The 112,810-nt window shown below is 70.4% G+C and carries 107 protein-coding genes and 2 pseudogenes (1 of these 109 cut by a window edge); 50 read left to right on the top strand and 59 right to left on the bottom strand.

The genetic code is table 11. The features are described from left to right. On the top strand, positions 1-1,968 hold the 3' portion of the coding sequence (locus IG04_RS0128935; protein WP_030479896.1) for a cellulase family glycosylhydrolase. The gene continues 81 nt to the left of window position 1, outside the view; the window shows 1,968 of its 2,049 coding nt (coding positions 82-2,049); its start codon lies off the left edge, out of view; it ends in the stop codon at positions 1,966-1,968. Here IG04_RS0128935 and IG04_RS0128930 read toward each other — a convergent pair. Further along, positions 1,952-2,914 carry an alpha/beta hydrolase gene (locus IG04_RS0128930; RefSeq protein ID WP_030479895.1) on the bottom strand — a complete coding sequence of 321 codons (963 nt, stop codon included), beginning with the start codon at positions 2,912-2,914 and terminating at the stop codon, positions 1,952-1,954. The two genes, IG04_RS0128935 and IG04_RS0128930, sit on opposite strands and share 17 nt — an antisense overlap. A 98-nt stretch (positions 2,915-3,012) precedes the next feature. On the opposite strand from IG04_RS0128930, the gene IG04_RS0128925 reads away from it, so the two are divergent. Both IG04_RS0128925 and IG04_RS0128920 read left to right on the top strand, forming a co-directional pair. Then, on the top strand, positions 3,013-4,002 hold the full coding sequence (locus tag IG04_RS0128925; protein WP_030479894.1) for a helix-turn-helix domain-containing protein: 990 nt from the start codon (positions 3,013-3,015) through the stop codon (positions 4,000-4,002). A gap of 17 nt (positions 4,003-4,019) precedes the next feature. After that, entirely contained in the window at positions 4,020-4,811 is a 792-nt protein-coding gene (locus IG04_RS0128920) for a GNAT family N-acetyltransferase (RefSeq protein ID WP_030479893.1), read from the top strand. A 160-nt stretch (positions 4,812-4,971) separates the two neighbouring features. Here IG04_RS0128920 and IG04_RS0128910 read toward each other — a convergent pair whose 3' ends face one another. Continuing rightward, positions 4,972-5,919 (bottom strand): alpha/beta fold hydrolase, encoded by a 948-nt coding sequence (locus IG04_RS0128910; RefSeq protein WP_030479892.1) that lies wholly within the window; start codon positions 5,917-5,919, stop codon positions 4,972-4,974. A gap of 84 nt (positions 5,920-6,003) precedes the next feature. Next, on the bottom strand, positions 6,004-6,855 hold the full coding sequence (locus IG04_RS0128905) for an NAD(+)/NADH kinase (RefSeq protein ID WP_030479891.1): 852 nt from the start codon (positions 6,853-6,855) through the stop codon (positions 6,004-6,006). Between the two features lie 166 nt (positions 6,856-7,021). Here IG04_RS0128905 and IG04_RS0128900 point away from each other — a divergent pair, with 166 nt between their 5' ends. Genes IG04_RS0128900 through IG04_RS0128885 form a run of 4 tightly spaced genes read left to right on the top strand, consistent with a single transcriptional unit; the run spans position 7,022 to position 10,660 of the window. Continuing rightward, complete coding sequence (locus tag IG04_RS0128900; RefSeq protein ID WP_030479890.1) at positions 7,022-7,639, top strand: M15 family metallopeptidase; 618 nt, start codon at positions 7,022-7,024, stop codon at positions 7,637-7,639. After that, positions 7,624-8,724, top strand: a complete 1,101-nt coding sequence (alr, locus tag IG04_RS0128895; protein WP_051770889.1) for an alanine racemase — start codon at positions 7,624-7,626, stop codon at positions 8,722-8,724. Before IG04_RS0128900 ends, alr begins: the two co-directional genes overlap by 16 nt. Further along, on the top strand, positions 8,721-9,674 hold the full coding sequence (locus IG04_RS0128890) for a D-alanine--D-alanine ligase family protein (protein WP_030479888.1): 954 nt from the start codon (positions 8,721-8,723) through the stop codon (positions 9,672-9,674). Before alr ends, IG04_RS0128890 begins: the two co-directional genes overlap by 4 nt. Then, positions 9,671-10,660, top strand: a complete 990-nt coding sequence (locus IG04_RS0128885) for an acyltransferase family protein (RefSeq protein ID WP_030479887.1) — start codon at positions 9,671-9,673, stop codon at positions 10,658-10,660. Before IG04_RS0128890 ends, IG04_RS0128885 begins: the two co-directional genes overlap by 4 nt. Here the strand turns inward: IG04_RS0128885 and IG04_RS0128880 are convergent. Both IG04_RS0128880 and IG04_RS0128875 read right to left on the bottom strand, forming a co-directional pair. Continuing rightward, on the bottom strand, positions 10,641-11,762 hold the full coding sequence (locus IG04_RS0128880; protein WP_030479886.1) for an ArgE/DapE family deacylase: 1,122 nt from the start codon (positions 11,760-11,762) through the stop codon (positions 10,641-10,643). The genes IG04_RS0128885 and IG04_RS0128880 overlap by 20 nt on opposite strands. Beyond that, a complete protein-coding gene (locus IG04_RS0128875; RefSeq protein WP_051770887.1) occupies positions 11,759-12,766 on the bottom strand; it encodes a pyridoxal-phosphate dependent enzyme in 1,008 nt (335 codons plus the stop codon). The genes IG04_RS0128880 and IG04_RS0128875 overlap by 4 nt, the downstream gene beginning before the upstream one ends. A gap of 69 nt (positions 12,767-12,835) precedes the next feature. On the opposite strand from IG04_RS0128875, the gene IG04_RS0128870 reads away from it, so the two are divergent. After that, the gene (locus IG04_RS0128870) at positions 12,836-13,066 is read left to right on the top strand and encodes a hypothetical protein (protein WP_030479884.1); all 231 of its coding nucleotides are present in this window, start codon (positions 12,836-12,838) and stop codon (positions 13,064-13,066) included. A 144-nt stretch (positions 13,067-13,210) separates the two neighbouring features. Then, the gene (gene ligA / locus IG04_RS0128865; protein WP_030479883.1) at positions 13,211-15,205 is read left to right on the top strand and encodes an NAD-dependent DNA ligase LigA; all 1,995 of its coding nucleotides are present in this window, start codon (positions 13,211-13,213) and stop codon (positions 15,203-15,205) included. Positions 15,206-16,185: 980 nt separating this feature from the next. Here ligA and IG04_RS0128860 read toward each other — a convergent pair. Together IG04_RS0128860 and IG04_RS0128855 are read right to left on the bottom strand one after the other, a co-directional pair. Next, the gene (locus IG04_RS0128860) at positions 16,186-16,851 is read right to left on the bottom strand and encodes a response regulator (RefSeq protein WP_030479882.1); all 666 of its coding nucleotides are present in this window, start codon (positions 16,849-16,851) and stop codon (positions 16,186-16,188) included. Next, a complete protein-coding gene (locus IG04_RS0128855) occupies positions 16,848-17,930 on the bottom strand; it encodes a sensor histidine kinase (protein ID WP_030479881.1) in 1,083 nt (360 codons plus the stop codon). Before IG04_RS0128855 ends, IG04_RS0128860 begins: the two co-directional genes overlap by 4 nt. Before the next feature lie 133 nt (positions 17,931-18,063). Between IG04_RS0128855 and IG04_RS45605 the strand changes: the two genes are divergently transcribed. Further along, positions 18,064-18,360 (top strand): DUF6223 family protein, encoded by a 297-nt coding sequence (locus IG04_RS45605; protein ID WP_245815969.1) that lies wholly within the window; start codon positions 18,064-18,066, stop codon positions 18,358-18,360. Here the strand turns inward: IG04_RS45605 and IG04_RS0128850 are convergent. The 3 genes from IG04_RS0128850 to xylA are packed head-to-tail and all read right to left on the bottom strand — an operon-like array spanning position 18,317 to position 21,994. Next, positions 18,317-19,462 carry an ROK family protein gene (locus IG04_RS0128850; protein WP_030479880.1) on the bottom strand — a complete coding sequence of 382 codons (1,146 nt, stop codon included), beginning with the start codon at positions 19,460-19,462 and terminating at the stop codon, positions 18,317-18,319. The two genes, IG04_RS45605 and IG04_RS0128850, sit on opposite strands and share 44 nt — an antisense overlap. Beyond that, the gene (xylB, locus tag IG04_RS0128845) at positions 19,459-20,841 is read right to left on the bottom strand and encodes a xylulokinase (protein WP_030479879.1); all 1,383 of its coding nucleotides are present in this window, start codon (positions 20,839-20,841) and stop codon (positions 19,459-19,461) included. The genes IG04_RS0128850 and xylB overlap by 4 nt, the downstream gene beginning before the upstream one ends. A gap of 1 nt (position 20,842) precedes the next feature. Further along, entirely contained in the window at positions 20,843-21,994 is a 1,152-nt protein-coding gene (gene xylA, locus IG04_RS0128840) for a xylose isomerase (protein ID WP_030479878.1), read from the bottom strand. 364 nt (positions 21,995-22,358) lie between these two features. On the opposite strand from xylA, the gene fusA reads away from it, so the two are divergent. The 3 genes from fusA (at position 22,359) to IG04_RS0128820 (ending at position 26,598) form a co-directional block, all read left to right on the top strand. Next, positions 22,359-24,344: an elongation factor G gene (gene fusA, locus IG04_RS0128830; protein WP_030479877.1), complete on the top strand. Its 1,986-nt coding sequence runs from the start codon at positions 22,359-22,361 to the stop codon at positions 24,342-24,344. A 53-nt stretch (positions 24,345-24,397) separates the two neighbouring features. After that, a complete protein-coding gene (locus IG04_RS0128825) occupies positions 24,398-25,159 on the top strand; it encodes an endonuclease/exonuclease/phosphatase family protein (RefSeq protein ID WP_245815971.1) in 762 nt (253 codons plus the stop codon). Positions 25,160-25,278: 119 nt separating this feature from the next. Next, on the top strand, positions 25,279-26,598 hold the full coding sequence (locus IG04_RS0128820; protein ID WP_030479875.1) for an alpha-lytic protease prodomain-containing protein: 1,320 nt from the start codon (positions 25,279-25,281) through the stop codon (positions 26,596-26,598). Positions 26,599-26,672: 74 nt separating this feature from the next. On the opposite strand, the gene IG04_RS42975 is transcribed toward IG04_RS0128820, so the two are convergent. Next, positions 26,673-27,647 (bottom strand): hypothetical protein, encoded by a 975-nt coding sequence (locus tag IG04_RS42975; RefSeq protein ID WP_051770882.1) that lies wholly within the window; start codon positions 27,645-27,647, stop codon positions 26,673-26,675. Further along, positions 27,578-28,138 carry a hypothetical protein gene (locus IG04_RS44320; protein WP_144065237.1) on the bottom strand — a complete coding sequence of 187 codons (561 nt, stop codon included), beginning with the start codon at positions 28,136-28,138 and terminating at the stop codon, positions 27,578-27,580. Before IG04_RS44320 ends, IG04_RS42975 begins: the two co-directional genes overlap by 70 nt. Before the next feature lie 117 nt (positions 28,139-28,255). Here IG04_RS44320 and IG04_RS0128810 point away from each other — a divergent pair, with 117 nt between their 5' ends. The 4 genes from IG04_RS0128810 (at position 28,256) to IG04_RS0128795 (ending at position 32,940) form a co-directional block, all read left to right on the top strand. Further along, complete coding sequence (locus tag IG04_RS0128810; RefSeq protein WP_051770879.1) at positions 28,256-28,864, top strand: hypothetical protein; 609 nt, start codon at positions 28,256-28,258, stop codon at positions 28,862-28,864. Between the two features lie 21 nt (positions 28,865-28,885). Next, complete coding sequence (locus IG04_RS0128805; RefSeq protein WP_211257834.1) at positions 28,886-31,123, top strand: GH92 family glycosyl hydrolase; 2,238 nt, start codon at positions 28,886-28,888, stop codon at positions 31,121-31,123. Positions 31,124-31,339: 216 nt separating this feature from the next. Continuing rightward, on the top strand, positions 31,340-32,347 hold the full coding sequence (locus tag IG04_RS0128800) for an NAD-dependent epimerase/dehydratase family protein (protein ID WP_030479872.1): 1,008 nt from the start codon (positions 31,340-31,342) through the stop codon (positions 32,345-32,347). Between the two features lie 5 nt (positions 32,348-32,352). Further along, positions 32,353-32,940, top strand: coding sequence for a phosphatase PAP2 family protein (locus IG04_RS0128795; protein ID WP_063758332.1), 588 nt, complete (start codon positions 32,353-32,355; stop codon positions 32,938-32,940). On the opposite strand, the gene IG04_RS0128790 is transcribed toward IG04_RS0128795, so the two are convergent. From IG04_RS0128790 to IG04_RS0128780, 3 genes are read right to left on the bottom strand one after another with little or no spacing between them, the layout of a single operon-like run. Then, positions 32,850-33,446, bottom strand: coding sequence for a flavodoxin family protein (locus tag IG04_RS0128790; protein ID WP_030479870.1), 597 nt, complete (start codon positions 33,444-33,446; stop codon positions 32,850-32,852). The two genes, IG04_RS0128795 and IG04_RS0128790, sit on opposite strands and share 91 nt — an antisense overlap. Then, positions 33,446-34,240 carry an SDR family oxidoreductase gene (locus IG04_RS0128785; protein ID WP_051770875.1) on the bottom strand — a complete coding sequence of 265 codons (795 nt, stop codon included), beginning with the start codon at positions 34,238-34,240 and terminating at the stop codon, positions 33,446-33,448. Before IG04_RS0128785 ends, IG04_RS0128790 begins: the two co-directional genes overlap by 1 nt. Further along, positions 34,237-35,421: a cytochrome P450 gene (locus IG04_RS0128780; RefSeq protein WP_051770873.1), complete on the bottom strand. Its 1,185-nt coding sequence runs from the start codon at positions 35,419-35,421 to the stop codon at positions 34,237-34,239. Before IG04_RS0128780 ends, IG04_RS0128785 begins: the two co-directional genes overlap by 4 nt. A gap of 82 nt (positions 35,422-35,503) precedes the next feature. Between IG04_RS0128780 and IG04_RS0128775 the strand changes: the two genes are divergently transcribed. Genes IG04_RS0128775 through IG04_RS0128765 form a run of 3 tightly spaced genes read left to right on the top strand, consistent with a single transcriptional unit; the run spans position 35,504 to position 37,061 of the window. After that, a complete protein-coding gene (locus IG04_RS0128775) occupies positions 35,504-35,830 on the top strand; it encodes a hypothetical protein (protein ID WP_030479867.1) in 327 nt (108 codons plus the stop codon). A 1-nt stretch (position 35,831) separates the two neighbouring features. Further along, positions 35,832-36,494, top strand: coding sequence for a hypothetical protein (locus IG04_RS0128770; RefSeq protein ID WP_030479866.1), 663 nt, complete (start codon positions 35,832-35,834; stop codon positions 36,492-36,494). A 12-nt stretch (positions 36,495-36,506) separates the two neighbouring features. Next, on the top strand, positions 36,507-37,061 hold the full coding sequence (locus tag IG04_RS0128765; protein ID WP_030479865.1) for a hemerythrin domain-containing protein: 555 nt from the start codon (positions 36,507-36,509) through the stop codon (positions 37,059-37,061). A 24-nt stretch (positions 37,062-37,085) separates the two neighbouring features. On the opposite strand, the gene IG04_RS0128760 is transcribed toward IG04_RS0128765, so the two are convergent. The 3 genes from IG04_RS0128760 to IG04_RS0128750 all read right to left on the bottom strand — a co-directional run bounded on the left by IG04_RS0128760 (position 37,086) and on the right by IG04_RS0128750 (position 39,379). Continuing rightward, positions 37,086-37,265 carry a DUF3040 domain-containing protein gene (locus IG04_RS0128760; protein ID WP_030479864.1) on the bottom strand — a complete coding sequence of 60 codons (180 nt, stop codon included), beginning with the start codon at positions 37,263-37,265 and terminating at the stop codon, positions 37,086-37,088. A 321-nt stretch (positions 37,266-37,586) separates the two neighbouring features. After that, on the bottom strand, positions 37,587-37,982 hold the full coding sequence (gene tsaA, locus IG04_RS0128755; protein WP_030479863.1) for a tRNA (N6-threonylcarbamoyladenosine(37)-N6)-methyltransferase TrmO: 396 nt from the start codon (positions 37,980-37,982) through the stop codon (positions 37,587-37,589). Further along, on the bottom strand, positions 37,982-39,379 hold the full coding sequence (locus tag IG04_RS0128750) for a protein adenylyltransferase SelO (protein ID WP_030479862.1): 1,398 nt from the start codon (positions 39,377-39,379) through the stop codon (positions 37,982-37,984). The genes tsaA and IG04_RS0128750 overlap by 1 nt, the downstream gene beginning before the upstream one ends. A gap of 289 nt (positions 39,380-39,668) precedes the next feature. Here IG04_RS0128750 and IG04_RS0128745 point away from each other — a divergent pair, with 289 nt between their 5' ends. After that, positions 39,669-40,115 carry a hypothetical protein gene (locus tag IG04_RS0128745; protein ID WP_030479861.1) on the top strand — a complete coding sequence of 149 codons (447 nt, stop codon included), beginning with the start codon at positions 39,669-39,671 and terminating at the stop codon, positions 40,113-40,115. Positions 40,116-40,139: 24 nt separating this feature from the next. Here IG04_RS0128745 and IG04_RS0128740 read toward each other — a convergent pair whose 3' ends face one another. Both IG04_RS0128740 and IG04_RS0128735 read right to left on the bottom strand, forming a co-directional pair. Further along, positions 40,140-40,523 (bottom strand): HNH endonuclease, encoded by a 384-nt coding sequence (locus IG04_RS0128740; protein WP_030479860.1) that lies wholly within the window; start codon positions 40,521-40,523, stop codon positions 40,140-40,142. After that, on the bottom strand, positions 40,507-41,436 hold the full coding sequence (locus IG04_RS0128735; RefSeq protein WP_030479859.1) for a LysR family transcriptional regulator: 930 nt from the start codon (positions 41,434-41,436) through the stop codon (positions 40,507-40,509). The genes IG04_RS0128740 and IG04_RS0128735 overlap by 17 nt, the downstream gene beginning before the upstream one ends. A gap of 109 nt (positions 41,437-41,545) precedes the next feature. Between IG04_RS0128735 and IG04_RS0128730 the strand changes: the two genes are divergently transcribed. The 5 genes from IG04_RS0128730 (at position 41,546) to IG04_RS0128710 (ending at position 45,901) form a co-directional block, all read left to right on the top strand. Further along, the gene (locus IG04_RS0128730; RefSeq protein WP_245815973.1) at positions 41,546-42,529 is read left to right on the top strand and encodes a TDT family transporter; all 984 of its coding nucleotides are present in this window, start codon (positions 41,546-41,548) and stop codon (positions 42,527-42,529) included. Positions 42,530-42,541: 12 nt separating this feature from the next. Further along, positions 42,542-43,897, top strand: a complete 1,356-nt coding sequence (locus IG04_RS0128725; protein WP_030479857.1) for a hypothetical protein — start codon at positions 42,542-42,544, stop codon at positions 43,895-43,897. A gap of 152 nt (positions 43,898-44,049) precedes the next feature. Further along, a complete protein-coding gene (locus IG04_RS0128720) occupies positions 44,050-45,111 on the top strand; it encodes an MFS transporter (protein WP_245815974.1) in 1,062 nt (353 codons plus the stop codon). Further along, complete coding sequence (locus IG04_RS0128715; protein WP_030479855.1) at positions 45,108-45,527, top strand: Dabb family protein; 420 nt, start codon at positions 45,108-45,110, stop codon at positions 45,525-45,527. The genes IG04_RS0128720 and IG04_RS0128715 overlap by 4 nt, the downstream gene beginning before the upstream one ends. Further along, positions 45,527-45,901: an ester cyclase gene (locus tag IG04_RS0128710; protein ID WP_030479854.1), complete on the top strand. Its 375-nt coding sequence runs from the start codon at positions 45,527-45,529 to the stop codon at positions 45,899-45,901. The genes IG04_RS0128715 and IG04_RS0128710 overlap by 1 nt, the downstream gene beginning before the upstream one ends. Here IG04_RS0128710 and IG04_RS0128705 read toward each other — a convergent pair. Then, complete coding sequence (locus tag IG04_RS0128705; RefSeq protein ID WP_030479853.1) at positions 45,888-48,512, bottom strand: helix-turn-helix transcriptional regulator; 2,625 nt, start codon at positions 48,510-48,512, stop codon at positions 45,888-45,890. The genes IG04_RS0128710 and IG04_RS0128705 overlap by 14 nt on opposite strands. Before the next feature lie 71 nt (positions 48,513-48,583). Here IG04_RS0128705 and IG04_RS0128700 point away from each other — a divergent pair, with 71 nt between their 5' ends. Next, the gene (locus IG04_RS0128700) at positions 48,584-48,889 is read left to right on the top strand and encodes a protein-arginine deiminase family protein (RefSeq protein ID WP_030479852.1); all 306 of its coding nucleotides are present in this window, start codon (positions 48,584-48,586) and stop codon (positions 48,887-48,889) included. Between the two features lie 105 nt (positions 48,890-48,994). Then, on the top strand, positions 48,995-49,432 hold the full coding sequence (locus IG04_RS0128695) for a DUF6292 family protein (RefSeq protein WP_051770872.1): 438 nt from the start codon (positions 48,995-48,997) through the stop codon (positions 49,430-49,432). A gap of 5 nt (positions 49,433-49,437) precedes the next feature. Here the strand turns inward: IG04_RS0128695 and IG04_RS47295 are convergent, their stop codons facing one another. The 4 genes from IG04_RS47295 to IG04_RS0128675 all read right to left on the bottom strand — a co-directional run bounded on the left by IG04_RS47295 (position 49,438) and on the right by IG04_RS0128675 (position 53,694). Further along, complete coding sequence (locus IG04_RS47295) at positions 49,438-49,596, bottom strand: hypothetical protein (RefSeq protein WP_169746015.1); 159 nt, start codon at positions 49,594-49,596, stop codon at positions 49,438-49,440. Further along, the gene (locus tag IG04_RS0128685; protein ID WP_030479850.1) at positions 49,593-49,910 is read right to left on the bottom strand and encodes a hypothetical protein; all 318 of its coding nucleotides are present in this window, start codon (positions 49,908-49,910) and stop codon (positions 49,593-49,595) included. The genes IG04_RS47295 and IG04_RS0128685 overlap by 4 nt, the downstream gene beginning before the upstream one ends. 81 nt (positions 49,911-49,991) lie before the next feature. After that, a complete protein-coding gene (locus IG04_RS0128680; RefSeq protein WP_030479849.1) occupies positions 49,992-51,797 on the bottom strand; it encodes a ricin-type beta-trefoil lectin domain protein in 1,806 nt (601 codons plus the stop codon). A 40-nt stretch (positions 51,798-51,837) separates the two neighbouring features. Next, a complete protein-coding gene (locus tag IG04_RS0128675; RefSeq protein WP_030479848.1) occupies positions 51,838-53,694 on the bottom strand; it encodes a discoidin domain-containing protein in 1,857 nt (618 codons plus the stop codon). A 99-nt stretch (positions 53,695-53,793) separates the two neighbouring features. On the opposite strand from IG04_RS0128675, the gene IG04_RS0128670 reads away from it, so the two are divergent. Then, entirely contained in the window at positions 53,794-54,798 is a 1,005-nt protein-coding gene (locus IG04_RS0128670) for a LacI family DNA-binding transcriptional regulator (RefSeq protein ID WP_211257833.1), read from the top strand. On the opposite strand, the gene IG04_RS0128665 is transcribed toward IG04_RS0128670, so the two are convergent. The 4 genes and pseudogenes from IG04_RS0128665 to IG04_RS42970 form a co-directional block, all read right to left on the bottom strand. Beyond that, complete coding sequence (locus tag IG04_RS0128665; protein WP_030479846.1) at positions 54,795-55,247, bottom strand: hypothetical protein; 453 nt, start codon at positions 55,245-55,247, stop codon at positions 54,795-54,797. The two genes, IG04_RS0128670 and IG04_RS0128665, sit on opposite strands and share 4 nt — an antisense overlap. A gap of 21 nt (positions 55,248-55,268) precedes the next feature. Continuing rightward, positions 55,269-55,724, bottom strand: a complete 456-nt coding sequence (locus IG04_RS0128660) for a hypothetical protein (protein WP_030479845.1) — start codon at positions 55,722-55,724, stop codon at positions 55,269-55,271. 32 nt (positions 55,725-55,756) lie between these two features. Beyond that, positions 55,757-56,242 carry a universal stress protein gene (locus tag IG04_RS0128655; RefSeq protein WP_030479844.1) on the bottom strand — a complete coding sequence of 162 codons (486 nt, stop codon included), beginning with the start codon at positions 56,240-56,242 and terminating at the stop codon, positions 55,757-55,759. A 176-nt stretch (positions 56,243-56,418) separates the two neighbouring features. Next, positions 56,419-57,941, bottom strand: a pseudogene (locus IG04_RS42970) (MDR family MFS transporter). Between the two features lie 102 nt (positions 57,942-58,043). On the opposite strand from IG04_RS42970, the gene IG04_RS0128645 reads away from it, so the two are divergent. After that, the gene (locus IG04_RS0128645) at positions 58,044-58,625 is read left to right on the top strand and encodes a TetR/AcrR family transcriptional regulator (RefSeq protein WP_030479843.1); all 582 of its coding nucleotides are present in this window, start codon (positions 58,044-58,046) and stop codon (positions 58,623-58,625) included. Here the strand turns inward: IG04_RS0128645 and IG04_RS0128640 are convergent. The 12 genes and pseudogenes from IG04_RS0128640 to IG04_RS0128585 form a co-directional block, all read right to left on the bottom strand. After that, complete coding sequence (locus IG04_RS0128640; protein ID WP_030479842.1) at positions 58,622-60,217, bottom strand: PucR family transcriptional regulator; 1,596 nt, start codon at positions 60,215-60,217, stop codon at positions 58,622-58,624. The genes IG04_RS0128645 and IG04_RS0128640 overlap by 4 nt on opposite strands. A gap of 20 nt (positions 60,218-60,237) precedes the next feature. Next, positions 60,238-61,338 (bottom strand): o-succinylbenzoate synthase, encoded by a 1,101-nt coding sequence (gene menC / locus IG04_RS0128635; RefSeq protein WP_030479841.1) that lies wholly within the window; start codon positions 61,336-61,338, stop codon positions 60,238-60,240. Continuing rightward, positions 61,335-62,135 (bottom strand): hypothetical protein, encoded by an 801-nt coding sequence (locus tag IG04_RS0128630; protein ID WP_030479840.1) that lies wholly within the window; start codon positions 62,133-62,135, stop codon positions 61,335-61,337. The genes menC and IG04_RS0128630 overlap by 4 nt, the downstream gene beginning before the upstream one ends. Next, the gene (locus IG04_RS0128625; protein WP_030479839.1) at positions 62,132-63,196 is read right to left on the bottom strand and encodes a M20 family metallopeptidase; all 1,065 of its coding nucleotides are present in this window, start codon (positions 63,194-63,196) and stop codon (positions 62,132-62,134) included. Before IG04_RS0128625 ends, IG04_RS0128630 begins: the two co-directional genes overlap by 4 nt. Then, entirely contained in the window at positions 63,196-66,420 is a 3,225-nt protein-coding gene (locus tag IG04_RS0128620; protein ID WP_245815975.1) for a serine hydrolase, read from the bottom strand. The genes IG04_RS0128625 and IG04_RS0128620 overlap by 1 nt, the downstream gene beginning before the upstream one ends. Continuing rightward, complete coding sequence (locus IG04_RS0128615) at positions 66,407-67,447, bottom strand: dipeptidase (protein ID WP_030479837.1); 1,041 nt, start codon at positions 67,445-67,447, stop codon at positions 66,407-66,409. The genes IG04_RS0128620 and IG04_RS0128615 overlap by 14 nt, the downstream gene beginning before the upstream one ends. 8 nt (positions 67,448-67,455) lie before the next feature. Then, a pseudogene (locus IG04_RS0128610) lies at positions 67,456-68,151 on the bottom strand (ABC transporter ATP-binding protein); the annotation flags it as partial. Further along, complete coding sequence (locus IG04_RS0128605) at positions 68,148-69,974, bottom strand: dipeptide/oligopeptide/nickel ABC transporter permease/ATP-binding protein (RefSeq protein ID WP_030479835.1); 1,827 nt, start codon at positions 69,972-69,974, stop codon at positions 68,148-68,150. The pseudogene IG04_RS0128610 and the gene IG04_RS0128605, both read right to left, overlap by 4 nt. A 34-nt stretch (positions 69,975-70,008) precedes the next feature. Then, the gene (locus IG04_RS0128600) at positions 70,009-70,956 is read right to left on the bottom strand and encodes an ABC transporter permease (RefSeq protein WP_030479834.1); all 948 of its coding nucleotides are present in this window, start codon (positions 70,954-70,956) and stop codon (positions 70,009-70,011) included. Beyond that, positions 70,953-72,521, bottom strand: coding sequence for an ABC transporter substrate-binding protein (locus IG04_RS0128595; protein WP_030479833.1), 1,569 nt, complete (start codon positions 72,519-72,521; stop codon positions 70,953-70,955). Before IG04_RS0128595 ends, IG04_RS0128600 begins: the two co-directional genes overlap by 4 nt. Further along, the gene (locus IG04_RS0128590) at positions 72,518-73,369 is read right to left on the bottom strand and encodes a serine hydrolase (protein ID WP_030479832.1); all 852 of its coding nucleotides are present in this window, start codon (positions 73,367-73,369) and stop codon (positions 72,518-72,520) included. The genes IG04_RS0128595 and IG04_RS0128590 overlap by 4 nt, the downstream gene beginning before the upstream one ends. Further along, positions 73,366-74,742, bottom strand: a complete 1,377-nt coding sequence (locus IG04_RS0128585) for a serine hydrolase domain-containing protein (protein ID WP_030479831.1) — start codon at positions 74,740-74,742, stop codon at positions 73,366-73,368. Before IG04_RS0128585 ends, IG04_RS0128590 begins: the two co-directional genes overlap by 4 nt. A gap of 234 nt (positions 74,743-74,976) precedes the next feature. Between IG04_RS0128585 and IG04_RS0128580 the strand changes: the two genes are divergently transcribed. After that, positions 74,977-75,708, top strand: coding sequence for an ABC transporter ATP-binding protein (locus IG04_RS0128580; RefSeq protein WP_030479830.1), 732 nt, complete (start codon positions 74,977-74,979; stop codon positions 75,706-75,708). A 79-nt stretch (positions 75,709-75,787) separates the two neighbouring features. Beyond that, positions 75,788-78,268 (top strand): ABC transporter permease, encoded by a 2,481-nt coding sequence (locus tag IG04_RS0128575; protein WP_030479829.1) that lies wholly within the window; start codon positions 75,788-75,790, stop codon positions 78,266-78,268. Between the two features lie 48 nt (positions 78,269-78,316). Here the strand turns inward: IG04_RS0128575 and IG04_RS0128570 are convergent, their stop codons facing one another. The 3 genes from IG04_RS0128570 to IG04_RS0128560 all read right to left on the bottom strand — a co-directional run bounded on the left by IG04_RS0128570 (position 78,317) and on the right by IG04_RS0128560 (position 82,015). After that, the gene (locus IG04_RS0128570) at positions 78,317-79,243 is read right to left on the bottom strand and encodes a hypothetical protein (RefSeq protein ID WP_030479828.1); all 927 of its coding nucleotides are present in this window, start codon (positions 79,241-79,243) and stop codon (positions 78,317-78,319) included. A 135-nt stretch (positions 79,244-79,378) separates the two neighbouring features. After that, positions 79,379-80,695 (bottom strand): cytochrome P450, encoded by a 1,317-nt coding sequence (locus IG04_RS0128565; RefSeq protein WP_051770870.1) that lies wholly within the window; start codon positions 80,693-80,695, stop codon positions 79,379-79,381. 132 nt (positions 80,696-80,827) lie between these two features. Beyond that, a complete protein-coding gene (locus IG04_RS0128560; RefSeq protein ID WP_030479826.1) occupies positions 80,828-82,015 on the bottom strand; it encodes a GNAT family N-acetyltransferase in 1,188 nt (395 codons plus the stop codon). Positions 82,016-82,077: 62 nt separating this feature from the next. On the opposite strand from IG04_RS0128560, the gene IG04_RS44315 reads away from it, so the two are divergent. Beyond that, positions 82,078-82,815, top strand: a complete 738-nt coding sequence (locus IG04_RS44315; protein ID WP_051770868.1) for a class I SAM-dependent methyltransferase — start codon at positions 82,078-82,080, stop codon at positions 82,813-82,815. On the opposite strand, the gene IG04_RS0128550 is transcribed toward IG04_RS44315, so the two are convergent. Then, positions 82,816-83,565: a DUF899 family protein gene (locus tag IG04_RS0128550; RefSeq protein ID WP_030479824.1), complete on the bottom strand. Its 750-nt coding sequence runs from the start codon at positions 83,563-83,565 to the stop codon at positions 82,816-82,818. A gap of 85 nt (positions 83,566-83,650) precedes the next feature. Next, positions 83,651-85,255 (bottom strand): ABC-F family ATP-binding cassette domain-containing protein, encoded by a 1,605-nt coding sequence (locus IG04_RS0128545; protein WP_030479823.1) that lies wholly within the window; start codon positions 85,253-85,255, stop codon positions 83,651-83,653. Between the two features lie 216 nt (positions 85,256-85,471). Here IG04_RS0128545 and IG04_RS0128540 point away from each other — a divergent pair, with 216 nt between their 5' ends. From IG04_RS0128540 to IG04_RS0128520, 5 genes are read left to right on the top strand one after another with little or no spacing between them, the layout of a single operon-like run. Beyond that, the gene (locus IG04_RS0128540) at positions 85,472-86,395 is read left to right on the top strand and encodes a patatin-like phospholipase family protein (protein ID WP_030479822.1); all 924 of its coding nucleotides are present in this window, start codon (positions 85,472-85,474) and stop codon (positions 86,393-86,395) included. Between the two features lie 57 nt (positions 86,396-86,452). Next, complete coding sequence (locus IG04_RS0128535; protein WP_159460438.1) at positions 86,453-87,028, top strand: TetR/AcrR family transcriptional regulator; 576 nt, start codon at positions 86,453-86,455, stop codon at positions 87,026-87,028. Next, entirely contained in the window at positions 87,025-88,422 is a 1,398-nt protein-coding gene (locus tag IG04_RS0128530) for an amidase (protein ID WP_030479820.1), read from the top strand. Before IG04_RS0128535 ends, IG04_RS0128530 begins: the two co-directional genes overlap by 4 nt. Then, positions 88,419-89,285 (top strand): alpha/beta fold hydrolase, encoded by an 867-nt coding sequence (locus IG04_RS44310; RefSeq protein ID WP_051770866.1) that lies wholly within the window; start codon positions 88,419-88,421, stop codon positions 89,283-89,285. The genes IG04_RS0128530 and IG04_RS44310 overlap by 4 nt, the downstream gene beginning before the upstream one ends. A 4-nt stretch (positions 89,286-89,289) precedes the next feature. Further along, positions 89,290-90,762, top strand: a complete 1,473-nt coding sequence (locus tag IG04_RS0128520) for an amidase (RefSeq protein ID WP_030479818.1) — start codon at positions 89,290-89,292, stop codon at positions 90,760-90,762. Here IG04_RS0128520 and IG04_RS0128515 read toward each other — a convergent pair. Then, the gene (locus IG04_RS0128515; protein ID WP_030479817.1) at positions 90,752-91,705 is read right to left on the bottom strand and encodes an alpha/beta fold hydrolase; all 954 of its coding nucleotides are present in this window, start codon (positions 91,703-91,705) and stop codon (positions 90,752-90,754) included. The genes IG04_RS0128520 and IG04_RS0128515 overlap by 11 nt on opposite strands. Before the next feature lie 67 nt (positions 91,706-91,772). Here IG04_RS0128515 and IG04_RS0128510 point away from each other — a divergent pair, with 67 nt between their 5' ends. Next, on the top strand, positions 91,773-92,360 hold the full coding sequence (locus IG04_RS0128510) for an XRE family transcriptional regulator (RefSeq protein WP_030479816.1): 588 nt from the start codon (positions 91,773-91,775) through the stop codon (positions 92,358-92,360). On the opposite strand, the gene IG04_RS46735 is transcribed toward IG04_RS0128510, so the two are convergent. Next, positions 92,347-92,517 carry a hypothetical protein gene (locus IG04_RS46735; RefSeq protein ID WP_157513014.1) on the bottom strand — a complete coding sequence of 57 codons (171 nt, stop codon included), beginning with the start codon at positions 92,515-92,517 and terminating at the stop codon, positions 92,347-92,349. The two genes, IG04_RS0128510 and IG04_RS46735, sit on opposite strands and share 14 nt — an antisense overlap. Positions 92,518-92,774: 257 nt before the next feature. Here IG04_RS46735 and IG04_RS0128500 point away from each other — a divergent pair, with 257 nt between their 5' ends. The 6 genes from IG04_RS0128500 to IG04_RS46730 are packed head-to-tail and all read left to right on the top strand — an operon-like array spanning position 92,775 to position 96,544. Further along, the gene (locus IG04_RS0128500) at positions 92,775-93,758 is read left to right on the top strand and encodes a HAMP domain-containing sensor histidine kinase (RefSeq protein WP_245815976.1); all 984 of its coding nucleotides are present in this window, start codon (positions 92,775-92,777) and stop codon (positions 93,756-93,758) included. Next, complete coding sequence (locus IG04_RS0128495; RefSeq protein ID WP_030479814.1) at positions 93,755-94,402, top strand: response regulator; 648 nt, start codon at positions 93,755-93,757, stop codon at positions 94,400-94,402. The genes IG04_RS0128500 and IG04_RS0128495 overlap by 4 nt, the downstream gene beginning before the upstream one ends. A 9-nt stretch (positions 94,403-94,411) precedes the next feature. Further along, positions 94,412-94,885: a cation:proton antiporter regulatory subunit gene (locus IG04_RS0128490; RefSeq protein ID WP_030479813.1), complete on the top strand. Its 474-nt coding sequence runs from the start codon at positions 94,412-94,414 to the stop codon at positions 94,883-94,885. 4 nt (positions 94,886-94,889) lie between these two features. Beyond that, positions 94,890-96,065, top strand: a complete 1,176-nt coding sequence (locus IG04_RS0128485) for a cation:proton antiporter (RefSeq protein WP_030479812.1) — start codon at positions 94,890-94,892, stop codon at positions 96,063-96,065. Next, entirely contained in the window at positions 96,062-96,370 is a 309-nt protein-coding gene (locus IG04_RS0128480) for a hypothetical protein (protein ID WP_030479811.1), read from the top strand. The genes IG04_RS0128485 and IG04_RS0128480 overlap by 4 nt, the downstream gene beginning before the upstream one ends. Before the next feature lie 9 nt (positions 96,371-96,379). Next, on the top strand, positions 96,380-96,544 hold the full coding sequence (locus IG04_RS46730) for a hypothetical protein (RefSeq protein WP_157513012.1): 165 nt from the start codon (positions 96,380-96,382) through the stop codon (positions 96,542-96,544). Here IG04_RS46730 and IG04_RS0128470 read toward each other — a convergent pair. From IG04_RS0128470 to IG04_RS0128460, 3 genes are read right to left on the bottom strand one after another with little or no spacing between them, the layout of a single operon-like run. Then, positions 96,526-97,872, bottom strand: coding sequence for a carboxyl transferase domain-containing protein (locus IG04_RS0128470; protein ID WP_030479810.1), 1,347 nt, complete (start codon positions 97,870-97,872; stop codon positions 96,526-96,528). The two genes, IG04_RS46730 and IG04_RS0128470, sit on opposite strands and share 19 nt — an antisense overlap. After that, positions 97,856-99,262, bottom strand: a complete 1,407-nt coding sequence (locus tag IG04_RS0128465) for an acyl-CoA synthetase (protein WP_030479809.1) — start codon at positions 99,260-99,262, stop codon at positions 97,856-97,858. The genes IG04_RS0128470 and IG04_RS0128465 overlap by 17 nt, the downstream gene beginning before the upstream one ends. 5 nt (positions 99,263-99,267) lie before the next feature. Further along, entirely contained in the window at positions 99,268-100,554 is a 1,287-nt protein-coding gene (locus IG04_RS0128460) for an SLC13 family permease (RefSeq protein ID WP_030479808.1), read from the bottom strand. Between the two features lie 125 nt (positions 100,555-100,679). Between IG04_RS0128460 and IG04_RS0128455 the strand changes: the two genes are divergently transcribed. Continuing rightward, complete coding sequence (locus IG04_RS0128455; RefSeq protein WP_030479807.1) at positions 100,680-101,381, top strand: FadR/GntR family transcriptional regulator; 702 nt, start codon at positions 100,680-100,682, stop codon at positions 101,379-101,381. Here IG04_RS0128455 and IG04_RS0128450 read toward each other — a convergent pair. The 3 genes from IG04_RS0128450 to IG04_RS0128440 form a co-directional block, all read right to left on the bottom strand. Further along, on the bottom strand, positions 101,359-104,328 hold the full coding sequence (locus IG04_RS0128450) for a TIM-barrel domain-containing protein (protein WP_245815977.1): 2,970 nt from the start codon (positions 104,326-104,328) through the stop codon (positions 101,359-101,361). The two genes, IG04_RS0128455 and IG04_RS0128450, sit on opposite strands and share 23 nt — an antisense overlap. A gap of 276 nt (positions 104,329-104,604) precedes the next feature. Next, positions 104,605-105,210 (bottom strand): dihydrofolate reductase family protein, encoded by a 606-nt coding sequence (locus IG04_RS0128445; RefSeq protein ID WP_030479805.1) that lies wholly within the window; start codon positions 105,208-105,210, stop codon positions 104,605-104,607. Positions 105,211-105,270: 60 nt separating this feature from the next. After that, positions 105,271-105,819 carry a DUF1062 domain-containing protein gene (locus IG04_RS0128440; RefSeq protein WP_030479804.1) on the bottom strand — a complete coding sequence of 183 codons (549 nt, stop codon included), beginning with the start codon at positions 105,817-105,819 and terminating at the stop codon, positions 105,271-105,273. A 514-nt stretch (positions 105,820-106,333) separates the two neighbouring features. On the opposite strand from IG04_RS0128440, the gene IG04_RS0128435 reads away from it, so the two are divergent. After that, a complete protein-coding gene (locus IG04_RS0128435) occupies positions 106,334-107,902 on the top strand; it encodes a GMC oxidoreductase (protein WP_173849972.1) in 1,569 nt (522 codons plus the stop codon). Positions 107,903-107,916: 14 nt separating this feature from the next. Here IG04_RS0128435 and IG04_RS0128430 read toward each other — a convergent pair whose 3' ends face one another. The 3 genes from IG04_RS0128430 to IG04_RS0128420 are packed head-to-tail and all read right to left on the bottom strand — an operon-like array spanning position 107,917 to position 109,759. After that, entirely contained in the window at positions 107,917-108,396 is a 480-nt protein-coding gene (locus tag IG04_RS0128430) for a carboxymuconolactone decarboxylase family protein (RefSeq protein WP_030479802.1), read from the bottom strand. Beyond that, complete coding sequence (locus tag IG04_RS0128425; protein ID WP_030479801.1) at positions 108,393-109,472, bottom strand: NAD(P)H-dependent amine dehydrogenase family protein; 1,080 nt, start codon at positions 109,470-109,472, stop codon at positions 108,393-108,395. Before IG04_RS0128425 ends, IG04_RS0128430 begins: the two co-directional genes overlap by 4 nt. 56 nt (positions 109,473-109,528) lie before the next feature. Then, entirely contained in the window at positions 109,529-109,759 is a 231-nt protein-coding gene (locus IG04_RS0128420; RefSeq protein ID WP_030479800.1) for a hypothetical protein, read from the bottom strand. 148 nt (positions 109,760-109,907) lie between these two features. Here IG04_RS0128420 and IG04_RS0128415 point away from each other — a divergent pair, with 148 nt between their 5' ends. Continuing rightward, on the top strand, positions 109,908-110,156 hold the full coding sequence (locus IG04_RS0128415; RefSeq protein ID WP_030479799.1) for a hypothetical protein: 249 nt from the start codon (positions 109,908-109,910) through the stop codon (positions 110,154-110,156). After that, positions 110,153-110,356 (top strand): cold-shock protein, encoded by a 204-nt coding sequence (locus IG04_RS0128410; protein WP_030479798.1) that lies wholly within the window; start codon positions 110,153-110,155, stop codon positions 110,354-110,356. The genes IG04_RS0128415 and IG04_RS0128410 overlap by 4 nt, the downstream gene beginning before the upstream one ends. Before the next feature lie 62 nt (positions 110,357-110,418). Here the strand turns inward: IG04_RS0128410 and dinB are convergent, their stop codons facing one another. Both dinB and IG04_RS0128400 read right to left on the bottom strand, forming a co-directional pair. Next, positions 110,419-111,609 (bottom strand): DNA polymerase IV, encoded by a 1,191-nt coding sequence (gene dinB / locus IG04_RS0128405; RefSeq protein ID WP_030479797.1) that lies wholly within the window; start codon positions 111,607-111,609, stop codon positions 110,419-110,421. A gap of 35 nt (positions 111,610-111,644) precedes the next feature. After that, the gene (locus IG04_RS0128400; RefSeq protein WP_245815978.1) at positions 111,645-112,529 is read right to left on the bottom strand and encodes a serine hydrolase domain-containing protein; all 885 of its coding nucleotides are present in this window, start codon (positions 112,527-112,529) and stop codon (positions 111,645-111,647) included. 4 nt (positions 112,530-112,533) lie between these two features. Between IG04_RS0128400 and IG04_RS47290 the strand changes: the two genes are divergently transcribed. Beyond that, positions 112,534-112,810: hypothetical protein (locus tag IG04_RS47290; RefSeq protein WP_030479795.1), on the top strand; the 277-nt coding region annotated here is incomplete at its 3' end.

Here is a 112,810-nt window from a genome sequence, read left to right as displayed (position 1 = left end):
GCCGCGGCGGCGCCGGGCTGCAAGGTGGACTACGCGGTGCCGAGTCAGTGGAACGGCGGATTCACCGCGAACGTGTCCATCAGGAACCTCGGTGAGCGCGTCGACGGCTGGCGCCTGACCTGGACGTGGCCGTCCGGCCAGCGGGTGACCCAGGCCTGGAACGCCACCGTCACGTCGTCCGGCGCCGACACCACCGCCGTCAACGCCGGCTACAACGCGGTGATCGAGCCCAACGCCTCGGTGTCCTTCGGCTTCAACGGCAGCTGGTCCGGCACCAACACGGCGCCGCGGTCGTTCGCCCTCAACGGGGTCACGTGCACCGGCGAACCGGGCACGCCCCCGACCACGACGACCACGACGACCACCACCGGGAACCCGGCGCCGGGCGACGCGATGGCGCAGGTGGCGGCGATGCAGCCGGGGTGGAACCTCGGCAACACGCTGGACTCCACCGGGAGCGACGAGACGTCCTGGGGCAACCCGCGCGTCACGGAAGCCTTGCTGGACAACGTGAAGGCACAGGGCTTCAAGAGCATCCGCATCCCCGTCACGTGGGGCCAGCACCAGGCCCAGGACCACGTGATCGAGGCGGCGTACCTGAACCGCGTCAAGGAGGTCGTCGGCTGGGCGCTGGCGGACGGCTTCCACGTCATGATCAACATTCACCACGACTCGTGGCAGTGGATCGCGGCCATGCCGTCGAACCGGACCGGCGTGCTCACCCGCTACAACGCGATCTGGACGCAGCTGGCCACCGCTTTCCGGGACTCGCCGGGCAAGCTCGTGTTCGAGAGCGTGAACGAGCCGCAGTTCACCGGCAGCTCGGGTGACGCCCAGAACGCACAGCTGCTGCACGAGCTGAACTCGTCCTTCCGCGACATCGTGCGGCGCTCCGGCGGCAACAACGCGAACCGCCTCCTGGTGCTGCCCACCCTGCACACCTCGTCCGACCAGGCACGCCTCGACGAGCTGGCGACGTCGATCAGCGGCTTCGGCGACGCGAACCTGGTCGCGACCGTGCACTACTACGGCTACTGGCCGTTCAGCGTGAACGTGGCCGGTGGCACGCGGTACGACGCGACCGCGCAGAAGGACCTGACCGACTCGTTCGACCGCGTGTACAACACCTTCGTCGCGCGCGGCGTCCCGGTGATCCTCGGCGAGTACGGACTGCTCGGGTTCGACCGCCACACCGGCACGATCGAGCAGGGCGAGAAGCTGAAGTTCTTCGAGCACTTCGGTTACTACGCGCGCACCAAGAAGATCACCACGATGCTGTGGGACAACGGCCAGCACCTCGGCCGCACGTCCTTGCAGTGGAGCGATGCCGAACTGGCCGCGCAGATCAAGTCGAGCTGGACCACCCGCTCCGGCACGGCCTCGTCCGACCAGGTGTTCAGCGCCCGGTCGAGCGCCGTCACTGCCAAGACGATCACGTTGAACACCAACGGAACCACGTTCACCGGCCTGCGTCAGGGCACGGCGGAACTGGTGCGGGGCACCGACTACACGACCTCGGGCGACCAGCTCACCCTGACCGCCGCGGCGATGACCAGGCTGAGTGGATCACGTGGCTACGGCACGAACGCCGTACTCACGGCCCACTTCTCGGCGGGTGTGCCGTGGCGGGTCAACCTGATCACCCACGACACGCCCGTGCTGTCCGCCGCGACCGGCACCACCGGCTCGTTCGCGATCCCGACGACCTTCCGCGGCGACCTGCTCGCCACGATGGAGGCGAAGTACGCCGACGGGTCGAACGCCGGACCGCACAACTGGACCTCCTTCAAGGAGTTCGACCGGACGTTCGCGCCGAACTACACCACCGGCGTGACGACGCTGACCCCGGAGTTCTTCGCCGAGGTCAACGACAACGCGCGGGTGACGCTGACGTTCCACTACTGGAGTGGCGCCACCGTCACCTACTACGTCATCAGGTCCGGCAGCTCGGTCACTGGGAGCCTGTGACCTTCAAACCGCGGCGCAACGCGTCCACCTCGTCGGCGAACATCCGGCGTGAGATCTCCGCGCTCTCGACGAGCGAGGAACCGTGGAACGTGGCGGGGTACAGGCGCAGCTCGGTCGGTACACCCGCGTGCGCGAGCCGTCGCGCGTACTCGACGCCTTCGTCGCGCAGCGGGTCGTACTGGCAGGTCGTGACGAACGTGGGCGGGAGCCCGGACAGGTCGGTGGCACGGGCCGGGGCGGCGTACGGCGAGACGTCGTCGCCGCCCGGTTCGGTGCCCAGGTAGGCGGTCCAGCTGTAGATCGCGTTGGGGCGGTTCCACAGCGGGGTGTCGACGTAGTCCCGCATGGACTCGGTGTCGAGCCGGTCGTCCAACTCGGGGATGCCGAGGAGCTGGAAGGTGAGCTCGGGACCGCCGCGATCGCGCGCGAGCAGCACGGTCCCGGCGGTGAGCCCGCCACCCGCGCTCTCGCCGCCGATGCCGAGCCGTGCGGGATCGATGCCGAGCTCATCAGCCTTGGCCGCCGTCCACTGCAGCGCCGCGTAGCAGTCCTCGACCGGCGCCGGAAACGGGTGCTCGGGAGCAAGCCGGTAGTCGACCGACACGACCACGATGTCCAGCTGGTCCACGAGCTTCAGCACGTGTGCCTCGAACATCTCGACGCTGCCGACGATGAACCCGCCACCGTGGATGTAGACCAGGCCGGGCACGGGGTTCTCGCGGCCGGCCCGGCCGTAGACGCGCACCCGCACGTCCGGGGCGCCGGAGGGACCGGGAACCGTCTCGTCGCGGACGTCGATCGGGTTGGCCGGCTCGTACGCCGGGACGAGGTTCGCCAGCTCCGACTGCTGGGTGCGCGCGGCGACCAGTGCCTCGTGGTCGGTCAGGGTCACCTGCGGCAGCATGTCGAGCCAGGGCAGCAGTTCGGGATCCAGGTCGTAGCTCATGGGATCAATCCTCGGCTCGGAACGTCGGTGCGGGCAGCCGACACGTGGCGGGCGATTCGGCCACTCGGCCAGCCACCTGTCGGGGCTATGGTGACGGGATGAAGGGCCTGCTGCTGAGGTTGTCCGGGCTGGACGCCGACGCCGAGAGCGCGGTGAAGGTGATCGGGTTCTTCGATCGCCTGATCACCGGGCGCGCGGGCCTGGACGCGTTGGTGCGCAGCACCTCCGAACTCGCCGGGTGCCCGGTCGGCCTGCACGCCCCCGGCCAGGGCCTCCTGCTGTGCGCCGATGCCGGGGGCGCCGTCACGGCAGGCCCGGTGCCCGCGAAGGCATCAGTCCGCGCGCTCGAAGGCGGCGTGGAGGTCTGGGTCGCCCGGCAGGGCGCGCCCGCGCCGCTGGACGACATGCTGCTGGAACGGTTCGCGATCGCCGCCGCCGTGCTGCTCGAGCACTCCAGCGTGCCCCTGCCGGAACTGGGCGATCCGGCGCTGATCGAGCTCGTCCTGTCCGACGGCGCCGGTACGGCGGAACGTTCTCGCGCGCTGCACCTGCTCGGCATCGCAGCCACAGCGCCGTTGCGCGTGCTGGCGGCCACCACAGAGGTTCCCGGACGGTCGGTGCTGGTGGGCACCGTGCGTGCGGTGCTGACCACCGAGGTCCCGGAGACGGCCGGACGGCTCGGTGTCGGCCCGTCGCTGCCCGCGATCGACGCGGCCAGGTCCTGGCAGGCCGCGCGGACGGCGTTGCGGTACACATCGGACGGTGAGCCGGTCGTGTGGTGGGAAAGGCTTGGCGGCCTTGCGCTTCTGGCCGAGCAGGTCGGCCTCGCGGACATCGGGGCGCTACCTGACGTGCGCGCGCTGGACCGGCTGGCCGCGGAACCGGGCATGATCACGATGCTGGACGCGTTGTGCGCCACGGGTTCGGTGCGCAAGGCCGCGGCAGCGTTGCACCGGCACCACAGCACGATGCCCGCACGGCTCGCCCGCGCCGAGTCGGTGCTCGGGTTCGAGCTCGACTCGGCCGGCCGGTTCCGGCTGCAGCTGGCGTTGATGCTGCGGCGGCTGCGGGAGAACGCCGCTGACTAGGCCCTAGGCTTGCGAGCATGATCGATTCGACCGAAGCGCTGGAGTCCGTGGAACAGCTCACCGTCGGATGGCGCGCCATGGTGCTGGACCGGGATCCGAACGCCGACGTGCGTGATCTCCTCGGCATCGCGGTGCGGTGGGCGGACTGCAGGTTCCCCTTCTGGAACTGCGTGACGCTCACCGAGTCCGGCATCGGCGCCGACCTGCTCGCACAGCGCTTCGCCGAAGCCGCCGACGTCATGCGTACGAAGCAGAACTTCGGCTTCCTGTGGGTGTTCGAGGGCCTGGCGGAGGGTGCCGACCTCGACGCGCTGGCCGGCCGTGCCGGGTTCGAGTACGCGTTTCCCGGCACCGGGATGGCGGGCGACCTGCTGCCGATCCCCGAGCCCGCGCACCCGGAGCTGACGTTCGAGCGGGTGACGACCGACGACCAGCTGCTGGCGTACGCGGACATCAACTCCCGTGCGTACGGGTTCGATCTGGAGGCCGGCCGTGACGGCATCGCCGGTTCGGCGCTGTGGAAGAGCGGGGTGCACGCGTACCTGGGCCTCAGGGACGGTGTGCCGGTGACGTGCGCGGGAGCGGTCGAGACGGCCGGGCGGCTGTTCGTGGTGCTGGTGGCGACCGAGCCCGGATCTGAGCGCCGGGGATATGGCGAGGCGGTGACGCGCAAGGCGTTGCACGAAGCGTGGCGGGCGACCGGGATCACCCGTGCCACGCTGCACGCCACGGCCGCCGGAGCACCGGTCTATCCCCGGATCGGGTTCGAGCCGAACGCGCCGATCCGCTTCTACGCGCTGAAGAACTAGTCGCTGACAGGCGCGACAACCCGGCACGTCGGTGTCGAGCACGGCGTCGTGCTCACGCAGGTGGGCGTGCCGTTCAGCTTCCAGCTCATCATGGGCCTGGGCGCCGCGACCGCGCTGCCGGCAGTCGTGATCGCGGCGTTCATCCCCTCGGCACGTCCGGTCAGCTGAAGAACCGCGTGATCTCGCGGGCGACGGTGTCCGGCTGCTCCTCGGCGAGCCAGTGGCCGGACCCGTCGACGCGCACGACCTCGAACTGGTTCGCGACGTTCGGCAGCGCGCCCAGGAACTGGTCGTAGGACGAGATCGAGGCCAGGCCGAGCACCGGCGGGGTCAGCTTGGCGTAGGTCCTGCCGTCCGCGATGTCCTGGTGGAACGCCTGGTACCAGCCGTTGCTCGCGCGGATGGCCTCCGGCGAGTTGTAGTTCTGCGCGTAGATCCGCCGTGAGCGCTCGTCGATGGCGGACGGCGTGAACGCGGTGTTCGCGAACAGCCAGTCGAGCAGATACCGGAACCGGCCGGCCAGCAGCTGCTCGGGCAGGCCCATGACCTGGTTGAACGCGAACCACCACAGGCTGAATCCGCCCGGCGGGGGCAGCAGCGGGATCTGGTAGAAGCTCTCGTCGGGATGCAGCACGTCCATGAACGCGACCTTCTTGGTCGCGGCGGGGAAGTTGGCCGCGAAGGAGAACGCGACCATGCTGCCCAGGTCGTGGCCGACGACGTTGACCTGGTCGTACCCGAGCTTCTTGACGAGCTCGTGGATGTCGGTCGCCATCGTCTTCTTGTCGAACCCGCCCTGAGGCTTTTCCGAACCGCCCTGGCCGCGCATGTCCACCGCGATGACGCGGAACTTCGTCGCGAGCGCGGGCATGATCTTGTTGTACAGCCACCAGGTCTGCGGCCACCCCGGCAGCAGGAGCAGCGGTTCGCCCCGCCCGCCGGTGACGTAGTGCAGGCGTACCCCGTTGACCTGCGCGTAGTTGTGCTTGAAGCCGGGGAGGTTCGGCTCGGGTGCCGTCCTCCCGGCGTCGGCACCGGCGGTCCCGGTGCCCGCGGCGAGCGCGGCGCCCGCACCCAGCGCGAACACCCTGCGCCTGTTCAGCTCCATGTCCCTTGCCCCCATCCGTTGCTCGGCGCGGACATCCGAACAAGCGGCGCTTGAGCACGGGTGGAGGTCGGGGGACGAGGTGGGTCAGCCCAGTTCGGCGGAGTCGGTGAGCCGCAGCTTGCGCCGTGCCCGCTGGTAGAACGTCGTCATCCCGAGCCGGACCACGCGGGCGGCACCGGCACGGCCGCGCAACGACACCCGCTGACCCGGCTCGACGTAGCCCGCGACCATGCCGTCCACCTCCACGGCCAGGCGGCCGCTGGACGGCAGCAGGTCGAGGTCGACCTCGTCGTTCACCGACAGCACCACACCCCGGCTGTAGGCGGAGTGCGGGGCGGCCGGGGTGACGAGCAACGCCTCGACGGACGGGCTGGTGATCGGGCCGCCCGCCGAGAAGCTGTAGGCGGTGGAACCGGTCGGGGTGGCGACGATGACGGCGTCGGCGGCGTAGCTGACGAACGGCTGGCCGGCCACCCGGACTGCGACGCGGGCGTTGCCCTCGCCGGGGATGCGGACCACGGCGACGTCGTTGAACGCGGTGACCTTTTGGTCGTTGAAGCGCGCGTCGACGGCGAGGCGGGGTTCGACGGTGAACTCGTGGGCGTCGATGGCGCTCAGGGCGGCGGGCAGGTCCGGGACGTCGACCTCGGCCAGAAAGCCGAGTTTGCCCAGGTTGACGCCGAGGACAGGGGCCCGTTCGCCGTCGGCCATGCGCATGGCGCGCAGCATCGTGCCGTCGCCGCCCAGGCTCACCAGCAGGTCGGCGCGGCGGCCCAGTTCCTCGGCCGAGACCGGGGTCGCCTCGCAGCGCAGGCGCTGGATCTCGTCGGAGATGCCGAGGATCTCGACACCGCGCTTGGTCGCCCAGCCGAGGATGGCCTCGACGGCGGCGGCGGAGTCTCGTCGCGGGTGCAGCACCAGGCCGGCGGCGTGCACGTCAGATCGTCCTCTGTCGGGTCACGGCACCAGTCTGCCTAATTCCCGCGCGCCGTGCGCCCCTCGTCCGAACGGCTGATGTCCGCGCTTCTGAATCGTTCGTTCGGCGGGCGGGCGTGGCCTGGAGGAGGAGTCCTAGGTGGACGCACGCTCCTAGGTTGGCTGCATGACCATCCTGCTAGCCGATCCGATCGTGCGCGCCATCCGCGTGTTCGACAACGGGGATCCTTTGGTGCCACTGGACCACGCGCCCGGCGTGCTGGTGCGCGAAGGGCTCGCGCGGCGTCTCGACGTGGCTCGCGCGCTGCTCCCGTCCGGTGTGGACCTGCGGGTGATCGAGGGGCACCGCACCGTCGCCGACCAGAGCGCGATCATCGAGCGCTACACGGCCGAACTGCGTGAGCTCCACCCCACCGCGGACACGGTCGAACTGGACCGGTTGTCCAGCCGGTTCGTGGCACCGCTGGCCGTCGCGCCGCACGTCGCGGGCGCGGCCGTGGACCTGACGCTGGTCACGACGTCGGGTGCGGACCTGTGGATGGGCACGGAGGTCGACGCCACTCCCGAGGAGAGCGACGGCGCGTGCTTCTTCGGCGCGCCGGTCGACGACGAGGCCCGCCACAACCGAACAGTGCTGGCCGCCGCGCTGGGTGGCGCCGGCCTGGTCAACTACCCGACCGAGTGGTGGCACTGGTCCTACGGCGACCGCTACTGGGCGTTGCTGACCGGCGCCGGCCAGGCCGTCTACGGACCGGTGGAGGTGCCTGCGTGGGCGCGCGCGTGACGAGGCTGCGTCAGGCGGCCTCGGAGCCGACGTTGCAGGTCGACCTCACCGCGGTGGCCGACAACACGAGGCGGTTCGTCTCGTGGGCGCGTGGCGCTGTCATGGCGGTGGTGAAGGCCGACGGGTTCGGGCACGGCCTCGGCGACGTCGCCTGCACCGCGGTGGCGGCGGGGGCCACCTGGATCGGGGTCACCTCGCTGGCGGAGGGCGTGCGGGTGCGGGAGTCCGGTGTGGACGTTCCGGTGCTGAGCTGGCTCAACCCGGTCGACGTGGACGTACGCACGGCCGTCCGGTACGGGATCGACCTGAGCGTGCCGAGCCTGGACCACCTCGCCGCGATCGAGGGCGGGGTGCGGGTGCACCTCCAGCTGGACACGGGGATGGCGCGGGACGGGGCCGCGCCGGAGTCCTGGCTGTCGCTGATGTCGGCGGCACGTCGTGCGGAACTGGCCGGGAGGGTCTCGGTCGTCGGAGTGATGGGACATCTGCCTTGTGCCGACACGCCTGGAGCGAATGAGTACGGCAAGCGGGCGCTGCTGCGGGGGGTCGAGATGGCGCGCCAGGCCGGGCTGCGGCCGTCGGTACGGCACCTGGCGGCCACGAGCGCCGCGCTGACGGACCCCGGCACCCACCTCGACGTCGTTCGGATCGGGGCCGGGCTGGTGGGGATCGACCCGTCCGGGACCACCCTGCTGCGCTCCGCCCTGCGGTTCACGGCGCCGGTGGTTCAGGTGCGGCGGGTCGCCGCGGGGACCGGGGTCGGGTACGGGCACGCGCACGTCACCGACCGTGCGACGACGCTGGCGCTGCTGCCGGTCGGCTATGCGGACGGCCTGCCGCGCAGCGCGTCGGCTCGGGCCGAGGTGTGGCTGGCCGGACGTCGCCGGCCGGTCGCCGGGGTGATCTCGATGGACCAGGTCGTGGTCGACGTCGGGGACGACGAGGTGGTGCCGGGTGACGAAGCGGTGGTGTTCGGGCCGGGGGACGGCGAGCCGACGGTGGCGGACTGGGCTCGGTGGGCGGGGACGATCCCGCACGAGATCGTGACGGGCATTGGGGCGAGGGTGCGGAGGAACGTTCGATGAGGGGGATCCGCGTAGCCGTGATCGGCGGCGGGCAGAACTGCGAGCACGACGTCTCGGTGGCGTCGGCGAAGTCGGTCCGTGAGGCGCTCGACCCGGCGAAGTACGAGGCCGTGGCGCTCACGATCGGCCGCGACGGCCGCTGGCACGGGCAGGACGGCCAGGTGCTCGACACGCTGACGTCCGGCAGCCTCGCCGCCGCGCTCGACGTGCTGGCCACCTGTGACGTGGTGTTGCCGCTGGTCCACGGGCCGCTGGGGGAGGACGGCACGCTGGCGGGCCTCTGTGAACTGGCCGGTGTGCCGTACGTGGGCTCGCCGCTGCGGGCCGGCGCGCTCGCGATGGACAAGTGGGCCACCAAGCTCGTCGCCGAGGCGGTCGGGGTCCGCACGGCGAAGGGCACGCTGGTCACCAACGCGTCCACTGTGGACTTCACCGGTCCGGTCGTGGTGAAGCCGGTGGCGGCCGGGTCGAGTTTCGGGGTGAGGCTCGTCGAGCGCGAGGAAGACCTCGAACCCGCCGTGCTCCAGGCGCTGGAACTGGACGACCGCGTGCTGGTCGAGGAGGTCCTGGACGGCCGGGAGATCGACATCGCGGTCCTCGACGACCCGGACGAGGGCCGCCGGACCGGGCCGCCGCTGGAGATCAGGGTTCCGGGCCTCTTCGACACGACCGTGAAGTACGACGGCAGCGCCCAGTTCGTGATCCCCGCACCGCTGGCCGACACCGAGCTCAAGGCACTGGAAGACGCGGCGCTCAAGGTCTACGAGGCGCTGGGCTGCCGTGGGCTCGCACGGGTCGACTTCTTCCTCACCGGGGACGGGTTCGTGCTCAACGAGGTCAACACCATGCCGGGCATGACGGCGGAGTCGCAGGTGCCCAAGATGTTCGCGGCCGCCGGACTGTCCTATCCGGACCTGCTGGACAAGCTCGTCCGCGGAGCGATGCGGTGAGGCGCATCGCCGGACTGGACGTGTTGCGCGGTATCGCGATTCTCCTCGTGATGCTGCGCCACGCGTTTCCTGACGTGTTCCCCGGTGCGGGCGTCGTCGGCGTGGTCGTGTTCTTCACGCTGAGCGGCTACCTGATCACCGGTGTTCTGCAGAGGGAGCTCACGAACACCGGGCGCGTCGACTTCAAGCGGTTCTACCTGCGCCGGGCGCGCAGGCTGCTGCCCGCGTTGATAGCGCTCACACTGATCTTCGCCGTCGTGACGCTCGTGTTCGACCCGTTGGGGGAGCGGGACAAGCTGCTCAGGACCGTGATCGTGCTGGTGACGTTCACGGGCAACCTGCCGATCAGCGGCGTCAGCCCGGCGGCGTTCCACGGCTGGACGCTCGCGACCGAGGAGCAGTTCTACCTGCTGTGGCCCGCGTTGCTGGCGTTCGCCTGGGTGCGCAACCGGACCGGCGCGGTTCTCGTCGCCACGGCGCTGGGCGCGCTCGCGGCCTGCACGGCGACGCTCGTCTGGCTGTGGCCGAACGCCGACAACGCCTACGCGCTGCCGACGTCGTGGTTCGTGTGCTTCGTGATCGGCGCCGCGACCAGGCTCAGGCTGACCACCGCGCCGCGCTGGGCCGTGCCGATCGCCCTGACCGGGCTGGCGGTGCTCTCGGTGGTGCCTCTCCGGGGCCACGCGCTGACCTACCTCGTGGCGGGCCCGGCGATCGCGGCCTGCACGGCGGTGCTGTTGCTGGTCTGGTCGAAGTGGGAGCGGGTGGCGACGCCGATCCGGCCGCTGGTGGCGCTGGGCGTCCTGTCCTACGGCGCCTACCTGTGGAACTACCCGCTCACCCTGTGGCTGCGCCCGGAACTGGGCGCCGCCGCCGGGCCGGTCGCGGCGGTGCTCACGATCGTGGCGGCGGCGCTCAGCTGGCGTTACGTCGAGGAACCGGTCATGCGGCGAGGTGACCGTTTACTTAGCGGCAGAAGTCGGTGATCGTGCCGGTCAGGACCTCGGTGAGCCGGTCGAGGGAGGCCAGGTCGACGTACTCGGTGGCCGCGTGCGCGCCCGCGCCGTCGACGCCGAACAGCAGGCAGGGGATGCCGGCGCGGTCCAGCAGGGCGCAGTCGGTCCAGAACGGCTCCGCGCGGATGACCGGTGGCTCGCCGAGGTTCGCGATGAGCGTGCGGACGATCTCCGCCTCGGGGTCGGCCTCGAAGGGGTCCCTGGCGAGGCCTCGGGTGAGTTCGGCTTTGAAGTCCGGGACGGTGGCGGTCAGGTGGTCGAGGATCGTGCGCAGTTCGTCCTCGGTCTGCTGCGGGGATTCGCCGGGGACCGTGCGGCGTTCGAGGGTGATCCTGCAGGCCGACGGGTAGGTCGAGGCCTCCTCGCCGCCGCTGATCAACGACGCGTGGACCGTGCCGGTGCCGAGCAGGTGGTGTCTCGGGCCTTCGTGGAGGTCCTGGCCCAGTCGTTCCAGCGCCACGAGGAACTGGCCTGCCTTGGTGATGGCGTCGATGCCGAGTTCCGGGCGCGAGCCGTGGGCGGCCCTGCCTTCGACCTCGACGTCGAACCAGACGAAACCCTTGTGCGCCAGGGTGACTTCGAGGTGGCTGGGTTCGGTGACGATGGCGGCGTCGGCGGTGAAGTGTTCGAGCACCTCTTCCGTGCCGAAGCTGCCGTGTTCCTCGTCAGCCACGCACGCGACGATGACGTCGCCGCGCAGCGGGCGTTCGGTGGCCCTGGCCGCGGCGACCATCATGGCCGCGATGCCGCCCTTCATGTCGAACGTGCCGCGGCCGAACATCCTGCCGTTCTCGACGTGCGGCCTCAGCGGGTCGCCGTCGTAGCCCGCGAGGCCGACCGTGTCGACGTGGCCGTTGAGCATCAGCGACTTCCCGCCGCCGGTGCCCTTCCTGACGGCGACGAGTGACGGCCTGCCCGGCCGTCGCTCCAGGCGGTGGACGTCGAAGTCGTGGGCGCGGAACCAGGTGGTGATGAAGCCGGCGATCTCGTGTTCGCCGTTGCCGCCGGGGACGAGGTCGGGGTTGACCGAGTCGATGGAGACCAGTTGGGCCAGCAGGTCACGTGGGTTCACGGGCGTCCTTCGGTGCTGATGAGTACGACGGTGTCGAGGTGGCCGAACTCGCCACGCATGGCGCGCAGTCCGGCGAGAGGTGCGGCGCCGCACGGTCCGGAGTGGACGTTCTGCGCGTGGAGGTCCTGCATCGCTTTGCTGCATTCGGCTTCGGAGATGGCCACGGCGGCGTCCAGACCGTTGTGCAGATACGGCCAGGAGGTGGCGGACGGTGTGCCGCAGTTCAGTCCGGCCATGATCGTGTCGCCGGTGGGCACGGTCCTGAGCTCGCCCGCTTTCAGGCTTTCGAGGACGCAGGCGGCGCTGTCCGGTTCGACGGCGAGGAGCCTCGTGCGGGAGTCGCGGCCGCGGTAGTGGGTGATCACGGCCTGCGCGAACGAGCCGACACCGACCGGGACGACGACCAGGTCGGGTTCCCGGTCGAGCTGCTCGTCGATCTCGTGGCAGAGCGTGCCGTAACCCTCGACGATCCAGGCCGGGACCTCCTCGTAGCCGGGCCGGCCCATGTCCTGCACGAGGATTCCGTCCGCTTCGGCGGCTGCGGCCACCGCGTCGTCGTACGTGCCCTCGACCACCGTGACCTGCGCGTTCTCTGCCCGGATGGCCTCGATCGCCGGTTCGGGCACGGTGTGCGGCACGAAGACGTGGGCGAGCTGGCCACGCAGCCGGGCCATGCGAGCGACCGCCCTGCCGTGGTTGCCGTCGGTCGCGGTGGTGAGCGTGACCTGGCCCGGATGCCGCTCGAGAACGCGGTGAACGGCCCAGGACGCGCCGAGAGCCTTGAAAGCGGGCAGGCCGAGCCGGGAGGATTCGTCCTTGACGAACAGACGGCCGATTCCGAGTTCCGCGGCGAGGGCCGGCAGCTCGGTCAGCGGAGTGGGCGCGTAGCCGGGCAGCCCGGCGTGGAAGTCCCGCGCCCCGGTGGGCGCGGGAGGGCATCGCCAGCTGCGGGCCTCTGGCCGCGAGAACTTCATGCAGGACAGCGTGCGGGTGGTCCGGATCATCGGTCCAGCACATGTTTTCGACCTGTACCGGTGGAAGAATCCGACGAATTGCGGGGAGGAGGTGCTCCGATGGGCGACGAGGAGCTGATCGTCGAGTTCGCGCTGGCCCGTCTCGACAACCCCGGGCTCGACCTGGAGGAGGTCGCCGCGCTCGTGGTGCGGCGGGTGGGGCCGGAGCGGATGGTCGAGTTCGCCGGGCAGACCCTGGTGCACCGCGACGAACTGCGGGGAGCGGTGTTCCCGGCGGCCGTCGAGCACGTGCTGCGGGTGGTGCTGACGTTGCGCGGACCGCGGGATTAGAGGCCGGGCACGACCGGCTCACGGCTTGCCGACCACGTCGCTGTCCGATGTGGAGCGGCGTTCGATCGAGCTCCACCGCGACTCGAGCAGGGCTCCAGGCACGACCGTCCATTTTTGTCGGTGGTGCCCGGTAACGTCCCTTCCATGAGTGCTGCTGGGGATCGGATTCAGGAGCTCGCCGGCCGGATCGTCGAGCTGCGTGACGCGTACTACCAGGGTGAACCGCTGGTGGCGGACGCGGAGTACGACGCGATCGAGGACGAGTTCCGCGCCCTGGTCGCGAAGCACCCGGAGCTCGCGCCGAAGGACAACCCGCTGGACCACGTGGGTGCGCCGTCGGTGCTGCACGCGCCGGTGCGGCACTCGCGGCCGATGCTGTCGCTGGAGAAGGCGAACAAGCCCGAGCAGGTCGAGTCGTTCTTCGCGCGGTTCCCCGGTCAGCCCGTGGTGGTCATGCCGAAGCTCGACGGCCTGTCGCTGGCGCTGGTGTACGAGAACGGGCGCCTTGCGCGCGCGGTCACCCGTGGCGACGGCACGACGGGCGACGACGTCACGTTCCTCACGCGCGCGTTGTGCGACGGCGTGCCGGACAAGGTCGAGGCGCCGGGGCGGGTCGAGGTGCGTGGCGAGTGCGTGATGCTGCGCTCGACGTTCGACACGTACAACGCGGCGCACCCGGACAAGCCGTTGATCAACCCGCGCAACGCGGCCGCGGGCACGTTGCGCGCCAAGGATCCGAAGGCGGTCGAGGGCCGGCGCATGCAGTTCTTCGCGTTCGACCTGACGACCGAGCCGGAGAGCGCAGACTCCGACCTCGACGCGGGCCTGCGCAAGCTGGGGTTCAGCGTCGCGGAGATGAAGCACTGCTCCACCGCGGCCGAGGCCCAGGAGCTGATCGGCGGCATCGAGCAGGCCCGCAACACGCTCGACTACGACCTCGACGGCGCCGTGCTGCGCCTGGCGAACCGCGACGCGTTCGCCGCCGCGGGCACCCGTTCGTCGTCTCCGCGCGGCGCCATCGCGTACAAGTTCGCCGCCGAGGAGAAGACGACGGTGCTCAAGGACGTCGTGTGGGACGTGGGCAAGACCGGCAAGATCGCCCCGGTCGCGTGGCTCGAGCCCGTGTTCGTCGGCGGCACCACCGTCACCCGCGCGACGCTGGCCAACCAGGAGGTCATCCGCTCGCGCGGCATCAAGATCGGCGACACCGTCCTGGTCCGCCGCGCCGGCGACGTGATCCCGTTCGTCGCGGGCGTGCTCGACGAGTCGAAGCGCACCGGCTCCGAGCAGGAGATCGTCCCGCCCTCGGAGTGCCCGTCCTGCACGCAACCGCTGACCGAGCAGGGCAACAGTCGCGAGCTGTTCTGCACGAACTCGGTCTGCCCGGCCCAGACCGTGCGCCGCCTGATCCACTGGTCCTCCCGCGCCGCCGCCGACATCGACGCCATCGGCCAGGTGTGGATCGAGCGCCTCGCCGAGACCGGCGACCTGGTGAACCCGTCCGACTTCTACACGCTCACCAAGGAACGCCTGCTGGAGTTCGACCGGGTGGGCGAGGTCTCCGCGACCCGCATGATCGAGTCCATCGACCGCAGCCGCTCCGTGGGCCTGCGCCGCGCGTTGATCGGCCTCTCGATCCCGATGGCCTCCGAAGGCACCGCGGCCCGCCTGTGCCGCGCGGGCTTCGGTTCCCTGGAAGCGGTAGCCGACGCGGGCGTCGAGAAGCTCGTCGCCGTCGAGGACATCGGCCAGAAGGTCGCCGAGTCGATCAACTTCCACCTGGCCCGCCTGCGCCCGGAGATCGAACGCCTGCGGGAACGCGGCGTCTCCCTGGAGGTGCGAGAAGAGGACCTGCCCCCGGTCGTGGTCGCCGGCGCGCCCCTGGAAGGCAAGTCCGTCGTGATCACGGGCTCCATCAGCGACCCGCGCTCCGGCGAGAAGGTCACCCGCCCGACGTTCCAGAAGATGTGCGAACGAGCAGGCGCCACCGCCGCCTCCTCGGTCTCGGCCACCACCGATCTGCTCATCACGGGCGAGGGCGTCGGCGCCGGCAAGCTCACGAAGGCGGAGAAGCTCGGCGTCGAGGTGGTCGACCAGGGCGAGATCTGGGCGAAGCTGATCGCCGCCGGGGTCGCCTGACCCACCCCGTAGACGCGGGAAGCCCCCACGCTGCCTGGGGGAGGACGGCAGCCTGGGGGCGAGTGGGGGTGGTCGGTGCGGCGGTCGCCTCTCGGCGGTGTGCTCGACGCGGCTCCGGCTGAACGATGTTCCGCGAGGGCGTTTGTGTTGGGGCCCGGGGACTCGTTCCGCGCCGACCGTCTGGTTCAACGGTGCGGGGTTCCGTTGTGTTTCCTGGTGATCTGTGTGCTCGCTCACCGGGTGGTGGTGTTGCGGTGTAAGGGAATTGCGGTATCGGGAAGGCCCTCAAGTCGCCGAGGGGGTGTGCGGCTTGAGGGCGTGGTCTGTTGGTCGGTGCGGCGGTCGCCTCTCGGCGGTGTGCACGACGCGGCTCCGGCTGAACGGTATTCCGCGAAGGCGTTGTGTTGGGGCCCGGGGACTCGTTCCGCACCGACCAACCTGTACAACGGCGCGGGGTTCCGTTGTGTTCCAGGGGGATCTGTGTGGCCGGTCACCGTCGGTCACCCCGAAGGCCTTGCTGGACAAGAAGATCGAGGAAACCAGGTGGTCGGCGCGGCAGGAGAGATCCGCGCCGACCGGACGCCCTCGAGCCGTCCGTCGGGGGAGAGTGACGGCTCGAGGGCGAGCTTGGGGAGGCCGATGCGATCGGTCGCCTCTCGGCGAGTTGCTCGACGCGGTACCAGCCGTACGGTATTCCGCGAAGGCGATGAGGTGAGGCCCGGGGGACACGGACCGCACCGACCAACACGTATAACGGCCGCGGTGCCCGGAGTGTTTCCGGAACGCGCTGTGGGGTCGCTCACCGCCAAGGCGCTGCAGGCCAGCGGACGGCTCGGGTACGTGCAGGGCGTGAGGCGGCAGCTCCGACCCCCGAGAGCCTCGGCGAACTCAGGGCCGTTCATCAGTAGAAGCAGCCCGTGCGGGGCACGCAGGCCGTGGCGTCCATTGTGGACGCTGGGAACCCGGACCTGCGCGGAGGGCTATCCGCGTTCGGAGGTCTGCGGGACCACCAGGCCCGACTCGTAGGCGATCACCACGAGCTGGGCCCGGTCGCGGGCGTGCAGCTTCGTCATCGCGCGGTTGACGTGCGTCTTCGCGGTGAGCGGGCTGATCACCATGCTCGCGGCGATCTCGTCGTTCGACAGGCCGCGGGCGACCAGCGTGACGGCTTCGCGTTCTCTGGTGGTGAGGTGGGTGAGGCTGAGGTTCTGCCGCAGCGGCTGGCTCACGTACCGGTCGATCAATCTGCGGGTGATCGACGGGGCCAGGAGGGCGTCACCGCGGGCCGCGACCCGGACGGCGTGCAGGAAGTCCTCCGGTTGCACGTCCTTCACGAGGAACCCGGCCGCGCCTGCCTTCAGGGCGTGGAAGACGTACTCGTCCAGGCCGTAGTTGGTGAGGATCACGACGTGCGTGCCCGCCAGGGACGGGTCGCCGGCGATCTTCTCGGTGGCCTCGATGCCGTCCATCTCCGGCATCTGGATGTCGATCAGGGCGATGTCCGGGAGGTGCTTGCGGGCTTGGTCGAGGCCTTCCCGGCCGTTCGCGGCCTCGGCGACGACCTCGATGTCGTCCTCGGCGTTCAGCAGCGCGCGGAAACCGCTGCGGATCAGCGGCTGGTCGTCGACCAGCAGGACGCGGATCACGACTGTGCCACGGGGAGTTCGGCCTGCACGCGGAAACCGCCTTCGACTCGGGGCGCCGCTTGGAGGTTGCCGCCCAGCGCGGTGACGCGTTCGCGCATGCCGAGCAGCCCGACTCCCGGTTCCGCCTTCCCCGGTGCTGCCGTGCCGTCGTCGTCCACCTTGATGACCACCGTGTCCTGGCGGTAGTCGATGTGGATCCGCGCGGTCGCGGCGGCGGCGTGGCGGGCGATGTTCGTGAGCGACTCCTGCACGATCCGGTACGCCGTGCGCTCCACCGCTGCCGGGACGTCGTCGTGGCGGCCTTCGATCGTGAGCCGGGCGTCCAGGCCGGTGGCTCTGGCGCGTTCGACGAGTTCGGGGACGTCCTTGATGCCGTGCGGTGGGTTCTTGTCGTCGTCCCGCAGGGCTTCCAGCGTGGCGCGGAGTTCCCTGGCGGCTTCCCGGCCGGCGTCGCGGATCACCAGGAGAGGTTCGGGCACGTCCTCGCCGCGTTTCCGGGCGAGGTGGACGGCGACCTCGGCCTGCAGCTTGATCACCGAGATCTGGTGGGTGAGCGAGTCGTGCAGTTCGCGGGCTATGTGCAGACGTTCCTCGCCGGCCCGTCTGCGCGCCGTTTCCTCTCTGGTGCGTTCGGCTTCGTCAGCACGTCGCTCGGCCTGCCTGAGCGCTTCGCCGGCGGCCGCGGCGGCGATCAGCCACGCGATCTGCAGGACGTCGCGGGTCTGCGCGAACGCCTCGTACGTGGTGAGGTCGCGCGGCGAGGCGAGTGCGGCGAGGGGGAGCGTGGCGAGCATCAGGACGGAGCCGGCGAGCGTGAACACGCGGTGGCCCGCCCGCATCGTCGCGTAGACGGCGAACAGGAAGGCGATCACCGGCACGTCCGCGCCGGTGGCCTGGTAGCCGAGTGCGAGGAGCCCGGTCGCGGCGAGCACGGTTCTCGGGGCTCGTCTGCGTGCGGCGAGCGCCAGTCCGCCGGCGGCGAGCAGCGCGTAACCAGGGCCGGTGGCGGGATGGCCGGCCACGACGAGGCTCGCCGCGACTCCCGCGGCGATCGCCCAGTCCAGCCAGCGAGTGCTCATCCGTGCACCTTAATCCTCTGTTCGCGCTGGTAGATCGTGCGCTGGGAGGATTGTTGGACTACTGCGCACGCAGTACAGCGGTGTCTACGCCCGCACGACGACCTGAGGCCCGTTCGGGGGTTGGCTGGTGCCCATGTTGCTTTCCGCTGCTTATGAGATGTCCGCCGGCCGCACGTTGTCGCTGATCGGTGTCGTTGTTGGTGTCATTGGCTTGTTAGCGCTCACTCGGCGCAGTCTGTGGGCCGTCGTGCTGGGTGCGGCCGGGGCGGTGATCGGTGTCGCGGTCGTCGTGATGGCGCAGGGCGGCCCCGGCACCGGCTACGGCATCGTCGGTGGCTACGTGTCGCTCGTGGTGGGCGTGGCCGGTGTGGTGCTGGGCAGTCTGGCTAGACGAAGAGCCGCTCGGGCTGCTGCACCGCGCGCCTCGTGATCAGCCCGGCCGCGCCCCGCACCACCGCGAACTCACCGAGGGGCGAGGCGAGCAGCCGGGTGTGCCGTTCGCCGCCCGCGAGCACCCGGCCGTCCATTTCGGACTGCACGGCCTCGCGGAGGTGGTCGTACAGCACGGCGTAGCTGCCGCCGAGCACGACCGTCGGGACGTCGAAGAGGTTCATCAGCGTCGCGATGCCGACCCCGAGCGCCTCCCCGGCCTTCCGCACGGCCTCCACCGCCTTCGGGTCGCCCGCTTCGAGCACCCTGCGCAACGAGTCGAGCCGACGCCGTCCCGCCTCGCGCAGGATGACGTCAAGGCCCGCGTACCGCTCGACACAACCGCGGCTGCCACACGTGCAGCGGATGCCGTTGCGCTCGATCACGACGTGCCCGAGCTCGCCCGCGAACCCGCTGACCCCGCGGTAGACCTCGCCGTTCAGCACGATGCCCGCGCCGATGCCGACGTCCGCCGTCACGTGCACGAAGTCCTCGCCCGCCAGGTGCCGTGGCCACAGGTGGGCGAGCGCGGCGAGGTTCGCCTCGTTGTCGAGCTGGACGTCGAGACCGGTTCGCTCGCCCAGCCCCTCGGCCAGGCGCGCGCCGACGAGTTCGGGCAGGTTCGGCGCTCTGACGATGGCGCCGTCGTGCACGACACCGGGTATCGCGAGTCCCACCCCGAGCAGCCTGCGCTCGGAGCCGCCGGTGACCTCGCGGATCAGTCCGGCGATCCGGTCGAGCACCTCGTCCGCCGGGGTCCTGCGCATGTCGGCGGGCACGAGACGGCGTTCGAGCGTCTCGCCGTCGAGCCCGAGGGTCTCGACGGCGAGGTGGCTGACGTTGATCTCCGCACCGACCGCCACCGGCCCGGCGGGGTGGAAGCGCAACGGCTTGGACGGCCTGCCCATGCCCACGAGCGTGGCGGGTTCCTCCACCAGGATCCCGCCCGCCAGCAACGGCTCGGTGAGGTTGGACAGGGTGGCTTTGGTCAGGCCGGTGCGCGCCGCGAGGTCGGCACGCGAACCGGGCCGGTCGACGAGGGCGAGCAGCACCGTGCGCAGGTTGCCGAGGCGAACCTGCCGCAGGTGGTCGACGGTGGTCATCGACTCAAGTATCGCTGTGCCGCGTCCCCGTACCGCGCCCGGATCTCCGGCACCGCCTCCGCCTCGTACCGCGTGCTTTCCGCCAGCGTCCACTCCGGAGGCGTCGCCTCGCCGGTGAGCGTCCACGCGGCCTGCCGCGCCGCACCGTTCGCCACGTACTCATCCGGCGCGGGCACTGTCACGGGCACACCGAAGACCATCGGCGCGATCTCCCGCACCGCCGGAGAAACCGCCGCTCCTCCGACGAGCCGCACGCCCGTGACGTCCGCACCTTGCTCGGCGAGCGCGTCGAGACCCACCGCAAGGCCGCACAGCATGCCTTCGATGGCCGCACGGGCGATGTTCGCGGGCGTGGCGTTGGTGAGCGTCAGTCCGTGCAACGCACCCGTCGCGTCCGGCAGGTTCGGCGTCCGCTCGCCTTCCAGGTACGGAACCATCACCACGCCCTCCGCACCCGGCTTCGCGGAAAGAGCGAGGTCGCTCAGCCTGGTGAGATCGACGCCCAGCATGCGGGCCGTCGCGTCCAGGACGCGGGCGGCGTTCAGGGTGCAGGCGAGCGGGAGGTAGCGGCCCGTGGCGTCGGCGAACCCCGCCACGATGCCGGAGGCGTCCGCCGCACGTACTTCGCTGGTCGCGGTGACGACGCCGGAGGTCCCGAGCGACACCACGACGTCGGTGCCGCCGCCCACCCCGAGCATGGCCGCCGCGTTGTCGCCGGCGCCCGCACCGAGCCGGACCGGTCCGTCCACGAACTTTGCTGGGCCCAGGACACGGGGGAGCACCACATCGGAGCGGCCGAGGGCGAGAGAGAGCAGGTCAGGCACGTACTCGTTCGCCACCGAGTCGAAGTAGCCGGTGCCGGACGCGTCCGAACGGTCGGTGACCAGGTCGGAGAGCGAGCCGGTGCCGCGCAGCCGCCACGTCAGCCAGTCGTGCGGCAGGCAGACGGCGGCGGTGCGCCTGGCGTTGGCCGGTTCGTTCAGGGCGAGCCAGCGCAGCTTCGTGATCGTGAACGACGCGACCGGCACGAGGCCGATCCGCGCCGCCCACTCCGAAGCGCCGAGCTCGTCCGTCAGCGAGGCCGCGGCCGCCGCGGAACGGGTGTCGTTCCACAGCAACGCCTCGCGCACGACCTCGCCGGCCTCGTCGAGGCAGACCATGCCGTGCTGCTGCCCGGCGACGCTCAGCGCCGCGACGTCGGACAGTCCGCCGGCGTCGGCGAGCGCGGACTGCAGAGCCGACCACCAGTGCGAAGGGTGCACCTCGGTGCCGTCCGGGTGAGCCGCGCGGCCCTCCCGGACGAGCCTGCCGGTCTCCGCGTCGCGAACCACGACCTTGCACGACTGCGTCGAGGAGTCGACGCCGGCGACGAGCGTCATGTCAGCGCGCTCCCGTGAGGTGCTCGAGGGCGAGCTGGTTGAGCCGGACGAAGCCGTAGCCGCGTTCGCCGGCCTGGTCGGGGTCGAACCCGGTGTCCTTGATCAGGTCGTCGTGGGACTCGCCGGCGTTGAGCGTGGGCTGCGACAGCTCCGCGACACCCGCCACGGCCAGCGCCTCCTGCACCTCGGGGTCCGCGCGGAATGCCTGAGCGCGGTCGCGGAGCAGCAGGTACGTGGCCATGTTCGCCTTGGCCGAGTCCCAGACGCCCGTGATGTCCTCGGTCCGCGACGGCTTGTAGTCGAAGTGCTTCGGCCCGTCGTACCCGGCGGTCTCCAGCAGGTCGACCAGCGCGAACGCGTTCATCAGGTCGCCGTGCCCGAACACCAGGTCCTGGTCGTACTTGATGCTGCGCTGCCCGTTGAGGTCGATGTGGAACAGCTTGCCGTGCCACAACGCCTGCGCGATGCCGTGCACGAAGTTCAGCCCGGCCATCTGCTCGTGCCCGACCTCGGGGTTCAGGCCGACCATCTCGGGCCGGTCGAGCGAGGTGATGAACGCGAGCGCGTGCCCGACGGTCGGCAGCAGGATGTCGCCGCGCGGCTCGTTCGGCTTCGGCTCGAGCGCGAACCGCAGGTCGTAGCCGCGGTCGGTGACGAACTGCGTCAGCAGGTTCATGGCCTCGCGGTACCGGTCGAGCGCCGCCCGCACGTCCTTGGCCACGTCGTACTCGGAGCCCTCACGTCCGCCCCACAGCACGAACGTCTTGGCGCCGAGCTCCGCCGCCAGCTCGACGTTGCGCAGCACCTTCTGCAGCGCGAACCGCCGCACGCCGCGGTCGTTGCTGGTGAAACCGCCGTCCTTGAACACCGGGTGGCTGAACAGGTTCGTCGTCACCATCGGGATGACGAGGCCCGTGTCGGCGAGCGCGCCCTGCAACCGGCTGATCTGCTGGTCGCGGTGCGTCGCCTCGAAGCCGAACAGGTCGTCGTCGTGGAACGTCAGCCCGTAGGCGCCCAGCTCGGCGAGCCGGTGCACCGCCTCGACCACGTCGAGTTCGGGTCGCGTGGCCTCGCCGAACGGGTCGCGGCCCTGCCAGCCCACGGTCCACAGACCGAAGGAGAACTTGTCCGCCGGAGTGGGCGTGCTCATCATCCACCTCATTCGTTCAATGCTTGAACTTAGTGCGGACAGTACGACGCCACGGCCTTGATCGCAATCGCTCAGACGCGCTGCGGCGAAGAGCGAGGGGCGTCGTGGAGGTGTTTCGCGTCAAATGCGTTGTGAGGCACCGCGCATGTGTCTACACTCCACGATCATCATCACCCGAGACGAGAGGAGACCGGCCGTGCGTACCGCCGCCATCGTCCTCCCGTCCCGTTTCGACGTGATCCTCGTGTCCTCGTACCCCGGTCGCCTGCTGCGCGCCGGGCGCCGGACTGTCTGACGAACTCCTCCGCGGAGTTCGCCGGGTCATCGCGCTGACCCCGTAAATCTTTGACACCAAAGGCATAACGCCATGCGCACGATCACGTTGAACGCTGTCCGCAACCTCGGCATCCTTGCCCACGTCGACGCGGGCAAGACCACGCTCACCGAACGCGTCCTGTTCGCCACGGGCAGCACCCACAAGCGCGGCGAGGTCCACGACGGCACCACCGTCACCGACTTCGACCCGCAGGAACGCGATCGCGGCATCACGATCTTCGCCGCGGCCGTGACCTGCACGTGGGACGGGCATCGCGTCAACCTCATCGACACGCCGGGACACGTCGACTTCGCCGACGAGGTCGAACGGTCCCTGCGCGTGCTCGACGGGGCCGTCGCGGTGTTCGACGGTGTGGCCGGCGTGGAGCCGCAGAGCGAATCGGTGTGGCGGCAGGCGGATCGGTACGGCGTGCCCAGGATCGCGTTCGTCAACAAGCTCGACCGGGCCGGCGCGGACCTCGACACCGTCGTCGAGTCGATCCGCACACGGCTGCACACCGTGCCGCTCGTCGTGCAGCTGCCGATCGGCGTGGAGGACGGGTTCCGCGGCGTCATCGACCTGGTGCGCATGCGTGCGCTGATCTGGGACGACGGCATGACCGAGGGACCTGTACCGGAAACGCTGCTGGCAGAGGCGCAACGACGGCGCCGCCTCCTGGAGGAGGCGGTGGCGGAGCTGCATCCCGAGGCATTGGAGGAGTTCTTCGCACAGGGCCTGTCCGAGCAGACGTTGAGGAACGCGCTGCGGGAACTGACCCGGCGCGGCCAGGCCACCGTCGTGCTGTGCGGCTCGGCGTACCGCAACCGCGGTGTCGAACCGTTGCTGGACGCGGTGATCGCGTACCTGCCGTCCCCTGTGGACGTTCCGCCGGTGCGCGGCGTCGACGGCCAGGAACGGCAGCCGGACCCGGACGCGCCGTTCGCGGCGCTGGTGTTCAAGGTGAACGCCACCGCCACCGGACGGCTCGCGTACGTCCGCGTCTACTCGGGCACCCTCCACAAGGGAGAGACGGTCCTGGTGGGCGGCCGCAACGAGCGCATCGGACGGATCCTGCGCGTCCAGGCCGATCGGCACACGCCGGTCGACCAGGCCGTCGCGGGTGACATCGTCGCGGTGGTGGGGCTGAAGTCGGCTCGCACGGGGACGACCCTGTGCGCGCCAACGGATCCGTTGCTCCTCGAACCCGCGGTGTCGGCCGATCCCGTGGTGTCCGTGGCCGTGGAGACGCGGACCAGCGCGGACAACGCCCGGCTGACCGAAGCGCTGGCGCACCTGGTCGACGAGGACCCGTCCCTGCGGTTCGGGACGGACCCGGAGACCGGCCAGACGGTGCTGTCCGGCCAGGGCGAGCTGCACCTGGAGGTCTCGGTGGAGAAGGCGCGCACGCTGCACCGCATCGAGCTCACCATGGGACGGCCGCGCGTCTCGTACCGCGAGACCGTGAGCACGGGCGTCACGGGCTTCGTTTACCGGCACGTCAAGCAGGACGGAGGACAGGGACAGTTCGCTCACATCGTGCTCGACACCGAGCCGCTGGAGACCGGTTTCGAGTTCCACTCGGCCGTCACCGGCGGGCGTGTGCCGCAGGAGTTCGTCCGCGCGGTCGAACAGGGCTGCCGGGACGCGCTGGCCGAGGGACCTCTCGGCCACCCGGTGACCGGAGTGCGGGTGACGCTCACCGACGGATCCACGCACGTCAAGGACTCGTCGGAGATGGCGTTCCGCACGGCGGGCCGGTTCGGGCTGCGTGAGGCGCTGAAGGCCGGCGCGATGACGTTGCTCGAACCGATCGCCGAGGTCACGGTCACCGTGCCGGAGGAGTACCTCGGTGGTGTGCTGGGTGATCTGGCTTCGCGCCGGGGCAGGATCCTCGGTTCGGAGTCCAGGCCCGGTGCGACGGTGGTGACGGCGAGCGTGCCGTTGGCGGAGATGTTCGGTTACGTGACGAGGTTGCGCAGCCGGACGCAAGGCCGTGGCAGCTTCACCGCCACCCCGACCGGTTACGCGCCCGCATAACCAGAACGCAGGCCCGCCCTGAGCCAGGGCGGGCCTGTGCCATGATCGGCCGAGTGGACCCATTGAGCGTCATGTCGTTCAACCTGCGGTACGCCTCGGCTGCCGAGCCGAACTCGTGGGCGGTCAGGCGTCCGGTGATGGCCCAGCTCCTGCTCAAAGAACGGCCGGCGCTGCTCGGCACGCAGGAAGGCTTGTATGGACAGATAAACGACATCGCGCACGATCTGCCGGACCACTACGACTGGATCGGCCTCGGCCGCGCGGGCGGCAGCCACGACGAGTTCATGGCGATCTTCTTCGACACGCTGCGCCTGGCACCGCTGGAGTTCGACCATCACTGGCTCTCCGCCACCCCGGCCGTCGTGGGTTCCCGGTCGTGGGGCAACAACGTGATCCGCATGGTCACGTGGGTCCGGTTCGCGGATCGCCTGACCGGCAAGCAGTTCGTGGCCGTCAACACGCACTTCGACCACGAGTCGGCGCACTCCCGCCTGTGCAGCGCCGAGTTCGTCCGCGACCGACTCCAGGGCCAGACGCTGCCGGTCGTGCTCACCGGCGACTTCAACGACGTTCCCGGCTCACCGGTGTACGCCATCCTCACGGCCGGGCTGGCCGACTCGTGGCTCGCGGGCCCGCAGACGACCCCGGCGTACGGGACGTTCCACGGGTACGGCCCGCTCGTCCCGGACGGCCCGCGTATCGACTGGATCCTCACGCGCGGCGCCACCGTCGAGGCTGCCGCGATCAACGCCTTCCAGCGAGACGGCCAGTACCCGTCCGACCACCTCGCCGTGCAGGCACTCGTCAGGATCTAGTGGTGTGGCCTGCAGCGGGGGTCGTGCCCGTTCGACGTTATGGCCAATTGGTATGTACCACTTGGTGTGATCCTCGTCGTACGGTTTGCGCGCAATCACCCTGCATGCAAGGAGCGGACATGAACCGCAAGCTCATCGCCGCCGCCACGGCGGCGGTCACGGCGGCCGGGCTGACCATCGCGGTGGCGCTGACAACCAGCGCCACCGCGGCCGACACGGCTGACCCTGCCATGCTGGCCGCGATGGCCCGGGACCTAGGCATCTCCTCGGAGCAGGCGCGTGAGCGCCTCGACGCCGAGAAGGTCGCGGGCCAGACCGACGCCGCGCTGAAGTCGAGCCTCGGCTCGGCGTACGCCGGGTCCTGGCTGGACGGCACCGGCCGCACCCTCACGGTCGCGGTCACCGACTCGGCGCTGGCGAACGCGGTGCGCTCGCGCGGTGCCGTCGCCACCACGGCGAAGCACAGCGTGTCCGCTCTGGACAGCGCGAAGATCAAGCTGGACGCCAAGGCCACCACCGCACCCGGCGCCGTCCCCGGCTGGTACGTCGACGTGCGCACCAACAAGATCGTCGTGCTCGCCCGCGCCGGCGGCGAGGCGCAGGCCAGAGCGTGGGCGGCCGAGACAGGCCTGCGCGGCGACATCGTCGCCTTCGAGGCCAGCACCGAGGACCCCAAGCCGTTGATCGACATCATCGGCGGCAATGCCTACGGCGTCCCCGGCGGCGGCCGTTGCTCCATCGGCTTCGCCGTCGAGGGCGGCTTCGTCACCGCGGGCCACTGCGGATCCACCGGCGGCCGCACTTCCAACCCCGGCGGCACCATCCAGGGCAGTAGCTTCCCCGGCAACGACTACGCCTGGGTCCGTGCCGACGCGGGCAACACCCCGCGCGCCCTGGTCAACCGCTACCCGGGCACCGTCCCGGTCGCGGGCTCCCAGGAGGCTCCGGTCGGCTCCTCGGTCTGCCGCTCCGGCTCCACCACCGGCTGGCGCTGCGGCACCATCCAGCAGAAGAACGCCTCGGTCACCTACCCCGAGGGCACCATCACCGGCCTGACCCGCACCAACGCCTGCGCCGAGCCCGGCGACTCCGGCGGCTCGTGGCTGACCGGTGACCAGGCCCAGGGCGTCACCTCCGGCGGGTCCGGCAACTGCCAGTCCGGCGGCACCATCTACTTCCAGCCGCTGACCGAGATCCTGCAGGTCTACAACCTGCGCCTGGTGACCTCGGGCGGCCCGACCACGACCACCCAGCCGACCGGCACGACCACGACCACGACCACGACGACGCCCCCCAGCGGCACGTGGGCCCCGTACACGGCCTACGGCAACGGCGCCCAGGTCACCTACGGCGGCGCGTCCTACCGCATCATCCAGCCACACACGTCCGTTCCCGGATGGGAGCCGCCGAACACCCCTGCCCTCTGGCAGCGGCTCTGACGGCAACACCCTCACCGCCCCCCGACGGCTGCCTCCGCCGGGGGGCGGCCCCGTACCCACCCGAAGTTCGCGCACTAAGGACCTACTCGTCCAGGCGCCCACTCGGGCGGCAGGTCGTGGGGACACGTCGGCGCACCGGCCGCCCGTGCCCGCCGCAGGTCGAGGTACGGCCCGGCGATCTGGTCTCGCGGCAACGGTGCCAGCGCCGTGATCGCGTCGCCCGCGGCCAGCACCTGGCGCCGCATGCGGTCGTGGTCGACGGCCCGAGCGCCGAACGACGGTGCCCAGAGCGTCCACGGCCCGGAGATCATTGCCATCGTCGGGATGAGGTGCGAGTGGAAGTGCGTGCCGATGCCGCCGAACGAGCACTGCGGCGGCACCCGGCCCGGTACCGGCGGATCACTGCCCGGCAGGACGAAGGTGCGGTCGACCGAACGCCCGGCCAGCGCCGTCGCCGCCGTCCGCGTCAGCACCGGACTGCCCGCGAACCAGCCGGACGGCTCGGCCAGTCCCGTCGGCTGGAGGGAACCGTCACGAGGCAGGAACTCCTGTGTCCCGAGGTGTTCCAGCACGAACGCGAACGCGACGGACCCCGAGTCGTACTCGGCGTCGAGCGCGCGGGCGCGGAACTCGCTGCCCTCCGCCGGGCGGTGCAGGTGGCCCGTCGCGAACACGAACTCGATGGTGCGCGGCCGGCAGCGCAACGGCAGGCGTGCGAAGTGCTCGGCCAGTGCCAGCAGCGCGACGGTCCCGTTCTCCTGCACCCATCCCACGCCGTCGGTGTTGGTGTCGAGGACGATCCGCTCGCCGCTCAGGCCGGGCAGCGTCGCGACCAGCGAGCGCGTGACGGCCGGAACGCGCGCGGCGAGGACGCCGATGGTCGTCCGCGTGCCCGGTACGAGCCTCGCGGCCGCGTCGGAGCCCACGAACACGCCCGGCACGCGGTAGTGGGTGCCGAGGTGCGGGTCCCAGTAGCCCTTCACCTGCTCGTGCGGGAACGGGAAGGCGACGACGAGCCCGGCGGCGCCGGCCTTGCCCGCGTCGACCATGTCCGCGTCCAGCAGCGGTTCGGCGAGGTAGCCGCGGCCGAGGGCGGGGAAGTCGCGCAGGACGATCTTCCGCCGGCGTTCGCGGCGGTGATCGGGGTGCCGGCGGGCAGGCGGACCAGTTCGCCGGAACGCAGGCCGGGAGCGGAGTAGGGGATCGCGGCGGCGACCGGCACGACGCCGCCCGAGAACAGGAGACCGGGACCTGGTTGCCAGCGCTGGATCGCGAAGGGCTCGGACCGCACGGACACGCCCGGCAGCCGGTCCACGCGGCGTTCCAGCCAGGAGATCAGGCGGTTGTGGCTCGGGCTGCCCGTCGCGCGGACGCCGAACCCGGCGACGGTGGCGTTGAGGGCGCGGAGCTCGGGAGCCGTGGCGAACGACCGCTCGTCGACAGTGGGGGAACAGCCGGCTGACGCGAGGGCCGGAGTGGTCAGTTGGAGGGAGAAAACCGTTACGACACCTATGAATGCGATGCATCTGGCGGGCTGCACGAGGCTCACTGTGAACCTGGCGGGTGGCGCTCACAATCCGCTGTCCAGGTAACCAGGTGAGACCCTGTCAACGGTGAACGGAAATGGTTTAAACCAATTTCCGCTACGGTCCGCCAGATGCGCTTGAAATCGACGTTCGGCCGCGTCGCGGTGATCGCGTGCGCGGTGCTGTTCACGCTCAGTTCGACGGCGGCGGCGAACGCCTCGCACGGCCGCGAGTGCGCCACCCCGTCCATCGACCGGTTGCAGCAGTGGATCGCCAGTGGTGAAGGTGCCACGGAGCCCGCGACCGGCAGCATCCTCGTGCCCAAGGGACGGCGCGGGCACACGGCGAAGATCAGGTTCCTGGCCGACGACTGGGCTGTGATGGTCGTGTGGCTGGGCAACAGGTTCGAGGCCGAGGCGGACCTGTCCGAGTCGGCCGGTTTCTGGATGACCTACCGCGCCACCGACGACCTCTACATCCAGCTGCGGCCCGCGTCGTTCTGGAGCGGTGGCGACAAGTGGGTCACCAAGGTGCCGTCCACGGGCGGCAAGCTCGTGCAGCGGTTCTTCAGCTTCAAGACAAAGAACTGGACATATCTGCCCGCGCTCGGCAAGCCGTCCTACCCGCTCGCCGACGCGCTCGACGACGCCCGTGGCCTGGTGTTCGTCGGCAACACGAAGAACGATCTGGAGTTCCAGAGCCTGAAGATCGACGGCTACCGGCCACCCTGCGTTTACTGAAATCCGGTTATCGTCCCGGACGTGAGAGCGCTCCCGGTCTTCCTGGTCACTGTCCTCACCGCCGCGCTGGCGACTCCCGCGAGTGCGGCGGTGAGAGACGACACCCGCTACGTCGACCCGCTGATCGGCTCGGCGGGTGGCGGCAACACCTATCCCGGCGCGGTGCGGCCGTTCGGGATGATCTCGTGGAGTCCGACGTCGACCCGTGGCGACCAGACCAACACGGGCGCTGCCAACGGTTACGCGTACGACGCGACGAGGGTGCGCGGGTTCAGCCTCACGCATGTCAACGGCGCGGGCTGCCATCCCGGTGCCGCCGGGGACATCCCGATCATGCCGCACGTCGGTGACATCACCTCGTCGCCGACCGCGGACACCAAGGACCAGATCTTCGCGAGCGACTTCTCCCACGCCGACGAGAAGGCCGAGGCAGGCCGCTACCGGGTGGGCCTGAAGTCCGGTGCCACGGCGGACCTCTCCGTGACGACCCGAGCGGGCATCGGCGAGTTCACCTTCCCGATCAACGGTTCGCTGCTGTTCCGGACGTCGAACTCGCTCAACGGCAGTGAGGACGCCGACATCACGATCGACCCGGCGACCAGCTCCGTCTCGGGTTCGGTGCTCACCGGAGCGTTCTGCGGCCGGCGCGCGAACGGCGGCACGAACAACCAGAAGACCTACTACCGCCTGCACTTCACGGCGTCGTTCGACCGCCCGATCTCGGCTCATGGCACCTGGGTGAACAGCGAGCTCAGGCCCGGCAGCACCACCGCGAGCGGTGGCGAGGGTTACCTGACCGGAAGTGCGCGCGCAGGCAAGGGATCCGGCGGATACGTGTCCTTTGCGGACAAACAGGTGCGGATGCGCGTCGGCATCTCCTACACCAGTCTCGACGCGGCCAAGCGCAACCTCGCGACGGAGATCCCGAAGCGCGCGTCCGTCGCGGACGTGGCGAAGGAAGCGAAGAAGGCCTGGGCGAAGCAGCTGCGCGCGGTCGAGATCGACGGCGGCACCGCGGACGAGCGCACGATCTTCTACACCGCGCTCTACCACACCTTCCTGCAGCCCAACGTGATCAGCGACGTGGGCCGCGAGGTGCGGTACGGCAACTTCTCCGGCTGGGACCAGTACCGCGCCCACACCCAGCTGCTCGCCCTGCTGGCCCCGGACGTCGCGAGCGGGTACGCCCAGTCGTTGCTGCAGACCTCGCGCGAGAACGGCGGCGTGTGGGACCGCTGGGTCCACATCACCGGCCCGACGCACGTCATGACCGGCGACCCGTCCGCCCCGGCCATCGCGGGCATGTACGCCATGGGCGCCAAGAACTTCGACGTGCGCGCGGCCTACGACTCACTGCTGCGCCAGGCGACCGTTCCGCACCCGGACGGGCTGTCCGACAAGGGTTGCCCCGGTCAGTGCGAGGGTCAGCGCCCGAACCTCGCCGAGTACATGCGGCTCGGCTACGCCCCGCACGACACCTGCCACTGCTGGGGAGGCGCCGCCGAGACCCTCGAGGACTCCGTCGCCGACCAGGCGCTCGCCGATCTGGGCCGCAGGCTCGGCCGCCCGAGCGAGGCGATGGAGGAGCGCGCGGGCTGGTGGCGCAACACCTTCAACCCGGCCACCGGCTACCAGCAGGCCCGCAACGCCGACGGTACCTGGGTGATGCCGTTCAACCCCGCCTCGGACCGCGGCTTCGCGCAGGGCAGCAGCGCCACCTACACGTGGATGGTGCCGCACGACGTCCAAGGCCTGGCGGAAGCCATGGGCGGCAAGGAAGTCGCGGCTTCCAGGCTGGACGGTTTCTTCAAGCGCGCGGACGGCTCGTGGGCGACGGGCGGCGACGCGCTGCGGTACGACCCGACGAACGAGCCGGGCATCCACACGCCCTGGATCTACAACGAGCTCGGGCAGCCGCGCAAGACCCAGGAAACCGTGCGCGCGATGGCGAGGCTGGTCTACCGCACCGGCCCGTCCGGCCTGCCAGGCAACGACGATCTCGGCACCATGTCGGCCTGGTACGTCTTCGCCGCGCTCGGCCTGTACCCGCGCACGCCGAGCAGTGCCGAACTGCACGTCTCCAGCCCGATGTTCCCGAAGGCCCGGATCACCAAGAAGAACATCACGATCCTCGCCACCGGCACACCGGGCGTCTACGTGCAGGAGACGCGGTGGAACGGCCGCAGGATCGACCAGCCCTGGTTGCCCGAGGCGTTCGTCAAGCACGGAGGAGTGCTCGTCTCCCGTCTTGAAGGGTGACTCGGCGTCCACATCGGACTCCCCGAGGCCGTCCGCGAGCTGCTGGTCGACCCGAACCGGCCAGTGCGCCCCACGTCCGTGCGGTGTGCGTGATCCCCATACGTCGGCGATGCGATCCACTCATGGGCAGTACCCGGCGTTGTCCGACCAAAACAGGCGGTTCTCGACGTCAGCTGAACGGGTACCCGCCTGTACAGGCCGACACCCGGAGGAACCATGCCAGCACGCAGGATCGTCGTCACCGGAGCGAGTGGCAACGTCGGAACGGCGCTGCTGCGCAGGCTGGCCGAGGTGCCGGACGTCGAGGTGCACGGCATCTCGCGGCGCCCGCCCGCGGACGCGCCGCCCTACCGCGGCGTGCCCTGGACGCCCGTCGAGATCGGCCGTGCCGGCGCGGAGGAGGTGCTGCGCGTCGCGTTCGAGCAGGCGGACGCCGTCGTGCACCTGGCGTGGCTCATCCAGCCCTCGCGGGACGAGCGGCTGTTGTACCGGACGAACGTGGCGGGGTCCGCCCAGGTCTTCAGTGCGGCGGTGAAGGCCGGCGTGCCGCACCTGGTCCACATGTCGTCGGTCGGGGCGTATTCGCCCGGCAGCAAGGACCGCCGGGTCGACGAGTCGTGGCCCGTCGACGGCGTGAGGACGTCCTTCTACAGCAGGCACAAGGCCGCCGTGGAGCACATGCTGAACAAGTTCGAGTCCGATCTGCTCATCTCCCGGCCGCGGCCCGGCCTGATCCTGCAGTCCGAGGCAGGCTCCGAGATCCGCGACTACTTCCTCGGCAACCTGGTGCCGAAAGTCGTGTTCCGGCACCGGATTCCCGTCCTGCCGATTCCGCGCGACCTGGTGCTGCAGTTCGTGCACGCGGATGACGTCGCCGACGGCCTGGTCCGGATCCTGGAGCAGCGGCCGCACGGCGGGATCAACCTGGTCGCCGAACCCGTCATCACTCCCAGGGCGCTGGCCGAGGTGCTCGGTGGCCGGCACGTCACCGTGCCGCCGAAGCTGATGCGGTCACTGGCGAGCGTGACGTGGCGGTTGCGCCTGCAACCCACGCCGCCCGGATGGGTCGACCTGGCCCTGAAGTCACCGCTGCTCGACGCGTCGCGCGCCAGGACGGAGCTCGGCTGGCAGCCGAAGTTCGACGCGCAGGAGGCGCTCAGGGCGATCGTGCAGGGGCTGGGACAGGGGCGGGAGGTTCCGGCCAGCCCGGTTCTGGGTAGGTGAGCCGCATGACAGGTGAGGACGAACTGGAGGAGCTGGACGAGGATTCGCTGCACAACAGCGAGGCGTTGCCCACCAGGCGTCCGCACCCGATCATCATCGTCGTCAGCCTGGCCGCGCGGGGTGGCGTCCTGTGGCTGCCGGTTGCGGGGCTGCTCGCGTTGTGCGGCAAGAGAAAAGCCGCGAAGCGCGCGCTCACCGCGGCCATGATCGCCATGCCGCTCGGGCACCTCGTGAGCCTGGTCGTGCACCGGCGCCGGCCCCCGGCCGCGAACCTGCCGGCGCGGCAGGCGCTGCCGGAACACCCGGACTCGTCGTCGTTCCCGTCCAAGCACGCGGCGACGGCGGCCGCGTTCGGCACCGCCACCGCGCTGGCGGACCGCGAGGCCGCCTTCTTCGTGACACCGCTGGTGTTGCTGGTCGCCTACAGCCGCCTCAGGACCCGTGTGCACTGGCCCACGGACGTCCTGGTCGGCTTGGCGATCGGTGCGCTCGTGGCGCTGGCTCAGGCCGGGATCGGGCGTTCCGCCAGGGCCAGGGCGACGGCGTGCAGGTTGGCGGCCATCGTGCGGCCGGTGTTCTCCGACCACTCGTGACCCTCGTCGGTGTCGGCGTAGCTCGGACCGGGGCCGGGGCCGCGGTTCCAGTAGGTCCACGCCTGGCCGGGGATCGTGTAGCCGATGTCGCCGAGAGCGCCGCAGATCTCGCTGATCACGTGGTGCGCGCCGTCCTCGTTGCCGGTCACCACCACGCCCGCGACCCGGTTGTAGGCGACCGGCCGGTCCTGGTCGTCGGTCTCGGAGATCATGGCGTCCATCCGTTCCAGCGCCCGTTGCGCGAGCGACGACGGATGGCCGACCCACGTCGGGGTCGCGAGCACCAGGATCTCGGCGTCGAGCAGCAGCTGGTGGATGTTCGGCCACTCGTCGCCGCCGCCGAGGTCGGTCACGACGCCGGGCGGGATCTCGTGGTCGGCCAGCCGGAACGAGGTGACCTCGACGTCCTTCTTGGTCAGCTCGTCGATCACCACCTGGGCCAGCAGGTCGGTGTTGGACTGGTCCGGTGACTTCTTCAAGGTGCAGTTGAGCACCACGGCACGCATCAGGGTTGCCTCCACTTCCCGTCGGTCAACAGCTGGCTCGCCTGCGGCCCCATCAGGGACATCCCGCCGTCCACGACGAACGACGCCCCGGTCACGTAACTCGCGGCCGGAGTCGCCAGGAACGCCACCACGGAGGCGACCTCGTGCGCGCTGCCGGGCCTGCCGAGCGGCACGCCCGGACGTGGCTGCGTGTGCGGGTCGACGTCCTCCTGGCCGGTCATCGGCGTCGAGATCTCGCCCGGTGCCACCGAGTTGACCGTGATGCCGTGCTCGGACAGTTCCAGTGCGAGCACCTCGGTGAGCGCGCCGAGACCGGCCTTCGAGGCGCAGTACGGTGCGCCGCCCACGCGGGGCAGGTGTTCGTGAACGGACGTGATGTTGATGATCCGTCCGCCGCGGCCGGCCTCGATCATCTGCCTGGCGGCGCGCTGACAGCACAGGAACGCGCCGTCCAGGTCGACCGAGAGCACCGATCGCCACGTGTCGAACGGCATGTCCAGCGCCTTCTGGCTGCTCCCGGTGCCGGCGCAGTTCACCAGGACGTCGACGCCGCCCAGTTCGGCGGCGAGCTCGTCCACGACGTCGGCCGCGTCCGGCAGGCCGGTGAGATCCAGCTGCCGCACCGCACAGCGCGCACCGGCCTCGCGGACCTCCTCGGCGGTCTTCTCGGCTCCGGCGGCGTCCTCGTGGTAGGTGATGCCCACGTCGACGCCACCACCTGCCAGCGCGACGGCCACGGCCTTGCCGATGCCGGAGTCCGATCCGGTCACCACGGCGTAGCGGGGGGTGTTCATGAGACGCGAGTACCCGTCGGCTCGGCCGGTATGCGGAGGCCGAAGTGGTTCAGCGTGCCCGGCAGCGGAGCACTCAGCGTGGGGAACGCGAGGTGCTCGGAGAGGGTGTCCAGCATCGTCGCGGCGGTGGTCAGCACCAGGTCACGGCCGGGGCACTCACCGGGCCCGGCGCTGAACGGCACGATCGCCGGGTCGCGCGGGCCGTCCCAGAGTTCGGGGGCGTACCGGTCGGCGAACGGCAGCCTGTCCGGGTCGCGGTGGAAGAACGGCGTGAACACGACGAACTCGGTGTTCTCCGGCAGCCACGTGCCGTGCCAGCGGGTGGCGATCGTGCTCTCCCGCAGGATCACCGGCGTCGTCGGCCACAACCGCGCGGACTCCAGGATGCCGTTCATGCCGCGCGCCCCGATGGCCAGTGCGCGCAGCGTGACGATCCCGGCCGCGTCGAACGCGAACAGCCAGTGCGGCACCTGACCGGACAGGTCACCGGGCTGCGCGGCCAGACTGCCCTCCTCGCGCCGGGCCAGGTGCCCGTCGAGCCGACGCTGGAAGCGTTCACGCAGGCCGCGCTGCCTCGGGTGCAGGAAGGCCCAGTTGGCGTTCTCGCGCAGCGCCTTCAGGTCGTCGGTGAGCCGGTCGTCGGCGCGGGCGCCGCTGCCGAGGACGATCCTGCGCGCGATGCGCCACCACGCCTGGTTGAACGACTCCCACGTCAGCTCGCCGGTGCTCATCACGTGCCGGGTGAGCAGGTCGGCCTCGTCGCGCACGATCGCCTCCGCCGGCACGTTCTCCGGCCGCAGCGCGCGTTCGTTGAGCCGGCGCAGCCGATCGCGTTCCGGCCCTTCCGAGATGAGCACCCCGTGCGGCTGGAAGTGTTTCAGGGCGGCCTTCTTCTCCTTCGTGGCCAGCGCGAACGGCTCCGGTGACCCGGCGAGCAGCCTGCCCACGTCGGTGGGGTCGACCAGCATCGCGACGCTGCGGCCGGTGATGCGCAGGCGCACCGGTTCCGGGCCGTAGCGGTCGCGCAGCCTCCGCATCGTGTCGATGGCCCTCGTGTCGGACTGGACCTTCTCGGCGGCCGCCATCACGCCGGGCCTGCGGACGATGACGCCCTTGGCGAGGGTGGGCAGCAGCACTGTCGTGAACACGCGGGCGGTGTCGAGCCGGGAAGAGATCGCCATGGACCCTGGCTACCCGGTCGATCGGGTGTGAATCGTCCTGACCGGGGGTATTCGCGGACCAGCATCGAGTCAGGAGGTCGTGATGCCCGCGGGATCGAATGCGAAACGCGAACGCCAGTACGAGCACATCAAGGACTCCGCCGAGGACCGGGGCGCCTCGTCGAAGCGCGCGAAGGAGATCGCGGCGCGGACGGTGAACAAGAACCGCGCCCAGGCCGGTGAGTCCAAGACGGCGAGCAGGTCGTCCACCAAGGACATGTCACCGCAGAAGCGCGGCGGCCAGCGGTCGGGCACGAACCGTCCGAAGGGCCAGACCAAGGAACAGCTCTACAACGAGGCCAAGAAGAAGAACGTCAAGGGTCGTTCCACCATGACGAAGAAAGAACTCGCCGACGCGCTCGGACGCTGACGTGCAGGAAGTGGACAAGGCGTCGGCGCTGACGATCCTGACGATGGAACACAACACGCTGCAGATGATCCGCACGGCGACGATCACCGACGCGACCGGACGGGCGGGTCACCTGCTGACGACGATCTCCGCGTCCATGATCGCCCTCGGGTTCGTCGCACAGGTGGTGACGCTGACGGTGCTGCTCACGTTGCTGCTGGTCGTCTTCACCGCGCTCTTCATGATCGGGCTCACCACCCTGTTCCGCACGGTGGAGCTGAGCATCGAGGACCTCCAGGCGGGCCTGGGGATCAACCGCATCAGGGCCGTCTACGCCGAACTCGAACCGTCCACAAGGGACGTGTTCGTGCGTCAGCTGCACGACGACACCCTCGGTGTCGAGGTCGACGGCGGTCAGACCGGCTGGCGCAAGGCCAGGCGGCCACGGCTGATCGGCAACGCACTCGGCGTGCCCGGCCTGGTGAACCTCGTCAACGGGATCAATGCCGGGGTCGTCGCCGGTGCGGCGGCAGGGCTCCTGAACGCCGGTCTGGCGTTGTCGATCGTCATCGGGGCGATCGTCGCCGTCGCTGTGATCTGCGGCTTCGGCGTAGCGCTCGGCCGGATCGGACGGCGCGGTCTCGCGCCCATCTCCACGCGCTATCCGAGGAATCACCCGAACTGAGGGAGAACCACCATGCAGTACGACGTCGTCGACCTGATCATGCAGGACCATCGCGAGGTGGAGCGCCTGTTCGACGAGCTGAAGAACCACCCGGAGAAACGGCCGCTGCTCACCCCGGTGCTCTGCGGCCTGCTCGTCGCCCACAGCCGCGCCGAGGAGGGCGAGGTCTACCCGGCGGCCAAGGCCGCGGGCGGGGACGACGAGGTCGAGCACAGCCAGGAGGAGCACGCCGAGGCAGAGCGGTTGCTCGCGAAGCTCCTCGACACCGAATACGACTCGCCACAGTACGAGAAGGCGCTGCAGGACGTCGTCGACTCCATCACCCACCACGTGGAGGAAGAGGAGAAGACGGTCCTGCCGGGCATGCGCAAGCGGCTCAGCGCGGAACGCCGCTACGCGCTCGGCGAGGCGTTCGCGCGCAGCCGCGCCGACCACCTCGGCGACATGCCGGGCCAGGCCACGCGGGAGGAACTGCTCCTGCAGGCCAAGAACCTCGGGCTGGACGGCGTTTCGAGCATGTCCAAGGAGCAGCTGCGCAAGGAGCTGCAGAAGGCGGCTTCCTCCTGAGCGTGCGCCCGCCGAACGCGACCGTCAGCCGGCCGATCCCGGTCGCTTCCTGAACGCCAGCGCGGCCAGCACGGCGACCGCGCGCTGACGCAGGTTCCTCTGCGAGTGGGGGCCTTCGCTCAGCGCGCGGGCCAGGTCCGGGTCGGAGACCCGGAAGCGGTCCTCGATGTCGATGAGCCGCTGGTGTTCCTCTCGACTGAGCATGGCGTGCTCCAGAGTGGGGTCCGGCAGTGGCAAGGTGCCTGTACCCGGCTTTTGGCGGTTCAAACTTCTAAAGCGGCCTCGGTTCCGGCGGCAGCGGATCCGGGTCCGGCCCTGGCGGGCGCAGGGGATCGGGGTCCGGTCCGGGCGGCTGGGGCTGGTCGGGTCCGGTGGGGCGGGGCTGGTCCGGGCCCGGCGTGGTCGGCACGGGCTCCGCTGGCGGCACTGGTTGGCTCATGGCCAAGGGGTACCCGCCGGTCAAACCCCTCCACCGGGACGGTCTCGACACCCGTGCGGCGAGTCGCCGTTCCGCGACGACCTGGGTCAGCGTTCCGGGCCCAGGACCGGCTTGACGTCGATGATCGGCGTGCCGTCGATGGCCTCCAGGTGCGCCACCCGCACCCCGAGGCCGTCCACCGCCGTGATCCGGACGTGGTGCAGCCCGATGGGGTTCGGCCGGTCCGGCGACCGCGTGGAGAACACGCCGGCCTCCGGGCGGTCCGGGTCGCTGCGGGGATGCACGGCCAGCACCGACCTGTCGGCGCGGTCGAGCCAGGTGAGGACCAGGACCTCCTGGCCCGCTTCCAGTTCCCGCATCGCCCGTGCGTACTCGGGCGCGAACACGAGCAAGGCCTCCGGCGCTCCCTCGTCCGCCTGCTTGGGCGCGGCGGAGCGGTCGGTGAGGGGCGATTCGACGTGGCCGATCGGCTGCAGCTTCATCAAGTCCCGCAGTAGGTCCGGTAGGTGGCACTGAAGTCCTGCGGCGCAGGAGCCGCGAAGTATTCCAGGCCGGGCCGTTCGCCGAACGGGGAGGTAACCGCTTTCAGCAATCGGTCGAACGGGCCCATGTCCCCGTCCGCCCCGGCCGCCAGCGCCTCCTCCACGAGGTGGTTGCGCGGCACGTAGACGGGGTTGACCCGGTCCATCGCCGCGCCGTCCGGTCCGAGCTCCCGCCAGCGCGCGAGCCACGCGTCGATGGCCGCGAGGTCCAGGAACAGGGAGCGGGCCGGCTCCGCGTCACCGCGGGCCGCCTTGCCGAGCAGGTGGAAGAAGGACGTGAAGTCGACGTGGTTCTCGTGCATCAGCGCGAGCAGGTCCTTGAGCAGGGGCTTGACGTCACCGGACACGCCGAGCTTCGCCCGCATGCCGCCGGTCCAGGCCTCCTCGAAGTGCGCGTCGAACGTCCGCAGCGTCGCGAGGGCCAGCGAGACGGCCTCGTCCTCGTCGTCGGCGAACAGCGGCAGGAGGGCTTCGGCGAGGCGGGCGAGGTTCCACTCGGCGATGATCGGCTGGTTGCCGAACGCGTAGCGGCCGCGGTGGTCGATGGAGCTGTACTTCGTCGTCGGGTCGTAGGCCTCCATGAACGCGCATGGGCCGTAGTCGATGGTCTCGCCGGAGATCGTCATGTTGTCGGTGTTCATCACGCCGTGGATGAAGCCGACGAGCATCCACCGTGCGACGAGGGACGCCTGGGCGGCGACCACGTGTGAGAAGAGCTCCAGGTGGGTGCTGCCGGGATGGTGGCGGGCGATCGCGTGGTCGGCGAGGCGGCGCAACAGGTCCAGGTCGCCGGTGTTGCGGGCGTACTGGAAGCTGCCTACGCGCAGGTGCGAGGCGGCGACCCTGGCGAGGACGGCGCCCGCCAGCGGTTCCTCGCGCTGCACGACGTGGCCGGTGGAGACGACGGCCAGCGCACGGGTCGTGGGGATGCCCAGGGCATGCATGGCCTCGCTGACGACGTACTCCCGCAGCATCGGGCCGACCGCGGCCAGCCCGTCGCCGCCGCGGGCGAACGGGGTGCGGCCGGAGCCCTTCAGGTGGAGGTCGCGCAGCCGGCTCTCGGTGTCGGTCAGTTCGCCGAGAAGAAGCGCGCGGCCATCGCCGAGCCTGGGTGAGTAGCCGCCGAACTGGTGACCGGCATAAGCCTGCGCGACGCCCTTGCCGCTCACGAGGAAGGACAGACCTTCAGTGCGCAGCCAGGCGGAATCGAGGCCGAGTTCCTTCGCGAGTGGCTCGTTGAGTGCCAGGAGTTCCGGTTCGGAGACGGTGACGGCCTCCCAGGAGACCGCCATCTCCGGCACCGTGTCCGCGAAGTCGCTGCTCAGGCTGATGTTCACGCCTCCAACGGTACCGGGTGAGCTGCGCGGTGACTGTGATTGCGCTCTCACCTGGAACCGGACTGAACCGTCCACTCAGGAATGAAAGAACATTGTGCCGCAAGCACTTTCAGTGTGGATCAGCGAACTCCGGCCAGAACACCGGCGGCCGTGCCCCGGCCACCGCACAAGTCGTTCTTCCCGGACGGCGTGAAGTCCTGCCTCCGCGCATGACCCTGATCGGGTGAACGCAGGGCCGCCAGAGCATCCCCGGCTCTGGCCGCCCTGTCGTCTCGCTACGCTGCTCGGCATGCGCTACTCCGCCATTGCGCTGGCTTTCCTCCTGTTCGGGTGCAGCGCCGGGACCTCGTCCCTGCCCACGATCACCCCGGCTGTGACCTCGGCCACCGGCTCTCCGCTGCCGGACCTGCAGCCCCGGCTCGACGCGATCGGCGTCCTGCTCACGGACTGCGCCGCTCGCCTGCGCGGCGAACCCGTCGCCCCGGCCGACAACTGCAGCCACGTCATGCCGGACGTGACGGGGGTGATCGACGAGGTCGAGAAGCAGGCCGCCAAGCTGCCACCCACGGGCCAGGCCGCGATCAGCGAGGTGCGTCGCCAGCTCAGCGAGATCGTGCCGTGCGAGCCGTGGTTCGCGGCCGGCGGCATGAGCGAGGACGGGCAGCTCAACGCCCGCTGCAAGAAGGCGTGGGACGCGCTCTACAAGGGCTACAACGCCGTTCGCAACTCGGCCTGAGCTGTACGGCGGGGTCCAGCACCGTCACGCCTCTGGACTGCCGCCGGCGTCTGGTGGGGTGGCGAAGCGGGCGGTCAGCTCGTTCGAGATCTCGTAGTGGCGCACCAGGAACGTGCGCTCGTCGAGCCTCTTGCGCCGCAGCCAGCCCGTCACCTCGGCGTTGCACTTGCTGGCGTTGCACGACCCGCACGCGGGCACGACGTTGCCGAGCGTGTAACGGCCGCCGCGCGAGATGGCCTGCACGCAGTCCTTCTGCAGCGAACCGGCCGGAGCCGTGCAGTAGGCGCAACCGCCCCACGACGTCTTGAGGGCGTCCCACTGCGCGTCGGTGAGGTCGTGGACGACGCGAGCCATGCGCTTCTTGCGCTTGCGCGCGGCGCGAACCTGTTTGCTACCGCCGGTCGGCACGGTGGGTGAGAGTACGCGTCGCGATGGTCAGCAGGTCGGAGGCGGGGCCCCGGGGTGTCCGGCCGGACGGCCAGACCGCCCTCAGGTCGCGGTGCAGGTCCACCTCGCCGACCTCGACGCGGACGAGCGTGCGGGCGGCGATGTCGGTGGCCACGGTGTGGAGGCTGAGCACGGCCGGGCCGATGCCGCCGATCGCGGCCGCCTTGATCGCCGTGGTCGACGACATCTCCAGCAACGGCGCCGCGGACTCGTTGATGCCCGCGAGCCCCAGCGCGTGCTCCCAGGCCTGCCGCGTGCCCGAACCGGACTCCCTGCTGACCATCGGCGTCGCGGCGGCCTTCGCGGCGGCGACCCGGCGGCGCCTGGCCCAGGGATGGGCGGGTGCGACGACGAGGACGAGCTCGTCCGTGGCGACGACGCGGCTCGCCAGGCCCGCCGGCACGTCGGTGCTCTCGACGAACCCCAGGTCGGCCTTCCCGGCCAGCACCTGCTCGGCGACGTGCACCGAGTTGCCTGCCGACAGCACGGTCGCGGTGTCCGGGCTGACGGATCGCAGCGCGATCAGCCACGCGGGCAGCAGGTACTCGGCCACGGTGAGGCTCGCGGCGATCCTGAGGTGGCTCTGCCGGTCCGCGCGCAGGCTGGTGATGCCGGCGTCGAGGTCCGCCGCGCGGACGATGACCTGCGCCGCCCAGCCGGCCACGAGCTGTCCCGCCGTGGTGAGCCGCGCGCCGCGCGAGGTGCGTTCCAGCAACGTCACGCCGACGCGGGCCTCGAGGGTCCTGAGCCGCTCGCTGGCGCTGGGCTGCGACATGCCGTGCGCCTTGGCCGCCCGGCCGATGCTGCCCAGCTCGGCGACGCTCAGCAGGAGGTCGAAGCTGGTCAGGTCGGAGACCCTGGGCGGGAGAGGCATAGGGGAAGCCTATGTCCACATCGGCGATTGGTGTCTACCGAGGCAGGCCCGGCGCGACGATTGTCATGTCGTGACCGCTCTCGCACCTCGACCACACCGTGCCCCAGAGGTGCGACGAGCGGCGCCTTTCGGCCCGAACCTCTTCGCGTCCGTGATGGGGACGGGGATCGTCGCCACGGCCGGTGCCGCGATGCCCGGTCTGCACACCGCCGCCACGTACGTGTGGGCGCTGGACGCAGCGCTGCTGGCCTTCCTCGTGGCCGCCGCCCTGCGGCGCTGGACGTGGACGACGGTGCGCGCCCAGCTCGCCGACCCCGTGATGGCCCAGTTCTGGGGCGCGCCGCCGATGGCGTTGATGACAGTCGGCACCGGAGCGTTGCTGCTCGGGAAGGACTGGATCGGGCTGCCCGCGGCACTCGCCGTCGACTGGACACTGTGGACGATCGGCACGGTGCTCGGGCTGGCGACGTCGGTGCTGGTGCCGTTGCGGATGATCGGCAGCGGCGAACGCGCGTTCGCCGGGTGGCTGATGCCCGTGGTGCCGCCGATGGTGTCCGCCGCCTCCGGCGCCCTGCTGGCGCAGCACCTGCCGGAAGGGTCGTCGCGGCAGGCCATGGTGCTCGGCTGCTACGCGTTGTTCGGCGTCAGCCTGTTCGCGACGATGGTGATCGTGCCGCAGATCTGGCAGCGGCTGGTGCAGCACGGCCTGGGCGCGGCCTCGACCGTGCCGACGCTGTGGATCGTGCTCGGGCCGCTGGGCCAGTCGATCACCGCGGCGAACCTGCTCTCGGGCGTGCACGTGGTGCCGGGCCAGACCGCGTTCGGAGTGTTGTACGGCACGATCACGTGGGGCTTTGCCCTGCTGTGGGTCGCGCTCGCGGCGGCCGTCACCGTGCGGACCGCGCGGCGCGGGCTGCCGTTCGCGTTGACGTGGTGGAGTTTCGTGTTCCCGCTCGGCACGCTGGTGACCGGGACGAGCGCACTCGCGGCCCAGGTACCGTCGGCGATGTTCTCCGGAGTGGCCGTGGTGTTGTACGGCGCGCTGGTGGTCGCGTGGGCCACCGTGGCCGTTCGCACGGTGTTCCAGCGGTAGAGTATCCCGGATATGGGGGACTACTGCGCCAGCGAAGAAGATCCGGACGCCCGGTACGTCGTTGTTCACGTTGAAGGACAACGGCTTCCGCTCGCCGTCGTGCGGCTGACCGGTGAGGTCGAGGAAGCCTTCACGCACGACCTGCGCTGGGAGCCGTCGGATCTGCTGAGCCGCGTTCCGTCCGAACCGGACTGGCAGGCCCGTGACGCGAACGTCGGCCACGCCAACGGGTTCCTGGTCGAGATGGTCAAGACGATCCGCGCGCGGACGTACGAGTCGGAGCTGACCGACTACAACTACTACGCGTCGTTCAAGCAGGCCCTCGGCGTGCTCGACCTGACCACTGTGGACCGGTTGATCCGCCGGCCGGAGGGCGAGGTCGAGGAGGAGTACGCCGGGCACGAGACGTGGGAGCCCAGCGACAAGCTCCACCGCATCGACTTCGGCCACGACGTGCACGAGGAGTACATCGCGCTGAGCCTCACCGAGGCGGCGTACGTCAAACGGCTGGTCGACGCGCAGTGGGACCGCGGCTGCTCCCACCACGTCGTCCTCGTGGACGGCCTGCCGGTCGCCGCGGTCACCAAGGTGGTGGACAACCCGGACGGTGAGCTCGGCGAGCTCGCCTTCACCGGTGAGCCGGAGCCACAGCCGTCGAGGCTGCTCGCCCAGGCCACCCGCGAACCGCGCATGACCGCCGTGCAGACGTCCATGGCGAGCATCGTCGAGACGATGGCGCGCCTCACCATGCGCTGGCGGACGAGGGCGCGGGCGGAGGAGACGGCCGGGTACGCGGTCTTCCACCGGCTGACCGACGTGCTCGACCTCGACTCGGCCTACGACGTCGTGCCGAAGCTCAAGCCCCGGCACGAGTTCTCCCTGCCGCTCAACAGCTCCGAACGTGACGACCTCGCCGCGCGCCTGCGCGTCCGCAACGCCCGCCGGGCCGCCCGGCCGATCAGCGGTCACCTCTACTTCGCCATGTTCTGGCGGCTGCGCGGGGTCATGAACCTCGACAACGCGTACTCGCTCGTCCGGGTCCCCGCAGATGGCTCCGAGCAGTGGGAGATGTACCTGCGCGACGGCCGGTGGCTGCGCACGAGCAAGCCGCGGAAGCTGATCACCCTGCCGCTCACCAGGACCGGCCTCGACCGCGTCACGCGCAGGATCGCCTCGGCGGAGTCCCGCTTCTTCGAGATCCGCGGCGAGCAGGGCCGCGTCGCGTTGCTGCGCCTCACCGGCAGCGCCGAGGAGACCTCACAGGGCTCCGGCTGGGTGCCGTCCGAGCTGCTGGGGCGGTGGCAGGACGAACCGGAGTGGGTGATCTCCGCAGTGAAACCCGTCGGCACCGGGCAGCTGACCCGCTGAGCGTCCGGCACTCCTACGTACCTCCGCGATCTACGTAACGACTACCGACGCGAACCACCCACCCCCGGCGCCAACCTGGGGGTGTGACAACACGAACCGCACCAACGCGAACGGCCCGGGCGGTGGTCCTGGCCTCCGCCACTCTCACGATCATGGCCGCGGCGATCATCGCGCCGAGCCTGCCCGCGATGGGCGAGGTGTACGGCGAGGGGGTCCTGGTCCGCCTGGCCCTGACCATCACCTCGCTGGCCATCGCGGTCAGCGCGCCGCTGGCGGGCCTCGCAGCCGACCGCGCGGGGCGTAAACCGCTGCTCACGGCCAGCCTCGTCCTCTACGCCGTGGCGGGCACGGCCGGTTACTTCGTCACCAGCCTGCCGGTCCTCCTGGCCACCAGAACCCTGCTGGGCCTGGCGGTCGGCGGCATCATGACCGCGGTCAGCGCACTGATCACCGACTGGTTCGAGGGCGCGGAACGAGGCAGGTTCCTGGGCTTCCAGCAGGCCGCGGCGAGCCTGGGCGGAGTCGTGTTCCTGCCGCTGGCAGGCGTTATGGCGGGAGTCGACTGGAGGCTGCCGTTCTGGCTCTACAGCGTGGCGGCACTGATCGCACTGGCCGCGGCGACCGGCCTCACCGCCGAACGACGCACCGGCCGGCACACCGCCGGACCTGAGGCGTTCCCGAGGAAGGCCGCCGGGATCTACCTGCTGGCCCTGATCGCGACCCTGGTCTTCTACATGGCGCCGACGCAGCTGCCGTTCCTGCTGCGCGACCTGAACGCCGGCCCCGCCACGATCGGCTTCGTCATCGCGGGCAGCACCCTGACCAGCGTCGCCGGCGCCCTGGTCTTCCCGAAACTCACCACGACGAAGATCACCGCCATCAGCGTCGCCTTGCTGGGTGCCGGCTGGCTCGTGATCGGTGCCGCCGACGGGGTCGTGCTGGTCGCCGCGGGCCTGCTGATCGGCGGGTTCGGAGTGGGGCTGGTGGTTCCCAACCTCAACGTGAGCCTCGCCGACATGGCCGAACCGGCACAACGCGGCCGTGTCCTGAGTGGACTGGTCGCGGGCATCTTCCTCGGCCAGTTCCTGTCACCGCTCGTCATCGCACCCCTCGTCCACGCGACGGGCATCGCCGCCGCGTTCGGCTGGACCGGGGTCGTCACCACCATCGCAGGGGCGGTTCTCGCCCTGGGACACAAGGAGAAGAAACGATGATCTACCACGGCAACCGCCTCACGCTGCGCAAGGACGCCTCGCCCGAGCAGGTCGAGGAGGCGCTGGAGAGCCTGCGCAACCAGGGGCGCGTCATCCCGTCCGTCAAGTCCTTTGTGGTCGGTCGTGATTTCGGTGGCGAGTACGAGTGGGGCGCCACGTTCGTCATCGAGGACCTCGACGGGTACTGGGAGTACCTGATCCATCCTGCGCACCGCAACACCGACCGGGTCGGCTTGCCGCTCGTGGACAAATTCGCCTCGTTCGACATCACCGACGACGAGGACCCCGAGATGGGCGCGAAGATCGCCGCCCTGCACCAGAAGCGGTACGACAGCGACCCCGAGCTCACGCAGCTCGTGTCCGACCTCGGCGAGTACACGGGCAGCGCTGCCCCCGGCCAGCACGGAGACAGGTGATGAGCGACCTCACGCAGGCCTGGATCGACTTCTGGAACGGCGACCTCGCCCAGGCAGAAGGCATCGTCCACGAGGATTTCGTCTGGCACGTCGCCCCGCTGACCGGCGGGCCCTCGCAGGACCACACCGGACGCGATGGACTCGTCGAGTGGGTGCGCGGCTCCCACCAGAACATGCCAGGACTGAAGTTCACCGTCGAGGTGGGGCCGATCTCGCAGGAGCCGTTCCACGTGCTGCGCTGGTTCGCCGAAGCCGGCGCGGTCTCGTTCCACGGCACGGACATCCTCCGCGTCGACAACGGCAGGATCGCCGAGTACTGGCTCAACGCGGACGGCCTCTGGGCGGCTCAGCAGCTCGGGATCATGCCGAGCTGAAGACGTCCTTGAGCTGACGGCGCGAGTTGATGCCCACCTTGCGGAAGATGTTGCGCAGGTGGGCATCGACCGTGCGCGGGCTCAGGAACAGCCGCGCGGCGACCTCCTTCGACGTGGCCCCGGTCGCCACCAGCCGCGCGATGTGCGTCTCCTGCATGGTCAGCTCGTCGGTGGCCTGGGCGGAACGGCTCCGCGCGACCTCGCCGGTGGCCTGCAGCTCCAGCGCCGCACGGGCAGCGAAGGCCTCCATCCCGATCGACGACAACAGGTCGTGCGCGGTGCGCAGTTGCGTGCGGGCGTCGACCCGGCGGCCGGCGCGGCGCAACCACTCGCCGTACACCAGGTGGGCGCGCGCGAGATGAGGCCGGGCCGTGCTCGACCCCAGTTGCCGCAACGCGGTCACGAACGACTCTTCCTCGCCCGTGACGAGAGCGTGCGCGTAAGCCGCGACACCGGCGGCCCACGTGGTCTCGCAGGGCGAGGTGCGGGAAACCAGGTCCTCCAACGCCTCCGCGGCCACAGCGGACTCGCCGCACCGCACCGCCGCCTCGATCAGCTCGGGCAACGCCATCCCGGCGAGGTAGAGGTCGCCCGGCGCGACCGCCTCGCGAGCAGCGGCCAGAGCCACCGGGTAGTCGCCGAGACCGTTGTGCAGTACGGCGGACGCCCAGTGCGTGTTCGCGATCAGGCACCCTGCCTGTCGAGAAGCCTCCCGCAACGAGTGCTCGGTCTCGGCCAGCACCTCCTGCTCCTGCCCGCGGAACGCCGCCAGGTGCAGTCGCGAGTAGCGAAGTGGCGGCATCCCCAGGGCATCGGCGATCGCCTCTTCCTCCGCGATGGCGGACACGGCCTTGCCGAACTCGCCGGTGATCACCGCCCCGACCGCCAGCTGGGCGAGCCCGAGCCGCAGCACGAACGGCGATCCCGCCTGCTGCCCGGTCTTCATCAGCCAGCCGGTCACCGACGAATGCACCTCGGTGTCCCACAGCTCACCCGCCAGCATCGTCGCCAGCGCGGGATGCGGCGTCCACACCTGGTCGTCGCCGGAGAAAACCCGCCGCAGCAACGGAACGGCGGCCTCATGCCCCTCGTCCGCGAGAAGCACCAACGCCTCCAACGCATCCGAGCCACGATCGAGCCCGCGAGCCTCCTGCACCACGGCGTCCAGCACGCCACTGGGCCGCCCGAACGCGAGCGCGATCTCCAACGCGTCCAGCACACCGTGACGAGCGGCGGCACCGGTCATCCGCCGAGCCGCGCTCAGCACGAACGACGGCCCGTCGTTCGTTTTGTTGCGCACGAAGGCGATCCGCCCACGCAGCAGGTCCGCTCGCGAGTCATCGGCGGGGAAGGTCGTGAGCAGCTCGGCCGCCACGTCCACCGCGCCCGCGTCGAGCTTGGCCTGGGCCGCGGCCAATGTGCGCTCGGCCCGCAGTCCGGCGGAGAGCGACAACGCCGCCGCGCGCTCCAGGAACGCCGCCGCGGCAGCCACTCCACCGCGCGAGCGGGCACGGTCGGCGGACCGCTCCAGCTCCGCCGCCAGCGAGTCGTCCGGCCCGGTGCCGGCCTGCGCGCGATGCCAGACCCGCCGGTCGGGATCGGTGAGCGGATCGGTGGCGGAGGCCAGCGCGAGGTGCACCGCCTGCCGTTGCGCGGGGGAAGCCGCCAGGTACACGGCCGAGCGCGCGAGCGGATGGCAGAACCGCACCCGCGCCGAGATGCTGACCAGCCCGGACGCCTCGGCCTCCACCCAGGCGGACGCCACGTCGATGCCGAGTTCGGCCGCCGCGGCCCACAACAGCTGCGGCTCACCGGTCGGCTCGGCTCCGGCCACGGTCAGCAGCAACCGCGCGTCAGCCGGCAGACGCCCGGCCCGTTCCTGGAAGCTGCACTCGATCCGGTTCGGCACCGACGCCACGTCCGGCAGTGCGAACCCGCCCGCCTTGGGCAGCTCCAGCAGCGCCAACGGGTTCCCGCGCGCTTCGGCGAGCAGCCGTTCGCGCACCTTGTCGTCCACCACCGCGACCGCACCGGACGTCAGCAACGCGCGGGCCTCGGCGTCGTCCAAGCCCCGCAGTTCCAGGCCGGGCAACTCGTCCAGCCGCGACCTCGCCCACGGCCGGCGCGCGGCGAACACCAGCACCACCGGTTCGGAGGCCAGCCGCCGCCCGAGGAACGCGAAGACCTGCGCGGAGGCTTCGTCCAGCCAGTGCGCGTCGTCCAGCAGGCACAGCAACGGACCTCCGCCGCCGAGCAGTTCCAGCGTGGCCATACCGATGCGCAGCACGTCCGGCTTCCCGCTCGCCAGCCCGAACGCGACCTCCAGCGCCTCCCGGTGCTGCCCGGACAGCGAGTCCATCAACGGAACGCACAGCTGATGCAGGGCCGCGAACGGCAGTTCGGTCTCGAACTCCGATCCGGACGCCTCCAGCACCCGGAACCCGGCCGCCGACTCCCGCACGTGGCCGAGCAGCGCGCTCTTGCCCATGCCCGCCTCGCCACGCAGGACCAGTGCGCCCCCGCGCCCGTCCCGGGCAGCCGTGAGCATCCCGTCGAGACAACGGATCTCGTCGTCCCGTCCGAGGAGCGATGCCGATGTGAGCGCGTCCATGACGTGCACGTTATGCGAGAGCCGAGGACGCGGCCGGGCTCACCGCGTCCGGCCAGGTCACCCCTGCGCAGGTGGAGGACCTGCGCGACCGGATGCGGACGGGCCGGGCACCGGCCACGGTGTTCGTCGCGCACACGGCGGGCATTCCCAACGGCATCTCACTGGGCGGCGGCGTCTTCGGCGCACCCGACCCGCACGGGCCGCGGGTCGCCGGGGTCGACCTGTTCAAGCACCGGACCGAACAGGCCCTGCGGAGCACGCCCGTCACGGTGACGTGGGTCGAGGACTGGGACTTCCTGCACAAGGGCGCCGGCGAGGTGCACTGCGGGACGAACGCGTTCCGCGAGCCGACGCGGGCCGACTGGTGGCGAGCCTGAACCGGCACCTCACCGTACGAACGTTCTGAGAAGCCGTTTGTCCGGAACCCCGCGCGGGTATCCGACCTGCGCAGAACAGGGGTGTACGGCTGACGGAGGCACGGCATGGATCGCGACATGACGATCGACTTCGGCTTCGACTTTCCCTTCGACATCGACTTCGACGATTCAGTGGCGCGCGATGTCCAGCGTTACGTCCGTGAGGTCGTCTCCAAGCTCGGGTTACGCGGCGACAGCTCGTGCGTCGAGTTGACGCCGCACGTCAGTGCGTACGTGGCGCTGGACGGGCGCCTGCCCGACTTCCCCGATCACTATGTGGCGCTGGTGTGGAACGAGCAGAACGGCTGGGCGATGGCGGTCGAGGACGAGCTGGGAGAACTGGTGGAGGCGGCGCGGCTCGGTGGTGAGCCGCGCCCGTCGCCCGCCGCGGTGGCTCGCTGGGTGGACCGTGTGCTGCGCCAGGACCAGGTGCGGGAGCAGGCCAACCGCGACTTCGCCTCCTTCGTGCCGGTTCCGCGGGCCGTCGTACGGGCTCGCGCTTGAAGGCGTTACATGCCGCCCTCGTCGTGGGGCTCTGACTCGTCGCGTCCCCGGTGCGGGCCGCCGGGGTTCTCGTCGGCGTAGGTCGGCCTGGTGTGCTCGCCACCGATGTCGGCGTCCTCGAGTTCGCTCTCCGCCGTCACGCGGTCGGGCTCCGGCGTGCTCATCGCCATTCCTCCTGCCAGTCGTGGTCGGTGTCGTAGGCGGCGGCGAGCAGCCGCAGGAGCGCCTCGTCGTCGCTGCGTTCGACCTCGGTCCGGAGCTGGGTGAGCTTCTCTGGGAACGGCACGGGGTTCCGTTCCTCCGCCGCCTGGATCGGACCGGGCAGCAGGAGCAGGCCGGCGCCGTCGTCGGAGCGCGTGATGCGCAGCCTGCCCCGGCCCTCGGCCTCGTCGAGCAGCGGCAACTCGCCCCGTGCCAGGCGCTGCTCGTCCTCGGTCAGCCGATCGAGGACGAAGCGCCGGAGTTTCTCGTTGTCCATGCCTCGCGGTTACCCGTGCCACCCGGCCCCAAGCGCCGGAACGGGAAAGGCCGGTGCTGCGGACACCGGCCTTCCGCTCGCCTACGCGGGCACGGTCCACCGCTGGTTGGCCCCACCCGTGCAGGACCAGATCTGCAGCTTCGCGCCGTCGGCCGTGTTGTTGCCGATCACGTCCAGGCACTTGCCGCTGCCGGCGTTCACCAGGGTGCCGCCGGAGGCCGTCCACCTCTGGTTGGGACCGCCGAAGCAGTCCCACAGCTGGACCGCCGCACCGTCCGCCGTTCCGTTGCCGGTCACGTCGAGGCACTTGCCGAGGCCGCGCACCGTGCCGTCCGCCTGCAGGGTCCACGTCTGGTTCGGGCCGCCGAAGCAGGTCCACAGCTGCGGCAGGGTGCCGTTCGCGGTCGAGCCGTCGGTGACGTCGAGGCACTTGCCGCCCAGGCCCGTGATGGCGCCGGTGCGGCCGCCGGGGTCGAGCGTGCCAGGCCAGGTGAACGTCGCCATCGCGCCGGCAGGCATGGTGTAGCCGAACGTCTGGCCGCCGTTGGAGACGCGGAAGTTCTGCTGGCCGCCCGAGTTCAGCGCGACGAGCACGATCTGACCGTTCGGGTTGCGGAAGGCGACGTTCTGGATGCCACCCTCGCCGTAGCCGGTCGAGTCGATGCGGACGGCACCGGGCTGCACGAACTTCGACAGGTGGCCGAGGACGTAGTACTCGGCGTTGTACGTGACATTGCCACCGCTGGTCGTGACGACGCCCGTGCAGTTGGTGCAGCTGCCGATCACCGGGCCGTTGTTCTGGTCCAGCGCCATGTTCCAGATCGCGACGCTGCGCGCGTGGTTGCGCGTGGCGCCGATCGCCAGGTTGATGCCCTGCCAGCGCAATGTGTCGCGGAACGTCGCCGCGTCGTTGGCCGACTTCGTGCCGGAGCACTCGGTGAAGAAGATGTCCTTGCCGGGCTGGTTGTTCTTCACGACGGACTGGCCACTCGGGTTGCCGCCGTAGCAGTGCCACGCGGAGCCGATCACGTTGCCGCCCGCGCCGTTGTTGACGGTCTGCGCGTAGTCGACGTTGTCCCAGTTGTGGTCGTAGCCCAGCAGGCGGGCCTGCTCGCCGGCGGCCCGCAGCTTCGGCACCAGGGTGTTGATGACGTTGACCTGCTGCTGCGGCGACATGTACATGCCGGGGTAGCCCGGCGGTTCGAAGAGCGGCTCGTTCTGCACGCTCAGGTAGTCGATCGGAATGCCCGCGGCCTTGTAGGCCTGGGCGAACTTGACCAGGTAGTCGGCGTAGACCCCGATGCGGCTGTCATTGAGCGAGCCCCGGATGAGGTTGTTGTTGTTCTTCATCCACGCCGGGGCGCTCCACGGCGTCGCCATCACGGCGAGCTGCGGGTTGAGCTGCTTGGCCTGTTGCAACAGCGGCAGGATGTACGGCCTGTCGTGGTCGATCGAGAACCGCGAGAGCGACGGGTCCGCCGCGCCGTCGTTGTAGGTGTAGAAGCTCCTGGAGAAGTCGGTCGCGCCGATCGGCTGGCGGATGAAGCTCATGCCGATGCCGTTGTTCTTGTCGAACAGGTTGTTCATGATCTCGTTGCGGCGCGGCGAGTTGAAGATGTTCCACGCCGCCGCGTCCGTGAACGACGCACCGAAGCCCACCATGGACTGGTGGGTGGAGTTCGGGTTCACGGTGATCGTCGGCCCGGTGCCACCCGAGCCGAACGTCACGTCCGCCTGTTTGGTCAGTGCGTTCGACTTGTCACCGGTGGTCAGCCACACGCTCGCGTTGGTCGCCGCGGTGGCGGCGGGGGAGACGAGCGTGCTTCCCGCCGTCACCACGACGGCTGCGATCGCGATGCCACGCCAACGTTCTGTCGCCTTTGACATAAGCGCTCCTTGCAGGGGTTTGGGCGCCCGACAGCAGTTTTCAGTTGTACAAACGGAAATCGGCGATGCTCCACCAGTTGCTCGCGGCACCGGTGGACGTGATGCGGACGTACCGCGCGCTCGTGCGGCGGACGTCGATGTTCGTCAGCTGGCCCACGCCCGCACCGGACGCGATCGATCGCCAGGCCGTGCCGTCGTTGCTGACCGAGAGCTCCCAGTCGCGGGCGTAGTCACCGAGGTTGCCGCCGGAGTCCACGGCCACGCGGCGGAAGTCCTTGCGCCGCCCCAGATCGACCTGCAGGAACTGACCGGGAGCCTGGGCAGCGCCGCTGGACCAGCGGGTCGACGCGTCGTCGTCGATCGCGAGCGCGCCGTCGGGAGAGGCGGTGGCACCCTTCAGCGACACGGCGTCGAGCTTGCCGCGGAGCCGGCTCGTCCAGGTGAACGTCGCCAGCGCGCCACCGGGCAGGGTATACTCGAACGTGCGGTCGCCGACGTTGACCGCGAACGAACGCGGGTCGTCGTGCTGGTTGTGCACCACCAGGGCCGTGGAACCGTCCGGGTTGCGGAACGCGGCATCCATGATCTGGCCGTTCCAGCCGGTGGTGCCGAACGACGTGCTGGCGATGCGGCGCGCGCCGGGCTGCACGAACTTCGAGAGGTGGCCGATCGTGTAGTACTCGGCGTCGGTGACGACCGACCCGTCCGGCTGCACGGTGACGAGGCCGGTGCACGTGCCGCAGCCGCCGTTGTGCGGGCCGCCGGTGCTGTCCAGCGCGATGTTCCAGTTGACCGCGCTGCGGGCCCAGTTGCGGGTGGTGCCGAGGACGACGTTGCGGGCGTGCCAGCGCAGGGTGTCGCTGAAGACCTTGGCGGGCGGGTCGGTGGCGCCCTTGGAACCCGAGCACTCGGTGAACCAGATCCCCTTGTCCGGGAAGGCGTCGCGCAACGCGGTCTGCGCGCTCGGGTCGCCGTAGTAGCAGTGGTACGCGGTGCCGGCGAGCCACTTCGCGGCCCTGCTGTTCAGGATCTGGTACGGGTAGTCGGCTTCCGCCGTGCCGTCGTTGGGATGCGTGGCCCAGTTGTGGTCGTAGCCCAGGATCTTGGTGCGCGGGCTGGCGAGTTTGAGCTTCGGGCCGAGCGCCTCGATCACCTCGATCTGCGCCGCGACGGGCATGTCCGTGCCGGGGTAGGCGTCGGGCGTGCGGTTCTGCGGTTCGTTCTGCACGGACAGGAAGTCGACCGGCACGCCGGCCTTCGCGTACGCCTGCACGAACTTCACGAGGTAACGCGCGTAGGCGTCGTAGACCTTCGGGTCGTCCTTGAGCTTGCCGCCGACCAGCGAGTCGTTGTCCTTCATCCACGCCGGCGGGCTCCACGGCGTGGCCATCACCTTCAGCCGCGGGTTGAGGCGTTTCGCCTCACGCAGCAACGGAAGGATCTTCGCCTCGTCGTGCCGGATGCTGAAGTGCCTCAGCGGGAAGTCGGTCTGCCCGGCCGGCACGTCGTCGTAGGTGTAGTGCTCTTTCGCCGCCGTGAAGTCGGACGAGCCGACTGGCTGGCGCAGGAAGCTGACACCGATGCCGTGCACGGGGTCGAAGAGCTTGCGCATGGTCTCGGCGCGGACGGCCGGGGCGAGACCCGCGAGCAGCGCGGCGGACGAGTCCGTGATGGACGCGCCGAAGCCGTCGACCTCCTGGTAGCGGCGGCCGGGGTCGACCACGATCGTCGGATGCGCCGACTCGCCGGTGCCGAAGGTGACGCGCGGCCGTTCGTGCATCAGCTCCGCACGATCAGGCGTGGTCACCCACACCCGCACCTGAGGCGCGCTGGACGCTTCGGCGGTCGGCACGGCGGCCAGACCGATCACCAGGGCGACGATCGTGGTTCGTCTCATGTAACACCCATTCATCACTGTGAAACATCAGCTTCCAGGATGAAACACCCGAGCGTGGCGAGGGTCAATGGTCTGGAGGATTTCCGGTACATTGACCTGGTGGAACGCAAGATCGAACACGTGAAACAGCGCGCGAGTCTCCGTGACATCGCGGCGGAGACGGGCGTGTCGATCGCGACCGTGTCCCGCGTGCTGAACGATCACGTCAGCGTGGCGCCGCGGACCCGTGACCTGGTGCTCCAGGCCATCGAACGGCGCCGGCAGGAGACACCCACGAGGCTCAGGACCGTCTACGTCCGGTGCCCGTACGTGCTCACCGACTACTTCGGCCTGATCGTCTCCTCGATCGCCGAGACGCTGAAGCTGCACGGCCTGCGCCTGCTGCTCGACGCGGGGGAGTCGGGCCAGCACAGCGACGCGCTCAAGGCGTTGCCGCGCGAGGCCGGCCTCGACGCCGCGATCCTCATCCTGCCGCCGGAGGAGGGGGACGAACTGGTCGCCCTGTCCGAGTCGGGCTTCCCGTTCGTCGTGGTCGACCCTCGCACCCCGCCACCGCCGGACATCGCCGCGATCTCGGCCGCGCACTCGTCCGGGGCGCGGGCCGTCGCGGACCACCTGATCGGCCTCGGCCACCGCGACATCGCCGTGATAGCCGGGCCGGAGGAGTGGCTGGCCGGCGACGCGCGCCTGGCGGGCCACCGTGCGGCGCTGGCCAAGGCGGGCGTTCTGCTGACACCGGACCGGCTACGGCACGTCGAACCCACTGTCGCGCATGGCAAGCGCGCCGCGGCGGAGTTGCTCGACCTGGAACCCCGCCCCACCGCCATCGTCTGCTTCAACGACAAGGTCGCCGTCGGCACGTTGCAGGCCGCACGGGAACGAGGGCTGCGCGTGCCGGAAGACCTGTCCGTGGCCGGGTTCGACGACATCGACCTGGCCGAGGCGACCAACCCAGGCCTCACGACGGTGCGGCAACCGTTGCAGGAGATGGGAAGGATCGCCGTCACGCAGCTGATGCGCGTGCTGGACGGGCATCAGCCGGAGGCGTTGCACATAGAGCTGGCGACGACGTTGGTGGTGAGGGACTCCACCGCCGCCGTTTAGTGCAGCACGCCCCACGTGCGGGCGTCGGGGGCGACCAGCACGGGGATCTGCGAGCCCGGCCGTCCGCCGGTGCGGGTGCAGTTCGGGTGGTCGCACCGGTGACTCGCCTTGAGGTGGAGCGCGTCCGACCGGATCGACAGTGCGAGCTCGTAGCCACCGCCGTCGCACGCCTTGCCGCCGAGGACGGTGCTCATCACCGGCTTCCCGGTGTTGAACAACGTGAGAGCGGTTCTCGCTGGTTCGGGCCTGGTGGTCCACGCCATCGCGCAGAAGATCACGAGCAGCACCAGGAGCAGTTCCCCCACGAGGACCACCCACCACGCCTGGCCGGAGAAGGGGAGCAGGACACAGGCCGGCACCGCCCACAGGATCGTGCCGTGGGTGAGCACCTGCCGGACCTGAGCCGAACGCCGGTTCGCCAGGTCGACTTCGTACGGGCCTCGGGTCACCGGCCGATCGTAGATCGACGATCAGTGAAAGACGGCCCAGGTGCGCACCTCGGGGTCGACCAGCATGGGAATCTTCTCTCCGGGCCGACGCGAGGAGCACTCGGCGCGGGAGCACCGGTGTGTGACCGAGAACCCGCCTTGAGGCAACGGAATCCACAGCGTGAGGTCGTAGTAGACGTCGTCGCCGGCGTCGTACAGGCTCTTGTCCGTGAGCTCGCCGAGTACCTGCGTCCCGGCCGCCGCCAACGCGGCGGTCTCCTTCGCGGAGTCGCCGGCCGTACCCCAGATCGCCAGCATGATGAGCACGACGAACAGCATGCCGAGCTCCCACAACAGGATCGCCCACCACGGTTGGCCGGAGAAGGCGAGCACGATCATGCACGCGACCACACCGGCGATCGACAATCCGGCGAGCACGCGCTGCACCGTCGCCGAACCGCGGCTTGTCAGGCTCACTTCGGCAGGGTTCGCGGTCACCAGCCGATCTTAGGCTCGTCCGGAGTATGAGGTCAGGGCACTACGAGAACCGGCCAGTGCCCCGACCTGATCAGCCGCGTCGCCACCGACCCGGCGAACCGGTGCCCCGCCTGCTGCGACGCCCCGACGACCACCATGTCGGCCTGGCACTGGTCCGCCGAGTCGCGCAGCACCGTGTACGGGTCGCCGAACGCCTTCACGAACGTCACCGGCACGTCGAGCTCCTCGGCGAACGACCGGACCTGGTCGCTCAGTTCGGCGTGCAGCCGGGCCGTCGTCTCGTGCTCGAACACCGAGGCAGCGGCCGGGCTCAGTGCGGCCAGGGAGGAGTGGCACGCCACGAACGTGACGACCAGGTGGGCTTCCTGGCGGCGGGCCAGGCCGAACGCGGCGGCTGCCGCGCGCATCGCGGTGTCGGTGCCGTCCATCCCGGCCATGATGGTTCTCGACGACGGCCGGGGAGCGGGACCGAAGCAGTCCACTGTGGACTCGAAGGCGTTGTTCAGGCCGGCGCTCATGGTTGCTCCTCGGCTGGTGCCGCGACCGGCAGCCTTTGCCCCGTATTCGGCGGTCAGATGGGTGTTTCGTGGTGCCGGCCCCACGTCCTCATCCTGGTTGGATTCGGGCGTGGGGCCGGTGCCGCGAGGCGCCCTGCTGAGCGTCGAAGACGCGGCGAAGGTTGCCGGTCGCGGCACTAGCGTGCGACCGCTGAGTCTGCTTCCTTCTTCTCGAGATCTATCGTCGTGCGCAACGTGATCGGCTTGAGCAGCAGGGCCGCGATGATGCCGACGACGCCGACCGCGGCGGAGATCAGGAAGATGTGCGCCGTCGCGTCGCCGTAGACGGTGTGCACGATCGTCTGCACCTCGGGCGGCAGGGCGGCGAGGTTCAGCGCGCTGGTGCTGCCGGTCGACTGGCCCGCCGGCACGTGCAGCGCGGTGGAGAGGTCCGCCGTCACGCGGTTGGCGAGGACGGCGCCGAGCACGGACACGCCGATCGTGCCGCCCAGTGAGCGGAAGAACGTGACGGACGCGCTCGCGGCGCCCAGTTCGCTCAGCGGCACGCTGTTCTGCACGGCCAGTACGAGGTTCTGCATCGTCATGCCGACGCCGATGCCCACGACGGCCATCGCGACACCGATGATCCACAGCGCGTGGCGTGGTCGACGAAGCCGAGGCCGAGGAAGCCGAGCACCAGGGTGATCGTGCCCGAGACGATGTACGGCTTGATCCTGCCGGACCGGCTGATCATGCGGCCGGAGATCGTGGACGACACCAGCACGCCCGCCATCAGCGGGATGGTCAGCAGGCCGGCCTCGGTCGGGCTGTAGCCGCGGCCGATCTGGAAGTACTGGCCGAGGAACACCGCGCCGCCGAACATCGCCATGCCCACCGAGAGGCTCGCGATGATGGCCAGGGCGGGCGTGCGCTGGACGACGATGTGCAGTGGCACGACGGGTTGCTCGACCCGGAGTTCGACGGCGATCGCCGCGCCCAGCAGCACGAGGCCGCCGCCGGCCATGGCCCCGGTCTGCCACGAGATCCAGTCGAACGAGTTGCCGACGAACGAGACCCAGATCAGCAGCACGCTCACGCCGGCGGCGATCAGGGCGGCGCCCAGGTAGTCGATCTTCACGTTCTCCCGGCGCACGGTCTCCAGCTTCAGTGTCGCCTGCAGCACGACGAACGCCAGCGCGGCGATCGGCACGGCGACCCAGAAGCACCAGCGCCAGCCGAGCCACGACACGTCGACGATGAGGCCGCCGAGCAGCGGGCCGCCGACGGTGGCGACGGCCATGACCGCGCCGAGGTAGCCGTTGTAGCGGCCGCGTTCGCGCGGCGGGATGATCGCGGCGATCACGACCTGCACCAGTGCCTGCAGGCCGCCGACGCCGATGCCCTGGAACGCGCGGGCGGCGATGAGCTGACCGGTGTCCTGGGCGAGGCCGGCGAGCAGCGAGCCGATCACGAAGATCACGATCGCGGCCTGGACCAGCGTCTTCTTGTTGAACAGGTCGGCGAGCCTGCCCCAGAGCGGGGTGGTGGCCGTCGCCGTGAGCAGGGTGGCCGTGACCACCCAGGTGTACTGCGTCTGCGTGCCGTTCAGTGAGCCGATGATCCGCGGCAGCGCGGTGGACACCACCGTGGAGCTGACCATGGCCACGAACAGCGCGAGCAACAGTCCGGACAGCGACTCAAGCACCTGCCGGTGCGCCATCGCCTTCGTCTCGATCTTCACGTCCCGCCCCTTCGTCGCCGCAATTCTTGCGCGTTGTGCAAGGTTGCGCAATGAGCAACTTACGCCGGTACGCTGAACGGCATGGAGACGCTCACCACGCGGCGCGAGCACAACAAGGCGGTGACCAGGCGGTCGCTGGCCGGAGCGGCGCTGCGGCTCGCGATGGAGCACGGGCTGGACGGGGTGACGGTCGAGGACATCGCGGACGCGGCCGGGGTCTCCCGCAGGACGTTCTCCAACTACTTCACCAGCAAGGAAGACGCGGTGCTGGACGCCGACCGCGAGCGGCTCAGGACGCTGGTCGCCATGGTCGAGGCGCGTCCGGCCGACGAAGGCGCCTGGCAGGCGCTGCGCGCGTCCACGGCCGAGCTCTACCGCGTCCGGCCCCTGCCCGACGTGGAGTGGATGGCCCAGCTCCGGCTGCTGCGCCGGCACCCGTCGCTGCTCGCACGCCAGGCCGGCGACCAGGTCGGGCTCGAACGCGACCTGGCCGCCGTTCTCGTCCTGCGCGAACCGGACGAGGAGGCCGCCCGGCTGATGGCGGCGACGTTCCTGACCACGATCCGCACCGGCATCGCGCTGTGGCTGGAGGGCGCCGGGGCGCAGGAGCTGCCCGACCTCGTGGACCGGCTGCTCGGGCGGGTGCGGGTTCAGGGCACCTAGGCGCCACCCGGCCGCCACAGCCGGAGCTGCAGCATCGCCGCGAACCGCGCGTCCGGGTCGCTGAGATCGATCTCCCCGACCTCCGAGAGCCGCCGCAACCGGTAGCGGAAGGTGTTGGGATGCACGAAAACGGCGGCGGACGCGGCAGCGACGTCACCGAAGGCGTCGAGCCACGCGCCGAGCGTCTCCACCAGGCACGCGCTGTGCTTGCGGTCGTACGCGATCAACCGCGCGACGGGACCGGTCAGCGTGTCACCGCGTTCGGCGATCAGGTCCGACAGCTCCAGCAGTAACCCCTCACTGTGCACATCGGACACCCGCGCCACCGAGCAGGACGCGCGCCCGGCCCGCAACACCCGCAGCACCAGGTCGGCACCGGCCCGCGACCGCGACAAACTCAGGCCGTCGGACACCTCGCCGACGCCCACCAGCACGGGGTTGCCGATGCGGTTGCGGAAGTCGGTGGCGATCCGCAGGGCCCGGTCGTCCGACTCCGCGGGCAGGATCGCGTAGGCGACGTCGCCGATCAACGCGGCGGCGGCGCGGGGGTGCACGGCCGTCAGGTGCATGGCGAGCGCGTCGGCGACCTGCTGGCGTTCGGCCAGCAACCGGGCGTGCGCGGCCGGGTCGTCGCCGTGCGAGTGGGCGAGCGCCAGCGCCAGCACCACGCACGCCTGATCGGCCAGGCCCAGTCGCCGCACCGCCTCCGCCGCGCCCGCGCCTCCCTCGACCGCGGTCGAGACGAGGTCCGCGCGCAGCCGCCGTTCGACGTCGGCGCCCGCCCGCTGACGCATCATGTGCAACGCCACGAGTTTGGCCGCGTCGCCGAAGGTGGTGGAACTGTCCGGGGACAGCGGCGCGCGGACGGCGGCCCAGATCGAGCCGAGGAACTCGTCGCCCGCGCGCACCGCCACGGCGAGGCGGGGCAGGCACAGCGAACCGTCGTCGGCGGGCAGACCCTCGATGTAGACGGGCTGGTCGCTGCGGTAGAGCTGCTGGAACACCCCGCGCGCCTCCAGCATCTGCGTGTAGCGCGCGGGCACCTTCCTGCCCAGGATCGTCTCGACGCGCGACGAGTCGGCCTCGTCCTGGCGCCCCGAGAACGCGAGCACGCGCGAGCTGCGGTCCTCGATCGTCACCGGGGCGCTGATCAGCGACGCCACCGCGTTGGCCAGCGCGAACAGGTCCCCGGCGGGCAGGCCGCCGAGAGTTTCGGACGGGTCGACCTCGCCCTCCGCCAGCAGGGACCGCAGCATCGCGGCGAGCTGGGTCCACGACGCGCCCGGCGCCAGGCCGAGCAACGCCACGCCGGAGCCGTCGACGGCCTCGGAGAGTTCCGCGGTGAGGACGATCGGGCCGCGCACGACCAGCGCGGCCGCCCCCTCCTCGCCCAGCAGGGCCAGGAGGGGCGCGGGTTCGCGCACGCCGACGCCCAGCACCAGCGCGGACGGCGGCAGCACCTGGTCGTCGTCCGGGTCGTGGATCACCACGCCGCCGATGTCGGTGGCACGGCCCGGATCACCACGCACGAGGTCGATCAGCGTGGCGCCCAGGTCGTCCAGCACGCGGGTGAGGCCTGTTCGCGAGCTCATGCCACCACCTTGCCTACCGTCTACAGAGGAATCCACTCCGTCTTCACCGTGACCGCGTCCAAAGCGTCCGGCAACGGCGTCACACCCAGGCCCGGACCGGTCGGCACGGTCAGGTGACCGTCGTCCAGCACGAACGGCTCGGTGATGTCCATCCGGTAGTAGCGACCGGACGCCGAGGTGTCGCCGGGCAGCGTGCAGCCGGGCAACGCCGCCAGCGCCACGTTCGCGGCCCTGCCGATGCCGGTCTCGAGCATCCCACCGACCCAGACCGCGACGTTGTGCGCCGCGCAGACGTCGTGGATGCGCCGCGCCTCCAGGTAGCCGCCGACCCTGCTGGGCTTGATGTTGACGATCTGGCAGGCGCCGAGCCTGATCGCGTCGGCGGCCGACGACGCCGACGTGATCGACTCGTCGAGGCAGATCGGCGTCCGCACGACCTTGGCGAGCTCGGCGTGGGCGAGCAGCTCCTCCTCGGCCAGCGGCTGCTCGATCAGCAGCAGGTCGAACGGGTCGAGCTTCGCGAGGTGCCGGGCGTCGCCCAGCGTGTACGCGGTGTTCGCGTCGACCTGCAGCAGCACGTCGTCACCGAACCGTTCGCGCACGGCCCGCACGGGTTCGACGTCCCAGCCGGGCTCGATCTTCAGCTTGATCCGCTCGTAGCCCTCGTCGAGGTAACCGCCGACGGCATCGAGCAGCTCCGGGATCGAGTTCATGATCCCGACTGACACCCCGCACGGCACGCGATCGCGGACCGCGCCCAGCTCACGGCCGAACGACACCCCGCGAGCACGTAGTTCGGCGTCGAGCACGGCCATCTCCAGGGCGGCCTTGGCCATCCGGTGGCCGTGGAACTTCGCCAGCCGGGGTGCGACGGAGATGCCGTCGACCGGCCCGGTCAGCGCGGGGACGAAGAACCGCCGCAGCACGTCCGCGCAGCCCTCGACGTACTCCGGCGAGTACACCGGATCGACCAGGGCACCGCACTCGCCCCAGCCCTCACCCTCGTCCGTGACGGCGCGCAGCAGCAGCAACTGCCGCACGGTCTGCGTGCCGAACGAGGTGCGGAACGGCGACTTCAGCGGCATCTCGATCCAGCGGATCTCCACCCCGGTCAGCTTCACGAATTGTTCCTTTCCACTACGTACCAGCCGGACCTGTCGAACCCGGTGACGCGGGCACCGCTCGCGAGCAGGCCGCCGAGCACCTCCCGCACGGCGTGACGCCACTCGGTGGCCGCGGCCGGGTTCGTGACCCGCAGCGCCTCGATGTCCGGAGGTACGGCGACCAGCACGGTGGTGCCCGTGGACGTGCCTCGCACGGGCAGTCCGCCCTCGGAGATCCCCAGGGCGACCGCACCCGTGGCGCTGACGACCCGCGGCTGACCGGCACAGGCGGCGACGACCCCCGGGGCCTCGACCCGCCAGCTGACCAGCAGCCGGTCGCTCTCACCGCCAGCGTTGATGTCGTCGTGCATCAGGCCGTAGAAGTCCGGCAGGTACTCGATCGCGTCCGCGCCGAGCTTGCCCAGGTTGAAGTAGGCGTTGCGGCGCACCAGCGGGTCGAACGTCCAGGTGACCTCGCGCAGCCCCCGTTCCAGCGCCCACGTCCGTTGGTGCAGCTTCAACACGTAGCCGACGTTGCGTCCTCGCGCGTCCGCCGCCACCCCGGCGATGTGGCTGTGCAGGGCGCCCTCGTTCGGCGGCGAGCAGAAACCGATGCACGCGCCGATCAGGTCTTCGCCGTCGAACGCGCCCGCGACGTAGCTGCCCGCCTTGGTCATCGCCCGCAGCAGCTCCGCGGTGACCGGCGGAGTGTTGCCGTTCGACCGCCAGATCGACTCGTACAACCGCTGGGTGGCAACGAGTTCGGTGTGCTCGGTGAGCTGGCGGACGACGACGTTCTGTGCCACCAACATCATGTCAACTCCCTCACGAGGGCCGCGAGCAGCTGCGTGCGCGGAACGAGCTCCGACACCAGCACGTGCTCGTGCTCGGCGTGCGCCCCGCCACCGACGGCACCGAGTCCGTCGAGCGTCGGAACTCCTGCACCCGCGGTGAAGTTGCCGTCGGACGCGCCCCCGACCGCGGCCTGCGTGATCCCCGGGAGGAGCCCGGACGCCAGTTCGAACAACGCGGAGGACGCGGAGAGCTCCATCGGCGGCCGGTTCGGGCCGCCGTCGACCTCGACCTTCGCACCGTCGAGCACCGGACGCAGTGTCTTCATGTCGTCGTCGACCCGGAGCTGCTCGGCGAGGTTCCGCACGCGCACGTCCACCATGAACTTCCCTTGCGCGGGAACGGTGTTCGTCGTCGTGCCGGACGAGAGCACGGTCGGCACCACGGTCGTGCCGGTCACGTCGTCGGCCAGCTGCGTGACCGCCAGGATCTGATGCGCTGCCTCGATCGTGGCGTTCACGCCGCGCTCGGGTTCGAGCCCGGCGTGCGAGGCACGGCCGTGCAGCGTCACCTCGTACATCGACGTGCCCTTGCGCTCTGTCTTCAACGCGCCGCCGTCCGCGGAGCCCTCGCAGACGAGGACGGCCGCGTGCTCCACCGCCTCGGTCTCGATCAGGCCGCGCGACGACGGCGAGCCGATCTCCTCGTCGCCGGTCACGAGAACCGTGACGCCGTCGGGAGAACCCAGCGCCGCGACGGCGTGGAAGATCATCGCGACACCGGTCTTCATGTCGAAGCAGCCGGGCCCGCGCAGCACGCCGTCCTGCACGCTGAACGGAATCCGTTCCAGCGTCCCGATCGGCCACACCGTGTCGTGGTGGCCGAGCAGCAACACCTTGCGCGGCCCCGAACCCAGCCGCCACCGCAGATGGGTGCGGCCGTCGACCACGATCCGTTCCGGTTCCGAGCCGAGCAGTGCGGCACCCACCTCGGCGGTGACCTCCGCGCTGCGGGCCACCGCCGCCAGGTCGGTGGACGGCGACTCGCAGGACACGAGCCGCTCGATGTCGTTCAGGAGGTTCATCAGGACACCTTCGGCGTGGCGCGGACACCCATGTGCACGTACTGCTCCCCGGTGGGCAGCGAGTAGAACACCAGGGAGGACCAGCTCCTGGAGTCCGGCCACAGGTAGAGGAAACGCCCGTCGCCGGCCGGGACGAGATCCACCAGGGGCGGCTTGGGGAACATGTCGGCCATCGGACCGGTGGGCGTCAGGTCCAGCTGCAGCCCGTTCTCTCCCTCGACGATGTCGAGGATCATGGAGGCCCGCTCGTACCTGCCGAGGTAGAGGGCGTTGTCCACGGCAGGCGGTTCGGCGGCCGGCACCCGCGGCATCGGCATGTCGAGGTCCGCCAGCTCGGCGAAGATCTCCTTGTACAGCTCCAGGTACACCTCGCGGGCGGTGTCGCCGTTGGTCAGCAACGTGACCGCGAGGTCGTGCTCGGGAAGGACGCGCAGGAACGCGGACTGCCCGATGGTGTTGCCGTCGTGGCCGATCAGCCGCTGCCCGTCCCAGTCGAACCGGATCCAGCCGATGCCCCACGAGTCGCCCAGTGCCTCCGGGTCGGGCACGTCGGTCTGCTTCTCGGTCATCGCGGCGGCCGACTCCTCCGACAACACCCGCGTGCCGTCCTGCGCCTCGCCGCCGTTCAGGTGCATCGCCGCGAACTTGAGCACGTCCTCGGTGCTGCCGAAGATCGTTCCGGCCGGGCCGACGGAGCGCGGCAGCATCCACACCGGCACGGTTTCGAGCTTCTCGTCCCTGGTGACGTGGCCGACGGCGGCGCGGTGCAGCAGCGCCTCCTCCGGCAGCGTGCCGGTGCGGGTGAGTCCGAGCGGGGCGAAGAGCTTCTCCCGCATCGCGACGTCCCACGTCTTGCCGGTGAGCTTCTCGATCACGCGCCCGGCGAGGACGAAACCGGCGTTGCTGTAGGAGAACGTCGCGCCGAGCGGGTGGTTCTGGGCGGCTTCGGCGAGCAGTTCGGTGTAGCGCTCCAGGCAGTCGTCGCCGCGGCCGGTGTCGGTGAAGTTGTCACCGTCGATGCCGCTGGTGTGCGTGAGGAGGTGCCGCATGGTCACCTTCTGCTCGACCACCGGGTCGGAGAGCTTCAGTTCGGGCAGCACGTCGACGATCGGCGCGTCGAGGTCGAGCAGGCCCTCGTCGACGAGCCGCATCACGACGGTCGTCGTGAACACCTTGCCCATCGAGCCGATTTGGAAGATCGTGTCGTCGGTGACGTCGACCCCGGTCGACAGGTTCAGCACGCCGTGGTGCGCGAGGACCGTCTCGCCCTGGTACAGGATGCCGAGCGCGGCACCGGGCAGGTCATGCTTCTTCGCGAGCGCGGAAAGCCTGCGCTGCCAATGCTTCTGGTCGAGCGGCTTGCGGCCCTCCGCGTGCTCGCGCACCCAGTCGACGACGCGGCGGTTGAAGTCCTCGCGGTGCGACGGCTTGCCGCTGATGATGAACAGGTGCGACTCGTCGGGGTAGAGCACCAGCTCGACCGGCACGCCGTTGCGGCGCAGCGCGGTGAACCACTGCTCGGCCTGGCCCACTGGGCACCGGTCGTCGGCGGCGCCCTGGTAGACCAGGGTGGGCGTGCGGACGTCGGCCACGCGCGTCAGCGGGGAGAGTGCGGCGATGTGCTCGCCCGCGCCGCCCAGTTCCAGCTCGGTCAGGTAGTGGCCACCGTCGGACGTGCCCGCCATGCTGGTCAGATCGCTGACGACACCGCCCGCGACAGCGGCGGCGAACCTGGTGTCGCGGCTGGTCAGGTAGCAGGTCATGTAGCCGCCGTAGCTGTAGCCGGTGACGGCGAGCTTCGCCGGATCGGCGAGCCCCTCGGCCACCAGCTGGTCGATCGGTTCGAGGAAGTCCTTGGCGTCGGACTTGCCCCACGCGCCGAGCGCGGCTTTGTAGAAGGCCTCGCCGTAGCCGTCACTGCCGCGCGGGTTGAGGAGCAGCACCGCCCAGCCCTGCTCCGCCAGCACCTGGTGGTAGAGGTGGACCGGGTCGGCGGTGCCGTTCCACGCGTTGTGCGGGCCGCCGTGGATGTCCAGCAGCAGCGGCGACGGGCCTGTGCGTGCGGGGTCGCGGACCAGCCAGCCGTGCACGACGGTGCCGTCCGAGATCGTGAACTCGCGTTCCTCGCGGACGAACGGCTCGGCCTTGCTGTGTCCGGTGTGGACGGTGACCTGGCCCGTGGTCAGGTCGACGGTGGCGACCTCGCCGTAGGAGGCCGGGGTGCTCAGGACGACGGCCGCGGTGTCTCCGGCGACGGAAAGCCCTGCCACGACACGGGAATCCCCGCCCAGGACCAGGCGCGGCCCGTCGCCGGTTTCCAGGTCCACGGCGTAGAGCTGGGTGCAGCCTCGATCGCGGGCGCAGAACAGCACCGTGTTCCCGTGCTGGGCCGGCAGTCCGCCGGGATAGCCCGCCATGCCGGGCATGACGTTGCGGTCGAGCGACGCGGACAGAGTGCGCACCTCGCCGTCCAGCGTCAGGTGCAGGAGGTCGAGGTGCCCGGCATCCGCGGTCGTGCGGCCGGTCACGAGCAGCCCGGCCTCGGTCCACGTGACCGTCGCGGCCTGCCCTTCGGCGAGTCCGGCGACCTTCGGTTCCGAGGTGCCGTCGACGTCGACGACGTGCACCGGCACGCGGAAGGTCAGGTCGGCGTCCTCGTCGCGGGCGGCCGTGAAGGCGAGCTTCGTGCCGTCCGGTGACCACGCGGGAGCGCTCGCGTGCCAGTCGCCGCTGGTCAGCTGCCGCACCTCGCGGGTCTCCAGGTCGAGGACGTGCAGGTGGGCGCGGACGCTGCGCAGGTAACCGGACCCGTCGGACTTGTGGTCGAGGCGGCTCGTGACGATCGGCGCGGTCGCGTCCGCGATGTCCACGGGCGCCGAGAACGCGAGCTTCGTGCCGTCGGCGCTCCAGACCGGGGCACCGGCGCCGAGCGGCAGCGTCGTGAGCTGCTCCGGCTCGCCGTCCAGCAGCCAGACCTGGGCCGGGCCGTCCTGGGCGCGTAGAAACGCGATCGTGCCGCCGTTCGGCGACCACGCCGGTGCCGAGTCGGCCTTGCCCCTGGTGAGCTGCTTCGCCGTGCCGTTCGAGATCCGCCAGAGCGCGCGTTCGTCGCGGTCGTTCTCGCGGTCGGTCGTGCGCAGGACGTAGACGACCTCGGACCCATCGGGCGAGATGGCGGGCTGTTCCGGCAGCGCGTGGCCGTACAGGTCCTCAATGGTGGTCACGATGCGATCCCCTCAGTTCGGAACGGAACAGGTCGAGCACGTTCAGGCCGAGAACGCGGACGATGTCGTCCTCCGGCCAGCCCCTCTTCTGCAGTGCCTCGGTCACCAGCGGCAGTCCCGCCGGTCCCTCCAACCCTGGCAGGAACCGGTCGGTCGGGACGCCCTCGATCAACTGCGCCTCGCAGCACGGCGGCGTGACGTCCTCGAGGACCTCCTTGACGAAGTCCGGGCCGAGGCCGACGTGGCGCACTCCCATGACGCCCGCGATGTGCTCGATGTGGTCGGCCAGGCGGTCGATCGTGAAGTCGGACTCGTGCAGGAACGGCGCGAAGAAGTTCACGCACACCACGCCGCCGTTGGCCGCGATGCCCCGCAGTTGCTCATCGGTGAGGTTGCGGTGGTGGTCGCGCAACGCCCGTGCCGACGAGTGCGTCGCCATCACCGGACGGGACGAGAGCTCCAGCACGTGGTCGACGCCCGCCATGCTCAGGTGGCTGACGTCGAAGATCATGCCGAGGCGTTCCATCTCGGCGTGCGCGGCGACGCCGGCCCTGGTCAGCCTGCTGCCGGTGGCGTCCTCGCCGCTGCCGTCGGCCAGCGCGGTGCGGCCGAAGTGGGCGAGGGACGCGATCCGCACGCCTAGCCGGTACAGGGTCTCGAGGAGCTCCACGTCCTCGCCGACGCCCGGTGCGCTCTCCAGCGCGAGCACGAGCGCGATCTGGTCGCCGGCCAGCGCCTGGTCGATGTCGGTGCCGTCGAGGCAGAGCCTGGTCTCCGGGCTGGCCTCGGCGATGCGGTGCGCTGCCTCGATCATCCGCAGCGTCTGCCTGAGCGCGCCTTCCGGCCGGAACAGGTCGTCGATGAACACCGGCAGCACCTGCAGGTTCACCCCGCCCTGCCGGAGTTGCGGCAGCCACCGTTCGCGGAAGTGCGGCACCCACCGCTCGACCGGGCGGTGGACGATGGCGTCCAGCAGGTCGTTGTGGGTGTCCGCGACGACACTGCGCCCGTGCAGATCGTCGATCATGAAGCCTCCAGCCTCGTGTGCCTTCTCGGCGCGGCCGCGAGCAGCTCGCGCGTGTACTCGTGCTGTGGATCTTCGAGCACCTGTCCGGCCGGACCCTCCTCCACGATCCTGCCCGCCTTCATCACCGCGATGCGGTCGCTCACGTACCGCACGACGGCGAGGTTGTGCGAGATGAACAGCATGGAGAGACCGAGCTGTCGTTGCAGGTCCCGCACCAGGTTCAGCACGGCGCCCTGCACGGACACATCGAGCGCGGAGGTGATCTCGTCGGCGATGACGACCCTGGGATTACCCGCCAGCGCCCTGGCGAGCGCGACCCGTTGCCGTTGCCCGCCGGAGAGCCTCGCCGGCAGTGCCGTGGCCCTGCCGGGGTCGAGGTTCACCAGTTCGAGCAGCCGTGCGACCTCGGCCTTCTTGTCGGTGCCCCTCGGCATGGCCTCGGCGATCGAGTTGCCGATGCTCATCCGCGGGTCGAGCGACGAGTACGGGTCCTGGAAGACCATCTGGACCTTGCCGTCCGCCCTGATGTGGCCCGAGGTGGGTTTCCGGAGGCCGACCGCGGTGGCGGCGAGCGTCGACTTGCCCGACCCCGACTCGCCGACGAGGCCCATGACCTGCCCCGCCGGCACGGTGAGGCTGACGTCGTCGACGGCCGTGTGGTGGCCGAAGCGGACGGTGACGTTGGTGAAGACGAGTTCGCTCATCGCACACCTGCCAGTTCGGTCTCCGACTTCCAGCACGCGACCCGGTGGTCCTGCCGGAGGGTCGTGAGTTCGGGTTCTTCGGTGCGGCACTGGTCGTCGGCGAGCGGGCACCGCGGCGCGAACGGGCACCCGCGACCGATCTCACCGGGTTCCGGCGGCCGTCCGGGGATGACCGCGAGCGGCGCGTCCCGGTCCGTGTCGAGGTCCGGCACCGCCTTCAGCAACGCCGTCGTGTACGGGTGCTGCGCGGCCGTGAAGAGCTCTTCCGTGGGCAGTTCCTCGACGATCCGGCCCGCGTACATCACGAGCACGCGGTCGCAGGTCTGCGCCACGACGGTGATGTCGTGACTGATGAGCAACACCGCGGCACTGCGGTCCTGCCTGATCGTGGCGAGCAGCTTGAGCACCTCGCGCTGCACGGTGACGTCGAGCGCGGTGGTGGGTTCGTCGGCGATCACCAGCTGCGGTTCGCCCATCAGCCCCATCGCGATCATCGCCCGCTGCCGCATGCCGCCCGAGAACTCGTGCGGGTACTGCTTCGCCCGGCGTTCCGGCTCCGGGATCCGCACGGCGTCGAGCCGGTCGACGGCCTTGCGCGTCGCGGCCCTGCGGCTGAGTCCCTGGTGCACCTCGGATACCTCGGCGATCTGCCGGCCGATGCGTTTGGTCGGGTTGAACGACGTCGTCGGGTCCTGGAACACCATCGCGAGCCGTGTGCCCAGCTCCCGGTCGGGGGTCCGGTCGAGCGGCTTTCCGTTGAACTCCAACGTGTCCGCGGTGACGGTGCCGGGGTGCTCCACGAGCCGCGACACGGCCAGCGCGGTGAGGCTCTTGCCGGAGCCGGACTCCCCGACCACGCCGATCATCTCTCCCTTGTGGACGGTGAACGACACGCCGCGCACCGGCGTGATGCCGCCGGGGAAGGACACGTGCAGGTTCCGCACGGTCAGCAACCCGCCGTCGGCCGGTGCGCTGGTGGTCTTCGGCACCAGGGTCGCGGCGCGGTGCGACCGCTGCCGGTGGCCTGCCGCGGCGGCCTCGCCGAACAGGTTGAACGCGAGCCCCGCGAGCACCACGGCGACCGCCGGCCCCAGCGCGGGAGCGGGGGAGATGTAGATGCGGTTGAGGCCTTCGCCGAGCAGCCGCCCCCAGTCGTAGGAGGGTGCCTGCACGCCGATGCCGAGGAACGACAGCCCGGCGAACGCGGTCAGCGCGGAGCCCGCCGCGAGGGTGGCGTTGATGACGAGCGGCTCGGCGATGTTGGGCAGGACGTGCCGGGTCAGCAGCCGGAACCGGCCCACCCCGCACACCCGCGCGGCCGCGATGAAGTCGCGTCCGCTGACCGAGGCCGTCAGCGTCTGGGTGAGACGAGCGAACGACGGCGTGATCGCGAACGCGATGGCCAGCACCGCGCCGATCGTCCCGGTGCCGAAGATGACGGCGAAGAACAGTGCCAGCAACAGCCCGGGGAACGCGACCGCGATGTTCACCCCGGCGGTGACGATCCGCGCCGCCCACCTCGGGAGCACCGAGGGCACGGAACCGAGGACCAGGCCCGTGACGACGCCGATCACCGTCGCCAGCAGCGCGAGACCGATCGTGAGCCGGGTGGCCACGAGGACGCGGAAGAAGATGTCGCGGCCGAGCTGGTCGGTGCCCAGCAGGTGGTCCGCGGACGGGCCCTGCTGGAGGGCGTCGGTGTCGATGGCGGCGGCGCGGTCGCCCCAGAGGAGCGGGGCGAAGATCGCCAGGGCGAGCAGGACGGTGAGCAGGACCGCGGAGGCGGCGCCGACGGGGGAACGGAGGACGGTCAGGCGACGCATGCCGCCTCCCCGGACGTTGGTGGTGCGGGGCGCATCACGCCTCCCTGATCGTCGAACGCGGATCGAGCAGTGCCAGCACCACGTCCACCACCAGGTTCACCAGCAGCACCCCGGCCCCGTACACCAGCACGATGCCCTGCACGGCCGGGTAGTCCTTCTGCTGGATCGAGCCGACGATGGTCGACCCCAGACCTGGCCACGCGAACACGTTCTCCACCAGCACGGTTCCCGCGACGAGGGCGGCGAGCATCATGCCGCCCAGGGTCAGGGTCGCGGTGACGGCGTTGGGCAGCGCGTGCCGCACGTACACCAGCCGTGCCGGCAGGCGCTTGGCCCGTGCGGTTCGCACGTAGTCGTTGCCCAGCACGGAAAGCAGCTCGACCCGCACGATCCGGGCGAGCACCGCGGCCGGGCCGATCGCTAGGGCCAGTACCGGCAGCACCCACGAGCCGGCGGCATCGTTGCCCGCCACGGGGAACAGGCCGAGCTGCACGGCGAAGAGGGCCACGAGCCCCACGGCGAGCAGGAACTCCGGGATCGCGGCCAGCACCACGCTCGTCGACGTGAACGCCAGCTCGCCGCCGCGCCGGCGGCCGCCCTTCGTCAGGACGGCCATCACGACGCCCACCGGCACCGCCACGGCGACGACCACCAGAAAGGCGAGCACCGCCAGCTGCACGGTGGCGGGCAGGCGGTCGCCGATCAGCGACGCGACCGGGGTGCCGCTGATCAGCGATGTGCCGAACTCGCCGCGGAACAGGCCGGTGAGGTAGTGCCAGTACTGCACGGGCAACGGGTCGTCGAGGCCCAGGGCGGCGCGCCGGGCGGCGACGAGGTCCGGTGGTGCGGCCAGGCCCAGGGACTCGCGGACCGGGTCGCCGGGAATCAGGTGGATCATCAGGAAGGCCGCGGTCACCAGCACCCACAGGGAGGTCAGGAACCGGAGTGCCCGCCGCCGGGCGAACGGGGCCCACCCGGTCATGAGGCCAGCATCCGGATCGACGTCGGGTCGAGGCTGTCGCTGATCGTGAACCGCGCGCCCTTGACGAAGGTCGGTACGACGGCGTCGAAGTACGGCACCAGGCTGGTGTCGCGCACCAGCGCGGCCTCGGCCTTGTTCCAGTGCTCGCAGCCGTCCGCGCCGGTCAGTGAGGAGGCCTGCTTGGACGCCGCGGCGAACTCGGAGTTGGTGATGTGGGCGAAGTTCACGCCCTGCGGCGGCACCGGGCCGGACGCGAACGGAACGAGCTGGCTCGGCAGCGACAACGTCACCGGCGCCATCGACACGTCCCACGCGCCGGTGCCGAACAGCGTCTGGTTGATGCCGGCGCCGTCGACGGGCGCGATCTCCACCCGCACACCGATGCCCTGCCACGCCTGCTGGATCAGCTCGGCGGCCGAGGTCAGCGCCGGGCCGAGGACGGTCGGCTGGAGCAGCTTGACCGACAACGGTGTGCCGTCCTTCGACCGCACGCCGTCCGATCCGGCACGCCACCCCGCCGAGTCCAGCGCGGCGGTGGCCGCCGCCTTGTCGAACGCGGGCAGGTGGGACGTGACGTTGTCGCCGGTGCAGGGACGGGGTTCCACGGTCACCAGGCTCTTGGACGGCCTGCCCTTGCCGTTGGTCAGCACCTTGCCGACCTGGGCGAGGTCGAGCCCCTGGACCAGCGCGCGCCGGACGGCGGGATCCTGGCCGGGATGGCCTGCCGCCTGGTTGAACCACAGCGTGCCCAGCGGGGTCGCGATGTCGACGTGGTCGAGTTTCTGGCCGAACAGGCGTTCCTGGTCCGGGCCGGCCACGGTCGCGGCGGTGAGCTGACCGGACAGCAACAGGTTCACGGCGGTCGTCTCGTTCGCGATCACCCGGACGACGACCTTGTCCGGCAGGCCCTGCTGGTCCTTCTCCCAGTCGCCGGGACCCCACGCGAAGTCCTTGCGCCGCACCAGGGTGTAGTGGTCGTTGGGCACGATCTCGGAGATCGTGAACATGCCGGTGCCCTGCTCGCCCTTGGCGAGCAACGATCGGTCGCTCAGGCCCTTGGCGCACGCGATCGGCAGCGTGCCGACGTTGTTCAGCAGGAACGCGTCGGGCGCGCCGCTCGTCACCGTGACGGTGCGGGTCGCCTCGTCCGCGGTGGCCGACGTGCCGGGGGCGACCTGGATTCCGGCCAGCGGTGACTTGTTCTTCGGGTCGCCGACGAACGTGATGTTCGCGGCGACGTCCGCGGCGGTCAGCGGTGCACCGTCGGCGCACGTGATGCCTTGGCGCAGCGTGAATGTCACCGTCGTGACCGTCGCGTCCCACTTCTCGGCGAGACCGGCGACGATCTCGCCGCTGGACGTGCGTTCGATCAGCCTGCCGTAGAGGAACCGGCCGACCGAGCGGGCGACCGACAGGACCGTCAGCGCGGGATCGAGCGAACCCGGATCCGTACCGATGGACATCGTGAACGTCCTGCCCTCGGCCAGGTTCTGGCTGCCGGACGTCGCCGGCGTACCGCATCCGGCCAGGACAACGACCGCGAGTAAAGCTACCGCGCGCTTCATGAGGTCCTCCGGAGTTGGTCGACGGCGAGGCGTCCGGCGCGGCCGATCACCGCGTCGGCGGCGGGGTTGCGCAGGTCGAGCGACTGCGAGCGGGTGAACACCGCGACGGCGTAGCTGCGGCCGTCCGGGTAGGTGACGACGCCGGCCTCGTTGCGGACGCTCGGCAGCGTGCCGGTCTTGGCGGCGACCAGGACGTCGGCGGGGAAGCCCGACGAGAGCCGGTGCGGCCAGATCTGCTGGGCCATGATCGCCCGGACCCGCTCGCACGCCTCGGGTGCGGCGGCGCGGTCGGTCCAGATCGCGTCGAGCAACGTCGTGATCTCCCTCGGCGTCGAGGAGGTGGTGCGCTCGGGATCCACAATGGACAGCTTGGGGACCAGGGCGGGATCCGTCAGCGCTTCCTCGACGTCGTCGGTGCCGAGGTCCGCGACCACCGAGGCGAAGAGGTCCTCGCAGCACCCCAGGATCCGCGTCCGCGGCAGCCCGGCCACCACCGCGTCGACGGCGGCCTGCCCGACGCGGTGGAAGATGACGTCCGTCGCGGCGTTGTCGCTCATGGTCATCATGAACAACGCCAGGTCGCGCCAGCTCATCTCGACGTCGTCGCGGCACCCGGCCGTGCCGATCCCGCCGATGCGGTAGCGGGGCGTGACGCGCGTCCGCGCCGTCTCGTCGAGCCGTCCCGCCGCCACCTCGGCCGCGTAGGCCACGGCGACCGGGATCTTGAACACCGACGCCAGCACCACCTGCTCGTCCGCGCCGTGCCCGGCCTCCGGGCCGTCGACTCCGATCTCACGGGCGTGGACGAACCCTTCCACGCCCGCCTCGGCGAAGGCCTCCGCGATCACCGGACGACCCGGCGGTCCGCGCGGCCGGTGTGCAGGAACAGCGCCCGCCCGTTGCCGTCGTCGCCGACGAACGCGTGCGGCATGTGGATGCCCATGACGGGCTTGGCGGCGACGAGAGTGTCGTCGCGCCACGGCACCAGTTCGGTCTTGCCGGCGGACTCCGGGCTCAGCTCGGCCATGATCCCCTTCGGGATGACCTCCATCCAGATCCGGCCGTCCTCGTCCTGGGTGACCACGCGCTCGCCGACGGCCGACACGTACACGCCGGTGAACCGCTCGCCGTCGACCCGCGGCGGCTCTGCGGCGGGCTCGGGCATCGCGGGCAGCTCGACGCCGGTGAGCTCGCGCAGCACGTGCCGGAAGATCGCCTGGTACAGGTCGATCGTCTTGCCGCCGTTGGTCAGCAGCGCGACGGCGACGCCGTGCTCGGGAACGAGGCGCAGGAAGGCGTTCTGCCCGATCGTGCCGCCGTCGTGCCCGATGACCGTCGCCTGTGGATAGTGGAACAGCTCCCAGCCGAGCCCCCAGGCGTCCCCCATCAACGCCAGGTCGGGCACCTGCACCTGGACCTGCTGCATGGCCGCGACGCTGTCCGATGACAGCACGCCGGCGCCGTCGTTCATGTGCATCCGCGCGAACTTCAGCAGGTCGCGAGGGCTCATCGAGAGCACCGAGCCGGCCGGAGCGTTCGACCGCACCAAAGCCCAGACCGGTGCCGTCTGCGGCCCGGCGGCCTCGTCGTGGGTGAGGTGCCCGGCGGCGGCCCGGTGCAGGATCGCCTCGTAGACGTCCGCGGCGGCGTGGGTCAGGCCGAGCGGGGCGAACAGGTGCTCGCGCAGGCAGTCGTCGTAGGACTTGCCGCGCACGACCTCGACGATCCGGCCGAGCACGCAGTAGCCCGCGTTGTTGTAGCTGAACATCTCGCCGGGCGCGAAGAGCTGGGGCGTGTCGTGCAACGTCGCGACGTACTTCTCCACGCAGTCGTCGCCGCGGCCGGTGTCGGTGAAGAGGTCACCTTCGAAGCCCGACGTGTGGTTCATCAACTGCCGCACTGTGATCCGCGCGGCGGCGTCCTCGTCGGCGATCCTGAAGTCGGCCAGGTAGTCCCGCACGGGCGCGTCGAGGTCCAGCAGGTCCTCGTCGACCAGTTGCATCGCGAGCGTCGTCGTCCAGACCTTGGTGATCGACCCGATCTGGAACAGCGAGTCGGTCGTCGTCTCGACGCCGGTGTTCTTGTTGAGCACCCCCGCCGCCGCCTCGGCCACCTCGTCGCCGACGGTGACGGCGACCGCGGCCCCGGGCACCCCGTGCTCGGCCAGCAGTCGCGGCAGGTTCTCCTGCAGCCAGTCGTTGATCTCGTTGAGCTTGGACATCCGCGCCCCATCCAGGTCGACGTGACTCCGGTCACCGGCAACGCTAGGTTCGGCGCCCGCACGGACACCTCGTCGCCGCCGACGAATCTGACCTTCCCTATCTGTCCGCGCCGACGAACCCACCCGGTGGTAGAGCCTGCTCCACCCCGGTCCCGGCAGCCTGCGTGATCGCTCCGCACCGCCTCACAGATCTACGTTCTTGCTCAGAAGTCGTTGCGAGCCAAGGAGAACGTGATGAGTGCAGACGCGCTGTCGCTGCAGGCGGTGCGGAAGGTGTACGGCTCCGGGGGTGGTGCCGTCACCGCGCTGGACGAGGTCACCGTCGGTATCCGGCGGGGCACGTTCACCGCCGTGATGGGACCGTCCGGCTCGGGCAAGAGCACCTTCCTGCACTGCGCGTCGGGCATGGACCGGCCGACGTCCGGGCGCGTGCTGCTCGGTGACACCGACCTCGGCGGCCTGAAGGAGGCCGCGCTGACGCGGGTGCGGCGCGACCGGATCGGATTCGTCTTCCAGGCCTACAACCTGCTGCCGTCGCTGACCGTCGAGCAGAACGTCACCCTGCCGCTGCGCCTCGCCGGACGCGCGGCGGACCGGGGCTGGCTGCACGAGATCGTCGGCAGGGTCGGTCTCGACGGACGGCTAGACCGGCTTCCCGCCGAACTGTCCGGAGGTCAGCAGCAACGCGTCGCGATCGCCCGTGCGCTGGTGGCCCGGCCCGAGGTGGTGCTGGCCGACGAACCGACCGGCGCGCTGGACTCCAGGACCGCGCACCAGGTGCTGACGCTGCTGCGGTCCATTGTGGACGACATGGGGCAGACGGTCCTGATGGTCACGCACGACCCGGTCGCCGCTTCGGCCGCGCACAGCGTGCTGTTCCTGGCGGACGGACGGCTCGCGGGCGAACTGGTCGCGCCGACTCCGGAGAAGGTCGCCGAGCGCATGACGCACCTGGGGGAGTGGTGAGTGTGGGACAGGTCCTGACCGCCGAGTTGCCGGCCTTCGCGCTGGTGATCGCAGGGAAGTCCGTGGGGAGTGATCGGCGGTGCTGAGCCTTGCCTGGCAGACCGTGAAGGCCCGCACCAGCGGGTTCATCGGCGCGTTCGTCGCCATCCTGTGCGGCACCGCGCTCGTCGCGGCCTGCGGGATCCTGATGGAGTCGGGCCTGCGCGGCGGCGTGCCGACCCAGCGCTACGCGGCCGCCGATGCGGTTGTCACCGGTGACCGGATCGTGCGGCCGCCCGGCGCCGGCGTCACGGCGTTCGAACACGCCGCCGAGCAGCCCTCCCTGCCCGCGGCGCTGGTCGCCAGGATCGCCGCGGTGCCGGGCGCGCGGGCCGTCCCCGAGCAGACGTTCCCCGCCGTGGTGGTCGGGCCGGACGGGCAGCCGCTCGCGAGCAAGTCCTCGTACGGTCACAACTGGGACTCCGCCGTGCTGGCGCCGTTCACGCTGAAGGTGGGGAACGCGCCGAAGCCGGGCGAGGTGGTCCTGGACTCGGGGCTGGCGGCCGAGGCGGGCGTGGATGTGGGTGGCGAGGTCAGGATCATGACCCGTTCCGTCCCCGGGACCTACCGCGTGGCCGGAGTCGCCGAGGCGGCCGGAGAGGCGCGCCAGGCTTCGGTGTTCTTCAGCGAGACCGAGGCGGCCGCGCTCTTCGGACGCTCCGGCCAGCTGAGCGCCATCGGCGTGCTGGGCGCCGACGCCCGGCAGGTCGAGAACGTCCTCACGAACGACCACGTCACGGTGTCGTCCGGCGCCGACCGCAGCGCCGCCGAGTTCGACGACGTCAGCCAGACCAAGTCGATCCTCGCGATCCTGGCCGGCTCGTTCGGCGGGTACGCGGTCCTGGTCGCGATCTTCGTCGTGGCCAGCACCCTCGCCCTGACCGTCGAGCAACGCCGCCGCGAGTTCGCCCTGCTGCGGGCCGTGGGCGCGACGCCGCGGCAGATCCGCAAGCTCATCGGCGTCGAGACGACGGTCGTCTCGGTCATCGCCGGCGTGATCGGCAGCCTGCTCGGCATCGGGGTCAGCCAGGGACTGCGGGCCGCGTTCGTGTGGATCGGCGTGGTGCCGGCCGACTTCGACCTCTCGATCAGCCCGATTCCGCTGGTGGCGGCCCTGCTGATCGGGGTGGGCGCGGCGCGGCTCGCGGCCTGGAGCGCGTCGCGCAGGCCGTCGTCGATCAACCCGGTCGAGGCGCTGGGGGAGGCCGCCGTGCAGAAGCGGGACGTCGGCAAGGTCCGGCTGGCCATCGGATGGGTCCTGACCGCGATGGGACTCGGCGCGACCGTGGTGCCGTTGTTCGTCGGCGGGCAGATCGGCGCGGCGCTCGCGGTGTCGGCGGCACTCGTGCTGATCATCGGGCTGGCGCTCACCGGGCCGAGGGTGATCGGGGCGGCGGTCCGGGTGATCGCGCCGGTGCTGGCCAGGTCGTCCGGCGTGAGCGGGTACCTGGCTTCGGCGAACGCGCTGAAGAACTCGCGGAGGCTCGCGGCCGCGGTGACGCCGCTGATGCTCGCCATCGGGTTCGCGGTGGTGAACTTCTACAGCCAGACGACGTTCACGGCCGCCGTGCAGCAGCAGACCGAGCGGTCGATCACCGCCGATCACGTGATCACCGGTGTCACCGGCGTGCCCGCCGAGATCGTCCGGCAGATTCCGGGCGGGACGGCCACGTCGCTGGTGCGCACGCAGGTGATCACCGCGAGCAGGACCGGTGACAGCGTCGAGGTGCAGAGCCGTCCGGCCAACGGCCTCGACTCCACCGCGAGCGGCATGGTCGACCTCGGTGTCGTGTCCGGCAGCATCGACGACCTCCGGACGGGCACGGTCGCGTTGAGCGACGCGCACGCCTCCTGGGAGGACAAGGGTGTCGGCGACACGGTGGAGTTCTGGTTCGCGGACGGTCAGCAGGCGAAGCTGAGGGTCGTCGCGACCTACGAGCACGACCTCGCGTTCGGCGACTACGTGCTGTCCGCCGCCGACGCCCGTGCCCACACCACGGCCGGCATGGACAGCGCCGTGCTGGTGAAGGGCGCGGATCTCACCGCTCTCAACGATCTGACCAGCCGCTATGCGGGGCTGCAGGTGACCGAACGGGTGGCGGCGCAGGACCGCAGCGCCGAGCGGACCCAGTTCCTGCTCAACCTGGTCGCGGTCGGTGTGATCCTCGGCTACGTCGCGATCTCCGTGTCGAACACGCTGGTGATGTCCACGGCCGCCCGCCGCCGCGAGTTCGCCCTGCTGCGGCTGGTCGGCACCGGACGGCGCCAGATCGTCCGGATGATGCGGACCGAAGCGTTGCTGACCGTGGGGCTGGCCGCGGTGCTGGGGTCACTGGTGGCGGCGGTGCCGCTGGCGATGCTCGCGCTCGGCCTCACCGGGAGCCCGCTGCCCGCCGGGTCGATCCTGGTCTACCTGGGCGCGCTCGCCGGTGCCGCGTTGCTCGGCCTGGCGTCGGTCGCGGTGTCCACCCGGTTGTCGTTGCGCGCCAAGCCCATCGACACGATCGGCACGCGGGAGTGAACGCGAGAAAAGGCCACCCGGACCGGGTGGCCTTTTCTCGCGTCGTCATCAGCCCACGGGCGGGGCCATGTCGAACCAGTTGAAGCCCTCCACCAGCTGCGTGGTGGTCGCCGTCGAGCCCGCCGTGGTGAGCTGCCAGCGGGTCACCGTGCGGTAGGTGCCCGGCGTGAGGCTCTCGTCGGTGTCGGTGTCCGGGTTGTCGGTCACCGGGATGTACTCGTAGACGGACTTCTTCGTCAGCGTCGCGTTGACCGTCGCGTAGGCGGACTGCGTCTTCAGGTAGTCGCCAACGCCGTGGTCAGCCGCCTTGGCCGGGTCCATGTACCGGACCTGCACGGTGTTGCCCTTGAACGAACCCTCGACCGACGTCACCGTGATGATGTGGCCGCCGCCGCGCTGCAGGCTGTTCTGCGGACCCGCCGAGTAGCGGCCGTAGACCATCTGCAACGGCCCACGCGCCAGCTTCTTCGCCATGTCACCGCCGAAGTCCGCGTTTCCGTTCGTGCTGATGCCCTCGGCGACCGTGCTCCAGCCCACGTCACGGGCGGGCTTGGTCGCGATGTTCCACGCGGTGCGCAGGTTCGTGAGGTTCGTGCCCTTGCTGGTGTACTTCGCGTCGACGCCGATCCGGCCGACGGAGTTGGTGATGATGTTGTGGTCGGCCGGGTCCTTCGGGTCGAGGTTCTTGACCTTCGTGGTCAGCCACCCGACCGGCGCGTTCCTCTCGTGCGCCCAGTGGTGCAGCACGTTGTAGAGCGAGCTGGGACCGCAGTAGGAGCCACCGTTGTTCTCCAGGCCCGCGCGGTACTGGTCGACGTCGCTGATCCCGCACTGCTTCACCGAGAAGTCCGCACCGGCGAGGTCGGCGACCTTCACGCACGGCACGGGCTGGCCGATGATCGGGTCCGCGGCGGCGACGGCCGGGAGTGCGATGGTCGAGAGGGTGGCGGCGGCGATGATGGCCTGGCGGATCATGGTCTCTACCTTCCGTTCGCGGAATGCGTTGGTAGGTAAAGACTGTTCGAGCGCGAACGCGAAGGCATGAGGGATGGACCCTCAACCCCGGCGGCGAAAAGTTGGGTGTATCAGGCCGTCCCCCACGCGCCTCCGCTAAAGAACCTGCTGGATCGGGCTGGGCTGCCTGCCGAGGTGCATCGGCATCGAATGCAGCCCGTAGACGATCGAGAGTTTGCGGAACGACAGGTCGCCCGGCGCGACCGCGAGGCGCATCTCCGGGAACCGCTTGACGAGCGCCGGGTAGGCGATCCTCAGCTCGATCTTCGCGAGCTCGGCGCCGATGCAGCGGTGTGCGCCGTAGCCGAACGCGAGGTGCTGGCCCGCGGCACGCTCCGGAACGATGACGTCCGGGCTGGGGTACGCGCTCGGGTCGCGGTTCGCCTGGGACAGCGAGCAGGCCACGATGTCGCCCGCCTTGATCTTCGTGCCGGCGACCTCGATGTCGTGTCGCGCGATCCGCAGGAACGCCACCGACACGACGCTGAGGTGCCGCAGCAGCTCGTCGACCAGCCCGTTCACGGCCTTGTCGTCGCCGAGCGCCTGTTCCCGCAGGCCGGGGTCGCGCAGCAGCGCGAGGGTGCCGAGCGAGATCATGCTGGCCGTCGTCTCGAACCCGCCGGTGAGCAGGCCGTCCGCGAGGCCCGCGAGCTCGTCGTCGCCCAGGTCGTCGCCGTGCTTGCGGACGAGTTCGCCGAGCAGCCCGTCGGTCGGGGCCAGGCGCTGGGACCGCACGAGCTCCCGGAAGTAGACGATCGACTCGGACACGGCCGACAGCGACGTCGTGGCCGCGCCGCCGAGGTCGAACCGCGAGACGCTGCGGCGCTGGAACTCCTCGCGTTCACTGGCGGGCACGCCCAGCAGCTCGCAGATCGTGAGCGCCGGCACGGTCATCGCGAAGTGCTCGACGAGGTCGACGGGGCCGTCCTTCATGGACATCAGGTCGAGCTGGTCCGCCACGATCGCCTCGATCCGCGGCACGAGCCGGGAGAGACGGCGCATGGTGAACTCCGGCGTCAGCACCTTGCGCAGCCGCGTGTGCTCCGGCGGGTCGCTGAACCCCAGTCCGCCCGGTGCCTCGTCCGAGAACAACCCAAGCTCGCGCAGGTGCCCGAAGTCGTTGCTGAACGCCGCGGAGTCCACGAGCACCTGCTTGGACGCCTCGTAGCCGGTCACCAGCCACACCGTCACCGGCAGCGGCAGCCGCGTCACCGGCCCGTGGGCCTGCATCCGCGCCAGCTCCGGCACGGGGTCCAGGCCGTTGCGCCGCAGTGGAGCGAGCACCCGCGCGGGCACGAACCAGGACGACTCGAGGTCGAACCCGGTCTTGCTGAGGTGCGCGAGGAACCGTTTCCCCATCCACTCGGTGACGCGCGACCGGACGTCGGTCGCTGACTGCAGAACTTCCCACATGACGCGGCTGTCCCTCCGGCGGAAAGGGGTTACGAGCTGATGATGTCCAACGGAACGGACAATAACGACGTGGCAGTCCGCTCGCGTCATACCTGGGCCTAACGCGCCGTCATACTTTGGTCCAGACATCGATCAGAACCAGTGCAGGCAATGCGGAGGGCGTTCGGCACGGAACAGAGCGTCAGCTTTCGCCGTGGATCCGTGAGCCTGAACATGTCCGGCGCGGACGAGCGTACTGGGCGCCGTTCCTCCCAGGTAGATCGAGCCCAGGTCCCGCACGTCCAGCGACAGGTCCGGAGCACGGGTCGTCTCCACGCATTCGGCCTTCCCGTCCGCGACGGTCAGCAGGTAGCGGTGGTGCTCCCCGAGGAACGGGTCGTCGACGTCGAGCACGATCTCACCGTCGGTGAGCCAGCCGCGCGCGGTCAGCGCCCTCGGCACGTCCAGCAGCCGCACCCAGAGCCAGTCCATGTCGCCGCTCGTCGGGCCCGCGTTGAAGTCCGCGAGCATCAACCGCAACGGGTGCGCTGTCGGGACGTGCTTGAACACCACCTCCGTCACCAGGTCGTGGTCCAGCGCGAACCGGGCCAGCGCCGCGAACACGGCGTCGTCGGCGGCGATGGTCTCGTCGATCGTCAACGTGCCGCCGTCGAGCACGTAGGTGGCGTAGCCGTCCGGGACGCCGTGAGCGTCGCGGTGCACGGCGACGAAGCGCGGCGCCCGCGCGACGGGAGGCATGCCCGCGCCCAGGGCCCACCAGCGGTGCGGCCTCGACAGCGCGCCGGGCTGGGTGCGGCGGTAGCGGTCGTAGATCTCCTCCAGCACCTCGGTGGCCTCGGATCGGAGGAGGACCTCGATCGCCCCCGCCTGCACCTGGGTCCTGAACGCGCTGTGGGCGCGCTGCACGGTCATCCGGTGCGTGAAGGTCGCCAGGCCGTAACCGAACCTGCCGTAGATCCCGCCCTCGGTCGCGAGCAGCACGGAAAGGAACTCGCCGCTTTCCCGCAGTGCGCCGAGTTGGTACCGCATCATCGCCGTGAGGACGCCCTGGCGGCGGTGCGTCGGCAGCACGCCGACCGCGGTGATCCCCGCGGCCGGGGCGAGGACCGCGCCGGGCAACGTGAGCTCGAACGGGTACGAGATGGCGGTTCCGACGGTCCTGCCCGCTGTCTCGGCGACAACACCGCGGTCCATCTCGATGGCCGACCACCAGAGGCCACCGCCGTTCGCGTCCGGGGTCTCGGGGAAGCGCCCCAGCGCCGTGTGGAAGGTGCGGACGAAGACGTCGAGGTCCTGGGCTGTCGTGGAACGGATCTGCACGCGCCACAGTGGACCGGGCGAAACTCGCGAACACAAACGCATTTTCTGGCAATGTCTCCGCGGTGACGAGCGCAGAGGACTTCGACCGCTGGTACGCCGATCGGGTCGGCTCGACGCTGGCCGACGACCTGGTGCGGCGGACCCTCGGCCTCCCGGCGGGCCTCGAGCCGACCAGCCTGCTGGGCGGGCAGGGCCTCGACGAGGTCGTGCCGGCGCTACGCCTGGCGGAGGGCCGGGTGCTGCTCGACCTCGCGTGCGGCCGGGGCGGGTACGGACTGGAGATCGCGCGCCGCACCGGGTGCCGGCTGGTCGGTGTGGACTTCTCCGCCGTGGCCGTCCGGCAGGCCAGGCAGGCCAGTGACGGCGGCGACTTCCGGGTGGGCACGCTGACCGCCACCGGCCTGAGAGCGGGCTCGGTGGACGCGGTGCTGATCGTCGACTCCGTGCAGTTCGCCGAGTCCAAGCAGGACGCGCTGCGGGAGTGCCTGCGCGTCCTGCGGCCCGGCGGACGGCTCGTCGTCACCTGCTGGCAGGCGGCCGAGCCCGGGGACGAGCGCGTCTGGCGCCGCATCCGCGAGCTCGACCTCGCCCGACAGCTTCCCGAGGCCGGCTTCACCGACACCGAGGTCGTCGACCGGCCGCAGTGGCGGGAACGGGAGAAGCGGATGTGGGAGGAGGCTCTCGCCACCGACGCACCCGGCGACCCCGCGATGGTGTCGATGCAGGAGGAGGCGCAGCGCGTCCTGGCGACCTTCGACCAGAAGCGCCGCGTCCTCGCTACCGCGACCAGACCCCGCTGATCAGTGGCAGTGGCCCTGCCGCCCCAGGGTCCGCACGGGCGTCGCACCCGGACGGGTCCACTGCGGCACGGGCCTGCTGTCCTCGCCCCAGCTGGAGTCGCCGTCGGCGTTCGTCCGCCAGAACCACCCCGCCGGTCGTGACTCGGGCCAGCCCTCCGGATGCTGCTCCCACACCTCGCCGCGCCCGTACACGGTCATGTCGAGCAGCGCTATCGATCCGTTGACGCTCTCACAGCCGCGCCCGGTCGTGGAGTAGGTGAGGAACGTGCGGTCGCCATCGCGCAGGTAGCTGGTCAGGTATCCCATGTCGCCACCGGCGGGACCGTCCACTCCGCGCACCGAGTACCAGGGCTGGGTGTAGCCCATGAACTCCACGAACGGCGCCACCTCGTCCCACGCACCGGTGGTCAGCATCGCGAACGAGACCCCGCGCGCGTTGAGGTAGGCGGCGTTGTCGAAGTGCCACGGCATGTGGGTGCAGCCCTCGCACTGCCCCTGGTGCGGCGCGCCGTCCCACCACATGTGCTTGTAGACGACGAGCTCGTCACGCCCCTGGAACAGCTCCACGAACGGCACGGGCCCCTCGGCGCCGACGACCTCGACCTTGCCGTCGAACTCGACCATCGGCAGCTTCCGGCGTTCGGCCGCGATCGCGTCGCCCTCGCGGGTGTGGGCCTTCTCGCGGACCAGCAGCGCGTCGCGGGCCTGCTGCCAGGTGGCCAGGTCGGCGACGGGCGGGCGTCCGGTCATGATCAGTCCTCCGTGGTTGCGTGAGTGTCCTTGCACAACCACGTCGAAGCTGTTTCCGCCGTCTCGACATGTCCAGCTCGGCGCCTCAGTCGTGCGCGGCCAGCTTGCCGCCGTCCAGGCGCAGCCGGCGGTCGATCCTCACCTCGCTCAGGAACCGTTCGTCGTGGCTGACGACGACGAACGCGCCCTGGTACGCGTTCAGCGCGCTCTCCAGCTGCCCGGCGCTGACCAGGTCGAGGTTGTTCGTCGGTTCGTCCAGCAACAGCAGCTGCGGCGCGGGTTCGGCGAACAGGACACACGCCAGCGTGGCGCGCAGCCGTTCGCCGCCGGACAGCACCCCGACCGGCAGGTGCGCGCGGGTACCGCGGAACAGGAAGCGCGCCAGCAGGTTCATCCGCTCGGCCGGGGGCATCGCCGGGGCGAACGCGGCCAGGTTCTCCGCCACCGTGCGGGCGTCGTCGAGCAGGTCGAGCCGCTGGGACAGGTACGCGACCCGGCCGTCGGCCCGTTTCACCTCACCGCTGTCCGGCGTCAGCGAACCGTGCACCACCCGCAGCAGGGTCGACTTGCCGGCGCCGTTCGGGGCGGCGAGCGCGATGCGTTCCGGCCCCCGGATCGCGAGCGAGAGGTCGTCGAACAGGTCCCGCACCCGGATGTCCGAGCCGAGGAACAACGTGCGGCCCGCCGGCACCGCGGTCCGCGGCAGCTCCAGGCTGATCCTCTGCTCGTCCTTCAACGCCCGTTCGGCCTGGTCGAGCTTCGAGCGGGCCGCGCCGAGCCGGGCCGCGTGCGTGCCGTCCGCCTTGGCCGCCGACACCTCCGCGTTGCGCTTCATGGTGCCCGCGAAGATCTTCGGCAGTCCCGCGTTCGAGAGGTTGCGCTGCGCGTTGGACGCCCGGCGCGCGGCACGTTCGCGGGCCTGCTGCATCTCGCGCTTCTCGCGCTTGACCTCCTGCTCGGCGCTGCGGACGTTCTTCTCGGCCACCTCGCGCTCGGCCGTCACCGCCTCCTCGTAGGAGGAGAAGTTCCCGCCGTAGAAGCGGACCTCGCCGCCGTCGAGCTCCGCGATCCGGTCCATCCGGTCGAGCAGCGCCCGGTCGTGGCTCACCACGACCAGGCATCCGCGCCAGTCGTCCAGCACGTCGTGGAGCCGGTGGCGGGCGTCCAGGTCGAGGTTGTTGGTCGGCTCGTCGAGCAGCAGCACGTCCGGCTGCTTCAGCAACTGGGCCGCGAGCCCCAGCGAGATGACCTGCCCGCCGCTCAGCGTGCCGAGCACCCGGTCGAGCGCGAGCTCGCCGAGCCCGAGCCGGTCGAGCTGGGCGCGTGTGCGTTCCTCCAGGTCCCAGTCGTTGCCGATGGTGGTGAAGTGCTCCTCGCCGACGTCACCGGACTCGACGGCCCGGATGGCGCGCAGCACGTCCGCGACCCCGAGCACCTCGGCCACGGTCAGCCCGGCGGTGAGCGGCAGGTCCTGCGGGAGGTAGCCGAGGACGCCCTCGACGGACACGCTGCCCTCGGACGGCGTGAGCGTGCCCGCCACGAGCTTGAGCAGCGTCGACTTGCCGGCGCCGTTCGGGGCGACGAGACCGGTGCGCCCGCCGGGCACCGAGACGGACAGGCCGTCGAACACGGGGGTGTCGTCCGGCCAGGAGAAGGACAGGGACGACACGACGATGAATGAGTCGGACATGGGTGTGAGACCTCAAAGATGTGCCGCGCGCGGACGACCCGCGCGTGTGGAAAAGGGGACGACTGAACAGCCATCGCTATCGATGGCCTGTCACATCCAGGGCTCACCCTGAGATGTCGTCTTCACCCACCAGCACGTCGAGCTCCTCATCGAGGGCGGTTGATCTCACTTCCACATTAGCAGCGTGGCGGAAGGTCCGAAGATAGGGTTTCGGACATGACGGTTCTCGAGTTGCTGCGGGAGCGCAGGCGGCAACAAAGCGTTCCAGGACAACGGAACGACGACGCGCGGCTCGTCCTGCTGGTCGAAGGCGGGAGCTCGCGCGGCGTCTACTCCAGCGGGATGACCGTCGCGATCGAACGGCTCGGGCTGCTGCCGCTGTTCGACGCCGTCTACGGCAGCTCGGCGGGATCGCTGAACGCCGCCTGGCTGCTGTGCGGCCGGGCGGACCGGAGCAGGCACGCCTGGTGGGACCCGGCCGTCATGCGCACCACCATCAATCCACGCCGCGCGTTCAGCAGGCGGCCGGTCGTCGACACCCTGCACCTCGTCCACACCATCTACACGGAGGTCCACCCGATGGGCTTCCAGGAGATCCTCGACAGTCCCGTCGAGTTCCACCCGATGACCACGGACGGACTCACCGGCGAGGCGGTCGACCTGCACGGGTACGTGCGCGACCAGCTGAGCCTGCAGACCGCGCTGCGGGCGTCGACCGCGATGCCGTTCCTCGCCGGCGACCCCGTGACGATCGACGGCCGCCCGTACGTGGACGCTGGGCTGAGCGAGACGATCCCCGTCGGCACGGCGATCTCGCAGGGGGCGACGCACGTCATCGCCCTGCGCACGCGGCGCGAGGACGAGTTCCTGGGCGTGCCGCCGTCCCGTGGCGAACGCTTCGTGTTGTCACGCTGGTTCGCCCGGCACGCACCGGGTGTAGTGGCGAACTGGTTGCGCCGTGAGGAGATCAGGGCCAAGGACGAGGAGCTGCTCGCCACCCACCCGGCCTGCCTGCAGATCCGGCCACCGCTGGGCAGTGCGGTGATCGGCCGCACGGAACGACGGCAGCGCGTCATGCAGGACGCACTGGACGTCGGGGTGGAGGCCGCGGTGAGACACCTGGGCAACGGGCACTTGTGATGACGTGCCGGGACCCCTACGGTATCGCTACAACTTGTTGCGAATTGGAGGGTGCCGGTGGCAGGGCGTCCGCGGGATCCCGATCTCGAACAGCGGTTGCTGGCGACGGCGTGGTCGCTGCTGACCTCGAACGGCTATGACGCGCTGACGTTGACGCAGGTCGCAGCCCAGGCGGGTGCGCACAGGACCGACGTCTACCGGCGTTGGAGCAGCAAGGTGCGGTTGGTGGCGGACGTGCTCGACGGGTACCTGCCGCCGGTGCCGGACCCCGACACCGGCACGCTGCACGGTGACCTCAGGGCGTTCGCGCAGGACCTGGCGGGCGCCTGGGACGAGCCGTGGAACGACGGCCTGGTCGGCTTCCTCGCGGACCTGCGCGGTGACGCCGAGGCCGAGCGGACGTTCCGCAGCCTCGTCGTGCGCCGGTCGCAGCCGCTGGTCGACGCGATCGCACGGGCCGTGCGGCGCGGCGAGATCGCCGAGGTGCCGGAGCTGCCGTTCGTCGGCAACCTGCTGGAAGGCCCGCTGATGCACCGGCGGATGTTCGGTGGCGAACCGATGACGCCCGAGGAGCTCGACGTGGTGACGTGGTCGGTGCACCGGCTCCTCACCGGAACCTCCGTGAAGCCATGAGTCTGCACGAACTCACGGCCGCACAGCAGCTCAAGGCGTTGCGCGCCAAGGAGATCGGCTCCCGCGAACTGACCGAGCACTACCTCGCGCGCATCGAACGGCGCGCCGGGCTCGGCGCGTTCGTGACGATCAACGAGAACGCGCTCGACGAGGCCACACGCGCGGACGAGAGGCTCGCCGGGGGAGACCGGGCGGCGCTGCTCGGACTGCCGCTGGGCATCAAGGACCTCGCCGCGACCGCGGGCATCCGCACGACGTTCGGGTCGGCGGCGCTGGCGGAGTTCGTGCCGCGGGAGGACTCCTGGACGGCCGGGCTGCTGCGGCGGGCCGGCGCGGTCGTGCTGGGCAAGACGAACACGTCGGAGTTCGGCGCGACCTGCTACACCGAGAACGACGTCACCCCGAGTCCGGCCGTGACCCCTTACGCCCCAACGCGTTACTCGAGCGGCTCCAGCGGTGGCGCGGCCACGGCGGTCGCGGCGGGACTGTTGCCCGTGGCGCACGCCAGTGACGGCGCGGGCTCGATCCGCACACCCGCGGCGACCTGCCACCTGGTCGGGATGAAACCGAGCCGCGGCCTGGTGAGCCCGGCGCCCGCCACCTCGTTCCTCCTCGCGAGCACCGAGGGCCCGATGGCGAGAACGGTCGAGGACGCGGCGCTGCTGCTGGACGTGATGGCGTCGCCCGCGCCGGGCGATCTCTACGGGTGGCGCAACGACGGCAGCTTCAGCGCCGCTTTGGACCTCCAACGTCCGCTGAGAGTCGCGATGTGGACGGACACCGGCACCGGCGAGGCCGTCGACCCCCAGGCGGAACTGGCGGTGCGACGGACCGCGGAGGTGCTCACCGGGCTCGGCCACGAGGTGCGGGAGATCCCGTTGCCCGCCCGCTGGGACGAGCCCGTGAGCCGCGCGGTCCTGGCCTGGTTCGCCTACCAGGTGGGTGCCGTGGCCCGGTTGATGGTGCCGCCGGAGCGAACGCACCTGCTGCGGCCGTACTCCCGGCACCTGCTTGCCGTCAACGAGAAGCTGTCCGCCGCCGACGTCGTCATGGCCCAGGCGCTGCTCGCCCGCTACGCCAGCACGTTCCTCGCGGCGGTCGACGACTACGACGTCGTGCTGACGCCCACGACCAACGGCCCGCCGGTCCCGATCGGTTACTACACCGGCGACGAGGCCGACCTGATGCTGAAGTGGTCCTGCCACACGCCGTGGGCCAACCTCGCCGGCGTGCCCGCGATCTCACTCCCGTCGCATGTGGACGGTGACGGGCTGCCGCACGGCGTGCACCTCGTCGGCCGCGCCCGCCGTGACGCCGAACTGCTCGCACTCGCCGCACAGCTGGAAAGCGCGCCGCTGTGGGACGAGCTCCACCCGCCGAGCTGGCACCAGTGAAAGGCCTCGCGATGCTGGAGAAGTTCGTCACGCTCCCGGACGGGCGGGGAATCCGCGCGGTCACGGCAGGGGAGGGTTCCGGCCCGTTGATCGTCTTCGAGGCCGGGATGAGCGCGCCCGGTTCGACCTGGATCCACACCCAGCGCGAGGTGAGCGCCCGCTACCGCACGCTGTCCTACGACCGCGCGGGCTACGGCGGCAGCGACGTCGACCCGCACGACCGCACGCTCGACCGGATCGTGGACGACCTGACCGCGCTGCTCGACGCGCTCGGCGAGACCGAGCCGGTGCTGCTGGTCGGGCACAGCTGGGGCGGCCCGATCATCCGCGTGTTCGCCGACCGGTACCCGCGGCGCGTGGCCGGGATGGTGTTCGTGGACGCGACCCTCGCCGAGATCATGTCGACGCGCAACGCCAAGGTCGCGGCGCGGTTCTTCGGCCTCATGGCGGTGCTGGCCCGCCTGGGAGCCAAGGGGCTGATCAAGCGGCAGACGTTCCGCAACGGCGTCTCGCCGGAGATCTCCGCGGCCGACGTGGAGGTCATGACGAACGACTACGCGACCGTGCGGGCCATGAAGGCGGGCAGCCGGGAGGCGCTGCAGATCGCGTCCGCCCTGCCGGTGATGCGCCGGGTGCAGGCGGCGGGCACCCCCGACGTGCCCACGGTCTGCTTGCAGGCCGGGCTGGTCGAGCGGGGGATGGCCAAGTGGCGCCCGCTGTTCAACCGGTACGCGGCCGACCTGATGGACGCCGTCCCGCGCGGCAGGATGGTCGTCGTCGAGGACGCCGGGCACCTCATCCCGCAGGAGAATCCGGCTGTGGTGCGGGAGATCGTCTTCGGCGTGGCCGAGCAGCTACCTTGAGCCCGTGGACTTCGACGAGTACCGGAAGTACGACGCCACCGGGCTGGCCCGGCTCGTCGCGGACAGGCACGTGTCCGCGGCCGAACTCCTCGCGGTGGCGAGGGAACGCGCCGCGGAGGTCAACCCCCGGCTCAACGCGATCGTCCGGGACGTTCCGGCCGAACCGTCCGGCGACCTCACCGGTCCGTTCGCCGGCGTGCCGTTCCTGATCAAGGACCTCGGCCAGGACTACGCGGGCCTGCCGACCTCGAACGGGTCGCGCTCGCTGAAGGCGCTGAAGGTCGCCGCGCACTCGACCGTCGTCCAGCGCTGGGTCGACGCCGGCCTGGTGATCTTCGGCAAGACCAACCTGCCGGAGTTCGGCGCCAAGGCGATCAGCGAGTCGGCCGTCTGGGGCCCGGCGCGCAATCCCTGGGACCTGGAACGGACCCCCGGCGGTTCGTCGGGCGGCTCGGCGGCCGCGGTCGCCGCCGGGATCGTGCCCTGCGCGGGCGCGAACGACGGTGGTGGCTCGACCCGGATCCCGGCCGCGTGCTGCGGGCTCGTCGGGCTGAAGCCGGGACGCGGCCTCACGCCGTTCGGGCCGGAGACCGCCGAGATGATGCACGGCGCGGCGGTGCAGGGCGTCGTCTCCCGCACGGTCCGCGACACGGCCGCGATGCTCGACGTCATCTGCGGTGGTGAGCCGGCCGGGCCGTACTCGCCCGCGATGCCGCCGGAGTCGTTCGCCTCGTACGTCGGCCGGTCTCCCGGCAAGCTCCGGATCGGCGTGCGGGTGCCGTCGGCGATCAACCCGGACCCGCACCCCGAGGCGGTCGCGGCCGTCGCGTCGGCCGTCCGCGTGCTCACCGATCTCGGGCACCACGTGGAGGAGCTGCCGCAGGCGCCGTTCGACGACGCGGTGCTGGCCAAGGACTTCCTGCTGACGTGGTTCGTGAACCTCGCGTGGAAGGTCGCCGACGCGAAGCGCCTGACCGGTGCGCCGGACGTCGCGTTCGAACGCGACACGCTGCTCATGGCCGCCCTGGGACGGGCCACGAGCAGCGTCGACTACGTGGACGCGGTGCAGCGGCGGCACGAGCACACCCGGCGCCTCAGCACCTACTTCGAGTCCTACGACCTGCTGCTGACGCCGACGCTCGCGACCCCGCCGCCCAAGGTCGGCCAGTTCGACCTGCCGGTGTCGTTGCAACGCGCCACCGATGTGCTGCTCAAGACCGGCACGGCCCGGTTCCTCAAGCACACGAAGATCGTCGACGACATGATCAGGGACAACCTCGGCTGGGTGCCGTACACGCAGCTCGCGAACATCACCGGCCGCCCCGCCCTCTCGCTGCCGCTGCACTGGACGGCGGACGGGCTGCCGCTCGGCGTCCAGTTCGTCGCGCCGCTCGAGGGGGAGGCGTTGCTGATCAAGCTCGCGGCGCAGCTGGAGGAGGCGCTGCCGTGGTTCGATCGAGTGCCGGTCATGAACTGAGGAAACGCAGCAGCTCGGTGGTGACGAACTGCGGATTCTCCTCGACCAGCCAATGTCCTGCCTTCGGGACGTCGAGCGTGCGCACGATGTTCGTCATCCGCGGTGCGGCCGTGCCCTTGATCGCCTCGGCCTGGCCCTCCGCGGCCATGACCAGGGCCGGGGTCTGGACCGGCCGGGCGGCCTCGGTGTCGCGGACGTCCTGGTCGAGCGCGCGGTACAGCTCGAAGCCGTTCGACAGGGCAGAGCTGTAGGTGCGCGCGTACTCGTCGATCTCGTCGTCCTCGAACGGGGACTTCGTCGACGTGCCGCCGAACGCGCTGCCCTGGTAGGAGACCTGCGGGTAGAAGAGCTTCAGATAGTCGCGGACGTCGTTCCGGACGATCGCCTCGGGGACGCTGGGCTGCGAGTGGAACGCGATGTGCCAGCTGAGCGAGCGGTAGGTGCGCGCGTCGATCGCCGGACCCGGTAGCGGCAGGTCGAGGTAGCCCAGCCGGGCGGTGTCCTCGGGGAACTGGCTGGCGTACTGGAACGCGACGGCCGCGCCGAGGTCGTGGCCGACGACGGAGGCGTCCCGCAGGCCGAGCCGGCTGGTCAGCGCGTGGACGTACCGCGCGAGCGTGGCCTTGTCGTAGGCCTTGGGCGTGCCGGTGCTGTCGCCGAGGCCGGGCAGGTCGAGCGCGTAGACGGTGTGGCGTTCGGCGAGCGCGGGCATGATCGGCCACCAGCCGTACCAGGTCTGCGGCCAGCCGTGGATCAGCACGACAGGGCTGCCGCTGCCGCCCGTCACGTAGTGCATCCGCACGCCCTCGACGTCGGCGAACTCGTGCCGGAAGGTCTTCTGGAAGGCCGGGTCGTTCTGGGTGACGGCGGCGTACGCCGGGGTCACCGGGGGCGTCGCACAGGCTGTGATCAGGAGCAGCAGGGCGAGTACGAGGCGTTTCATGCGACCAGCTTGGGTGGAGGTTGCCAGATCTGGCACGAAAACTTGCCAGTGTGGCAAGCTCGGCCTGGTGAACCGCGAAACCGAAGACGTTCTCGACGGGGTGGGCGCGCGGCTGCGGACGTTGCGCCGGCACCGCGGCATCACCCTCGCCGACCTCGCGACGACCACGGGGATCTCCGAGAGCACCCTGTCCCGGCTGGAGAGCGGGCAGCGCCGGGCGACCCTGGAACTGCTGCTGCCGCTGTCGCGCGTCTACGACGTGCCGCTGGACGACCTCGTCGGTGCCCCGCGAACCGGCGATCCGCGCATCCACCTCAAACCGATCCACAAGTACGGCATGACGTTCGTGCCGTTGTCGCGGCGGCCGGGCGGGGTGCAGTCGTTCAAGATGCTCATCCCGGCCGTGCCGGAACCGCTGGAACCCACGCTGCAGACGCACGACGGGTTCGAGTGGCTCTACGTCCTCAATGGACGGTTGCGGCTGGTGCTCGACGACCTCGACCTGACGTTGCCGCCCGGCGAGGCCGCCGAGTTCGACACCTCGAAGCCGCACTGGCTGGGCAGCGCGGACGGCGGCGCGGTCGAACTGCTGATCCTGTTCGATCCCCAGGGGGTGCGCACGCACGTCCACGCCGACCGCATCAGCTCCGGTTGACGCGGTCCGCGCGCGGGCTGAGCGCCACCGAGCCCGCCAGGAGCAGTCCGGCGGCGACGAGCAAGGCGTGCGGCACGAGCAGACCCGCCGCCACCAGCGCGAGAGCTGCCAGATGGAAGGGCCAGGTCCGCGTGCGGCGGGTGGTCGTGGGAGTCATCGGGCGCCTCCAGGGCGGTTGAGGGCGTCTGACTCCACGATCGTCACTTTCGCCGGTTTCGGCGATCCGTCGTGGCACCCAACCGGGGCGCCGTCCGGGCCTCTGATGGCGCCGGTTGTGAGTGTCACGACCCGGCGTGACGATCCCCACCAAGGCCCCGCCCGCAGCCCGCCGACCGGCGCACCTGCCCGGCCCCGGCGAACATGGGTGTTGCCACGGATGGACAGGTGGCGCCCTCGCCCGTCAGCCTCGCAGGCGTGGCGGGAAGTGATCACGGAGAGGCGGCGCGCGTGTCGTTGTTCGGGCGGATCTTCCTGCTCAACGCCCTGGTTCTGGTCATCGCGGCCATGTTGCTCGTGTTCGGGCCCGCGACGGTGTCGACGCCGGCGCCGTTGCGCGAGGTGCTGGTGCTGGCGGCCGGGCTGGTGGTGATGCTGATCGCGAACGCCGTGCTGATCCGGGTGGGGCTGGCGCCGCTCGGGCGGCTCACGCGGGCGATGACCACGATCGATCTGCTCAAGCCCGGGCCGCGGTTGCGGGCGACGGGGCATGGGGAGATCGCCGAGCTGATCACCACGTTCAACAGCATGATCGACCGGCTGGAGACCGAGCGCGGGTACAGCTCGGCCATCGCGTTGTCGGCGCAGGAGTCGGAGCGGCGGCGGGTGGCGCAGGAGCTGCACGACGAGGTGGGGCAGTCGCTGACGGCGGTGTTGCTGAGTCTCAAGCGGGTGGCGGACCAGTCGCCGCAGGAGACGCGCGAGGAACTCCTCCAGGTGCAGGAGACCACGCGCAGCACGCTCGACGAGATCCGCCGCATCGCGCGGAGGCTCCGGCCCGGTGTGCTGGAGGAGCTGGGGCTGGTCAGCGCGCTCAAGGCGCTCACGCGGGAGATCGGCGACCCGGCCGGTCTCACGATCAAGCGGTCGTTCGACAAGAACCTGCCCGCGCTCGACGCCGAGACCGAACTGGTGGTCTACCGCGTCGCGCAGGAGGGTCTCACCAACGCCGTCCGGCACGCGAAGGCGGACGAGATCGAACTCACCCTGACGGCTCGTCCGTCCGAAGTGGAGCTACGACTGCGCGACAACGGCCGGGGGATCGGCGACAGCCAGGAGGGCGCGGGCATCCGCGGCATGCGGGAACGCGCGCTGCTGGTCGGCGCCGACCTGACCGTCGGGCCGATGCTGAAGGGCACCGAGGTCAGGCTGGTAGTGAAGGCCAAGGGGGAGGGCGAATGACCGTGCGCATCCTGCTCGCGGACGACCACGCGCTCGTCCGCCGTGGCGTCCGGATGATCCTGGACAACGAACCCGACCTGGAGGTCGTCGGCGAGGCGGGCGACGGCGCGGAAGCGATCAGCCTGGCACGCAGGGACAAGCCGGACCTGGCGATCCTCGACATCGCCATGCCGCGGCTGACCGGGCTGCAGGCCGCGCGGGAACTCTCGCGTCTCCTGCCGGACCTGCGGATCCTGATCCTCACGATGTACGACAACGAGCAGTACTTCTTCGAGGCGCTCAAGGCGGGCGCTTCCGGGTACGTGCTGAAGTCCGTCGCCGACCGCGACCTGGTGGAGGCGTGCCGCTCGGCCATGCGCGGCGAGCCGTTCCTCTACCCCGGCGCGGTGAACTCGCTGATCCGCAACTACCTGGACCGCGCCAAGGAGGGCGGCGGCTTCCCGGCCAAGGCGATCACCGACCGCGAGGAGGAGATCCTCAAGCTGGTCGCGGAGGGCCATTCCTCCAAGGAGATCGCGGACATGCTCGTGATCAGCGTCAAGACCGTCGAGCGGCACCGGGCCAACCTGCTGCAGAAACTCGGGCTCAGGGACCGTCTCGAACTCACCCGGTACGCGATCCGCGCCGGGCTCATCGAACCCTAGGAAACTCGAGTGAACGTCGAAGTGACGCCCCTGCCCGGTATAGGGGTCAGGCAGGACTTCTCCATCCGTTCCGGCCGCCGGATCGGCGTGATCTCCTACCGTGACGGCAAGTTCGAGCTCATCATGTCCAAACAGGATGATCCCGACACGACCGCCGCGTCGATCCCGCTCACGCCGGAGGAGGCGGGCACGCTCGCCGGGCTGCTCGGGGCGCCGCAGCTCGTCTCGAAGCTCGCCCGGCAGCACGCCGACATCACCGGGATCACGACCCGCCAGCTGCCGGTCACGGCGTTCTCCAGCCGCACCCTCGGCGACACGGCGCTGCGCACCCGCACCGGCGCCTCCGTCGTCGCGGTCGTGCGTGCGGGCAACGCGCATCCGTCGCCGGGCCCTGACTTCCTGTTCGAGAACGGCGATCTCGCGGTCGTCGTCGGTACCGCGGACGGTCTTGATGCCGCCGCGGACATCCTGACGGGCGGCTGAGCGAGTGCACGACACCACGATCGCGCTGATCCAACTTGGTGCGGTCTTCTTCGGACTGGGCCTGCTCGGCCGCCTCGCCTGGAGATTCGGCATCTCGCCGATCCCGCTCTACCTCGTCGGCGGTCTCGCGTTCGGGTCCGGCGGACTCATCCCGTTGCACGGCATCGAGAACTTCACCCACCTCGCCAGCGAGATCGGCGTGGTGCTGCTGCTTCTCCTGCTGGGTCTCGAGTACTCGGCGTCCGAGCTGACCACCGGCCTGAAGAAGTCGTGGATGGCCGGTGTCCTCGACATCGTGCTCAACGCGGCACCCGGCGCGATCGTCGCGCTGATGCTCGGCTGGGGCATGGTCGGCGCGCTGGCGATGGCGGGCGTCACCTACATCTCGTCGTCCGGCATCATCGCGAAGGTCCTCGGCGACCTCGGCCGCCTGGGCAACCGCGAGACGCCGGTGATCCTCTCGGTGCTGGTGTTCGAGGATCTCGCGATGGCCGTCTACCTGCCGGTGCTCACGGCCGTGCTCGCGGGCGTCAGCTTCGTCGGCGGGCTCACGTCGGTCGGCATCTCGCTGCTCGCGATCACCATCGTCCTGGTGGTGGCGCTGAAGTACGGCCGCGTCATCTCGGCCATCGTGGACAGTCCCGACCACGAGGTGTTCCTGCTCAAGCTGCTCGGCTCGGCGCTGTTGGTCGCCGGCATCGCCTCGGAACTGCAGGTGTCCGCCGCCGTCGGCGCGTTCCTGCTGGGCATCGCGATCTCCGGCTCCACCGCCGAGAACGCCACACGGCTGCTGGAACCGTTGCGGGACCTGTTCGCCGCGATGTTCTTCGTCGTGTTCGGCCTGAACACCGATCCGCGCTCGATCCCGCCCGTGCTCGGCATGGCGGTGCTGCTGGCCGTGATCACCACCGTGACGAAGATGGCGACGGGCTGGTGGGCGGCGCGACGCCAGGGCATCGGACCGATGGGCCGCGCCCGCACGGGTGCCGCGCTGGTCGCGCGAGGTGAGTTCTCCATCGTCATCGCCGGTCTCGCGGTCGCCTCCGGTCAGGTGAGCGAGCAACTGGCCGCGCTCGCCACCGCGTACGTGCTGCTGATGGCGATCATCGGCCCGATCGCGGCGCGCTACGTGGAACCGGTCGGCGAGTTCTTCCTCCGCAGGCGGGCAGTGGCTCAGTGAGGTGGCCGGCACTCCTACTGGCCCTGCTGCTGGCGTTCGTCGCCACGAGCACCCGCGACACGGCCGCGGACCGGCCGGGATCGGGGCTCAACGCTCCGGTCTCGGCCGTCCACGTGCAGACGACGGCGTCCCCGGACGTCTCCTGGGCGCTGCCCGGCTCCGCGACCGGCCCGCGCCCGCCCCACGGCCGGGCGGCGGTCGTCGTGGCCACCGCCCAGAACGCCGAAGGAACGACCACAGGTCACCGGTCGAGCCGGGCGCCGCCGCACGCGGCCGCTCCCGGCTCCACCCAACCCCTGACCTGAGGACCTCACATGTCGTACGTCGTTCTGGTGTTGTTCGTCGCGTCCGTGCTCGTCGGTATCGGCGCGCTGGGCGCGATGCTGAAGAGGAAGGAGCCGTTCTACGGTGTGGTCGGACTCGTGATCATCTGCGTCCCGAGTTCGCTCCTGGCGTTTTTCTACCTGGCCGTGGCCTGATCAGCGGACTGGCCGAGCTGGGCGATCCCCTGCGCCACGCCCAGCTCGACCAGGTCCTGCGGCCGCAACCGCAACTCCTCCGCCGTCTGCCGTGCCCGCGCCGGGTCCCGTTTCAGGATCGCGGTCGCCAGTTCGGGTGAGATGACCGCGAAGTAACCGTCCGGCGTCACCCACATCCGGTCCGGTGCGGCGAACGCGAGCGCGCCACCGGAGCCGCCCTCCCCGATCACCAGCGTCGTCACCGGCACGCGCGCGGCCGCGATCGCGGTGAACATGTCGGCGATGGCGGCGCCCACTCCCGCCTTCTCGGCGGCCGCGTCGTTGGCCGCGCCCGGTGTGTCCACGAGCGTCAGCACCGGGATTCCCAGCCGGTCCGCCAGCCGGACGAGACGGGCCGCCGTGCGGAACCCGGCGGGCCTGGTCGCCGTGCCGCACTGCGCCGCGTAGGCGACGGTCCGCCCGTCGCGATACCCGAACCCGCACAGCACACCGGGGTCGACGCCACCGCTGCGATCGCCGTTGATCGGCTCGTGCCAGCCGAAGTAGGAGGCGAGGTACTCCTTGGCGCGTGGACGGCCCAGCGTGCGGGCGCGCACCACCGCGTCCCAGCCGGTCTTCGGCAACGTCGTCTCGCCCAGCGCCGACGGCACGGGGGCGGGTCCGCCGGTGGGCGTGGTGAGCAACCGCAGCCAGCGCTCCAGCCGGTCGCGCAACTCCTCCGGTGGCAGGAGCTGGTCGACCAGACCGGCCGCGAACTGCTGCGTCACCGAGTATCCCGGCGGCCGCACACGCGACCCGGCGAACCCGACCTGCGCGCCGCGCAGTCCCAGCACGACGTCCGCGCCCGCCCCGAGAGTGGCCCAGCCGCCCCCGGTCGTGGGATCACGCAGCACCGCGACGTGCGGCAGTCCTGCCTCGCGGGTCAGCGTGAGCTGCCGGGCGATCCGGGGCAGCTGCATCAACGCGAGCGTGCCCTCCTGCATGCGGCTGCCACCGGTCGCGACCAGCGAGACCACCGGCAGGCGGCGTTCGCGGGCGTGCGTGAAGGCCTGCTCGATGCGGGTGCCGGTGCGGGTTCCCAGAGAGCCGCCGAGGAACCCGAACTCGAACGCCACCACCATCGTCGTGACGCCGCCGATCTCCGCGATCCCGCAGACGACGGACTCGTGTTCACCGGTCGAGGCGGCCGCTCGCGCGAGCTGGTCGCCGTAACCCGGCCAGCCGAGCGGTCCGTCCCCGGCGGAGGGTCCGAGATCGTCCGGCAGCTCCTCGAACGCGGCCGCCAGCCGGCCGATCAGCTCGCGGGCCGGCTCACGCCCGCAAGGCACGCTTCATCACCTTGCCCATGTCGTTGCGCGGCAACGCCTCCACGAACCGCACCACCCGAGGCCGTTTGTGCGGGGTGAGCAGCCGCGCCACGTGGTCGGCGAGCTCGCCCGGGGACGGCTCGGTCCCGGCGGGCACGACCCAGGCGACGATCCGCTCGCCCAGGTCGTCGTCGGGCTCGCCGGTCACCGCCACCTCCTTCACCCCGGGGTGCTCCAGCAGGGCGTTCTCGATCTCGCCCGCGCCGATCTTGTAGCCACCGCTCTTGATGATGTCCGTCGCCTTGCGCCCGACGATGCGGAAGTAGCCGTCCTCGTCCCGCGTGCCCACGTCGCCGGTGCGGAACCAGCCGTCCGCGAACGCCTCCTCGGTGGCGTCGGGCCGGTTGAGGTACTCGGTGAACAGATTGTGCCCGCGTACCTGGATCTCACCGATCGCGCCGGCGTCGTCCAGCGTCAGTCCGGCGTCGTCGACCAGCCGCACCTCGACGCCGGGCAGCGGCACACCGACCGCGCCCGGCCTGCGGTCGCCGTCCGCGCGGACGCTGGTGTTCATCAGCGTCTCGGTCATCCCGTACCGCTCGACCACGCGCTGCCCGGTGGCGGCGGCGATCCGTTCGTGGTCGCGCACCGGCAACGCCGCCGACCCCGACACCAGCAACCGCGCCCCGCTCAACGCGTCGGCGAGCTTCAGGTCATCGCCCACTTCTTCCGCGATCCGGTGGTACATCGTCGGAACGCCGAACATCATCGTGCCGTCGTCGTTCAAAGCCTGGGCGACCGCGTCGGTGGAGAACTTGCCGAGGTGGTGCACCGTGCCACCCCGCCGCAACGGGCCCAGCACGCCGAGGATCAGCCCGTGCACGTGGAACAACGGCAACGCGTGCACCAGCACGTCCTCCGAGGTCCACTCCCACGCCTCCGCGACGGCGTCCAATGTGGACACGATCGCGCGGCGCGGCAGCACGACGCCCTTGGGCGCGCCGGTGGTGCCCGAGGTGTAGACGATCAACGCCGGAGCCTCGTCGCCGGGATCGGCGAACGGCCCGAAGTCACCGCCGTCGAGCGTGACGTCGCGGCGGGGCACCGAGTCCAGGCCGGCGGGAAGCCGCGTGCCGGGCGCCGCCAGCACCAGCGCGGGCGCGCTGTCCGACACGATGTGCGCGAGCTCGCGTTCGCCGACCTTCGGGTTGAGCGGCACGGCGGGCACCCCGGCGAGCAGGGCCGCGACCACCGCGACGCACGTCTCGATGGCCGGCGTCGCCCAGATCGCCACCCGAGGCAGGCCGGACAGCTGCTGTGCCAGCGTTCCGGCACAGGCGGCGAGTTCGGTGTGGGTGAGGGTGCGGTCGCCGAAGCGGAGGGCGACGCGGTCTGACTGCAAGGCGAACATCAAGGTCACCAGATTCCCGGGACGACGAGGGCGAGCCACACCAGCGGCGGCGCCGCCGCGACCATGATCCCGCCGTAGACCATCAGTTGCTTGAAGAACTTGTCGCGGTCGACGTCCTGCGCACCGGCCAGCACCAGGGCGCCGTTGGTGGAGAACGGACTCACGTCGACCACGGTCGCCGACACCGCCAGCGCCGCGATCAGGCCGATCGCGCTGACCTCGCCCTGCAGCAGGAACGGCACGGCCAGCGGGATCAGCGCGCCCATGATGCCGACGGACGAGGCGAACGCCGACACGATCGCGCCGATGTAGCAGATCAGCAGGGCTGCGAGCAGGGGAGCGCCGACACCGGCGACCGAGTCGCCCGCCCACTTGATCGTGCCCATCGTCTGCAGCACGGCGACGTAGGTGAGGATGCCGCAGATCAGCAGCACCGTCGGCCACGTGATCTGGGTGATCGCCAGCTTGGACGTCTCCGGCCACACCACGCTGAGCAGCACGGCCACCGTGATCGCGGCGAGGCCGACGTCGAGGTCGAACACCAGCGCGGCGGTCACCAGGGCGGCGAGACCGAGCAGCGTCGCGATGCGGGGCGCGGTCAGGGCGACACGCTCTTCGGTCACGTCGCTGCCGTTGTCGTCGCCACCACCGCCGGCGCGGGCCAGTGCGGGCGCTTCCAGCGGCTGCCTGGCGAGCTTCATGCCGCCCAGCACCACGAACACCACGGCGGCGATCAGCAGGTTCACCACGAGGCTGGCCAGGAACAGCACGATCTCGTTGCCCGGCAGGCCTTCCTTGGCCACGATGCCGTTGACGATCGTGCCGTAGATGCTGATGGGGGAGAAGCCGCCGGCCTGCGCGCCGTGCACCACCATCACGCCCATCAACAAGGGGCTGATCCGGTACTTCGCGGCAAACCCCATCGCGATCGGCGCCACGATCGCGACCGCGGCCGGGCTCACCGCGCCGATCGCCGTCAGCACGCCGGTGATCGCGAACATCACCCACGGCATCAGCGCGATCCGCCCGCCGACGAGCCGGATCGCCCTGTACACCAGCCAGTCCGTGGTGCCGTTGGCACGGGCGATGGCGAACAGGAACGTCACCCCGACCAGCACGACGAACAACGAGGCGGGGAAGCCTTTGAAGATGTCGTCGGTCTTCATGTCCGCCACCAGCGTGCCGACCCCGAAGGCCGCGGCGAAGGCGAGCGCGCCCATGTTGATCGACCTGGTCGTGGCGATGACGAACACCACGACCAGCACGAGTATCGAGATCAGTTCGGCGGACATGCAGGGCTCCCGTCGTTGGGACTCTGTCCGAGTGGATGAGTGGTTCAGCCACTTTCCGCCCACGGTCCAGCCGCTGTCAAGAGGTGGCCTAGTGGCTGAGCCACTTGACCGGTTATCCTGGGACGATGTCCGAGGCACTGCGGCCCATGGTCAAGTCCCGCCTGTACGAGCAGGTGCTCGAACGCCTGCGCGCGCACGTGGTGGAGGCGGGCCTGAGCGCGGGGGACAGGCTGCCCGCCGAACGCGACCTCGCGGCGAGCCTCGGCGTGAGCCGCGCGTCCATCAAGCAGGCGATCGTGGTCCTGGAGGTCCAGGGCCTGGTCGAGGCACGGCACGGCGGAGGCACCTACCTGGTGCGCGACACCCTCGACGTCGAACCGGTCGAGCAACTCGTCGAACGCCGCAAACGCCTCCCGGAGGTGCTGGAGGCCCGCGAGGCGTTGGAGACCAAGCTCGCCGAACTGGCCGCCGAACGCCGCACCGACGCCGAGCTGGAGACGATCCGCGCGGCGCTGGACTTCATGCGCGACGAGATCGGCGGCGGCGACAACGGGGTGGAAGGGGATCGCCGCTTCCACGCCGCCGTCACCGCCGCCGCCCACAGCTCGCTGCTTGCCGAGTTCATGAAGACCATCGCCGAGCAGATCACCGAGAGCCGCACCGAGTCGCTGCGCCAGCCGGGACGCCCCTCCCGGTCACTGGCGCAGCACACGGCGATCTACGAGGCCATCGCCGCGGGGGACGCGAAGAAGGCCGCCGCGGCGATGCGGAAACACGTCCGCACCGTCGCGAAGGTCAGGCTGCTCACCTGGGTGCCCGAAGACTGACCACCGCCGGTGAGTTGCGCGCCTGCACGACGTGGCTGGACCCGTCCGCCTTGTGCACGACGAACTTCCAGTCCCGCTTGGACACCTTGCCGGACAGCAGGAAGATCGTGTCGCCGCGCTGGATGATCCGCGTGCGCCCGCTGTCCTCGTGCAACGTGAACTCGCCCTTCGCTCCGGCCGTCACGTGCACGGTCAGCGCGTCGGCCGGGTTCTGCACGTCGTTGGCCACATCAGCACTGCGCTCGACCAGCATTCCGCCCGCACGCATGAACACCGGCATGGTGTCCCAGCCCGCGCTGACGGTCGCCCAGGTGTTGCCCTGGTAGACCTGCCCGGTGAAGTAGTCGGTCCACTGCCCCGGCGGGAACCAGACACGCGTCGAACCGGTCTCGCCGGGCGTCGTGATCGGCGCGACCAGCAGGTCGGGCCCGAGCAGGAACTGGCTGTCCACTGTGGAGTATGCCTCCGGACTGCCCGGGTACTCGAGCCACGCCGGCCGCTGGAGTGGCACGCCGGTGCGGTTCGCCTGCTCCGCCAGCGAGTAGATGTACGGCACGAGCCGTTCGCGCAGGTTCAGGAACTTCGTCGCCGACGCCTGCGCTGCCGCCCCGTACTGCCACGGCAGCCGGTCGCCGTGGTTGCTGTGCAGTCGCGTGATCGGCTGGAACGCGCCCAGCTGCACCCACCGCGCGTACATGTCGTCCGGCAGCTTGGTGGTGTAGCGGACCTGGCCGTTGTCGAGGTAGGTCTCCGATCCGCGCAGCCCGGTGGTGTCGTTGTGACCGCCGATGTCGTGGCTGATGTTCGACATCCCGGTCGCCACGCCCTCGGCCGAGGTGTAGCCGATGGTCGCCTTCAGCGCGCCCCACGTCGACGACGTGTCGCCGGTGAAGTGCAGGGTCGAGCGCTTCTCCGCCCACGGTCCGGTCGGCAACGGCCCGGAGCCGCTGTACCCGCCCGCCTGCAGCGATCCGAAGCCGCGCGAGAACGCGAACGAGCCGATCTTCGCGTACTGCTCGTTGATCCACGAGTCGGGCGTGACCCCGCGCAGCGACGAACCCGAGCCGTCGCAACACCAGTCGAGCCACCAGAAGTCGGTCGGCATCTTCTGGTGCAGCTCCAGGTAGGCGCGCAGCTGGTCCGGGTCGCCCCAGTCGAACACGTAGCAGTTCGTGCAGGAACCCTTGGCCAGCTTGCCCTTCGCGGTGGCCTGCGCCCGAGCGAAGTCGGGGTCGTCGCCCTGGATGCTGGGGTGGATGTTGAGCGTGCTGTGCAGGCCTTCGCCGTGCGCCCAGTCGAGGAAGCCCTGCGGGTCGGGGAACTTCGTCTGGTCCATACGCCAGCCGTTCCACAGGTTGTGCGCCTTGAAGTCGGTGTCGACCACCAGCACGTCCAGCGGCACACCGTGCTGCCGGAACGCGGGCAGGATCCGGTCGCGGAAGTCGGCGGCGGTCCGGTCGATGTACTCGGAGTACCAGACGCCGTAGGCCCAGCGCGGCAACAACTTCGGCCCACCGGTCAGCGCGGTGAGGTCACCGAGTGCCGCCTTGTAGTTCTGGCCGTAGCCGAACACGTAGCCGTCCTGGTACGGCTGGGCGCCCCGATCCACGCGCGGAGTTCCGTTGCGCAGAGCCGAAGTCGTGTCGTCCAGCAGGTACCAGCCGTCGCGGTACATCAGGCCGGGCGTCAGCTGTGGATCACCGCTGTTGCCGGTGTAGCCGTCGAGCGAACGCCGATAGCCGCCGAGCGCCAGGTGCTGGACCGAGCTGTTGATCCCGACGGTGTCCAGGTTGACGTGGCAACCCGCGTCCGGACAGCTGACGGTCAGGTCGGAAGTGCCTGCGGGCAAGGACACTTGTGCCGTCGCGGTGGACCACGTGGCCCAGTTCGCCGTGACGGGCAACGTGATCGCCTGACCGTTGATCAGCACGGTCCGGGCCTCGTGCTTGCCGTCGCCGCCGACGCCGTTGGCGTACCGCAGCACCACGGGGTACGTGCCCGCCGCCGGAACGCTGGTCACGCGCTGGCTCAGCCGCGTTCCCCCGACGAGTTCGGCGACGAACCCGGTGCCCGCGAACCCGGCGTGCTCGACAGCGATCTTGGCCGAACCGCTCACCAGGCCGTTCTCGGCCTCGCAGCTCGTGCCGAACCGGCAGTCGTCCACCGCTCGCACGCCGGGATATGCCTGGTCACCGCTGAGCAGAGCAAGGCTGTCCACGTTGACGTTGCCCGAGTCGGCGGCACCGCGCGTCAGGGAGACACGGTGTTCGCCCGCAGACAGGTCGAGGTCCGTGGACACCTGCTGCCAGGCACCCCAGTCGGCGGTCGCGGGCAGGGCGACCTGCCGAGGAGCCTGCCCGTCGACAGCGAGTCCGAGCGTGCGGCTCTCGTGCTTGCCGTCGCCACCCCGCCCGTTCGCGTACTTCACGACCAGCCGGTGCCTGCCCGCGCTGGAAGCACGCACTGTCGCCGTGATCCCGTTGTTGAGGTAGGAGAATCCGGCGACGAACCCGGCACCGGAGTGCCCGGGATGATCGGCCGCGACCAGCAGGCCTTCCCGTTGCTGGTCCTCGGCCTCGCAGAGCTGCCCGGTCGCACAGACCACCCGCCGCCACGGGGACGCGGTCGTGCCGGCCGTCCTGATCTCGAGGTTGTCCGCGCGGAACGGCCCGGACCCCACGCGGTACCGCAGGGTCATGGCCGACGTGGTGATGGTCAGCCAGCCGTCCTGAACGCGCGAGGTATAGGTCGTGCGGGGGAAGGTGCGATTTACAACGTTGTAAGTGCCCTGATCTTCGAAGCGGCGATCCCCGGCGAATTCGGAACGCACGAGGGTGGGGGACAGGATCTGGAACCTGGCCTGCCCGGAGACCACCGTGCCGTCGGACTGGGCGGTCGCGGGCGCGGGGAGGACCAGGCTCAGGAGAGCTAGTGCCGCGACTGGCAACCTTCGCCGCGTCTTCCGACGCTCAGCAGGGCGCCTCGCGGCACCGGCCCCACGCCCGAATCCAACCAGGATGAGGACGCGGGGCCGGTACCACGATGCACCCGTCTGAACGCCGAAATACGGGGCAAAGGCTGCCGGTCGCGGCACTGGCAGAGGGACGATCGTCGTGCGTTTCCGCATTCGTGCTCCTCGTCTGACGCCGTCGGCTTCCGAGGTGTTCAGCTACCTGAACCTTCCTCACCTTGGCCTCACGATGTGGAGCGATCAAGACGCCAATCAGCGCACGACCCGATAGGTCATATGCGTGAAGGAGGAGCCCGCACGGGAGTCGACCTGCTCGAGTTTCAGCCCGGGAACACCGTCGAACAGCCGCGACCCGGCGCCGATCGTGATCGGCACGATCCGCAGCCGGAGCTCGTCGATCAGACCCGCGGCCAGGTACTGGTTGACCGTGGCAGCGCCGCCCTGGATGGAGATGTTGCCGTCCCCGGCCGCCTCGCGGGCCAGCTCGAACGCCGCCGCGATGCCCTCGGTCACGAAGTGGAACGTCGTGCCACCCTCCATCGGCTGGGGCTCGCGCGGATGGTGGGTGAGCACGAAGACCGGCCCGTGGTACGGCGGGTTGTCGCCCCACCAGCCGTTCCACGGGCGGTCCCACGAACCGCGGATCGGGCCGAACATGTTGCGGCCCATGATGAATGCCCTGGTCTCGCCCAGGCGGTCCATCTGCCACTTCTGCTCGGCCGGGTCCTCCATCCACGCGTGCAGCTCGCTGCCCCAGCCGTCGCCGCCGTCGTCACCGAACGGCCGGTCCTCGGACTGGCCGAGCCCCGCCGCGTAGCCGTCGAGCGAGATCGAGAGGTCGCACGTCACCTTGGTCATGAACCTCAGCCTGGCTCAACGGCCCTTATGGCGGAAGGGCGCCGTACCGGCCGCGCTCGTTCAGCGTTTGAGCGTGAAGGTGAAGTCGCCGGAGACCTTGCCGGTCAGCCGGATCGCCGACACGACCTTCCCTTCGGTGATCAGTCGCTCGACCTCACCGCGCGACAGCCCGCACGCGTCCGCGATCAGCCGTACCGGCCGGACCGGGATCCGGGCCGTGAACCGGACCGACACGTCGACCACCTCCTGGTCGAGGTGATCGGACCCGCCGGTGTCGAGCCGCCACGCACCCTCCCAGTCGAGAGAGATGTGGTTGCGGCGCTGCAGAACGGTGTCCTGCAGCAGTTCGGCGACCAGCGACAGGTCGTTGGCGTGCAGGCGGTCCAGCAACGCGGGCCGGACCGTGCGGACGTGGGTCCGTTCGAAGATCGTGAGCTTGGCGGTGTCCCCGCAGCCCGTGCAGAGCACGAGAAGCCAGGCGTCGAGGACCTTGTGGTTGGCGTTGACGCGGAACTTGCCGCTCGCCCGGAAGCGGCCGGCGGCGCACACGTGGCAACGACGGCGGACTTGGGGAAGGCAGGTGGGCACGACGGCCCAGGTGGTGAGCACAGAGGTACACCGTTCGGTGAGAAATCCGCAGCAAGGGGAGCGCGCTGCTCAGAGAGCGGCGCGCAACGAAGACCAGCGCTTGGGAGAACTCAAACGGTGTACAACGGCACGTCCTTGCCCCAGGGATCAGTCCGGCGGGAACGTAGCGGCCTGGGGCCGCGCCGTTCCACTCAATTTCGACAGGGTCGCGCCGGAACGTCCACAGCGGACTGACATGTCCTCGCCACCGTCGGATACCGAGGGCATCGCTCGATTGCCGGGCGGCCATGCGTGTCCGGACATTCCCGGATCGTGTGGTCGTACTGGGCCGTACGGGTTGTGTGCTCCACCCCTGAATCTCGCCGCCAAGACCCTCACCTGCGTCGCGCACCTGGGCGAACCGGGACTACCAAGTAGTGACTTGATCTACAACCGCCGGTATAACTTGTTCTCATGCGCCCACAGTGAGGAAGATCACATGACCCACACAATGACGTGTGACAACGGTTTCAAGGGTCCTTCACGACGTTCGTTCATGGCTGGAACAGGTTCTATTCTGGGAGCTGTCGCACTCGGCGGCGTCACGCCGGTGGCACAGGCGGCGGCTTCTATCGTGGACGCGGCGGTCGTGCCCGCCCTGGTGATCGGCACCGGATACGGCGGAAGCGTGGCGGCCCTGCGTCTCGCCCAGGCCGGTGTCGACGTCCACATGGTCGAGATGGGCATGGCGTGGGACACCCCCGGTGCCGACGGGAAGATCTTCGCCAACACCACGACCCCGGACCAGCGGTCCTTCTGGCTGCGCACCAAGACGAAACAGCCGCTCAGCAACTTCCTGGGCTTCCCGATCGACAGGGCGATCCCGCGCTACACCGGCATCCTCGACGCCGAGGACTTCGCCGGCATCACCGTCTACCAGGGACGCGGCGTCGGCGGCGGCTCGCTCGTCAACGGCGGCATGGCCGTCACGCCGAAACGTGAGTACTTCGGCGACGTCCTGCCGACGGTGAACCCCGACGAGATGTACGGCACCTACTACCCGCGCGCCAACGCCGAGCTCGGGGTCAACATGATCCGGCCGGCCTGGTTCGACACGACCGAGGCCTACCAGTACGCACGTGTCGGCCGGAAGCACGCCCAGCGGTCGAACTTCCCGTACGTCTTCGTGCCCACCGTGTACGACTGGAACTACATGGAGCAGGAGGCGGCGGGAACGGTGCCGAAGTCGGCGCTGGTGGGAGAGATCCTCTACGGCAACAACTACGGCAAGAAGTCGTTGCAGAAGACCTACCTCAGCAAGGTCAGGGCGACCGGGCGCGTCACCATCTCGCCGCTGCACCGGGTCGTCGGCGTCGTGCCCGCGACGGGTGGCTACAAGGTCACCATCGAGCAGCTCAACACCAACGGCGACCCGATCGCGGTCAAGGAGGTGACCGCGGCGAAGGTGTTCTTCGCGGCCGGCAGCGTCGGCACGAGCAAGCTCCTGGTCAAGCTCAAGGCCACGGGCGCGCTGCCGAACCTGAACGACGAGGTCGGCAAGGGCTGGGGCGACAACGGCAACGTCATGTGCGGCCGCGCGAACCACATGTGGGACCCGACCGGCAAGCTGCAGTCGTCCATCCCGACCCTGGGCATCGACAACTGGGCCGCGGGCGGTGCCTTCGCCGAGGTGGCACCGCTGCCGACCGGCATCGAGACCTACGCGTCGTTCTACCTGGCGATCACGAAGACCCCGAACCGCGCCCAGTTCACCTGGAACGCCGCCGCGGGCAAGGTCGACCTGAACTGGCAGACGGCGTGGAAGAACGTCTCGATCAACGCGGCGAAGTCCATCTTCGACAAGATCAACTCAAAGGAGGGGACGATCTACCGGACCGACCTCTTCGGCGTCTACAAGATCTGGGGCGACCACCTGACGTACCACCCGCTCGGCGGCGCGATCCTGAACAAGGCCACCGACAACTACGGGCGCCTGCACGGCTATCCGGGCCTGTACGTGATGGACGGGTCGTTGATTCCCGGCACCACCGTGGTGAACCCGTTCGTCACGATCACGGCGCTGGCCGAGAGGAACATCGAGAAGATCATCGCCACCGATCTCTGAGTCCGGGGTGGACCTCAGAACTTCGGTAGCACGCAGATGGCGTCGAGGCCGAACACCCGGTTCAGCCTGCCGAACACGAGCCAGGCCCCGACGCTCATCGTGAGCTCCACGATCTCCACCTGACTGTAGTGCGCGGTCATGCGCGACCAGAACTCGTCGTCGAGACCGTGGTGGTCCAGTGCGTACCGCTCGGCGTACTCCGCGGCCAGCCTCGCCCGGTCGTCGAAGGCGTCGGTGGTGCGCCACTGGGTCACCGCGTCGATGAAGTCGTCCTCGACCTTCTCGCCGTCGCGTTCGGTCCGCCACTCGAGGCAGAACATGCAACCGTTGATCTGCGCGATCCGCAGCCGAGCGGCCTCGAACTCGCGCAGCCCCAGCGTGGTGTGCTGGTACACGGCCAGCGAGAGGTTCGCGGCGGCCATGCCGATGCCCGGCACGAGCTCGCCCCACACGTATCCGATGGGGTCCTTGCCCTCGGGGATGTCGATGTTCACCGCTTGCTCCTTCCGAGTTTGCCGGCTGCGGGCCGCAACGGGACGTCGAGCGCGTCGTAGAGTCCTGGCTCGGCCTCGGCGAGCCAGTCGATGGCGTTCACGATGCGGCCGACGGCGGTCGCGTTGCCACCCGCGGAACGGTTCTCGCCCTCGTCGGCGGACTCGACCGAGACCTCGATGCGCGGCCGGCCCTCGATGATCACCTTGTGCGTGCCGTCGCCGGACGGCGGCATCGGCCAGTCCGTCGCGCACGAGTTGTGGATGCGCGTCACGTGCTCGATGACGATGAGCGGCTCGCCGTCCACGATGCCCTGCACCTCGAACCTGATCGCGCCCTGGGTGCCCTTCTCGAACTCGCCCATCGTCCGCGTCGTGACCGTCTCGTCGAGCGCGCGCCGGTCGACGGTCTCGCGGATCTCGTCGAGCTCGACCCCGAACGCCCTGGCCATCAACCGGATCTGCCCGCCCCAGACCATGGTCGGCACCGTCGGCATCAGCATCGGCGCCTGGTAGTCGAGCGGCTGCCCGAACCCGATCAGCCACCGCACCGCGTCGGGCTGGTCGTAGGTGGAGTAGTCGAAGATCTCCTGGCAGCGCACCGCGTCGATGGTGTGGCCGAGCCCGCTGACCAGCAACGGCAGCACGTCGTTGCCCCAGCCAGGATCGACGCCGGAGACGAACAGCGACCCGCCGCCCTCCTTGATGGCGGCTAGAACCGGTTCTCGAAGTTCGGGCGGCGCGCTGCGCGGGTCGTACAGCGCGTACAGCGACGGCGTGACGACCACGGCGCCCGCGCGGATCGCCTTGGTGATGTCGGCCAGCGCGTCGTCCGGCCGGATGTCGCCCGACGCGGCGTACACCACGGCACGCGGACTCGCGGCGAGCACCGCGTCGATGTCGTTCGTGGCCGCGACTCCGAGCTCCTGCTCGATCCCGGCGAGATCGCCGGCGTCGCGGCCGACCTTCTCGGGGTTGTGGACGACCACGGCCGTCAGTTTCAGCGCCGGATGGGCATCGACGGCGCGAATGGCGGCACGGCCGACGTTGCCGGTGCCCCACACCACTGTGGCGATCATGTGCTGCAGATTACCTAGAACACGTTCTAGTTGTACAGCGTCCAACCGGCGCGTGCTCAGCGGTTCGAGTGCGGGAACCGGCCGTCCGTGCTGCCGAGCGCCACCAGTCCGGTGTACTGGTCCTGCCACGACCTCTCGGTCGCGAGCAGGTCGGCGAGCCGCTGCACCCACGCCTCGTCGACCGTTCGCGCGGTACCGGAGGCCAGGTGGCGGGCTGTTTCCTCGCGTGCCTTGAGCCATTCGGACAGCGTGGGCGAGAGTGCCGGTCCACCTTCGTCTTCGGGCATGGGCCGACGATACGCGGTGGTCATGGTGCTTGTCCCTGGTCAGTGGGCTACTGTGGGACGGGTTGGGGTACCAGCCGACGGCAACCAGCCGCTGCGGTCCCCGATCCCGTCCGGTCCGGTGTCTCCGGCCGGAGAACGGAGCACCGGCTTGCAGCCGGAATTCCAGTCTTCCCCTTCCTCGCCTTCCCGGTTCGGCAAGCCGCGTCACGCGGCCCAGGACTTCGCGCAAGCGAGGCTGGCCGCCGAGACCACCGGACTCCAGCACCAGCGCCAGGCTGCCAAGCGAGTGGCCGAGCACGCTCGTGACGTGAGCGACTGCCGTGATCTGTTGTCCATGCTCGGCCTGGCGAACCTGCCGGCGTCCACCGCAGTCAGCGTCGAAGGAGCTCGCAGGTGACTCGAGGAACTGTCAAGTGGTTCAACGGCAGCAAGGGCTTCGGCTTCATCGCTCCCGAGGGTGGCGGCCCTGACCTGTTCGTGCACCAGTCCGAGGTGCAGGACTACGGGCATCACGGCATCGACGACAACCAGGCCGTGGAGTTCGAGATCGGTGAGGGCCAGAAGGGGCCGCAGGCTCGCGCCGTGCGCCTCGTCTAGACCTGTCCACTGTGGAGTGATCGGTCTCCGGCCGCTCACTCCACGGTGATGAAGCCGTGTGGTCAGTCCGGCAGCAGCGGCACGGAGATGCCGGGATCGCGGCCGAGCAGCGTCGCCCGCGTCACCGACCTCGACCCGAAGCGATCGCGCACGTGGTCCAGTGCGGCGTCCAGCGCGGCCGGTTTCCGCTCCTCGAACGGTAACGCCAGCTGCATCGGCGCGTCGTTCTGGAGATTCGTGAGCGAGACGCCCAGCAACGTGATGCCGCGACTCTCGATCATCGGCGTCGCGGTGCCGAGCAGTTCCCGCGCCGCCGCCAGCAGCACCTCGGTCTCCGTCGTCGGATGCCTCAGCGTGTGCGAACGGGTCGCGCGCGTGAAGTCCCCGAACCTCAGGCGCAGCACCACGGTCCGGCACGCGCGCTCGGCCGTGCGCAGCCGTCGTGAGATGCCGTCGATCAGCGACGCGAGGGTGGCGTCGAGGTCGTCGCGGGTGCGTTCCCGGCGGCCCAGCGCGCGTTGCGAGCCGATCGAACGACGGCGCCGTCCTGTCTGGACCGGACGCGGGTCGTGGTTGTGCGCCAGCGCGTGCAGATGCCGCCCTGCCGCCCGGCCGATCATCGAGACCAGCGCCGCCTCGCCGAGCCCGGCGACCTCGCCGACCGTGCGCAGGCCCAGGGCGTGCAGCTTGGCCGCCGTCACCTCGCCGACGCCCCACAGCCGTTCGACGGGCAGCGGGTGCAGGAACTCCAGTTCCCGGTCGGCGGGCACGACCAGCAGTCCGTCCGGCTTCGCGACCCCGCTCGCGACCTTGGCCAGGAACTTCGTCCGCGCCACCCCGACCGTGATCGGCAGACCGGCCTGCGCGAGCACGTCCGCCCGCAGTCGTGCGGCGATCACCTCCGGTGGGCCGGCGATCCGGTGCAGGCCGCCGACGTCGAGGAACGCCTCGTCGATCGACAAGCCTTCTACCAGCGGCGTCGTGCCGCGGAACACCTCGAACACCGCCTTGCTCGCGGCCGAGTAGGCCGACATCCGCGGTGGCACGACGATCGCGTGCGGGCACAGCCGCCGTGCCCTCGCGCCGCCCATCGCAGTGCGCACACCGAACGCCTTGGCCTCGTAGCTCGCGGCCAGCACCACTCCGCCGCCCACGATCACCGGACGGCCGCGCAGGCTCGGATCGTCCCGTTGCTCGACCGACGCGTAGAACGCGTCGAGGTCGGCGTGCAGGATCGGGGTGCTCACGAACACATGTTCGCATCCGTCACCCGTTCAGAACAGTCCCGTCAGGACATGAGTGCGCGCGCGATCGGCCAGGCGCCGGGCGAGGTGTTCGACAGGACGGTGATGGTGGTGCCGGTGTGCGGGTCGTGAGTGGACTTGAACGACTCACCGGCGTCGTACCCTGCGAGGATCACGGTGTCGCTGGTCTGGTGCAGCCAGAACCCGAGGCCGTAGCGCAGCGACTCCTCGGGCACGTCGTGGCGCGGCCTCGTGACCAGCTCGGCGTCGCCACCGGCGAACAACGCTCGCCAGAACTTCGACATGTCACCCGCCGTCGTGTGGATGCCGCCGTCACCGGTCGCCAGGACCGGCAGGTGGAAGACGTTCGAGCGGTCGAGGCCCTCCAGGTAGCCGACGGCGGCGTCGGCGGGCAGTTCGTCGGAGCGCAGGAAGCCGGTCCTCGTCATGTCCGCCGGGCAGAGCACCCTGGAGCGGACGAGGTCGTGGTAGCCCTGCCCGCTGACCCGTTCGGCGAGAAGTGCCAGCACCACGTAGCCACCGTTGCAGTACCCGAACCGTTCGCCGGCCTTGAACTTGGTCGGAATCCCGTCGAGCAGCGGCAGGAAGGCCTCCGTCGTGGTCAGCGTGTGCACGGCGCCGATCATGTAGTCGTTCGCCTCCCAGTCGCCTTCCTCGTCGAGGTAGTCGCCGATGCCGGACGTGTGCGTGAGGAGGTGCTCGACCGTCACGTCGTCGGCGATCAACGGCAGGTCGTCGCCGAGCACGGAACGGGCGGTCGTGTCGAGCGCCAGTTTCCCCTCGTGGATCAGCGAGAGCACGGTGAGCGCGGTGAAGCCCTTGCCGCCGCTGGCGATGCCGAACCTGGTGTCCACGGTGTTGGGCACGCCGTACGCCCGGTTGGCGAGCCCCGTGGTGACATGGACCAACGCTATGGTGATCAGCGTGAAGCTGGTTGTGCAGGTGCGGTTGCTGCCGACGCCTGAGCAGGCGTCGGCGCTGGGCGATACTCTGCGCGTCTGCAACACGGCCGCGTCGTGGCTGTCCGAGCAGATGCACACTGCCGGGGTCGTGCGGAAGTTTGATGTGCAGAAGCGCTTCTACACCGAACTGCGGGAACGGTTCGGGCTGGCCGCCCAGCCGGCGATCCGGGTGATCGGCAAGACCGTGGACGCCTGCACGACCCTGCGGGCCAATCTCAAGGCAGGCA

The organism is Lentzea albidocapillata (genome assembly GCF_000719115.1).
In the GTDB taxonomy this organism is placed as follows: Bacteria; Actinomycetota; Actinomycetes; order Mycobacteriales; family Pseudonocardiaceae; genus Lentzea; species Lentzea albidocapillata.
This window is presented reverse-complemented; position numbering and strand designations above follow the sequence as displayed.

Bases quoted from the DNA above. Each gene is read 5' to 3' on its own strand.
- IG04_RS0128930 (WP_030479895.1), bottom strand. From the start codon at position 2,914: ATGAGCTACGACCTGGATCCCGAACTGCTGCCCTGGCTCGACATGCTG.
- IG04_RS0128925 (WP_030479894.1), top strand. From the start codon at position 3,013: ATGAAGGGCCTGCTGCTGAGGTTGTCCGGGCTGGACGCCGACGCCGAG.
- IG04_RS0128920 (WP_030479893.1), top strand. From the start codon at position 4,020: ATGATCGATTCGACCGAAGCGCTGGAGTCCGTGGAACAGCTCACCGTC.
- IG04_RS0128910 (WP_030479892.1), bottom strand. From the start codon at position 5,919: ATGGAGCTGAACAGGCGCAGGGTGTTCGCGCTGGGTGCGGGCGCCGCG.
- IG04_RS0128900 (WP_030479890.1), top strand. From the start codon at position 7,022: ATGACCATCCTGCTAGCCGATCCGATCGTGCGCGCCATCCGCGTGTTC.
- IG04_RS0128890 (WP_030479888.1), top strand. From the start codon at position 8,721: ATGAGGGGGATCCGCGTAGCCGTGATCGGCGGCGGGCAGAACTGCGAG.
- IG04_RS0128875 (WP_051770887.1), bottom strand. From the start codon at position 12,766: ATGATCCGGACCACCCGCACGCTGTCCTGCATGAAGTTCTCGCGGCCA.
- IG04_RS0128870 (WP_030479884.1), top strand. From the start codon at position 12,836: ATGGGCGACGAGGAGCTGATCGTCGAGTTCGCGCTGGCCCGTCTCGAC.
- ligA (WP_030479883.1), top strand. From the start codon at position 13,211: ATGAGTGCTGCTGGGGATCGGATTCAGGAGCTCGCCGGCCGGATCGTC.
- IG04_RS0128855 (WP_030479881.1), bottom strand. From the start codon at position 17,930: ATGAGCACTCGCTGGCTGGACTGGGCGATCGCCGCGGGAGTCGCGGCG.
- IG04_RS45605 (WP_245815969.1), top strand. From the start codon at position 18,064: ATGTTGCTTTCCGCTGCTTATGAGATGTCCGCCGGCCGCACGTTGTCG.
- IG04_RS0128850 (WP_030479880.1), bottom strand. From the start codon at position 19,462: ATGACCACCGTCGACCACCTGCGGCAGGTTCGCCTCGGCAACCTGCGC.
- xylB (WP_030479879.1), bottom strand. From the start codon at position 20,841: ATGACGCTCGTCGCCGGCGTCGACTCCTCGACGCAGTCGTGCAAGGTC.
- xylA (WP_030479878.1), bottom strand. From the start codon at position 21,994: ATGATGAGCACGCCCACTCCGGCGGACAAGTTCTCCTTCGGTCTGTGG.
- fusA (WP_030479877.1), top strand. From the start codon at position 22,359: ATGCGCACGATCACGTTGAACGCTGTCCGCAACCTCGGCATCCTTGCC.
- IG04_RS0128820 (WP_030479875.1), top strand. From the start codon at position 25,279: ATGAACCGCAAGCTCATCGCCGCCGCCACGGCGGCGGTCACGGCGGCC.
- IG04_RS42975 (WP_051770882.1), bottom strand. From the start codon at position 27,647: ATGGTCGACGCGGGCAAGGCCGGCGCCGCCGGGCTCGTCGTCGCCTTC.
- IG04_RS0128810 (WP_051770879.1), top strand. From the start codon at position 28,256: ATGCGCTTGAAATCGACGTTCGGCCGCGTCGCGGTGATCGCGTGCGCG.
- IG04_RS0128800 (WP_030479872.1), top strand. From the start codon at position 31,340: ATGCCAGCACGCAGGATCGTCGTCACCGGAGCGAGTGGCAACGTCGGA.
- IG04_RS0128795 (WP_063758332.1), top strand. From the start codon at position 32,353: ATGACAGGTGAGGACGAACTGGAGGAGCTGGACGAGGATTCGCTGCAC.
- IG04_RS0128790 (WP_030479870.1), bottom strand. From the start codon at position 33,446: ATGCGTGCCGTGGTGCTCAACTGCACCTTGAAGAAGTCACCGGACCAG.
- IG04_RS0128785 (WP_051770875.1), bottom strand. From the start codon at position 34,240: ATGAACACCCCCCGCTACGCCGTGGTGACCGGATCGGACTCCGGCATC.
- IG04_RS0128780 (WP_051770873.1), bottom strand. From the start codon at position 35,421: ATGGCGATCTCTTCCCGGCTCGACACCGCCCGCGTGTTCACGACAGTG.
- IG04_RS0128775 (WP_030479867.1), top strand. From the start codon at position 35,504: ATGCCCGCGGGATCGAATGCGAAACGCGAACGCCAGTACGAGCACATC.
- IG04_RS0128765 (WP_030479865.1), top strand. From the start codon at position 36,507: ATGCAGTACGACGTCGTCGACCTGATCATGCAGGACCATCGCGAGGTG.
- IG04_RS0128760 (WP_030479864.1), bottom strand. From the start codon at position 37,265: ATGCTCAGTCGAGAGGAACACCAGCGGCTCATCGACATCGAGGACCGC.
- tsaA (WP_030479863.1), bottom strand. From the start codon at position 37,982: ATGAAGCTGCAGCCGATCGGCCACGTCGAATCGCCCCTCACCGACCGC.
- IG04_RS0128745 (WP_030479861.1), top strand. From the start codon at position 39,669: ATGCGCTACTCCGCCATTGCGCTGGCTTTCCTCCTGTTCGGGTGCAGC.
- IG04_RS0128735 (WP_030479859.1), bottom strand. From the start codon at position 41,436: ATGCCTCTCCCGCCCAGGGTCTCCGACCTGACCAGCTTCGACCTCCTG.
- IG04_RS0128725 (WP_030479857.1), top strand. From the start codon at position 42,542: ATGGGGGACTACTGCGCCAGCGAAGAAGATCCGGACGCCCGGTACGTC.
- IG04_RS0128720 (WP_245815974.1), top strand. From the start codon at position 44,050: ATGGCCGCGGCGATCATCGCGCCGAGCCTGCCCGCGATGGGCGAGGTG.
- IG04_RS0128715 (WP_030479855.1), top strand. From the start codon at position 45,108: ATGATCTACCACGGCAACCGCCTCACGCTGCGCAAGGACGCCTCGCCC.
- IG04_RS0128710 (WP_030479854.1), top strand. From the start codon at position 45,527: ATGAGCGACCTCACGCAGGCCTGGATCGACTTCTGGAACGGCGACCTC.
- IG04_RS0128705 (WP_030479853.1), bottom strand. From the start codon at position 48,512: ATGGACGCGCTCACATCGGCATCGCTCCTCGGACGGGACGACGAGATC.
- IG04_RS0128695 (WP_051770872.1), top strand. From the start codon at position 48,995: ATGGATCGCGACATGACGATCGACTTCGGCTTCGACTTTCCCTTCGAC.
- IG04_RS47295 (WP_169746015.1), bottom strand. From the start codon at position 49,596: ATGAGCACGCCGGAGCCCGACCGCGTGACGGCGGAGAGCGAACTCGAG.
- IG04_RS0128685 (WP_030479850.1), bottom strand. From the start codon at position 49,910: ATGGACAACGAGAAACTCCGGCGCTTCGTCCTCGATCGGCTGACCGAG.
- IG04_RS0128680 (WP_030479849.1), bottom strand. From the start codon at position 51,797: ATGTCAAAGGCGACAGAACGTTGGCGTGGCATCGCGATCGCAGCCGTC.
- IG04_RS0128675 (WP_030479848.1), bottom strand. From the start codon at position 53,694: ATGAGACGAACCACGATCGTCGCCCTGGTGATCGGTCTGGCCGCCGTG.
- IG04_RS0128655 (WP_030479844.1), bottom strand. From the start codon at position 56,242: ATGAGCGCCGGCCTGAACAACGCCTTCGAGTCCACAGTGGACTGCTTC.
- IG04_RS0128645 (WP_030479843.1), top strand. From the start codon at position 58,044: ATGGAGACGCTCACCACGCGGCGCGAGCACAACAAGGCGGTGACCAGG.
- IG04_RS0128640 (WP_030479842.1), bottom strand. From the start codon at position 60,217: ATGAGCTCGCGAACAGGCCTCACCCGCGTGCTGGACGACCTGGGCGCC.
- IG04_RS0128630 (WP_030479840.1), bottom strand. From the start codon at position 62,135: ATGATGTTGGTGGCACAGAACGTCGTCGTCCGCCAGCTCACCGAGCAC.
- IG04_RS0128625 (WP_030479839.1), bottom strand. From the start codon at position 63,196: ATGAACCTCCTGAACGACATCGAGCGGCTCGTGTCCTGCGAGTCGCCG.
- IG04_RS0128615 (WP_030479837.1), bottom strand. From the start codon at position 67,447: ATGATCGACGATCTGCACGGGCGCAGTGTCGTCGCGGACACCCACAAC.
- IG04_RS0128605 (WP_030479835.1), bottom strand. From the start codon at position 69,974: ATGCGTCGCCTGACCGTCCTCCGTTCCCCCGTCGGCGCCGCCTCCGCG.
- IG04_RS0128600 (WP_030479834.1), bottom strand. From the start codon at position 70,956: ATGACCGGGTGGGCCCCGTTCGCCCGGCGGCGGGCACTCCGGTTCCTG.
- IG04_RS0128595 (WP_030479833.1), bottom strand. From the start codon at position 72,521: ATGAAGCGCGCGGTAGCTTTACTCGCGGTCGTTGTCCTGGCCGGATGC.
- IG04_RS0128585 (WP_030479831.1), bottom strand. From the start codon at position 74,742: ATGTCCAAGCTCAACGAGATCAACGACTGGCTGCAGGAGAACCTGCCG.
- IG04_RS0128580 (WP_030479830.1), top strand. From the start codon at position 74,977: ATGAGTGCAGACGCGCTGTCGCTGCAGGCGGTGCGGAAGGTGTACGGC.
- IG04_RS0128570 (WP_030479828.1), bottom strand. From the start codon at position 79,243: ATGATCCGCCAGGCCATCATCGCCGCCGCCACCCTCTCGACCATCGCA.
- IG04_RS0128565 (WP_051770870.1), bottom strand. From the start codon at position 80,695: ATGTGGGAAGTTCTGCAGTCAGCGACCGACGTCCGGTCGCGCGTCACC.
- IG04_RS0128550 (WP_030479824.1), bottom strand. From the start codon at position 83,565: ATGACCGGACGCCCGCCCGTCGCCGACCTGGCCACCTGGCAGCAGGCC.
- IG04_RS0128545 (WP_030479823.1), bottom strand. From the start codon at position 85,255: ATGTCCGACTCATTCATCGTCGTGTCGTCCCTGTCCTTCTCCTGGCCG.
- IG04_RS0128540 (WP_030479822.1), top strand. From the start codon at position 85,472: ATGACGGTTCTCGAGTTGCTGCGGGAGCGCAGGCGGCAACAAAGCGTT.
- IG04_RS0128530 (WP_030479820.1), top strand. From the start codon at position 87,025: ATGAGTCTGCACGAACTCACGGCCGCACAGCAGCTCAAGGCGTTGCGC.
- IG04_RS0128515 (WP_030479817.1), bottom strand. From the start codon at position 91,705: ATGAAACGCCTCGTACTCGCCCTGCTGCTCCTGATCACAGCCTGTGCG.
- IG04_RS46735 (WP_157513014.1), bottom strand. From the start codon at position 92,517: ATGACTCCCACGACCACCCGCCGCACGCGGACCTGGCCCTTCCATCTG.
- IG04_RS0128495 (WP_030479814.1), top strand. From the start codon at position 93,755: ATGACCGTGCGCATCCTGCTCGCGGACGACCACGCGCTCGTCCGCCGT.
- IG04_RS46730 (WP_157513012.1), top strand. From the start codon at position 96,380: ATGTCGTACGTCGTTCTGGTGTTGTTCGTCGCGTCCGTGCTCGTCGGT.
- IG04_RS0128465 (WP_030479809.1), bottom strand. From the start codon at position 99,262: ATGTTCGCCTTGCAGTCAGACCGCGTCGCCCTCCGCTTCGGCGACCGC.
- IG04_RS0128460 (WP_030479808.1), bottom strand. From the start codon at position 100,554: ATGTCCGCCGAACTGATCTCGATACTCGTGCTGGTCGTGGTGTTCGTC.
- IG04_RS0128455 (WP_030479807.1), top strand. From the start codon at position 100,680: ATGTCCGAGGCACTGCGGCCCATGGTCAAGTCCCGCCTGTACGAGCAG.
- IG04_RS0128445 (WP_030479805.1), bottom strand. From the start codon at position 105,210: ATGACCAAGGTGACGTGCGACCTCTCGATCTCGCTCGACGGCTACGCG.
- IG04_RS0128435 (WP_173849972.1), top strand. From the start codon at position 106,334: ATGGCTGGAACAGGTTCTATTCTGGGAGCTGTCGCACTCGGCGGCGTC.
- IG04_RS0128425 (WP_030479801.1), bottom strand. From the start codon at position 109,472: ATGATCGCCACAGTGGTGTGGGGCACCGGCAACGTCGGCCGTGCCGCC.
- IG04_RS0128420 (WP_030479800.1), bottom strand. From the start codon at position 109,759: ATGCCCGAAGACGAAGGTGGACCGGCACTCTCGCCCACGCTGTCCGAA.